The organism is Enterococcus plantarum (assembly GCF_001730295.1).
Taxonomy (GTDB): Bacteria; Bacillota; Bacilli; order Lactobacillales; family Enterococcaceae; genus Enterococcus_L; species Enterococcus_L plantarum.
In genome coordinates this window covers 1-83,632 of the sequence record NZ_MIKA01000007.1, presented here as the reverse complement: position 1 = coordinate 83,632, position 83,632 = coordinate 1, and the positions used below count along the sequence as shown (strand labels likewise).

General features: G+C 35.1%; 85 protein-coding genes, 1 tRNA gene, 3 pseudogenes and 1 other annotated feature. Of the genes and pseudogenes, 25 read left to right on the top strand and 64 right to left on the bottom strand.

The window, feature by feature from the left end:
* Nucleotides 1-567 precede the first annotated feature (567 nt).
* The 3 genes from BCR22_RS04175 to BCR22_RS04165 all read right to left on the bottom strand — a co-directional run bounded on the left by BCR22_RS04175 (nt 568) and on the right by BCR22_RS04165 (nt 2,015).
* Nucleotides 568-1,074, bottom strand: a complete 507-nt coding sequence (locus tag BCR22_RS04175) for a GNAT family N-acetyltransferase (RefSeq protein WP_069653726.1) — start codon at nt 1,072-1,074, stop codon at nt 568-570.
* A 136-nt stretch (nt 1,075-1,210) separates the two neighbouring features.
* The gene (locus BCR22_RS04170; RefSeq protein WP_181429481.1) at nt 1,211-1,582 is read right to left on the bottom strand and encodes a hypothetical protein; all 372 of its coding nucleotides are present in this window, start codon (nt 1,580-1,582) and stop codon (nt 1,211-1,213) included.
* Between the two features lie 64 nt (nt 1,583-1,646).
* Nucleotides 1,647-2,015 carry a CvfD/Ygs/GSP13 family RNA-binding post-transcriptional regulator gene (locus tag BCR22_RS04165; RefSeq protein WP_069653724.1) on the bottom strand — a complete coding sequence of 123 codons (369 nt, stop codon included), beginning with the start codon at nt 2,013-2,015 and terminating at the stop codon, nt 1,647-1,649.
* 192 nt (nt 2,016-2,207) lie between these two features.
* Here BCR22_RS04165 and BCR22_RS04160 point away from each other — a divergent pair, with 192 nt between their 5' ends.
* Nucleotides 2,208-3,374 (top strand): MalY/PatB family protein, encoded by a 1,167-nt coding sequence (locus tag BCR22_RS04160; RefSeq protein ID WP_069653723.1) that lies wholly within the window; start codon nt 2,208-2,210, stop codon nt 3,372-3,374.
* A gap of 61 nt (nt 3,375-3,435) precedes the next feature.
* Here the strand turns inward: BCR22_RS04160 and BCR22_RS04155 are convergent, their stop codons facing one another.
* A complete protein-coding gene (locus BCR22_RS04155) occupies nt 3,436-4,023 on the bottom strand; it encodes a peptidylprolyl isomerase (protein ID WP_069653722.1) in 588 nt (195 codons plus the stop codon).
* A 224-nt stretch (nt 4,024-4,247) separates the two neighbouring features.
* Here BCR22_RS04155 and BCR22_RS04150 point away from each other — a divergent pair, with 224 nt between their 5' ends.
* Entirely contained in the window at nt 4,248-5,261 is a 1,014-nt protein-coding gene (locus BCR22_RS04150) for an NAD(P)/FAD-dependent oxidoreductase (protein ID WP_069653721.1), read from the top strand.
* A gap of 40 nt (nt 5,262-5,301) precedes the next feature.
* Here BCR22_RS04150 and BCR22_RS04145 read toward each other — a convergent pair whose 3' ends face one another.
* The gene (locus BCR22_RS04145) at nt 5,302-5,544 is read right to left on the bottom strand and encodes a DUF1450 domain-containing protein (protein ID WP_069653720.1); all 243 of its coding nucleotides are present in this window, start codon (nt 5,542-5,544) and stop codon (nt 5,302-5,304) included.
* Between the two features lie 85 nt (nt 5,545-5,629).
* Between BCR22_RS04145 and BCR22_RS04140 the strand changes: the two genes are divergently transcribed.
* Entirely contained in the window at nt 5,630-6,136 is a 507-nt protein-coding gene (locus BCR22_RS04140; RefSeq protein WP_069653719.1) for a phosphatidylglycerophosphatase A family protein, read from the top strand.
* Between the two features lie 812 nt (nt 6,137-6,948).
* Here the strand turns inward: BCR22_RS04140 and BCR22_RS04135 are convergent.
* The 10 genes from BCR22_RS04135 to BCR22_RS04095 form a co-directional block, all read right to left on the bottom strand.
* Nucleotides 6,949-7,818 (bottom strand): hypothetical protein, encoded by an 870-nt coding sequence (locus tag BCR22_RS04135; RefSeq protein WP_069653718.1) that lies wholly within the window; start codon nt 7,816-7,818, stop codon nt 6,949-6,951.
* A 282-nt stretch (nt 7,819-8,100) separates the two neighbouring features.
* Entirely contained in the window at nt 8,101-8,733 is a 633-nt protein-coding gene (locus BCR22_RS04130; RefSeq protein ID WP_069653717.1) for a hypothetical protein, read from the bottom strand.
* A complete protein-coding gene (locus BCR22_RS04125) occupies nt 8,730-9,356 on the bottom strand; it encodes an ABC transporter ATP-binding protein (RefSeq protein ID WP_069653716.1) in 627 nt (208 codons plus the stop codon). The genes BCR22_RS04130 and BCR22_RS04125 overlap by 4 nt, the downstream gene beginning before the upstream one ends.
* A gap of 9 nt (nt 9,357-9,365) precedes the next feature.
* On the bottom strand, nt 9,366-10,022 hold the full coding sequence (locus tag BCR22_RS04120) for a hypothetical protein (protein ID WP_069653715.1): 657 nt from the start codon (nt 10,020-10,022) through the stop codon (nt 9,366-9,368).
* Between the two features lie 648 nt (nt 10,023-10,670).
* Nucleotides 10,671-11,447 carry a hypothetical protein gene (locus BCR22_RS04110; RefSeq protein WP_069653713.1) on the bottom strand — a complete coding sequence of 259 codons (777 nt, stop codon included), beginning with the start codon at nt 11,445-11,447 and terminating at the stop codon, nt 10,671-10,673.
* A gap of 109 nt (nt 11,448-11,556) precedes the next feature.
* A complete protein-coding gene (locus tag BCR22_RS15985; protein ID WP_083241742.1) occupies nt 11,557-11,694 on the bottom strand; it encodes a DUF2712 domain-containing protein in 138 nt (45 codons plus the stop codon).
* Between the two features lie 691 nt (nt 11,695-12,385).
* Nucleotides 12,386-12,458 (bottom strand) — tRNA-Lys (locus BCR22_RS04105).
* Nucleotides 12,459-12,568: 110 nt separating this feature from the next.
* Nucleotides 12,569-12,700, bottom strand: a complete 132-nt coding sequence (locus BCR22_RS14845; RefSeq protein WP_083241740.1) for a FeoB-associated Cys-rich membrane protein — start codon at nt 12,698-12,700, stop codon at nt 12,569-12,571.
* A 4-nt stretch (nt 12,701-12,704) separates the two neighbouring features.
* Complete coding sequence (feoB, locus tag BCR22_RS04100; RefSeq protein ID WP_069653712.1) at nt 12,705-14,837, bottom strand: ferrous iron transport protein B; 2,133 nt, start codon at nt 14,835-14,837, stop codon at nt 12,705-12,707.
* 3 nt (nt 14,838-14,840) lie between these two features.
* Nucleotides 14,841-15,308, bottom strand: a complete 468-nt coding sequence (locus BCR22_RS04095) for a FeoA family protein (protein WP_069653711.1) — start codon at nt 15,306-15,308, stop codon at nt 14,841-14,843.
* Nucleotides 15,309-15,790: 482 nt separating this feature from the next.
* Here BCR22_RS04095 and nrdH point away from each other — a divergent pair, with 482 nt between their 5' ends.
* From nrdH to BCR22_RS04070, 5 genes are all read left to right on the top strand, one after another.
* The gene (gene nrdH / locus BCR22_RS04090; RefSeq protein ID WP_069653710.1) at nt 15,791-16,015 is read left to right on the top strand and encodes a glutaredoxin-like protein NrdH; all 225 of its coding nucleotides are present in this window, start codon (nt 15,791-15,793) and stop codon (nt 16,013-16,015) included.
* Between the two features lies 1 nt (nt 16,016).
* On the top strand, nt 16,017-16,394 hold the full coding sequence (nrdI, locus tag BCR22_RS04085; RefSeq protein ID WP_069653709.1) for a class Ib ribonucleoside-diphosphate reductase assembly flavoprotein NrdI: 378 nt from the start codon (nt 16,017-16,019) through the stop codon (nt 16,392-16,394).
* Nucleotides 16,375-18,534, top strand: coding sequence for a class 1b ribonucleoside-diphosphate reductase subunit alpha (nrdE, locus tag BCR22_RS04080; protein WP_069653729.1), 2,160 nt, complete (start codon nt 16,375-16,377; stop codon nt 18,532-18,534). Before nrdI ends, nrdE begins: the two co-directional genes overlap by 20 nt.
* A gap of 102 nt (nt 18,535-18,636) precedes the next feature.
* Entirely contained in the window at nt 18,637-19,599 is a 963-nt protein-coding gene (gene nrdF / locus BCR22_RS04075) for a class 1b ribonucleoside-diphosphate reductase subunit beta (protein WP_069653708.1), read from the top strand.
* 158 nt (nt 19,600-19,757) lie between these two features.
* On the top strand, nt 19,758-20,582 hold the full coding sequence (locus tag BCR22_RS04070; RefSeq protein WP_083241739.1) for a DUF92 domain-containing protein: 825 nt from the start codon (nt 19,758-19,760) through the stop codon (nt 20,580-20,582).
* Nucleotides 20,583-20,630: 48 nt separating this feature from the next.
* On the opposite strand, the pseudogene BCR22_RS15630 reads toward BCR22_RS04070, so the two are convergent.
* The 16 genes and pseudogenes from BCR22_RS15630 to BCR22_RS03995 all read right to left on the bottom strand — a co-directional run bounded on the left by BCR22_RS15630 (nt 20,631) and on the right by BCR22_RS03995 (nt 34,552).
* A pseudogene (locus BCR22_RS15630) lies at nt 20,631-20,822 on the bottom strand (hypothetical protein).
* 24 nt (nt 20,823-20,846) lie between these two features.
* Entirely contained in the window at nt 20,847-21,557 is a 711-nt protein-coding gene (locus BCR22_RS04065) for an MgtC/SapB family protein (RefSeq protein ID WP_069653707.1), read from the bottom strand.
* A gap of 129 nt (nt 21,558-21,686) precedes the next feature.
* Nucleotides 21,687-22,388: a glucosamine-6-phosphate deaminase gene (nagB, locus tag BCR22_RS04060; RefSeq protein ID WP_010760417.1), complete on the bottom strand. Its 702-nt coding sequence runs from the start codon at nt 22,386-22,388 to the stop codon at nt 21,687-21,689.
* Between the two features lie 142 nt (nt 22,389-22,530).
* On the bottom strand, nt 22,531-23,643 hold the full coding sequence (locus tag BCR22_RS04055; protein WP_069653706.1) for an LCP family glycopolymer transferase: 1,113 nt from the start codon (nt 23,641-23,643) through the stop codon (nt 22,531-22,533).
* A 179-nt stretch (nt 23,644-23,822) separates the two neighbouring features.
* Entirely contained in the window at nt 23,823-25,148 is a 1,326-nt protein-coding gene (locus BCR22_RS04050) for an O-antigen polymerase (RefSeq protein WP_069653705.1), read from the bottom strand.
* 26 nt (nt 25,149-25,174) lie between these two features.
* Nucleotides 25,175-26,215, bottom strand: coding sequence for a glycosyltransferase family 2 protein (locus BCR22_RS04045; protein WP_069653704.1), 1,041 nt, complete (start codon nt 26,213-26,215; stop codon nt 25,175-25,177).
* Nucleotides 26,209-26,643, bottom strand: a complete 435-nt coding sequence (locus BCR22_RS04040; RefSeq protein WP_069653703.1) for an FAD synthase family protein — start codon at nt 26,641-26,643, stop codon at nt 26,209-26,211. The genes BCR22_RS04045 and BCR22_RS04040 overlap by 7 nt, the downstream gene beginning before the upstream one ends.
* 11 nt (nt 26,644-26,654) lie before the next feature.
* A complete protein-coding gene (locus tag BCR22_RS04035; protein ID WP_069653702.1) occupies nt 26,655-27,473 on the bottom strand; it encodes a LicD family protein in 819 nt (272 codons plus the stop codon).
* Between the two features lie 16 nt (nt 27,474-27,489).
* On the bottom strand, nt 27,490-28,677 hold the full coding sequence (gene cps2T / locus BCR22_RS04030; RefSeq protein WP_069653701.1) for a beta 1-4 rhamnosyltransferase Cps2T: 1,188 nt from the start codon (nt 28,675-28,677) through the stop codon (nt 27,490-27,492).
* Complete coding sequence (locus BCR22_RS04025) at nt 28,677-29,333, bottom strand: sugar transferase (RefSeq protein WP_240485849.1); 657 nt, start codon at nt 29,331-29,333, stop codon at nt 28,677-28,679. The genes cps2T and BCR22_RS04025 overlap by 1 nt, the downstream gene beginning before the upstream one ends.
* A 117-nt stretch (nt 29,334-29,450) precedes the next feature.
* Nucleotides 29,451-30,215 (bottom strand): tyrosine-protein phosphatase, encoded by a 765-nt coding sequence (locus tag BCR22_RS04020; RefSeq protein ID WP_069653699.1) that lies wholly within the window; start codon nt 30,213-30,215, stop codon nt 29,451-29,453.
* Nucleotides 30,216-30,241: 26 nt separating this feature from the next.
* Nucleotides 30,242-30,943 (bottom strand): CpsD/CapB family tyrosine-protein kinase, encoded by a 702-nt coding sequence (locus BCR22_RS04015; RefSeq protein ID WP_069653698.1) that lies wholly within the window; start codon nt 30,941-30,943, stop codon nt 30,242-30,244.
* An 11-nt stretch (nt 30,944-30,954) separates the two neighbouring features.
* Complete coding sequence (locus BCR22_RS04010) at nt 30,955-31,776, bottom strand: YveK family protein (protein WP_069653697.1); 822 nt, start codon at nt 31,774-31,776, stop codon at nt 30,955-30,957.
* 162 nt (nt 31,777-31,938) lie between these two features.
* Nucleotides 31,939-32,754: a hypothetical protein gene (locus tag BCR22_RS04005; protein ID WP_069653696.1), complete on the bottom strand. Its 816-nt coding sequence runs from the start codon at nt 32,752-32,754 to the stop codon at nt 31,939-31,941.
* A gap of 84 nt (nt 32,755-32,838) precedes the next feature.
* Nucleotides 32,839-33,813, bottom strand: coding sequence for a diaminopimelate epimerase (gene dapF / locus BCR22_RS04000; protein ID WP_069653695.1), 975 nt, complete (start codon nt 33,811-33,813; stop codon nt 32,839-32,841).
* A gap of 130 nt (nt 33,814-33,943) precedes the next feature.
* On the bottom strand, nt 33,944-34,552 hold the full coding sequence (locus BCR22_RS03995; RefSeq protein WP_069653694.1) for a superoxide dismutase: 609 nt from the start codon (nt 34,550-34,552) through the stop codon (nt 33,944-33,946).
* A gap of 168 nt (nt 34,553-34,720) precedes the next feature.
* Here BCR22_RS03995 and BCR22_RS03990 point away from each other — a divergent pair, with 168 nt between their 5' ends.
* From BCR22_RS03990 to BCR22_RS03980, 5 genes are all read left to right on the top strand, one after another.
* Nucleotides 34,721-35,533, top strand: coding sequence for a DUF1189 domain-containing protein (locus tag BCR22_RS03990; RefSeq protein WP_069653693.1), 813 nt, complete (start codon nt 34,721-34,723; stop codon nt 35,531-35,533).
* A 117-nt stretch (nt 35,534-35,650) separates the two neighbouring features.
* Nucleotides 35,651-35,779: a hypothetical protein gene (locus BCR22_RS16075; RefSeq protein ID WP_455319225.1), complete on the top strand. Its 129-nt coding sequence runs from the start codon at nt 35,651-35,653 to the stop codon at nt 35,777-35,779.
* Between the two features lie 44 nt (nt 35,780-35,823).
* Entirely contained in the window at nt 35,824-36,378 is a 555-nt protein-coding gene (locus BCR22_RS16070; protein WP_455319226.1) for a flavodoxin-dependent (E)-4-hydroxy-3-methylbut-2-enyl-diphosphate synthase, read from the top strand.
* Nucleotides 36,379-36,397: 19 nt separating this feature from the next.
* Nucleotides 36,398-36,748, top strand: coding sequence for a hypothetical protein (locus BCR22_RS16065; RefSeq protein WP_476729618.1), 351 nt, complete (start codon nt 36,398-36,400; stop codon nt 36,746-36,748).
* 98 nt (nt 36,749-36,846) lie between these two features.
* Nucleotides 36,847-37,809: a phosphoglycerate dehydrogenase gene (locus tag BCR22_RS03980; protein ID WP_069653692.1), complete on the top strand. Its 963-nt coding sequence runs from the start codon at nt 36,847-36,849 to the stop codon at nt 37,807-37,809.
* A 59-nt stretch (nt 37,810-37,868) separates the two neighbouring features.
* On the opposite strand, the gene BCR22_RS03975 is transcribed toward BCR22_RS03980, so the two are convergent.
* Nucleotides 37,869-38,801: a glycosyltransferase family 2 protein gene (locus BCR22_RS03975; RefSeq protein ID WP_069653691.1), complete on the bottom strand. Its 933-nt coding sequence runs from the start codon at nt 38,799-38,801 to the stop codon at nt 37,869-37,871.
* A gap of 296 nt (nt 38,802-39,097) precedes the next feature.
* Between BCR22_RS03975 and BCR22_RS03970 the strand changes: the two genes are divergently transcribed.
* Nucleotides 39,098-40,696: a helix-turn-helix domain-containing protein gene (locus BCR22_RS03970; RefSeq protein WP_240485848.1), complete on the top strand. Its 1,599-nt coding sequence runs from the start codon at nt 39,098-39,100 to the stop codon at nt 40,694-40,696.
* A 152-nt stretch (nt 40,697-40,848) separates the two neighbouring features.
* On the opposite strand, the gene BCR22_RS03965 is transcribed toward BCR22_RS03970, so the two are convergent.
* The 10 genes and pseudogenes from BCR22_RS03965 to BCR22_RS03925 all read right to left on the bottom strand — a co-directional run bounded on the left by BCR22_RS03965 (nt 40,849) and on the right by BCR22_RS03925 (nt 49,081).
* On the bottom strand, nt 40,849-41,160 hold the full coding sequence (locus BCR22_RS03965; RefSeq protein WP_069653689.1) for a HesB/YadR/YfhF family protein: 312 nt from the start codon (nt 41,158-41,160) through the stop codon (nt 40,849-40,851).
* A gap of 183 nt (nt 41,161-41,343) precedes the next feature.
* Entirely contained in the window at nt 41,344-42,009 is a 666-nt protein-coding gene (locus BCR22_RS03960; RefSeq protein ID WP_069653688.1) for a potassium channel family protein, read from the bottom strand.
* 156 nt (nt 42,010-42,165) lie between these two features.
* A complete protein-coding gene (locus BCR22_RS03955) occupies nt 42,166-42,798 on the bottom strand; it encodes a response regulator (RefSeq protein WP_069653687.1) in 633 nt (210 codons plus the stop codon).
* A complete protein-coding gene (locus BCR22_RS03950) occupies nt 42,773-43,876 on the bottom strand; it encodes a sensor histidine kinase (RefSeq protein WP_069653686.1) in 1,104 nt (367 codons plus the stop codon). Before BCR22_RS03950 ends, BCR22_RS03955 begins: the two co-directional genes overlap by 26 nt.
* Complete coding sequence (liaF, locus tag BCR22_RS03945; protein WP_069653685.1) at nt 43,873-44,604, bottom strand: cell wall-active antibiotics response protein LiaF; 732 nt, start codon at nt 44,602-44,604, stop codon at nt 43,873-43,875. The genes BCR22_RS03950 and liaF overlap by 4 nt, the downstream gene beginning before the upstream one ends.
* Nucleotides 44,605-44,802: 198 nt before the next feature.
* Nucleotides 44,803-45,276: a transcription elongation factor GreA gene (gene greA, locus BCR22_RS03940; RefSeq protein ID WP_069653684.1), complete on the bottom strand. Its 474-nt coding sequence runs from the start codon at nt 45,274-45,276 to the stop codon at nt 44,803-44,805.
* 261 nt (nt 45,277-45,537) lie between these two features.
* Nucleotides 45,538-46,974, bottom strand: coding sequence for an endolytic transglycosylase MltG (gene mltG / locus BCR22_RS03935; protein ID WP_069653683.1), 1,437 nt, complete (start codon nt 46,972-46,974; stop codon nt 45,538-45,540).
* 175 nt (nt 46,975-47,149) lie between these two features.
* Nucleotides 47,150-47,352, bottom strand: a pseudogene (locus tag BCR22_RS15625) (H2O-forming NADH oxidase); the annotation flags it as partial.
* A 140-nt stretch (nt 47,353-47,492) separates the two neighbouring features.
* On the bottom strand, nt 47,493-48,146 hold the full coding sequence (locus BCR22_RS03930; RefSeq protein WP_069653682.1) for an HAD family hydrolase: 654 nt from the start codon (nt 48,144-48,146) through the stop codon (nt 47,493-47,495).
* 65 nt (nt 48,147-48,211) lie between these two features.
* On the bottom strand, nt 48,212-49,081 hold the full coding sequence (locus BCR22_RS03925; protein WP_069653681.1) for an SPFH domain-containing protein: 870 nt from the start codon (nt 49,079-49,081) through the stop codon (nt 48,212-48,214).
* A 164-nt stretch (nt 49,082-49,245) separates the two neighbouring features.
* On the opposite strand from BCR22_RS03925, the gene BCR22_RS03920 reads away from it, so the two are divergent.
* Nucleotides 49,246-50,220: a ring-cleaving dioxygenase gene (locus BCR22_RS03920; protein WP_069653680.1), complete on the top strand. Its 975-nt coding sequence runs from the start codon at nt 49,246-49,248 to the stop codon at nt 50,218-50,220.
* 20 nt (nt 50,221-50,240) lie between these two features.
* Nucleotides 50,241-50,861, top strand: a complete 621-nt coding sequence (locus tag BCR22_RS03915) for a flavin reductase family protein (RefSeq protein ID WP_069653679.1) — start codon at nt 50,241-50,243, stop codon at nt 50,859-50,861.
* A 32-nt stretch (nt 50,862-50,893) separates the two neighbouring features.
* On the opposite strand, the pseudogene BCR22_RS15915 reads toward BCR22_RS03915, so the two are convergent.
* From BCR22_RS15915 to BCR22_RS03895, 5 genes and pseudogenes are all read right to left on the bottom strand, one after another.
* Nucleotides 50,894-51,079: pseudogene (locus tag BCR22_RS15915) on the bottom strand (hypothetical protein).
* A gap of 6 nt (nt 51,080-51,085) precedes the next feature.
* On the bottom strand, nt 51,086-51,451 hold the full coding sequence (locus BCR22_RS03910) for an iron-sulfur cluster biosynthesis family protein (protein ID WP_069653678.1): 366 nt from the start codon (nt 51,449-51,451) through the stop codon (nt 51,086-51,088).
* A 77-nt stretch (nt 51,452-51,528) separates the two neighbouring features.
* A complete protein-coding gene (locus BCR22_RS03905) occupies nt 51,529-52,020 on the bottom strand; it encodes a gamma carbonic anhydrase family protein (protein WP_069653677.1) in 492 nt (163 codons plus the stop codon).
* Between the two features lie 130 nt (nt 52,021-52,150).
* Nucleotides 52,151-53,917: a multidrug efflux ABC transporter subunit EfrB gene (gene efrB / locus BCR22_RS03900; protein ID WP_069653676.1), complete on the bottom strand. Its 1,767-nt coding sequence runs from the start codon at nt 53,915-53,917 to the stop codon at nt 52,151-52,153.
* Nucleotides 53,914-55,644, bottom strand: coding sequence for an ABC transporter ATP-binding protein (locus BCR22_RS03895; protein WP_069653675.1), 1,731 nt, complete (start codon nt 55,642-55,644; stop codon nt 53,914-53,916). Before BCR22_RS03895 ends, efrB begins: the two co-directional genes overlap by 4 nt.
* 194 nt (nt 55,645-55,838) lie before the next feature.
* On the opposite strand from BCR22_RS03895, the gene BCR22_RS03890 reads away from it, so the two are divergent.
* The 3 genes from BCR22_RS03890 (at nt 55,839) to rnjA (ending at nt 58,406) form a co-directional block, all read left to right on the top strand.
* On the top strand, nt 55,839-56,228 hold the full coding sequence (locus BCR22_RS03890; protein WP_069653674.1) for a YbaN family protein: 390 nt from the start codon (nt 55,839-55,841) through the stop codon (nt 56,226-56,228).
* A 293-nt stretch (nt 56,229-56,521) separates the two neighbouring features.
* Nucleotides 56,522-56,734, top strand: coding sequence for a DNA-directed RNA polymerase subunit epsilon (locus tag BCR22_RS03885; protein ID WP_010760376.1), 213 nt, complete (start codon nt 56,522-56,524; stop codon nt 56,732-56,734).
* A gap of 1 nt (nt 56,735) precedes the next feature.
* Nucleotides 56,736-58,406, top strand: coding sequence for a ribonuclease J1 (gene rnjA, locus BCR22_RS03880; protein WP_069653673.1), 1,671 nt, complete (start codon nt 56,736-56,738; stop codon nt 58,404-58,406).
* A 57-nt stretch (nt 58,407-58,463) separates the two neighbouring features.
* Here the strand turns inward: rnjA and BCR22_RS03875 are convergent, their stop codons facing one another.
* Nucleotides 58,464-58,913: a universal stress protein gene (locus BCR22_RS03875; RefSeq protein ID WP_069653672.1), complete on the bottom strand. Its 450-nt coding sequence runs from the start codon at nt 58,911-58,913 to the stop codon at nt 58,464-58,466.
* A gap of 176 nt (nt 58,914-59,089) precedes the next feature.
* On the opposite strand from BCR22_RS03875, the gene BCR22_RS15355 reads away from it, so the two are divergent.
* Entirely contained in the window at nt 59,090-59,239 is a 150-nt protein-coding gene (locus tag BCR22_RS15355) for a hypothetical protein (RefSeq protein ID WP_167351501.1), read from the top strand.
* A gap of 133 nt (nt 59,240-59,372) precedes the next feature.
* Here the strand turns inward: BCR22_RS15355 and BCR22_RS03870 are convergent, their stop codons facing one another.
* The 5 genes from BCR22_RS03870 to BCR22_RS03850 form a co-directional block, all read right to left on the bottom strand.
* Nucleotides 59,373-59,561: a hypothetical protein gene (locus BCR22_RS03870; RefSeq protein WP_069653671.1), complete on the bottom strand. Its 189-nt coding sequence runs from the start codon at nt 59,559-59,561 to the stop codon at nt 59,373-59,375.
* Nucleotides 59,562-59,787: 226 nt separating this feature from the next.
* Nucleotides 59,788-59,988: a cold-shock protein gene (locus BCR22_RS03865; protein WP_010760372.1), complete on the bottom strand. Its 201-nt coding sequence runs from the start codon at nt 59,986-59,988 to the stop codon at nt 59,788-59,790.
* Between the two features lie 148 nt (nt 59,989-60,136).
* Nucleotides 60,137-60,805 (bottom strand): RadC family protein, encoded by a 669-nt coding sequence (gene radC / locus BCR22_RS03860; protein ID WP_069653727.1) that lies wholly within the window; start codon nt 60,803-60,805, stop codon nt 60,137-60,139.
* 87 nt (nt 60,806-60,892) lie between these two features.
* Entirely contained in the window at nt 60,893-61,552 is a 660-nt protein-coding gene (locus BCR22_RS03855; protein ID WP_069653670.1) for an HAD family hydrolase, read from the bottom strand.
* A gap of 74 nt (nt 61,553-61,626) precedes the next feature.
* Entirely contained in the window at nt 61,627-62,946 is a 1,320-nt protein-coding gene (locus tag BCR22_RS03850) for a bifunctional folylpolyglutamate synthase/dihydrofolate synthase (RefSeq protein WP_069653669.1), read from the bottom strand.
* 373 nt (nt 62,947-63,319) lie between these two features.
* Here BCR22_RS03850 and BCR22_RS03845 point away from each other — a divergent pair, with 373 nt between their 5' ends.
* The 3 genes from BCR22_RS03845 to BCR22_RS03835 all read left to right on the top strand — a co-directional run bounded on the left by BCR22_RS03845 (nt 63,320) and on the right by BCR22_RS03835 (nt 67,221).
* Complete coding sequence (locus BCR22_RS03845; protein WP_069653668.1) at nt 63,320-65,887, top strand: YfhO family protein; 2,568 nt, start codon at nt 63,320-63,322, stop codon at nt 65,885-65,887.
* 21 nt (nt 65,888-65,908) lie between these two features.
* Nucleotides 65,909-66,502: a TVP38/TMEM64 family protein gene (locus BCR22_RS03840; RefSeq protein WP_069653667.1), complete on the top strand. Its 594-nt coding sequence runs from the start codon at nt 65,909-65,911 to the stop codon at nt 66,500-66,502.
* Between the two features lie 197 nt (nt 66,503-66,699).
* Nucleotides 66,700-67,221, top strand: coding sequence for an immunoglobulin-like domain-containing protein (locus tag BCR22_RS03835; protein WP_069653666.1), 522 nt, complete (start codon nt 66,700-66,702; stop codon nt 67,219-67,221).
* Between the two features lie 70 nt (nt 67,222-67,291).
* On the opposite strand, the gene BCR22_RS03830 is transcribed toward BCR22_RS03835, so the two are convergent.
* Nucleotides 67,292-69,937: a valine--tRNA ligase gene (locus BCR22_RS03830; protein ID WP_069653665.1), complete on the bottom strand. Its 2,646-nt coding sequence runs from the start codon at nt 69,935-69,937 to the stop codon at nt 67,292-67,294.
* Between the two features lie 151 nt (nt 69,938-70,088).
* Nucleotides 70,089-70,308: a binding site (T-box leader), on the bottom strand.
* A gap of 132 nt (nt 70,309-70,440) precedes the next feature.
* On the opposite strand from BCR22_RS03830, the gene BCR22_RS03825 reads away from it, so the two are divergent.
* Entirely contained in the window at nt 70,441-71,370 is a 930-nt protein-coding gene (locus BCR22_RS03825) for a tyrosine-type recombinase/integrase (RefSeq protein WP_069653664.1), read from the top strand.
* A gap of 77 nt (nt 71,371-71,447) precedes the next feature.
* Complete coding sequence (locus BCR22_RS03820; protein WP_069653663.1) at nt 71,448-72,452, top strand: D-alanine--D-alanine ligase family protein; 1,005 nt, start codon at nt 71,448-71,450, stop codon at nt 72,450-72,452.
* On the opposite strand, the gene BCR22_RS03815 is transcribed toward BCR22_RS03820, so the two are convergent.
* From BCR22_RS03815 to BCR22_RS03770, 10 genes are all read right to left on the bottom strand, one after another.
* Entirely contained in the window at nt 72,432-74,732 is a 2,301-nt protein-coding gene (locus tag BCR22_RS03815) for a tetratricopeptide repeat protein (RefSeq protein WP_069653662.1), read from the bottom strand. The two genes, BCR22_RS03820 and BCR22_RS03815, sit on opposite strands and share 21 nt — an antisense overlap.
* A gap of 61 nt (nt 74,733-74,793) precedes the next feature.
* Nucleotides 74,794-75,276: a hypothetical protein gene (locus tag BCR22_RS03810; RefSeq protein ID WP_069653661.1), complete on the bottom strand. Its 483-nt coding sequence runs from the start codon at nt 75,274-75,276 to the stop codon at nt 74,794-74,796.
* Between the two features lie 15 nt (nt 75,277-75,291).
* A complete protein-coding gene (locus BCR22_RS03805) occupies nt 75,292-76,866 on the bottom strand; it encodes an AAA family ATPase (RefSeq protein WP_069653660.1) in 1,575 nt (524 codons plus the stop codon).
* Nucleotides 76,867-76,879: 13 nt separating this feature from the next.
* Nucleotides 76,880-77,320, bottom strand: coding sequence for a hypothetical protein (locus tag BCR22_RS03800; protein WP_069653659.1), 441 nt, complete (start codon nt 77,318-77,320; stop codon nt 76,880-76,882).
* Nucleotides 77,317-77,520 (bottom strand): hypothetical protein, encoded by a 204-nt coding sequence (locus tag BCR22_RS03795; protein ID WP_069653658.1) that lies wholly within the window; start codon nt 77,518-77,520, stop codon nt 77,317-77,319. Before BCR22_RS03795 ends, BCR22_RS03800 begins: the two co-directional genes overlap by 4 nt.
* Before the next feature lie 11 nt (nt 77,521-77,531).
* On the bottom strand, nt 77,532-79,262 hold the full coding sequence (locus BCR22_RS03790; protein WP_069653657.1) for a hypothetical protein: 1,731 nt from the start codon (nt 79,260-79,262) through the stop codon (nt 77,532-77,534).
* 270 nt (nt 79,263-79,532) lie between these two features.
* Nucleotides 79,533-80,024 carry a thiol peroxidase gene (gene tpx, locus BCR22_RS03785; protein ID WP_069653656.1) on the bottom strand — a complete coding sequence of 164 codons (492 nt, stop codon included), beginning with the start codon at nt 80,022-80,024 and terminating at the stop codon, nt 79,533-79,535.
* 126 nt (nt 80,025-80,150) lie between these two features.
* Nucleotides 80,151-80,804: a redox-sensing transcriptional repressor Rex gene (locus BCR22_RS03780; RefSeq protein ID WP_069653655.1), complete on the bottom strand. Its 654-nt coding sequence runs from the start codon at nt 80,802-80,804 to the stop codon at nt 80,151-80,153.
* 160 nt (nt 80,805-80,964) lie between these two features.
* Complete coding sequence (gene thiI / locus BCR22_RS03775) at nt 80,965-82,170, bottom strand: tRNA uracil 4-sulfurtransferase ThiI (protein WP_069653654.1); 1,206 nt, start codon at nt 82,168-82,170, stop codon at nt 80,965-80,967.
* 43 nt (nt 82,171-82,213) lie between these two features.
* Nucleotides 82,214-83,362: a cysteine desulfurase family protein gene (locus BCR22_RS03770; protein WP_069653653.1), complete on the bottom strand. Its 1,149-nt coding sequence runs from the start codon at nt 83,360-83,362 to the stop codon at nt 82,214-82,216.
* Nucleotides 83,363-83,632: the final 270 nt, after the last annotated feature.

The window sequence follows — 83,632 nt, the reverse complement described above, 5'->3', positions numbered from 1 at the left end:
TCTCATAATAAAAGTTGAACACAATCCGAAGATTGTTAAGCTCATTTGTTTGCTAGCATATTGCTTCGCTTTGTTAAAAATTGTTGTTTGTTTTTACTGTTGTAAAAACAACCTACACATTTGGTTCGTCTTACTTTGTTCAGTTTTCAAAGGTCTACTGTGTTACCTAGCAGCAACTTTTATATCATACCAAATCTTCGATTTGATGTCAACACTTTTTTTAAAAAAGTTTCAAAGTTTTTTCTGCTCGATGTTATCGAATGTTTCGTGACAACTTCATTAGTTTACCAGGTTGTTTGTTATTTGTCAACAACTTTCTTCCCGATTTTTCAAGTTTTTTTAAAACTTGAAATGTTATTCTATTATTGCCGTTCAGCATAATTCGTCAGTGCCTTGCGACAAGATATAATATAACAAGTTTTTCTTTATTGGTCAACCATTTTTTGAAAAAATTTTAAAAGTTTTTTATCTTAACTTCTCACCATCTCTTGTATTTTCGCTTTTCTGACTCAAAATAGTTTCAATATTAGTTTTTTTAAAAAAATAGCAACGAATCCCGATCGTTCTTTATAATTTATATGAAAATAGTTCGAATTCATTTTCATTAGAATCTTTTGAGCTACCAATGTTAACAAATCCGTTTTCTTGATAGAACTGAATTAACTTCTGATTGCTACCTAAACAATCTAAACGTAACTCAGATACTTCATCAAGAAACTTTCGTTTTAAAGCACTTAACAATTCTTCTCCATATGCTTTTCCTCTGTATGTAGGACGAATGATGACGCGATGTATGTAGCATGCGGATTGGTGAAAGCCGAAATCTTTCCAAAGTAATTTATCCCATTCAGTCGGAGTTTTCCATGCAGCTGCCATTCCTATTAGTTGATTCTTACTATTATAGAAGAAATAAACTTCACCTTTAGTAACAGCTTCTTCTAATCCGTGTTTATCTTCGCCTTGTAAAACCTCTGACCATTGATTACTCCCTTGTTCTTTCAACCATTCGGCACTCTCTTTTAATACAGACATAGCAATTTGCGTTTCTTCTATTGTTACTTGTTTTAATTTCATGGCGATTTCCTCCGAAAAAAAATGTATTAAAAGAAAACGGAACAAAACTAGATTATAGCTTTGTCCCGTCTTATGTTTCTGTGATAAGAGTTGTACAGTAGTATCCTTCTCTTATTCTTTATGTACCTATTTAGTTTTAAAACATCGGGACTCCTTCAATTTCATAAGAAGCTAATAAAGTTTTTAATTTAGATGGTTTTTCCCATGCATATCTATTATCAATAGTTGGGACTACATGATCTTCATTCATTTCAAATACAAACAAAGGCATATTTTCAGCATCTGTATGAGCATTTGTTAACTCGACTAAATTAATTGAAGTAACATCTAGTTGAATTTCTTCTTTGAAAACTTGTAACATACTCGCTAAACCCGTCATATCCTCAGAAACTTTTGTTGTAACAAACGCCATTGACTCACCCACTGGATGAACAAGAAATTTTTTCGAACCATCATTTAGATTCAGCATAATAGTACCAGCGACTTTTTTGTTAGACAAAACATCCACCTCAATTAATTTTTGTTTTCAGAAACTAGGAAAATTGTACCATATTTTCTGAAAAAAAACAGATTTATTTCTCAAGTAGTGCATTCATCGCCTCGTTCCTCCAGATAGGAAGCTCATGTTCTAAGGTTTCAAAGCCGATTTTCTTATTTTTATTCGTGAAATATTTTTTACGTCGATGATTTGGTTGCTGTATTTGAGTCTCTAACGTTCTTAAAGATAAGCTGATTTTTTTTGAGTATTCGTCTATATCAATCACTTGAACTTTGACCTTTTGTCCGACAGTCAATAAACTATGAATATTTTTGGTAAAACCTGCCTGCACTTCTGATACATGTATCAACCCTTGGACCGTATCATTTAATGAAACAAACGCACCATATGGTTGTAGACCGGTTATTGTCCCGTCAAGAATCATTCCTATTTTGTATTCCATATTATTATCCTCATTTCGTTATTGCACAAAAATAATTTTCTCATTTCAAATGATATCATGTTCCATTAAATAGTGCATGGATTTATTTCTACCATTATTAATTCTTTTTGTTCATATTTCGTTGAAACTCCATTATACTATAGTTAAGTCTCGTTTAACGAAAAACATTTTGATCTAGAAAGGAAGAATTGAATGGTAGAATTTGATACAGTCTATGAACGCCGTAACACAAATTGTTCTAAGTGGGATTCCATTAAAGATACTTATGGAGAAGATGGCTTGTTACCATTATGGATAGCTGATATGGATTTCAAAGCCAATCAGCCTGTTCTAGACGCTATAAATCGAACAGCAGAACAAGGAATTTTGGGTTACTCTCCAGCTCCTGATTCATTGTACGAAGCAATTCAACGTTGGCAGAAGCGACAACACAATTATACCGTTAGCAAAGAAGCGATCCTATTTAACAGCGGTGTCGTGCCAAGTCTCTCTTTGGCTATTCAAGCTTACACTGAACCTGGCGATGCTATTATGATTCACGATCCAGTTTATCCTCCGTTTGCCAAAGTTGTTGAACAAAATGATCGAAAGCTAGTCCGTAGTCAATTATTAATAGATCAAGAACACTTTATTATGGATCTAGAAGAGATGGAAAAATACTTCGTTGCTGAAAACGTTCGACTATTCATCCTCTGCAACCCTCACAATCCAGGCGGACGTGTTTGGACAAAAGGTGAGCTTGAAGCTTTTGGTACATTATGCGCAAAATATGATGTGCTCGTTGTTAGCGATGAGATTCATCAAGATTTGATTTTTGCTCCGCATGTATTTACAACATTCACAAATGTTCACTCGACATTCAAAGATTTTTCGATTACTTTGACTGCAGCAACAAAAACCTTCAACTTAGCTGGTATTAAAAACTCCATGATCTTCATCGAAAATCCTGATTTGCGAAAACAATTCGTTGAAGCACAGGAACGTAATTTTCAGAACGAAATCAATATTTTCGGTTACGTAGGAACAGAGGCTGCTTATGAACACGGTGATGATTGGTTAGATGAATTACTTGGTTATCTAAAAGAAAACATTGATATGGTTACCAATTTCTTAAAAGCTGAACTTCCTAGCGTCAAAATGATGCATCCAGAAGGTACTTACTTGATTTGGTTAGATTTTTCCGCTTTTGGTTTGACCGATGCACAACTGCAAAATCAACTCGTCCATAAAGGAAAAGTTGTTTTGAATCCTGGAATTACCTTTGGTCCTAAAGGGACGCAACACATGCGCTTAAATGTGGCCTGTCCAAAAGAAACACTGTCAGAAGGCTTACGGAGAATCAAACACTCTTTTGAATAATAAAAAAGTGAAACCAGAACCTTAATGCGTTCTAGTTTCACTTTTTTTACATCGTTGCTGTTTATTCGCTAATTTCTACTTTATCGATGACTACATCAAATGTTGGACGATCTTGAGAGTCTCTTTGTACCCCACCGATTTCATCGACTACATCCATACCTTCTACAACATGACCAAAGACTGTGTGACGGAAATCTAACCATGGTGTTCCACCTTTTTTGTAGGCTTCAATTACTTCTGTTGGGAATCCGGCACCTTCTAGTTGCCCCATCATATTTGCTGGAACATTTTGATTGTTTACGATAAAAAATTGGCTACCGTTAGTATTTGGACCAGCATTTGCCATTGATAGTGCACCACGTAAATTGAACACATCTTTAGAAAATTCATCTTCAAATTTTTCGCCATAAATACTTTCGCCGCCCATACCTGTTCCGGTAGGATCCCCACCTTGAATCATGAAATCAGGAATAACACGGTGAAAAATCACCCCATCATAATAGCCCTTTTTCGCTAGTTGAACAAAGTTTTCAACTGTTTTTGGTGCTTGTTCTGGGAAAAGCTGAACAGTAATGTCTCCGCGGTTGGTTTTTATCACGGCTTTAGGGCCTTTTGCATTTGCTAAATCTAATTGTGGAAATTCTGACATCGTTATTTCCTCCTCGTTATTTTTTACTTACTTATAATATCATAAACAACTTCACTTGAAAATTCCATTATCTTTGCTATTCTTTTAAGAGAAGCTTTTTTTCACAAACTCTTACTTGCTTTTTTCTGTTACAAGTGATATTTTGTGAAAAACGATATACTACATTGTTGCTTTCATTTATATAGATGAAAACTTTTTTATTATAGAAACTGGAGGAAATTTTGATGTCTGATTCAAAAAATATATATGATCTAACGATTGTTGGCGCTGGTCCTGTCGGTCTTTTTGCCGCTTTTTATGCTGGTATCCGCAAAGCAAAAACTAAAATCATTGATAGTTTGCCTCAACTTGGTGGACAACTTTCTACGCTTTACCCCGAAAAATATATTTATGATGTTCCCGGTTTTCCCGCAATCAAAGCCAGCGAACTGATTGGAAATTTAGAAAAACAAATCGCTCCATTTGCCCATGAGACTTGTTTGGAAGAAGAAGTGCGAAATTTGGTTCAAGAAGATGGCTACTTACGCATTGAAACAACAAAAGGCGTTCACTATTCTAAAGCTGTTATTTTCGCTATCGGAAATGGGTCCTTCCAACCTCGACGTCTCATGATCGATGGTGCAGCAGAACTTGAAGGAAATCATGTTCATTATTATGTGACAGATATGAACAAATTCTCTGGTAAAAAGGTTGCTATAGCTGGTGGTGGTGATTCTGCTATTGATTGGGCCTTGATGTTAGAGCCAGTTGCAAAAGAAGTATCGATCATCCATCGTCGTCCTGAATTTCGTGGTCATGAACACAGTGTAGAGAATTTGAAAAATTCTAAAGTATCTATTTATACGCCTTATGTTATTGACCAACTTTTAGTAGAGAATAACGCATTCAAAGGTATTCAATTGAAAGAAACGAAAGCAGATAATTTTGAAAAGCTAGACTTAGATTCTTTGATCATCAACTACGGTTTTACGTCATCATTGGGGCATTTAAAAGACTGGGGTTTAGATGTTAGCCGAAACGCTATTGAAGTCAACTCAGATATGTCGACAAATATTCCTGGTGTTTACGCTGTTGGTGATATTTGTAACTATGATGGCAAAGTAAAACTGATAGCAACAGGTTTTGGTGAAGCTCCCACTGCTGTCAATAATGCATTGCACTTTATTAAACCCAACACAAGAACTCAGCCAATGCATAGTACTAGTTTATTTGAAGGAAAAGAAGCAAACATGCTTTAATAAAAAATAAAACGCTCCTTTAAAAGGCGCGTTTTATTTTTTATCCCATTTCTTCTTGCCATTGCACAATCGCTTTTTTTATATTTTCAACCAGTTCTTCTGGTGTTGCACCCGTAATTCGTTCTCCTTCAAATAAAACAAAGAATGTTTGAGCACAAAGAACACATTCATTCATGCAAGAATAAGAGATTACATCACCATTTTCTTCAATAAATGGATCATTCATTAACAGCTCTGCACCTTTAGCTAAATTTTGTTCACAACATTCTATTAGAGGGTTCATTGATTTTCTCCTTGCAATTTTCTCTGTAGATAGTATACCATTGATGTATTATAAGTTTAAAAATGATGCATCGGAGGTTTTTATTTTGGTCATAAAAGGTGAAACATTAGAACAAAAGGCGCGTCAATTATTGAAAGAACGCGGTGTCGAGATGGAAGATTTGGCGGAATTGGTTTTATTTTTACAAAAACCTTATATAGAAGATCTTGATGTAGCAACTTGTATTGAACATATTGATAGTGTGTTATCAAAACGCGAAGTGCATAACACGATCATCACTGGTATTCAATTAGATATTTTAGCTGAAGAAAAGAAACTACTTCATCCTTTACAAGAAATTTTAGAAGAAGATGAAGGTTTATACGGTATTGATGAAATTTTAGCACTTTCAATCGTTAATGTTTATGGTTCGATCGGTTTTACAAATTATGGCTATATCGACAAAGTAAAGCCTGGTATTTTAGCTAAGCTAAATTCTCATGAAGGACCGCAAGTCCATACTTTTTTAGATGATATTGTTGGCGCAATTGCGGCAGCCGCAGCTAGTCGATTAGCTCACTCTCAGCCAGATAAAAGTAGTATCACACAATAATTATTCGTAAATAGAGTAAGGGTAGAAAATTATTGATATCTAAGTTTTAGGTACATAAATAAAATTTTCTGCTCTTTTTTATATTTTTTACAGCTTTTCAATTGCTTCGTTAGTAAGATGTCCATTATAATAAGTTTAAAGTATGCAACATATTATATACTTATGTTTAAAGATACCACTATAGGCTAAAAGAGTTTCTTCTGATTTTAAATGAGCACATTTTTTCAGTCGTTGATTTTCTTCCCCAATAGATAAATCAAAAGCCTATAGTGGTAAACTTTATTCAACATCCCCTAGAGATTAAATCGTACTTATTTAAATTATAGTTGTACGATCAACAAGGATATTAAAAACAATAGATAGAAGTAAAAAAATAAAAAAACGGTATCAGAATTCCTTCCAATACCGTTGTATCGTTCAATAAGTAAACGCTGGCATGTTCATCATCTCGTGTATTTTTAGGGGTAGATATTTTCCTAAAAATTGAGTACAATGAATCATGTCAGTGCTTTTGCATTGACGAGGGCAACTTGATCGGTCAGTGTCTGCTGACTTTTCAGGGCTTCGTAGTTTGGCGGCCACCAAACTGTGAAGTGCCTTTTTTATTTTATTATTTCACTTCTATCATGTACTCATTGTACAAGATGAGTGAATGTTTCGTCAATGATGATTCTGCTTATTTTTACCTTGAAAAACAATCGTTCTTAAAAAAATAATAGGGCCAAGGCTTTCCTCATTATTTTTTGATTAGTAGAAATTCTTATTAACCGATTAATACTTCGCTTATATTCATTTGAACTTAGTTATCCTAATTATTGATTTGTCGATACAGCCATTTTTAGTGCTTGCACAGCATCAAAGTGTTGGATCGTATAGACGATTGTCCCTTTTTGCCAAACAACTGAATTGTTCTGGTAGCTATCGCTAACGCTAGCTGTTAAAGAAATCTGTCCAACATTTCGAGGTGCTGGAAGCATCGCTGTTTCTAAATATGCAACGGCTTCTTTCGCTAAAGGTTCACCAACTTCTCCTCCAATATTGGAAGCTCTGACAACCATACTCCAATTGCCTTCTTGCCACGATAGAAAAGTAGAGCCTGCCGCACCTTGTTGATAGCCTTTGATTCCATAGCCAAGATCAATTGGATTTCCCCCATTATCAATAATTTGATTAACAGCGGCGGCGGCTTCTGCATCTGATCCATAAGATTTTTTCTCGAATGATGCAATGGGTTGCAACTCATTGACCGCGAGATCATTCACTGCAATTGCATTAGCTTCAGCATAATACAATACTCTAAAGTTTCCTTGATCAGCGGTACTTGTCGTTGCGGCAGTTAAATACTCTGCTGTTTGACTTGTTAATATAGCTTGCGGCAATGAATTGTTTGGAAACTCTTGATTAAGTTGCCCTAAAACCGCCTCTGCTTGTTTTTCCGGTGTGTTATTTTCTGATTTTGCAGGCGCTTTACTTTCTTTCGCTTCAGAAGTGTTCGCAGAAGAAGATGACTTTTGGGTTGTACTAGATTTTTCGGTGTTTTTACTCGTCGCTGTAGTTGTTTGACTTGTTTTTTCAGTACTTTTAGCTGTCGTTGAACGTTCGGTTGTTTGCCCTTTTCCTCCACAAGCAGCTAGAGATACACCTGCTAGTAATATAAATGAATAGATGAATTTCTTTCTCATTTTTTTCCCCTCCTAAATGTTCCTTTTCTTTAGTTTATCATTAAATAGTAGAATACTCACTTCATAAAGATTATTATGAGTAAGATGGATATTCGGACGATACAATAGCAAAAAAAAGAATGCATATTCCATCTTCTAAACGCCCGAAGCCGCTGAAGGAATACCATTTTCGTGGGATTTGAACCTATAACCTACTAATTCTAAACTATATGCACAATAGTTTAAAACGAGTTTTATCCTCTTTAATAAAATCAGTCTAAAATGTATAGCCAATTATATCTATTAAGTTATTGGACTAATCGCTATAACTACATCCTCTTTACCTGATTTTTTAAAGAATGAGATGATTGTGTCTGCTTCCAACGTCTTTACAACGTCCGTTGCATCATCAAATACAAAACCATCTAAAACGTTATTAATAAATCCTGTTGTTTCATTAATATCCTGTATTTGACAAAAAACTTTACCTTCTCCTACAATTTCCAATTTGTATTCGCCATTTATTGAATCTGGAATAAAAAAATGACCATAAGTATTTTTTAGACGAATACTTCTATCTTCTTCTATAGGTAAATATTTTTCTTTTGAAGGCGTTAAATGAACTGAACTGTTTTTGGGTGTTTGAACTTTGTTCGTATTATAGAATGCTTGATTATTTATAACATCCTTTCGATTTAAATGTTCATTCCCTAAAAAGAACTCTTTGCTGCTAATCTCAGATACATCATAAAATCCTGAAGATAACTTCTCAGAATCCGACAAAACTGTATACGTTCTATTCCTCTGTAGAACCACTCTTTTTGCTGGATTTTTTTCATATGTGAAAATATCGGATGAACTGTTATTATTGTATAGCCTTCTCCCAACCAAAATAATCAAACATGCACATACAATAAATAAAAACATTTTTCTCATGAAACAATACTCCCATCTTTAATCACAACAATAGTATCGCATAATTCTTCTATATCTTTTTTATTATGACTCGCGATAACAATGATTCTGCCACTCGTTTTCAGTTCGTCTATAAGTTGATAAAATTTGTCAATTGCGTCATCATCCAGACCATTCGTTGGTTCATCTAACAATAATACTTTTGGGTTTTCAAATATAGCCTGAGCAATGATCAATTTTTGTCTCATACCTAATGAATATTTTTTTACAGGTCTTCGATCATTGGGATCCAGTCCCACCTTAGTTAAAGCCAGATCTATATCTTTTTTATTGGCAATTTTGTTAATTTCGGAAAGAAGTTTTAAATTATTGACTCCACTGATCGATGGTTCCAGACCTTCATGTTCAATAATCAAACCTAAGCTTGGCAAAAAATCGAAATCTTTCCCTAAGATCTGATCATTATAAGTAATCGTGCCTTCTTGAACGCGAATCAATCCTGAAATTGCACGTAATAACATTGTTTTTCCAGAACCATTTTGTCCAATCAAACCGTAAACATGGCCTTCCTCAAAAGTAAGACTTACGTTTTTTAATACAGAATACTTCTTTATTTTTTTTGAAATACGATCCACAACTAACATTTCTATTCCTCACAAATAATTTATTTTTTTTGCTGCGACATAATGAGCTACTATGAATATACTTATTAATAAAATAGCCCAATAAAGAAAGGAAAAGCTTTCTCTCCCAACTCTAGTTAGGTAAAAAGGAAATTTTAGTACTCCTCCCAATATAGGTATAGTTGAAAATACGTTGGAAAATACGACTGCTCCCAGAATGTATGCATTCACTAGTAATAAGGTAAAGTAAAGATTTCTACTAACAAAAAGAATCAATGTAGAAAATAACCCTATCGTAACTATTACTATGAATTGACTTAAATATTCGCCTGTAATGATCAAATTGGGCGTTACTGTTTTTCTAATAGCAATTACCAGAACTATAGTACTTATATTAAGAATTAAATGAATAAAAACTCTTTGTAAATAATCGTTCATCACTTGTCTACGATCCTTATATCTAACTAAAGAATAGCTAGTAAACGTTTGATTTATTATACGAAAACACGAAAGTATCAACCCTGTATACATATAACTATAGAGCAAAAACCATGACAAAAGTTCTTTTAATGAATAGTTCTCAGACAAACCAACAATTAATGAAAAATCATTTGCTTTCTGATAATTAAAATCGCCATCAAAAAAAAGAAATAATAGCAATAAAACAATTCTTTCAACATACTTCATAAAAAATCCTTTCTGGTAAATAGCTCATAATTCAGAATACATTGAGCTAATGGAATGGTTATTAATATCGGCAGATATATAACACTATTGGTCTCAACATTTAATACATAATAAATATAACTCAAATTAAAGAATGAAAAGTAATCTTTAAAAAGAAAATAGCTGCCCATTATTAAAGATACTGATAAAAAGCTATTCATGAACTTCCTGTTGCTTCCGTTTATGAGTTCAATCAGCATATAAAATTGAACCGAAATAATAGACATAAGAAAAAAAATCAACGTTTGCTTTGTATATTCAGATAACACAATTCGGTCAGGAAATATAAAAAATACTGGTAGACCTATTAAAAAATAGACTATTAAGAATTTGCTGATTTCAAGAAGTATTCTAAGGCACTTACAGAAATATAGACGCTTTTTTGTCATCCTTACATCTTTATAAACAATATTATCTGGTACAAAAACAGCCAAAGAAAAAAGCAACAACGGTATCAAAAAAAGAATGAAAAGTGAGAGATCGTAATAAGAAAAGTAGTTTGTCATCTGTTCCAAAACATTATTTTTATCACTTATTTTGGTCAAAAATTGAGTACTGTACAACATAAGTAGAATAATAACTTGAATCCCCGTTCCCGTTAAACTTTTTTTATACAAAATCATATTGTAACCACCATTTTTTTTGAATAACCAGGCAGACCGTCAGTAATAATACACTTGAGATAAAGTACAACATTTTTGATGCAATAGAATATTCTGTAAATGGTTGAAAAAGAATCATGATAGACGGGGTAATACTAATTAGCAGATACCAAAGACTAATAACAATAAAAACTGTATAGTAAAACGACTTAGTAAAAATATTAATTGTGGCAATCATGACACTCATACATCCAGCCGTCAAAGCAACCATAGTTATATGTAGAATGTTCGACAGTTCTGGGTGGCTAAGCTCCCAAAGAATGGAATCATAAAAAAATCGTTGAAAGTCCACTAGCTTTACGGATTGTTCAATCATAAAAGGAACGGTTGTTTCTTTTCTAAAAATGATTGTTACAAATACGTAATTAAGTATCATTGGGATAAATATCAAACTAAATCCATAAAGAAAATTGACTTGATTATATACTTTCCAATAATATTTACGATTAGTTCTTCCTATTACAGATAATACATTTCCAGAATTAACATCCGCAAGCACCCATGCACTGGTACCGAATATTAGGTATATAGGCAATAACCACAATACTAACATTTGAGCATAGTGACCTTCCGAATTCCCAGCCAAAAACGTGGAGTAATTCGGGTCATATCCACCAAATGATTGATACAATAAAAATGGATCGAGTAACACTAACGAAAAAAAGAATAGGAAAATAAAGCAACTTCGTTTATCGCTAAGTAGACGTTTGTAAAAATAACTCATTTTTTAGCTCCTTTACAAAAATATAGTAGAGCTTATGCTCTACTATAGAATAATCTTAACTATTTTATGGACGATGTAATAGTTGTCTGCCAGAGATAATATAAGCAGTCTACTCATCCCATTTACCGTAACAAGGGTAACTTGCATTGTTGTAATTATTATTTTCTGCTGTTAACCTTACTCTCTGTTTACTCGCTGATGAATAAGCCGAATTGAAAGATTTAGCCCCCCAGCTTGCACATTGCATGCCTTAGAGACATTTTCACCATTTGATTTCTCCAACCAAAAACGGGTATAAGTCATCCATCCTTCACCAGAAGAAGTTAATTGAGTAAACCAAGCTCTATCCCGATCAGTCGTTTGTCGATAACGTGTTTCTGTGTATGAACTTTTTTTGCTTTGGTTTAATTGTAAAAGAAAAATCAATATAGTTTGTCTGGTAAGCAGCATAAGCTTTTGCTGTAAATCCCATTGAAATTATCACTAACAGACAAGACATTAACCCTAGTACTGTTTTTTTCATTTTTCATCCCACTAAAATTATTGAATTCCAATAAAATCCAAAGAATTATCATAACATCAAATATAAAAATAGTCAACTTAGTCATTCATTTTGTTTTAAAGGTTGGTTTATTGAAAATACAAACCCTCCATAAAGTAACTATTTTAAAAACTCTTAAATATTTGCCAACTCCATCAGAATATTTTTTATATTATTCTTTGTAAAAACTACTTTATTTTTTAATGGAAAGATTAACTCTGAAAGATATAGAATTTGATTAAAGTGAATCAAACGAACTATTAAAGAGAACAAATTAAGCTAAGTAGACATTCTTAGGCATCAACATTTTTAGAATACAAAAAAGAGAACGCATATTCCATCTTCTAAACGTCCGAAGACGCCGACAGAATACCGTTCTCGTGGGTTTGGCACCCAATGGGTCGTAAGGGGCTCGAACCCATGACCCGCTGATTAAGAGTCAGCTGCTCTACCAACTGAGCTAACGACCCAAATAATTAGTACTTAAATAGTGTAGCACTTGAAAGTTGTTTATTCAAGAAAAAACGTCAGATACAACGAAATAAGTTACGACTGGTTTATCTCATTATACCTAACTTTTTTACTCTCCTTGTTCTTTTTTTACAGGACATGTGGTGTGACAATCATCACAGCTCTCCCCTTTTTTGATTCGAGAATAGATAACATATCCAGCTGCGCCAAAAATCATTACTGCTAAAATAAACGTGGCCATGTTTTTACCCTCTTTCTAACGTTGCCATTGTAATAACTGGTTCTTCTTTTATCTTTGGTTTTCTCACTAAATAATACCCCATGATAATCAATAGTAGTGTTGCAATCAGTATCCCCACTCCAATATGACCATTCTCAAAGATCACATGCCCAAATTGATAAATAATAAAACTAACCACATACGCTAAACCACATTGATATCCAATCGCTCCCCAAGTCCATTTCAAATTGCCCATCTCTCTTCTGATTGCACCAATTGCTGCAAAACACGGGGCACACAATAGATTAAAGACTAAAAATGAATAGGCCGCAACTGGAGTGAAGGCTCCTTGTAACGCAGACCAAACTTCCCCTACATGTCCGAATAAAATACCAAATGTACCGATCACGTTTTCTTTTGCAACTAAACCTGTTATCGTAGCAACTGCACCCTGCCAAGTGCCCCAGCCAAGTGGTGCGAATATTGGTGCAATGACTTTCCCTAAATTGGCTAAGATACTTTGATCCGCTTCTGCTTCTTGCAAAGTAAACGTATAGGTAGACGTAAACCAAATAATGATACTCATCACGAAAATAATTGTTCCTGCTTTCTTCACAAATGATTTACTGCGATCGTATGCGTGACGAAGAACACCACGTAATTGCGGCATATGATACGCTGGTAATTCCATGATAAATGGAGCTGGATCACCTGAAAACGAATGTGTTTTCTTCAATGCAATCCCCGATAATACGATTGCTGCGATCCCAATAAAATAAGCGGATGGAGAAACCCAACTACTTTTTGGAAAAAAGGCACCTGCAATCAAGGCAATGATTGGTAGTTTTGCTGAACAGGGCATAAACGTAGTAACCATGATCGTCATCTTACGGTCTTTTTCATTTTCGATCGTACGACTAGCCATGACACCTGGTACGCCACAACCTGTTGCAATCAGCATCGGGATAAACGATTTCCCTGATAACCCAAATTTTCTAAATAAGCGATCCATCACAAAGGCAATTCTTGACATATAGCCACAATCTTCTAAGAAGCCTAAACATAGAAACAACACTGCTAACTGTGGTAAAAATCCCAGTACAGCACCCACCCCAGCTATGATTCCATCTAAAATCAAACGTTGCATCCAAGGTGCTACTTGCCAATTAGCTAATAAACCTTCAACGGTATTGGGAACAAGATTTCCAAACAATTCATCATTGATCCAGTCAGTCCCCATCGTGCCTACAGTTTGAATTGCTAAATAATAAACAAACCACATAATCACAGCGAAAATGGGTAAAGCCAACCAACGATTTGTCACGATTCGATCGATTTTATCACTAGTATTGAATGTGATTTCATTTCTCTCGATAGAACACAGAGCCGTTAAGCGAGTAATGAATTCGTAACGTTCATTAATGACAATCGATTCACTATCATCCCCAAAAACTTGTTCTGTGATTTTAATAATTTCTTCTATTTCATCTTGCTGCGCTGAACTCAATACTAGCTCTTTTATGACTCTAGTATCTCTTTCAAACAATTTGATACTGTACCACCGAGCTTGTCTTTCCAGTACACGGTTCCCTAAAACAACTATAATTTCATTTAGGGCTGCTTCTAAACGATTATCATAAGTTGGATAGTTAAATTCTTTTGGGAAGGTTTCTGTTTCTTTTACTGCTTTTGTTATCAACGCATCCAGTCCTCGATTTTTTAGGGCGCTAACGCCTAGTACATCCACACCTAAACCATAAGCGAGTTTTTCACTATTGATTTTTTTCCCAGATTTATCTAAAATATCCATCATATTTAACCCAACAACAACGGGAATCCCAGTTTCCATCAATTGAGTTGTCAGATACAAGTTTCGTTCTAAATTTGTAGCATCAACGATATTAATAATCACGTCAGGGTCACCACTTAGTAAATAGTCTCTGGCAACCACCTCTTCTGGTGTGTAAGGAGATAGAGAATAAATACCTGGTAGATCCTGAATCGTTATCTGTTTATTTTTTTTAAGCTTTCCTTCTTTTCGTTCAACAGTAACACCCGGCCAATTTCCTACATATTGATTTGCGCCTGTTAACGCATTGAATGTCGTTGTTTTCCCACTATTGGGATTTCCTGTCAACGCAATATGCCGTTCTTCCATTCCTTATCCTTCTTTCTGCACCAAGACTAGTTCTGCTTCATTTTTTCTTAACGTTAATTCGTATCCACGAAGATTGATTTCAATCGGGTCCCCTAAAGGCGCCATTTTTCTGACTAGTAAATCCACCCCTTTTGTTAGTCCCATATCCATTAATCGTCTTTTAACAGCACCTTGTCCATGAATCCCAATGACGCGAGCTTTCTCCCCCACTGTTAATTGATCGAGCGATAGCCAATTTTCCTCATTGATACTTTTTTCTACTATTGTAATCTGCTGCAATACAGATACATTAATCGCAATTCGACTATTATGTAGCAAAACGATCCCATTCTCCCTAGAATAATTCACCAATACCACTTTTCCTCCTGAGACAAAACCAAGGTTATTTAGATGTTTCTTGGCAAAACCTTCCGCTTGAATTCCTTCAATTGTATAAACCTTATTCAACTTTGCTTGTGCCAATGTTAACATTTAGTGATCCTCCTATTTTAAAAGCCAGTATCTTGTAACATAATTCATCCCAATCATTTCCCTTTTAAAGCGCAATCTTGTGAAAAAGTTTCATTCATTCTCCCATTGATACTGATAATCGTTCTCATCAAGTATACCTGTTTGTGAGACTTAAATCAATGTTCTATCTACCTATTGTAAGAAAATACTCTCCACGCTGATTTGCCTCAATTTTTGTAGTGTGTCTTACTTTCATTCACCACTATATCTTGTGCTTTAGCCCCCATATTTTCTAATTCAAAATTTAATAAATTTCTTTTTTTAGCACAAAAACAGCTTGAAAAGTCGCCTAAATCTAGAGATTACGAGCTTTCATATTTCTTTCAAAAACACAAAACATGGTATTCAGACAAAAAACAACCACAATATGTAGTGCCTAACTGTTGACTTTTTTCGTGAGAGATTTATACTAGTGAAGTAAACTAATTGAGGGGGAATTAAAAATGAACGTAAAAATCTTTTCTAAAAATAATTGTATCCAATGTAAAATGGCAAAACGCTTTTTGAGCGAGAATAATATAGCATTTGAAGAAGTAAATATCGATATCCAACCAGACGCAATCGAATGGTTAAAAGAACAAGGATTTCAAAGTGTTCCGGTTATCACTTCTGACGCTACAACAGTTGTAGGATTTCGTCCTGATCAATTAAAACAATTGGCTAGCTAAAATGAAAATTGTTTATTTTTCAGTCACTGGACAAACCAGACGCTTCATTAAAAAATTGGATTTAGCAGCTTACGAAATTGAGCCTGCGAATCCTTTTTTTGAGATAAATGAGCCTTTTGTTCTAGTCGTTCCTACTTATGACCAAGAGATCACTGAAGTAGTGAACGATTTTCTTGATTACAAAAGTAATCGAGAAAACTTACAAGGCGTTGCAGGCGGCGGCAACCTTAATTTCGCAGAATTATTTGTATATACAGCCAAAGACATAGCACGTGATTACAACGTTCCGATGCTTTTTGCATTTGAATTTAGCGGTACGAACGAAGACGTGGAATCCTTTAAGAAAGTAGTGAATGAACTTGAGTCTAAAAGAAATTAAAGATGTTAGCTATTTTAAGCTGAATAACGAGATCAACCGTCCCGTTGATGGACAAATTCCTTTACATAAGGATAAAGAAGCTTTGGAAGCTTTCTTCAAAGAAAATGTTCTTCCTAACACAAGAACCTTCAATACTATAGAAGAAAAAATCAATTACTTGATCGACAATGATTATTTAGAAACCGCCTTTATCGAAAAATATTCTATGGCTTTTATTGAACAATTATACACATTTCTTGATGAACAGCAGTTTGAATTCAAATCATTCATGGCCGCTTACAAGTTTTATTCACAATATGCGCTTAAAAACAACGAAGGAACTGAATACTTAGAAAGTTATGAAGATCGTGTCGCTTTTAATGCATTATATTTCGCTGATGGCAATGAAGAATTAGCTTTAATTTTAGCTGATGAAATGATTCATCAACGTTACCAACCTGCAACGCCTTCTTTCTTGAATGCTGGGCGTAAACGTCGCGGTGAGCTTGTTTCTTGTTTCTTGATCCAAGTAACAGATGACATGAACAGTATCGGCCGTTCAATCAACTCCGCTTTACAATTATCACGTATTGGTGGCGGTGTGGGTATCACATTAGCAAACTTACGTGAAGCAGGTGCTCCGATCAAAGGATACGAAGGAGCTGCCAGCGGCGTGGTTCCTGTTATGAAATTGTTCGAAGATAGTTTTAGCTATTCTAATCAATTAGGTCAACGTCAAGGTGCTGGAGTTGTGTATCTAAACGTTTTTCATCCAGATATCGAAATGTTTCTATCTACAAAAAAAGAAAATGCGGATGAAAAAGTTCGTGTGAAGACATTATCTTTAGGTGTTGTGGTTCCTGATAAATTTTATGAATTAGCTCGCAATAATGAAGATATGTATTTATTCAGCCCATATAGTGTAGAACGTGAATATGGCGTACCGTTCTCTTATGTTGATATTACAAAAGAATATGACAACCTAGTTGCCAATCCAAAAATTCGTAAACGTAAAATCAAAGCACGTGACTTAGAAAATGAAATTTCTAAATTACAACAAGAATCTGGCTACCCATATATCATCAATATTGATACAGCCAATAGAAGCAATCCAGCTTATGGCAAAATCATCATGAGTAACTTATGTTCAGAAATTTTACAAGTTCAAACACCATCTGTTTTGAATGGCAAACAAGAGTATGAAACACTTGGGACAGATATCAGCTGTAACCTAGGTTCAACGAACATCGTTAACTTAATGGATAGTCCTGACTTTGGTAAATCAGTTCGTGCTATGACACGTGCCTTAACATTTGTTACAGATGCTTCAGATATCGATGTAGTTCCTTCTATTCAAAACGGAAATAGATTAAGCCATACAATTGGACTTGGTGCGATGGGTCTCCATACATTCTTTGCTAAAAACCATATGGAATATGGTTCAAAAGACTCATTAGATTTCACCAATGTTTACTTTACTTTATTAAATTATTGGACTCTAGTAGAAAGCAATAACATTGCTAAACAATACAACGAAACATTCCATAACTTTGAAAAATCTGATTATGCTAATGGTTCTTATTTCGATAAATATATTGAAGGAGATTTCACTCCTCAATCGGATAAAGTCAAAGAAATTTTCAAAGATATTTTTGTTCCAACATCTGAAGACTGGGCAAAATTACGTGATGCAGTGAAGCAAGATGGTTTATACCACCAAAATCGTTTAGCTGTAGCACCTAATGGTTCTATCTCCTATATCAATGATACAAGTGCTAGTATCCATCCTATCACTCGTATGATCGAAGAGCGCCAAGAAAAGAAAATCGGTAAAATTTATTACCCTGCTCCTTATCTAGCAAATGATACAATTCCTTATTACACATCTGCATATGACATGGATATGCGTAAAGTGATCGATGTTTATGCAACAGCACAACAACACGTAGATCAAGGAATGAGTTTAACCTTGTTTATGCGTTCTGAGATTCCAGAAGGTTTATATGAGTGGAAAGATTCACCGAAACAAACCACTCGTGATTTGAATATTTTACGTCACTATGCTTTCCATAAAGGGGTTAAATCAATTTATTACGTAAGAACATTTACAGATGATGCGGAAGAAATCGGCAGTAACCAATGTGAAAGTTGTGTCATTTAGAAAAGCAAAAAGAGCTCGTAAAAATACAAACAAGGCGCCCTCTGGTCGCCTTGTTCCATGATATGATGTATTTTATTGTAAGGGTAATAAGGAGGAAAAGACATGGCAACCTATTATGAAGCAATTAACTGGAACGCTATCGAAGATGTGATCGACAAGTCTACTTGGGAAAAACTAACGGAGCAATTTTGGTTAGATACTCGTATTCCTTTGTCTAACGACCTCGATGACTGGAGAACTCTTTCAGATCTCGAAAAAACGACTGTAGGGTATGTTTTTGGCGGTTTGACACTATTAGATACTGTTCAGTCTGAAAGTGGGATGGAACAGCTAAGAAATGATGTTCGCACACCACATGAAGAGGCTGTTTTAAATAATATCCAATTTATGGAATCAGTTCATGCTAAAAGTTATTCATCTATCTTCAGTACATTAAATACTAAAAAAGAAATCGATGATATCTTTGAATGGACAAATACAAATGTTTATCTACAAAAAAAAGCAGAAAAAATCAATGAAATTTACAAAACTGGTACACCATTAGAAAAGAAAGTTGCTAGCGTATTTTTAGAAACATTCCTATTCTACTCTGGTTTTTATACGCCTCTTTACTATTTAGGCAATAATAAACTAGCAAACGTTGCGGAAATCATCAAATTGATTATTCGTGATGAATCTGTTCATGGAACTTATATTGGATACAAATTCCAATTAGGATTCAATGAGTTGTCTGAAGCAGAACAAACTGAAATGAAAGATTGGATGTACAATCTTCTTTATGAGTTATACGAAAATGAAGAACGATATACTGAAGAATTATATGATGGATTAGGCTGGACTGAGGAGGTAAAAACCTTCCTACGTTACAATGCTAACAAAGCGTTGATGAACCTTGGAATGGATCCATTGTTTGCCGATACAGCCAACGATGTTAATCCAATCGTTATGAACGGTATATCTACCGGTACAAGCAATCACGATTTCTTCTCTCAAGTTGGGAATGGTTACTTATTAGGAACTGTTGAAGCAATGAAAGATGACGATTATTTGATTGGTATGGAATAATTCTTCCTAAAAAAGGTCTAGGATAAAACGACTTAAGTTGTTATCCTAGCCTTTTTTATTGATCCATTAGAAGCTCTCTCTAATATTCACCTCCTTTCCGTGATATACTTGTCCTATTAAAAACTTTTGCTAAACGAATTATTTTTAAGAGGTGTATCATGACTATTTTAGTATATAAATTACTGCTCGGTTTCATCACAGGAAATATAATTGGTCTGTTCTCTTATATTACCCATTTGCTTACAAAGTCTGGAGCATTGGCTGTAATTCTTATGGCTACCGTTGTTTGCGGCTTTGGCTCATGGCCAACTTGGGGCTTACTTATTTTATTTTTTGCAAGTTCTGGATGTATTTATTTTCTAAAAAAAAGAATGAATGCCACTAAAGCGACATCAATTGTTGAAAAAGGGCACACAAGAGATGGCTGGCAAGTACTTGCTAATAGTCTTCCAGCCATCAGTTCTTTAGTGCTTTTCTATTATACAGAAAACCAATTATTCTTATTTGGCTATGTTAGCGGGATCGCTGGTGCTACTGCGGATACATGGGGGTCTGAAATCGGGATTTTAAGTAAACGTCATCCTCTCTCAATTATCTCCTTTAAACAGATTGAAACAGGACTATCTGGTGGTATTTCTATGCTTGGAAGTTTGGCTTCTTTTTTTGGCAGTCTATTGATTTCATTTACTACCTGGTTGTGTTATCGCTGGCTTCCTGTTTCCGAGCATCTAACTACGCTATTCTTTATCGTTCCACTTCTTTGTGGTATTTTCGGATCGCTTGTGGATAGTTTGTTAGGGGCAACATTGCAAGTAAAATATCGCTGTACTATTTGTGGACAACTTACAGAACAAAAGCAACATCATCAACAAGAAACAAACCAAATAAACGGACTATCCTGGATGACAAATGATTGGGTTAATTTTTTTAGCGGCTGTTTGACCGTCCTATTAAGTTGGCTTCTTATTTCCTATCTCCAATGATGACTATATAAATAAAAGAGCCTGGTACATAACTAAAAAGGTTATGTTTCAGGCTCTTAGTAACCGAATAAAAGGTGGGCGCAGAAGCAACTCCTTAGGAAATAAGCCGAAATTGCTGTAAAACACAACAAGGAACAAGTTGATGTTGCACAGTACCTACTTGGTCACAAAAATTTGAAGAGCAATTTTCGTAAATTCCTTCTTATTTCTCGGAGTTAAACAATTCTGTCCCAACCTCATACTTATTGTGGTAATGAAAATAGATTAAATACTCACTAACCGTAGTTTTGTTATATTTTTATAAATCGATAAATCTTCTATTACTTCAGCATACGTCATTCCTTTTGGCAAATCAATTGTATAGATATTCGTGTAAATCTGCGTGTCTTCTATCAATACTACATTGAAGTTTACATCTTCGATTTCGATTTTATGATCTTCAAAATACTGATTGATAAACTCTTTTGTTTCCTGCTTGTGTATATAACGAATCTCTAATTTTTTTGTCGTTGGTACGTGGATTACTTTTTTCACTAATGTTAATGCTATAAATACGCCAATAAAACTAGTGATGGCAATTGCATAGTAACCCATACCAATCGCAATTCCTAAGCCAGCGATAGCCCATAATGAAGCAGCCGTGGTCAATCCTGTTACTGATTGTTTCGTTACAATGATCGTTCCTGCACCTAAAAAACCAATCCCACTAACTACTTGAGCAATCAAACGAGCCTGATCTGAACGAATGACTCCTGATAATTCTGGATGATTTATCGCATCTTTCAATGCGTTTTCTGCAATTTCAACTTGAATGAGTGCAATAATCGTCGCCCCCATACAAACCAAAATATGCGTCCGCATGCCAGCTGGTCGATTTTTATATTGCCGCTCAAATCCAATGACGCCACCAATTAGCATTGCCAAGCATAATCGTATTATAATTTCTGGAACTGTTAAAATCATATTATTCGTCATACTCATCCCTCCTAGTCCTCTTCTATTTCATTATAGCACTAATTTGGATTAAGAAAACGGCGTTCGTTTATGAACAAAAAAAGTGTTTGTACTATACCGTAAAAGTCATAGTACAAACACAACTACTTTTTATAGCTTACTTGCTGCAGCTTCATCAATGATAACAACAACATCTGAATGATTTTGTAAAGCACTTGCAGGTAAATCAACAGAAACAGGTCCATCGATCATTCCTTTGATCGCATCGGCTTTCGCTTCACCATAAGCCATTAAAATCATTTTTTTACCTTTCATGATTGAACCGATTCCCATTGAAACAGCTCTTGTTGGTACATCTTCTACTTTTTCAAAATTACGTTTATTCGCATTGATTGTAGATTCTGTCAATTCAACGACATGCGTTAAACTATCTAACGGAGTTCCTGGTTCATTAAAACCAATATGTCCATTTTGACCAATACCTAGGATTTGAATATCGATTGGGTTACTGTCGATAATGCTCTCATAATGTTTGCATTCAGTCGCTAAATCGTCCGCTTTTCCGTTTGGTACGTATGTGTTTTTAAATGGTTTTTTATTGAATAATTGATCATTCATGAAATAACGATAACTTTGATCATCGTCTCCACCTAAGCCAACATATTCATCTAAATTTACAGAAGTCATGTCTGTAAAATCTAAATCACTTGCAGTCATTTCTTTATACAATGTTTCAGGTGTACTTCCTGTCGCAAGTCCCAAAACTTTTGCACCCTTATCCATACCTTCTTTGATTAGTTCAAATGCTTTTTTTCCGCCTTCTTCTGCGTTTGCTACTTTGATAATTTTCATCGAAAATTGCTCCCTTATATCCAGATTTGGTATAGTCCAATTATAACACCCTATAAAACAGATATCTAGTCTAAAGTAGAGATAAAATAAAAAAAACTTCAATCCTCTTTCGAGAATTGAAGTTTATCAATTAATATCCATCCTAATGTTGGCCTTCATCCACTACATTTTGATCTGTATAGGAATTGGGATCAACATTCGTACCATCTTGACTATAATCATAATTAGTAGCTGCATCAGACGCTCCATCATAAGAACCCGTCTCATTCCCACTAATCTGATTACTGTAATTACTGCTATCTTTTGCCTGCATGTCTTTATTTTCTGGTAACCCTAATTGAGACCGTAATTTTGTTTGCACTTCGTAGAGTTTAGTTGGATCTAAGATTTGGTAATAGATACCACCAATCATTGTACCTTCACCCTCTAGCTGTAGAGAGTCAATATTTTTAAAGGCTGGCATATACTTCTTCTGAATATCTACCATATTATCCCAAGTTAAATCCGTTCTTACATTATCTTTTACTGCGTCCAAAATTTTTCTGTATTTTGAAATACCATCTAAACTGATGATCTTATTCACAATTTTTTCGACAACTTCTCGCTGTCTTCTTTGACGTCCTATATCGCCTTCTGGATCTTCTTCACGCATCCTTGCATATGCCAATCCAGTCTCACTATCAAGCTTGATATGACCCTTTGGAACTGTAATACCATCTAGTGTAAATTCAAAAGGATTATCAACTTCAATGCCGCCTACAGCGTCAATTAAATCTTTTAAACCTTTCATATTAATCGATACATAGTTATCTATTGGAATATCCAATAAATTCTCTACTGTATCAATCGCCATCTTAGCTCCACCTTTAGCTCCACCAAAAGCATAAGCATGATTCAATTTATCTTCTGTACCATATCCAACAATCTCAGTTAGGATATCTCTATCTAAACTAATCATTGTAGATTTTTTTTCTTTAGGATTAATTGTAACTACCATTGTTGTATCAGAACGACCTTGCTCTGTCCGTCCCAAGTCACCAGTATCAATTCCCATCAGTAAAACTGAAAAAGGTTCTTGCGCATCAATATTTACAGCCGTATCTCTTCTTTTAGAAGTCCGGTCGATCGATTCATACACACCTTTTACTGTACCAGTTGCATCTGAATACATTTTAATTCCATATGCGCAGAAACCTGCAACTGAAACAAGAACTAATCCCAAAGCAGTTAATATTACTTTTTTCCATAGGTTCATAAGACACTTCCTCATTTTTGCAAAAATAATTCATGAAATCTATTTTCTCACAATTTGAACGCTGTCGCAACTTTTTTAAGAAATTGGCATGATATCTTAATGTAAATGTAAAATAATAATAGATTAATGCTTCCTTGATGTCGAAATCTTTCAACAATACTTATCAACTTTAAGATTAACTACTTTTCTAATTTCAGTCTTGTCAGAAATGCACTTGCTAAATAAATAAATAGTACCATTTTGAGGCTATTTACTGAAAAAAAGATTGAGAATAACCGTTCACTTATTGACATTAAAAACACTCCTGATACCATATACCCATATATAATAAGTGGTACATCAACTTTCTGTGAAGAGGGTCTCAATTTTACAAAACTATAGAATACAGAATAAAACCAAGAAGTCAAAACCGAAAATAAAATCAAACCAGACATACCAAAATCATAAATATATGACCTAAATGCAGTATATACATTTCCTAAACTATATCCGGTTTGGGCATATCTAAACTCTTTATGAGATATATATACTAATTCCGGAATATGAAACGTCCCGCCTATAAATCTATTAATCCTAAAAAATAATTCTTTCCCAAATACATCAGATGTTGGTGGGGGGGCTTTCAAAAAAGCGTCCAATAAAGGGATCGGTCCTCCTGCATATACAGTAAAATAGTAAAGTGGATCATTTGCAGATTTTTCACTCAATCCTCTACCAATAACACTTCTTAACGAAACAAAGCAAACAAATATTGCTATTAAAAAGAAAGCAATCTTCATTAATTGTTTCATATTAATCATATTTCTGCCATATTTTTTATAGGTCAAAACAAAATAATATACAATAGCAGCCATCGCAAAGTATAGTACTTGTATTCTGGCAGCCGACATAAACGTAGTAAGGCAACAAATGATCACTGGAATAAATAGCGTTTTTTTCACCTTAATTCCTTCTATTAAAATATTATTAACTATAATGAATAGGTAAACATAGGACAACGCTACCGTAAAATCATATAGGTGACCGGCTATTCCAGACATCCCTTCTCCATCACCTAAAACTCCATAAGAAGTTGCTTGACGATAATAGTACATGATTGAAGACCAATCTTTACCACCACCTACGCTCCTTGAAATTCTAAGTACTTCTTTTACATAATAAAGACCACTGACTAACGAAAAAAGAATTGAGAGTATCTGCTGTAACTTGGGAACCTTTATTACTTGTTTGATTTCACTCCTTGAGTAATCCCATTGAAATAATTGTAAATTCGAAGTGGTTACATAAGCAGTAACAATAAAAATCACTATACCAAAAACAATCACTAAGTATGTTTCCCATCCAAGTTCAATCTTCCATAAATTCAAGTTATACAAAGCACATAAGATACTAAAGAGAAAAACTTCAGAAATTATCATTCCTGGATGAATAATGTCTCCTTTAAATAAAAATATGGAGATAAAAAAGATAAATAATATAGTGATAAAAAGTAGTATTAATGTCATAGTTCACCTCACTTCTTCCAAATTACTCAATTCCATTTCTCTCCACTAAAGATTTTATATATATAATACATATAAAATATCGTATTGATCTTCTCATGTAATACTAAGAATTCAAACAACGAATTCAAAGTAAACTTTTTTGCAAATGATTTTTCTTTAATTTTTAATGATTCATCCTTGATAACTTCCCTTATTACCTGTTTTTTTTCTTTATTAGTTAAATCACAATCATTATGTAGCAGTTGACTTGAAATAATAATTTTTATATATTGAATTTTATACTCTTTAATATATCGATGCTCGTTCTGATTACTAATACATTCCCAAATTTTTGATTCAGTCAATGCAGTTTTAAGTATGGAGTCTATTTTATTTTTGCTATACTTTCTAGATGTAGAAGATAAATCCCTTCTGTAATGAATATAATACGATTTAGGGTTAATAATTATACTCTTACAAGCATGAAAAAAGTCATAAGAAAATTTAGCATCCTCACTTCCAAACTTCATTGATTCATCAAAAGACAAATTATTTTCAACTATTATTTCCCTTCTATATAACCCATTCCATACATTCAAAAGAAGATTATTCTTTTTAAAATAATGATAGTAATCATACTTACTCTTTGCTGTAAAAACTTTTACTTCCTTATTAAAAAAAAACGATTCAGACGTCCTTAATATATCACCCTCTTTGTTTACATCTATTAGAACTCTGCCAAACCTTACTGCGTCAGCTGTTTCATCGATTAATAATCTTATGTTATCATTCAAAAAATTTCTATCTAACTCATCATCATTATCTAAAAATGTAATATATTTTCCTGTTGAAACATCAATTCCTTTGTTTCGAGTAGCACAAATCCCAATGTTGTAATCATTCTGAAAAAATTTGATTCTAGAGTCTTTTTTTGCAAATTTTCTAGCAATACTTGGTGAAAAATCAGCGGAACCATCATCTATCAATAGTAGCTCAAAATTCTCATAGGTTTGATTCAGAACAGATTCTATAGCTGTTTCTAAATAAAGCTCCGAATTATAAATTGGCATCACTATACTAATTAACATATATGTTCGTCCTTATTATTGTTAGATATCTTTTCGACTAGCTCACTTGAAGAAATTCCCTTAGTATAAGGTAAAAAACATACATCAACTCCATGTTTTTTCAACTGGATTTCAGTCTCAGTCCATCGACTAGTTCCTTTCCAATCATCTCCAATAAAAACACAATCAAATTTGAAACGTCGCCAAGCATCAACTTTGTCTAAATTTTCCATTAATTCAACTTGATCAACAACTTCAAGAGCATCGACAACTTTCATTCTGTCATGAACATCAATTATAGGAAGTTTGCTTTTATATAATGTCACTAGTTCATCACTATTCACCCCTACTATCAAGTAGTCACATTTTGCCTTAGCTGCATTGAGTAAATTTAAATGCCCCACATGAAACATATCAAATGTTCCAGCAGTAAATCCAACCTTGTACATAAATAAAACTCCTACTCTTTAATAATTTCCGTATTATGTTTATTTCTCATATGCTCAGGTGGTAATTGCATATAATCTCCATATATTTGTTTCAAATAATCATCATAATTCTTAGGAGCATTAAAATAATTCCCTTCAAATTCAAGAATTGTTCCCTCTGCATAGATATTTTTTTTATTAAATATACTATTAAACCTATACGCACCATGAAAATTGAAATACACTTCAGAAGATTCGTCTGAATATTTTCTCAATGCGTCCTCAAGAATATCGTATTGGTGATTTAAATTTAAATATTTTCCAATAGAAAAAATGCTATTAACCTTTAATAACATTTTTTCATGTAATGGCCTATCTTTTTTGTTATCTTGTACATTTTCATAGTTAGCAAAACCAACCATAACTTTTAAAAACAACAATTTCATTTTATGAAAATTTGCTTTGACTGAAGACTTTGGTAAACCATCTAACGGAAATATATCGATCCAAACTGGTTCTTGCCTAGGAACTTTCCAACTATTGTTTACTATTTTAACTGAAAGATCGACTAATCTAGAATTTGGTCGTTTAGATTCCGAAATACTACTATAATGCCAAAATTGCTTACTCCCTATAAACTCTTTTGAGGCTATTTCGACAAATTTGTCATAATCCGTTCTTGGCATAGCAACATCTATATCGTCATCCCATGGAATAAACCCTTTATGTCTAATGGCTCCCAAATAAGTTCCACCACTAATGTAATAAGTTAATTGATTTTTATCACATATATCTCTAAATAAAATCAATAACTCTAATTCTTTTTGTTGTAAATCTTTAAGTTCCAACATGTATTCTCCTCTTTTATCAGTTACGCTCCCAAAGACTTTCGTATGAATCCGCAATAGTATTCCATGAGTAATCTTGTTCTAAAAAGTCATTAGTTTCTATATTAGAGTGACAAGCTTTCAAAAAAGTACTATCGTCTAATTGACTTATCAGTTGACTTAAGCGAGTGTCTTTCTTCCAATATAAAGCACTATTCCTACCAACTTCCCTATTAAAGCAGACATCCAACAAAAGATTTAATTTCGTTGAAGCTAATGCTTCTAAGAGTGATGGATTTGTGCCTCCAACTTCATGACCATGAAGATAGGCAAAAGCATTCTCTCTAATATATTTTAGAAGTTCTTGATTATAAACAGTTCCAACAAACTTAATTCTCTCATCATTTTGAAAATGAGTCTCTTTGTTCAATTTTTTATAAAAATCGTTATCCTCTATATTAGTAATCAACACAAAGTTTTTTTTCGTAGAGGACTTCATAAATTCCCGAATCATAATTTCATAATTATTTTCTGGAACAAACCTACCAACTACCAGATAATAATTATTTTCTAGTACCCTTTTTTCCGAAAACCATTCACGCACAATCACATCATCAGAAGTTAAAGATGATTTTTTTAAGTCTGTCCCGTACGCAATGTAAGTCGTTTTCGGTTGATATTTATGATAGTCATTTTTTATATATTTTTCTATATTCAAACTATCGCATATTAATAAGTCTGCATATTTGACCATCAGCCTTTCAGAAAACTTCCAATATTTCCGAACAGGATAAGGCCATTTAGCTCTAAGCCATTCATGGCCATCTGGATTAACGTATAGTTTTCCGCCTATTTTTTGAATTTTTTTCTTATAATAGTTTATAACTGGACCGATCCGACAAGCTAAGATATAAAAAATAGGCGCAACATTATTGTCCTTTTCCGCTAATTTAATAGCGTAATCTAATGCTTTCATATCATAATAAATTGCTTTGGCCGGACCGATATTGGGAACGGTAATATTAAAACAATCCGCTTGGTTATAATTAAAATGCTTTTGCCCGTTACCATATAAATTATCCCCATTGTTCATACACGCAACATGGTATTGAATGTCGTCACTTTTTTTATACTGGGTTAATTTTTCAACAAATGTTTCAAATCCACCATATTTGGCTGGAATTCCTTTAGAACCGATAATATAAATATGTTGCTTAGAATTACTCATCAATAGGCTCCTCTAGATAAAAACATTACTTTAAACGTTAGTAAAATAATTTTAAAATCATTATAAATCGATTGTTGTTCAATGTACTCTAAATCGAAGTCAACCATATCATCAAAATGAACATCATTCCTACCTCTAATTTGCCATAATCCTGTACAACCAGGTTTGACACTCAAGCGTTGCATATCTCGTTGACTATATTCATCAACTTCTCTTTGCAATGGTGGTCTGGGCCCAACTAAAGACATTTCGCCTTTTAAAACATTCAAAAGTTGAGGTAGTTCATCAATGCTTGTCTTGCGAATTTTTTTTCCTATTTTGGTCACTCTGGGATCTTCTTTTATTTTGAACATTGCGCCTTCGATTTCATTTAATTCAATTAAATCATGCAACTGTTCTTCTGCATCAACACACATAGAACGAAATTTGTACATGGTGAATAAACGCCCCTGTTTGCCGACTCTTTTTTGTGAAAAGACAACTGGACCGCTTGGATCTTCTAGTCTTATTAGAAACGCTACAACTAGAAACACTGGGCTTAATAAAATTAAGCCACACGCGCTACCTAAAATATCCACGATTCTTTTAAACAGTCTGAAAAATAAAGATTGATGTTTAAAATCATTTTTTTTCTGTACACGTCTACCAACATCCACAAACTTTCCCTCCAAATTGACCACTCCTTTTAACGCAAATACTACCTACCAATAACTTTTTCATGTTGTAGAACTATTATGTAATCCTATGTACCAACAATTGTTTACTTACCTTACCTAAAATAACCCAAACCTTTTAGAGTTGATTTCCCTAAATTCTGGTCTTTGCACACTATCCCCATTCAAGATATCTCTAGCCATTTGCTGCATTGCTGCCACATGTTCGACCCCCACATCCTTAGCGATTGCCTCATACGCTTTTTGCATAAAAAAGCCACGTTTTTTAATATTATGTGCATCAGAGGCCATCATATAGACTAGGTTATGTGCAACCATTTGTTTCGCCGTTCGTTCGATTTTTTTTCCAAAAACACCAACATAACTTGGTGCCGTCAGTTGGGTCAATACGCCCATCTCCAAAAACGGCAACAGTCTGTTGGGATCTTGAATAAATTTACTGTTTCTTTCTGGGTGAACGATGACCGGCGTATGACCAGCTTTTAACAATTCAAAAAATAAATGTTCCGCATAGGCTGGAATATCATTAGTAGGAAATTCAATCAAAATATAACGATTAGCAAGGTCTGTAAACAAGATTTCGTTAGCCTTAATTTGATCTAACAAGTCCCCGCCAATCCTCACTTCTTGACCTTCAAATAAGGTGAGCGGGATATCTCTAAGATCTAATTCTCTTTGCAAATTAGCCACATGAGTAATGACCTGAGCGGCAGGATTATCATATTTCCCATTGTTATGATGAGGCGTACAAAGTATATGGGTAATGCCTTGCTTAACAGCCATTCTAGCCATATCCATTGCATCTTCAGTCGTTTTCGCCCCATCATCGATCCCTGGCAATATGTGACAATGTAAATCAATCATCGGTTTATGTCCTTCCTGCTTACTATTTACGAACCATAATAATATCCTTGATCTGCTACGTTCTTAGATCCGTTGTACACAACTCCCAGAATATTTGCGTCTACCATCTCTAATAAACTTTTAGCCTTTAATAAAGAATCTCTTTTTGAGACATTCTCACGGACAACTAAAATGGTGCCGTCTGATTTTGACGCTACAATTTGGGCATCGGTCACAGCCACGACTGGTGGCATATCAAAGATTACTAAATCGTATTGTTGTTTTAGTTCCATCATCAATTCTTTCATTCGTCTAGAATCCAACAATTCTGAAGGATTCGGCGGTTTAGGTCCACTTGTCATCAAAAATAAATTATCTACACCTGAAGATTGAACAACCTGATGTAATACGGTCTCACGACTTCCCAACAACGTACTCAATCCGCGGATATTATCTAATGAAAAAGTTTTCGCAACTGTAGGCTTACGCATATCAGCATCCACTAACAATACGCGCTTGCCTGAATTGGCAAATACGATAGCTAAATTTGCTGAAGTAGTTGATTTCCCTTCGCTTGGTCCTGATGAAGTAATCACTAATGTTTTTAGATCTCTATCTACCATAGCGTATTGAATATTCGTCCGAACCGTTCGATATTGCTCTGAAATCGGTGAAGATTTATCGGCTAAAGTAATCAAACTTACTGCTTTGGTTTTCTGTTTTTTTTGAGGTCTTATTTTATTTGTCATTCTATACTCCTTTAAACTCGCGGACGACTTCTGCGTGCCGGGGCAGAAGTATCTGGTTTAGCGTTCTCTTTTGGTATCTCTCTATTAAGATTTCGCGGCTCTACTGAAGGTATCCCTAAATTTGATGGTGTACGAATTGCTTTCGCATTTAATTCTTTCGCCGTCATATTTGGAACTACACCTAGTATTGTAAAACCAAGTTCATCTTCCACAAAACTGTCATCTTTGATTGTTTTATCAAATAATTCTAAAATGAAGGCTAACGCTATTCCGAACATAATACCCAGAGCTAACCCGATGATCAAGTTGATTTTATCGTTTGGCGAGACAGGCTTTACATTCGCTATTGCTGCTGATATAATCGTAATTTTATCAACATTTAGCATATCTTTAGCCTGCTCTTGGAAAACTAAAGCAGTCTGATTCGCTATATTTTGGGCCACGATTGGATCCGTTACTTTAGAAACAATCGAAAACATCTGTGAATTTTGTGATTGATTTACTGAAATACTTGCTTTTAATTCTTCGACAGATAAATCATTTTGATGCTCTGTTTTCATCCTTTGTTGTACTTCGGTCATTACGGTATCACTTTTGATCAAATCTTTATACGTGTTGATCATTTGTAGGTTTCCATTTATATCATTGACATTCGTTGTTTCATTTTGCGGTAATCGAACGATTAATTGCGCTTGAGAACTATACTTTGGCGTGATGACAAAGTAAGTCAATATTCCAGCAACACCTAATCCCAAAAACATACTGATAATGATTAAGCCAATACGTTTTTTTAATACTCCAATTAATTCCTGTAAACTGATTGTCTCTTCCATTTTTTCCTCCAATTAACTACATACAAATAATTATAAATTCTAGCTGAATCAAGTACAAGGTTATTCACGAAGAATCATTATCAATTATTTCAGCATTTGTTGAAATAATTGATAGATTATATTTTTAAATTATAAAATTATAAAATTACTTTAATATCACGGTTATTCACTTCCTAGAACTTCTTCTTGTTCCTCTAGGGATTCTGTAGTTTCTTCTTTTTCTAGCAGAGTATCGATTACATCTAATTTGTCTGACAAGTCTTTTTTTAATGTTTCATTTTTTATCTGAGGCAATTGATTAAAAATAAGAATAACATTTTCGATCGTTGCGTTACTCGTCAACACACCATCTTGCTCCATCATATCAATGGATTGTTCTATATCCTTATATTGTTTGACTTGTGCATCCATTTCATCTAACAAAGATATGATCGCTTGGTTCCATTGCGTTTCAGCTTTAGAAACACTATGCCGTATCTTTAAAATCTTTTCTGCCGTTGTACTTTCCTTTATGATCGCTTCTTCATTATTTGCTGCCCAGTTAGTCGGCTTTTGCATTAATAAAGCAGTCACTTGGTTTTGAATGTTTTTTTTATTTTTGATATCTTCTATTTTAGCTACTAATTCTTCTTTTGCTTGCCTTACTTCGGAAGTATCTGCAGTAAAATCTTTCTTTTCTACACCAAAATCGTCCGCTTCAGTCTTCAAGGTATTAATATTTAGTTGAATATCCTTTAGTTCATCTTCCTTGATTCGATCTGCTAAAAATTCTTCCTGATCGTTTTGATAAAATTGACTAATTTGTTTAGTTAGCTGGTTGATTTTTACCGTTTCATCTTTTAACGTTGATTTTATATGCTCGATTTTTCGTTGCTGTTCCTTTTTACCATTCGATCTAATTCCTAAAAGACAAATACTAATTGAAATAAGAATGACAATTATGTAAATACCTTTCCCAACCCTATTACTTTTTATCACCTTTACACCCCTTTTAACGATACCTGTTCCACTTCTTTTGTTAGGATATTTTAGGCATACCAATCCCAAATATCTGCAGTTCATTTACTTTATTGATGCTAAAAATTCTATATAGTCTGCTTGTTCAGTAGTTTCTTTAATCATTGCTTTTTCAAAGTGACCTTTGGTAAAGTCTGTTAAAGTGCCAGATATCAAATGAGTAATTGTTGCATTGCCAATTAATTCCATCCAATATCCATCTGAATCATCTTCATGCACCACTGTTTTTACCATGCCACCCGTATTTTTGACGGTGATTGTTTCATTAAATTCACCATTATTTAACAATACATACATCAAACTACTGGCACACATGGCAGTTCCACACGCACTGGTAAAGCCAACGCCACGTTCGAAGGTCCGAACAAATAGCTCGTTTTTTCCTACTATTTCTACAAAACTTACATTAACACCATCTGGAAAAATTGGATTTTCGCCATTTACATAGGTTGCAATTCGTTCAAATTCTGTTCCCATAAGCGTTTTGTGATCTACAAACGCTATCAAATGAGGATTGGGAACTGCTACGACTGAAAATCTCAGCTCACTAGATAATTCTGGGATCACTTCATCAATGATCGTATTATTTTTAGTATGCATCGGAATTGCTTCTGCTTCAAAGCGAACAGGAGAAATCTCCACTTGATATGTTGCCACTTGAGCAGCTAAATTAGGCGCTTGTCTTACTTTAAGATCTGCAAACATCGTTTCTACAGTGAACGATGTTTTGTTGTATTTTTCGGCTAAATATCTTGCAACTGTGCGCAGTCCGTTACCACACATACTGGCTTCGCTACCGTCACTATTGATTACACGCATCTTCGCTAATGATTCACCTTTAACTACTCTTTCTACAAGTAATAAGCCGTCTGCTCCATTGAGTAAACCAGTCTCTCTATCACACAAATAAGTGCGTAAATTCTCGATTTCTTCATCTGTAAAGGAACGTTCCAATTGCGTTTCATCTAATAAAAAGAAATCATTTTCTGACCCATGAACTTTTTGCATCGTTATATTCATTATAAACTCCTTTACACAGTGCTTTCTGTATTTTTATTCCTAAGTATTAGTATGCCATAAACAAAAAGAGGAAAACAGTGTAATTTACTGTTTTCCTCAAAAATTTTCTAAAAATTCTATTTTTTTCAGATTATTTAGCTGCAGCGAAGCGTTTATTTACTTCATCCCAGTTTACTAAGTTCCAGAATGCTTCGATATAATCTGGACGTACATTTTTATAATTTAGGTAGTAAGCATGTTCCCAAACGTCTAAACCTAAGACAGGTGTTTTGCCATCCATCAATGGTGAATCTTGATTAGGTGTTGACGTAATTTCTAATTTGCCGTTATTTAGAACTAACCATGCCCAACCAGAACCAAAACGTCCAGTAGCAGCTGTTTTAAATTCTTCTTTTAATTTATCAAAGCTGCCGAATGCTGCATCAATAGCCTCTTTGATATCGCCAGTTGGTGCGCCGCCTGCGTTAGGGTCCATGATTTCCCAGAAGAATGAGTGGTTCGCATGTCCACCGCCATTATTACGTACAGCTGTACGAATATCTTCAGGAATACTATCCATATCAGAAATCAACTCTTCTACAGATTTAGTCCCAAGTTCAGAGTGCTTTTCGATTGCCGCATTTAAATTCGTCACATAAGTGTTATGGTGTTTGTCATGGTGTAGATGCATTGTTTCTACATCAATATAAGGTTCTAATGCATCATAAGCATAAGGTAAATCTGGTAACGTGTAAGTCATAAAAAATTCCCTCCATTAATTAGGTATAATGTTTCATACAATTATAGCATAACAGATTTTATGGTAACCTTCAAAGTAATTGCTTACAAATTTTGGGCAAAACTTGTATTTAACAGTTATCTCCTTTAAAATGACGAGTATACTCAATTTCAAGTCAGGAGAGAATCTATGAACTCATTTATCCTTTTTAAACAGTCATTATTTCAGTTAACGCATCTCCATCAGGCTAAAAAAATGCCCTTTTGGAAAGTCATTTTATATGTTGTTTTTTTAAGCACTATCCTTGCTCTTCCAATAACCAAACAACTTTTTTCTATAATGCAAGATATCAAAAGTGATGGTCAAAAAATTGCTTCAAAGTTACCAGATTTCACTATCACTGATGGAAAACTAAAAACAGCTAGCAAAACTGAAGGATTCATTTATCAAACAAACTCCATCATTTTTACCTTTGATCCTGAAGGGAAACGATCACTTAACGATGTCACTGCTGATTCCGTCGGCACTGCTGTTGGTTTAGGATTGTTGCAGGATGAATTTGTTGTGGCTTTCCCTAAATTAGGCGCTGCAGATTCGTTACTGGGTGCTAATCAATTTGAAATTCCTTATTCCAAAGGGACCTTAGATGGTTTAAACAGTAAAGATTTGAAAGAATCTTTAGATGGAGCTAGTTTTCCTTTTTGGATTAAACTAATTGTGTTTGTCTTTACTTTATATCCTACATTTCTTAACTTGATTTTTAATTTGCTTATGATCACAATCGGTGCAAATCTTTATAGTAAGATTCGCTTGTACAAACTACGTTTTTTAGATTGTCTAAAGATTTCAACCTATTGCGCTACACTTCCTGTGATTGCCAGTAGTATTCTACATTTTATTAACCGTTCTTTCGACGATAGCTTTTTGATTGTCTTCGTTTCTTTGGTAGTCTTTTTCTTTGCTACGCGTAATGAAACACGTCAAGAACCACCCTTAGCTTAATGTTAAATCAGATACATCTTCTTACTCTCACTGGTGTGTGGATACATGATAAAATAAATGATGAATAATACTGGTTAATCCGCAATATAATAGAGCAGTAGTAAGGAGAGAATCATTATGGCAGACTTGACTCATCGTAAAAACACACGTCACGTTAAGGTTGGAGACATAACCATTGGTGGAACTGACGAATTATTTATTCAAAGTATGTGTACAACTAAAACACATGACATGATGGTACTGTAGCCCAGATCAAGCGTTTAGAAGAAGCTGACTGTCAAGTTGTTCGGGTGGCAGTACCAGATGAAGCCGCGGCAGAAGCAATCGGTGCTATCAAAAGTCAGATATCGATTCCTTTAGTTGCTGACATTCATTTTGACTATCGTTTAGCCTTAAAAGCGATTGAACAAGGTGTTGATAAAATTAGAATCAATCCTGGAAATATCGGACGCAAAGATCGTGTAGAAAAAGTTGTCACTGCATGTAAATCTAAAGGTGTCCCAATCAGGATCGGTGTTAACGCGGGTTCTCTTGAAAAAAATTTCTTGCAACAATATGGTTATCCTACCGCTGAAGCGATGGTCGCTAGTGCTGTTGAGCATATAAAAATACTTGAAGATTTGGATTTTTACGATATTATTGTTTCATTAAAAGCAAGTGATGTTCAGTTAGCCATTGAAGCTTATACTCTGGCTGGGCAAACATTTGATTATCCACTACACTTAGGAATCACTGAAGCAGGGACCAAATTTTCTGGTGGAATAAAATCTGCAGCTGGACTTGGTGCTCTACTGTCTACTGTCTTTAGGTATTGGAAATACTTGTCGTGTATCATTATCTGCTGATCCTGTAGAAGAAATCAAAGTGGCTAAAGAAGTCTTGAAAGCATTTGGCTTAGCAATTAACGCGGCTACGTTGATTTCTTGTCCTACTTGCGGACGCATCGCAATTGATTTGATTCCAATTGCGAATGAGATCGAAGAATATATCGAAAAAATCAAGGCACCAATCAACGTTGCGGTTTTAGGTTGTGCCGTTAACGGACCTGGTGAAGCACGAGAAGCTGATATTGGAATAGCTGGTGGAAACGGGAAAGAGATGCTTTTCAAAAAAGGAAAGATCATTCGAACAGTTCCGGAAGAAATCATGGTTGATAAGTTGAAAAAAGAAGTTGATAGTCTTGCAGCAGCATATGCTCGTGGCGAAAAAAGATAATTTATGTAGGTGGAAAAAAGATTGTTACTTGCAATAGTTCAATCTTTTTTTGTTTGAAGGGCTTTTTTGTTACAATGAATGAGCGAGGGGGAATCAACATGGGACAACCAGTCATCTATCTAAATGAACAGATGAAAACAGGACAAGTTGAAACAATCAGACAAAGTGCTCCTGATTATATTGTTATTGATGCTACAAGAGAATCACCACAAGTGATTGAAGATGATATCGAGATCATGTTAGGTTGGGACAAAAATTTAGGTCAGCGTTTATTGAATTCTGAAACAAGCCACTTAAAGTGGGTTCAATCTATTTCTGCTGGTGTGGATACATATGATTTAGATCGCTTTTCTGAAAAAGGTATCTTACTGTCTAACGCTAGCGGAATTCATAGCATTTCAATTACAGAACATGTTTTAGGTGTTCTACTAGCTGAGTTTAGAGGTATTCGTACTAGTATCAACAATCAAGCAAATAAAGAATGGACAAGAGAGACTATTTCCTATAAACAATTGTCCATGCAAAAAATGCTAATTGTCGGCACTGGCCATATCGGTCAACAGCTTGCTAGCTTTGCAAAAGGCTTAGGTATTCAAACTTACGGTGTGAACACTTCTGGTCATGTAACGAATGGTTTTATCGAATGCTATTCTCATACAAATATGAGCCGCATCGTGAATGAAATGGATATCGTCGTGAACATTCTTCCTCTGACCGAAGATACTTATCAAATGTACAATGAGCGAATGTTTTTGGCAATGAAACGCGGAACCGTCTTTGTAAATGTTGGACGGGGACCTTCTGTTAATACCAATGATTTGATTCATGCACTAAACACAGAACAGTTACGATTTGCTGCTCTAGATGTTTTTGAAGAGGAACCGTTGCCTTCAGATAGTCCGTTATGGGACATGGACAATGTTTTGATTACGCCACATATCTCTGGTTTAACACCTGAATTCAAAACAAAACTATTAAAGATTTTTAGTCAAAATCTTACTCAATTTCTAAAAGATGGGACACTAGCTAAAAATGAAATAACCTTACATCAAGGGTATTAAACGATTAAAAATACTGTTTCGAATCATTTTATAGTGATTCGAAACAGTATTTTTTATTATTATTGATCTTTTTCCGTTTCCTTCACGAGATAAATTGGGCGTTTTTTTGTCTCCAAGAAAATTTTCCCAATATATTTTCCGATGATTCCTAGACAAAGCAACTGAAGTCCGCCAACAAATAAAATAATGCAGACCATTGATGGCCAACCACTAGTAGGATCTCCTTCGATAATCGTTCTAAAGAAGATAATCAGCATCGCAATGACTGATCCCACACATGAAAAAGCGCCAATATAAGATGCTAAATTCAGTGGTGCTTCTGAAAAGTTGACGATCCCATCAATCGAATAACTTAGTAGACTCCAAAAGGACCATGAAGTGGAACCAGCTATACGTTCGCGATTTTCATAAGAAAGATACTCTGTGTTAAACCCAACCCAACTAAAAATACCTTTTGAAAAACGATTGTACTCAGTCAATTCTAAAATAGCATCCACCATTTGACGTGTCATCAGACGAAAATCTCTCGCTCCATCTACCATTTCTGTTTCGCCGATTTTATTCACTAATCGATAAAACATTCTAGCAAAGAAACTACGAATAGCGGGTTCACCTTCTCGATCTCCTCGTCTTGTCCCGATGCAATCCAACTCTTTATTTGTCTCTAACATTTGAATCATTTTTGGTAACAGCTCAGGTGGATCTTGCAAATCCACATCCATCACTGTAATCAAGTCCCCTTTGGCTTCTTTAAGTCCTGCATAGAGTCCCGCTTCTTTTCCAAAATTTCTAGAAAAAGAAAGATAGCGAACTTTTTCAGGGTGCTCTTTATATAACTTTCTCAGTGCGCTTAGTGTTTGATCTTTTGATCCATCATTAATAAATATGTATTCTATGTTATGTTGAATGTGTGAGCTTACTTTCTCCACTTCTTCAAAAAACAACGGAATTGATTCCTCTTCGTTGTAACAAGGAACAATAATAGATAGCATGAAATTTCCTCCAAAAAAAGTATTCTTTGTTGATTATAGCATACATCTACGACAGAATAATATAAAAACTATAAATAGTATTGCGTATTCTAATTTGTATTTACATCCAAAAACAAATCTCGAAAAAAATCAGCGTAATATAAATAACAAACATTGTTTTATCCCAATCAGAGAAAAATCATCACCGATATTAAGTACATAGCTTTTTCAAGCAAAAAAAGAATTATTTAACTATTTTTAAATAATTATTACGTTTTTTATTTTTGTTTAATTTCTAATTGAATTCCCGCAGGTAAATGGTTATCATAGATACAGTAAATGATTTTCATATACAATCCATTATTTTTGTAAAGTTAATAACTTTTATTATTAAAAAATCATCATTCATTATTAAAGGGAGACTAAATATGCTAGCAGACATTTTATTAGATGATGTTGCTCAACGTAAAATCAACGTCTTCAATCACTTATTGAGTACGGCTGACGGTACATATAGCATACATTATTTTGAGCAATTTACAGATTTTTCATACGCCCGCTTGAATTCATTATTTTCTGAAATACATGCAGACCTTATGGAAAAGCAAGGTCTTGAGTTATTAACGGTCCAAGGAAAAGTACATATCGACTCTTCAACGTTGCGTGATATTCCATATTCTCAATTTTTATTTCGCAAAAGTCTACCTTATAAGTTTTTACTTGCAACAATTTTAGAAAGAAATTACACGATAGAAAACTTTTGTAAGGACCACTTTATTAGTCGGGCATCCATTATTCGCAGACTCCAACCACTGATCAATTATTTAAAAGATTTTGACATTCAACTAAACTGTACCAAACTTCAGCTGACCGGAAAAGAAAACTTGATCCGCATTGTTTATTTAAATTTCTTTTGGATTGCCTCTTACGGAGAAGACCTATTTTTAGCTTTAGATGAAACAAAAAGAGGCTTTGATTTATTTGATCCGGAAGATCATCAGTGGATGACTTATATAGAGCCTAGAGAATGGTATTTATTAACGACAATCTCTCAATTGAGAATCAAAAAAAAGCACTTCATTATCGAACCTCCATTTAAACAACTAACTTTCCCAAAAACAAATATGTCCTTTGTAAAAGAACTAGAAAAAGCAAAAGTTCCTCAGCATTTCATCGAATGGGAAGCGACTTTTCTTTCATTTATGATGTTTTACTGGAATATTTATTTTTATGCAGACGATCCTAGAATTCGCTATGTAAAAGAATATATGGAAAGTGATCAGCAGCCATTAGGTTCTTTAATTGAGCATTTTGAAGCATTTTATCAGCCTCTATTTACAGAAAAAGCATTATCCGAAGATGAAAAAGATGTGTTGAATATAAATATTTTCACTACTTGTCTAAATCATTTTGCAATAAAAGATTCCTTACCCCTCACTATCAATTTTATGGAATCTTGTGTGAAAGAACAAAATCCTTTGTATGAACCTCTTTCTAGCAAAGTTAGAAAGTTTTTAGAAGAGATTATTTCAAATCCAGAATTTGCTTGGATTAAAAATTGTTTAGAAGATTTAGTTTATATTTGTTCATTTTTATTACTTCCTTTTTATGAACGAAGCAATACAAAATATCAATTAAATGTCGGCATTATCTTGTCACCCAACGCGATTTTCCTACAATCTCTACACGATTTTTTAGAACAAATTTCATTTATTTCCGTCTCGTTCGTTACTTCAACGTCTGAGGATGACTATGATTTTTACATAGCAGCATCAAAACTTTTATTACCAAATAAAATTAAACAAAAGGGCAATTTCCAGATAATACCCTTATCTCCCACATTAGATTATCAAGTGGCGCTTATCGATACATTACATAAAAGATATAGAGCAAAATCTTCTTCTTTAGTCGTTTGATAGGTCTGTTTCTTTCTTTAGTATCGCTATCTATCCGTACTAAAAAAGTGGGGGTGGCAGCAGAAGTAACTCCCCATTATTGCTCGGAGTTAAACACTTCTGTCCCAACCTCACTTCTTTTTGTCTTTTTAATGCGTCAAAAGATGATCTGGCTATTGTTTCAAGTCTTCTTTATTTTCAGCAAATTTATAATTCGGCTCGTCTTTTTCTTCGTCGTAATCAACTAATAAATCATATCCTTTAAAAAACCAATCGTCTGTTTCTTCGATAAAGTACGTAATCTCATCAATCTCTTCTTTGACTAATGGTTGATCTGGCGCTTCTACAGACATCGCAATAGAAAAACCTTCGTGAACATCTGTCTTCCCATAAATCTTACCGTAAAATCGAATACCACTATCTGAAGTAACCCCTACTTCATCTTTGAACCATTGTTGCGCACGCGGCGTAATTGTTAATTTCATCTTAAAGTTCCTCCTAATTTAAAAACGTAGCGGGCTCGTTCAGCTCTGACTGAAAAATAGGAAAATATGATCAAGGCGTTTTTTATCTCATTCATACTCTATCCGTTTCTTAGAGACTAGCCCACTTATCACACCTATCATTTTAGCATAGAGTCTGATTTACGAAGAATAACTTGCTTGAATTTAACCATTCATCTTTTCATCTAATAAATCAACATCGTCTGTTTCACCAACTACTAGTAAATTATCATTTTCTCTGACAATTTCTTCTGCCGCTGGAGATGCAATCACGTCTGATTTTGAGCGACGTATCGCAACTACCGTCAACCCAAAACGCTGGCGAAAGTTTAAATCACCTAACGTTTTGCCGTAAAATTTTGGATTAGAAACGCGGACTTCTGCTAACGATACTTCATTTGATAATTCAATATAATCTAAAATATTTCTAGATACTAATTTATGTGCTACTCTGATGCCCATGTCACGTTCTGGATGGACAACTAAATCAGCACCGATTTTGTCTAATACTCTTGCATGGTATTCATTCACAGCTTTAGCTAAAACATTTGGCACGCCCATTTCTTTGACCATTAATGTAACCAGAATACTTGCCTGTATATCCTCACCAATCGCAACAACAACATGATCAAAATTACGAATCCCTAGAGAGCGAAGGGTTGCTTCATCTTGAGCATTCGCTACAACAGCATGTGTTGCGATATTCATATATTCATTCACTCGATCTTCATTACTATCAATAGCTAAAACTTCTTGCCCCGATTCAATCAAAGTCTGACAGATACTACCGCCAAATCTTCCTAAACCAATAATTGCAAAATTTTGCTTCATGTTTATGTCTCCTAGCGTTAAATTTAATTTAAGTATAACAAACAGAGTGGTAATTGAACAGAATCAGGAGGCTCCATCCCCTTACCTCAGTATTATAAAAAAAGTGAATAAGACAAACTAATACAGTTTATCTTATTCACCATAAATCGACATTTGTTATTTTGCTAATCCGTGTTGAAACGCATAGATAGCCGCTTGTGTACGATCTTCAACGTCTAACTTTGCTAAAATATTCGAAACATGGGTTTTGACTGTTTTCAGTGTAATAAATAGTTCATCAGCAATTTCTTGATTACTACGTCCTTTGGCAATCAACATCAAAATTTCATGCTCACGATTTGTCAAATCTTCATGTAAAACAGGTTCTTGCTTTTTAGTCAAACGTTCCATCATTTTAGTCGTTACTTCTGGTTCTAGAACACGTTCTCCTCTAGAAATCGCTCGGATAGCATCTGCAATCTCATGGGCCGTTGAAGTTTTCAAGAGGTAGCCTGCAGCTCCAGCTTCGATTGCTGGATAAACTTTTTCGTCATCAATAAAACTAGTGACAATAATGATTCGTGCTTGCGGCCAATCTTTTAAAATCGCCTTTGTTGAGTCGATTCCATCCATCACATCCATGACTAGATCCATCAAAATCACATCCGGCCGTAATTCTAACGCTTTTTCATAACCGATCTGGCCATTTTCAGCTTCTCCAACTACTTCAATATCCTCTTGGATCGATAAATAGGAAGATACACCTAATCGTACCATCTCATGGTCATCCACTAACATTACTTTGATCACTTGCTATTTCCTCCTTTATTACAGGCACCTTGATTTCTACACTCGTTCCTTGTCCTTTAAAGCTAATGATTTTAACAATACCGCCCATTCCAGCTACCCGTTCTCGAATATTTTTTAAACCGTAACTACCAGCTTTATTATCGTTTTCACTCATATCAAAGCCCACACCGTCATCTACTAAACGTAATAACACGTTTTTGTCTACTTGATGGAGATAGACTTCAAGTTCTTTTGCTTTAGCATGACGAAGTGTATTTGACAATAATTCTTGAACGATTCGAAATAAATGATCCTCAATACTATTATTTAAATGAACATCTTCAACATCCCACGTCAATTCGATTTTGATCTTCGTCTGTAATTCTTTTAATAATTGCTCGATCCCTTTACGTAAACTCTTTCCTTCTAAACTCACTGGCCGTAAGTGAAGCAATAAAGCACGCATCTCAGATTGAGAAGCATTGATGATATCGGTTACCGTCACTAATTGTTTACGAAACAATTCTGGCGTCTCACTTCGTTGCGCTTGTTCATTAAGCGCTGATAACATCATCATTGCAGCAAACAACTGTTGACTGACCGAATCGTGAAGCTCTCTGGCAAGCCTATGACGCTCTTCTTCTAATATTTCTTCTTTGGTTTCCCCGTCCATTAGCTGCGGACGGCTATTTAATAATTGCAATTCTTTTGACATTTCTAATAATTTTGTTTGGATTTTTAAAATATCTTGGTCAACTTCGCCAATGTACTGATCGTTACTCGCATGAGGGACACTTTTCGCAAGAGCTGGACTTTCATAACTGCCTCTTGCTAGTAACCGAAGTTTTTCTTCAATTCTACCATATTGTGACTTTTGTACAATAGATACAAGTAAAAATGTCGACAATCCCACCAACAGCGAGATCAAGAGCATATGGAAAATCAAAGGAATGTAAAACACTTTCCTTTGAAGTAATTCCAACATCCAATTTTTTTGTTTAATTGAATAAAAATATGAAAACAGTGTAAGTAACACAACAATAAACGTACTACAAGCAGCGTACAAAGAAAGCATCTGTCGAGAAATTTTACCCATCATACGCGAATCACCTCAAGATCACCAACCAATGTGTTTGTGATGATTTTCAAGCGGCGATTATTTGTATCAAAGTCATTACTGTATACTTTCAATGATTCATTTTTCAGATGATATTTTTCTTCTTCAAAGTTAACATTTCCGTAAAAAGTGGAATGTTCGAGTGTTACGGCAACACCTAGTGGCACTAATATTCTCGTACGGCCAAAGCCTTTACGAATAATAATGATGCTGTCATCTTTAGGCAATAATGTGTTCCCTAAATCAACGATTGTATCACCTGAAAGAACGTCTATATTAATATCATCCCATTCATAAACATTACTGCCGATCCGTTCATTGGCAAACCATGGACGTTTGAACCGACGCCCGCTTTTAGATTCAACATTCGTTGTTTCCACCATGATCATTTGTTTCTTTCTCCAAGGTGCTCGCTGCGTGATATCGACACCCGCGATTTCAACCCCTTTTAAACCAATAAATAAAACACCAAAAACTAACATCAACCAAAATGCAGGACTATTCATTACCCCAATCAAAATCAAGATAACACCCAATACTAATTGAAAATTATTAAAATTGCTACGATGAACTTTTTTCAGCGCATAGAGTGTACTTAAAATACCCAGTACTAATACGATTGCCAAGCCTGGGTTATGTATAATTTGCCATAAAGCTAATAAAAAAAGTAATGCTTCTACTACGATGAAAAAACGCCATGGGTTATTCATTTATAATCCCCCTTCCGATGAAATTAGTATACCTCGATTCTCCTATTAATGTTAGTTGCTAAAGCCCCATTTTACTATAGGACTTTAGCCCTAATTTTTTTAAACGAACCGAAACTCGTGAGCTATTTAGTCAGGTTTAAAGGGCAAGTCAAAACTAATGATAGCTTCGACTCGCCCTTCGTTCTTACTGACTGTTTGTTAACCAACCTTTATGATTCTTACTTGCATGTCTCCACCAGGAGTAGCAATTGCAACTTGATCGTTTAATTTTTTGCCGATCAATGCTTGTGCAATAGGTGAATCATTTGAAATTTTACCAGAAAAAGGATCAGCTTCTGCACTACCTACAATCGTATATTCTTCTTCATCACCATCAGGTAGTTCAATAAATGTTACTGTTTTTCCAATTGAAACTTCGTCTGAATCAACACCATCATTATCAATGATTTGAGCAAAGCGAATCATATTTTCTAATGTTGTGATGCGTCCTTCCACAAAAGCTTGTTCATCTTTCGCTGACTCATACTCAGAATTCTCAGATAAGTCGCCAAAGCTTCTTGCAATTTTTATACGTTCAACGATTTCTTTTCGTTTAACTGTTTTTAGTTCTTCTAGTTCTTGTTCTAACTTTTCTTTGCCTTCAAGTGTCATAGGAAATACTTTTTCTACCATGTTAATTTCTCCTTCTTAACTTACTACAATGTTTTATTTTTATTTTCATTGAAAAATTCCGCTTTCAATCCAGAAAAGAGTACCACGCTTTAAGCAAATTGTAAATAATATTCACTTAATTTTTATAAATCTGCTAGATTTTCTTCTAATCATCAACGCTTACGGTATCTCTCTTACGCTCAAATGTGCGAATCCCAAGGAAAGCGAAACGAGCCGCCTAAATTCTAGGTTGGCTCGTAATATATTACGCAAACTTAAAAGTTATTCACTTTTTTCAGTTTCTGTTTTATTTACATATTGTTCTACGTACTCTTGATGTTGTTCATAGGTCTCTGCAAAGTAAACATTCCCAGTTGAGATATCCGCAACAAAGTACAGGTAGTTATTTGGTAATGGATTTAACACAGCGTTGATTGCTTGCTCACTAGGACTATCGAATGGTCCTGGACCGTATCCGGTATTTTTGTACAGATTGTACGGTGAGTCTACTTCTAAATCTTTATATGTGACCAATTCTTTATGTTCACCTAATGCGTATAAAATAGAAATATCTGATTGCAATGGCATATTAGCCGCAATTCGATTAAAGAACACTTGAGCAATTTTTTTGCGGTCTTCTTCTTTCACGCCTTCTTTTTCTACCAATGACGCAAGTGTTAATACTTGTTGAATCGTCATTCCTTTTGCATGAACCATTGGGATAAACGGTTCAATCACGCTGTTAGACTTCGCAATCATCTGATCCACAAAATCTTCTAGTTTTGCTTCTTTGTAATAGTCATATGTTGCTGGGAATAAATACCCTTCAAAGCGATAACGAACATCTTTTGCTTCAGCAGCACTTGTTAGTAACTCCGGATATTTTTCCTTCATCGTGTCGAAGAATGCTTGATCTTTCATCAGCTCAATAAATTGATCCTTCTTAAAATTAGTGTTTTTTTCGATGGCATCACCGATTTTGTCAATATCAAAGCCTTCTGGAATCGTTACTTTTCCATCTGCAAGCTGAGTTGGTTCCGCGGTTCCACCTTCTCTTAAAAGTGCACCGATCTCATCTAACGTCATGTCTGGTGACATTTGGTAATAACCTGCTTGAAAATCCGTTAGATTTTTAAATTTCGCATAGTAATTGAATACCATCCCGCTTTTGATGACTTTACTGTCTTCTAAAATGTTGGCGATTTTCTTATTCGATGAATCCTCTGGAATGTGTACTTGAACTAATTTACTATCCTTTTGGTCAAGTGGTTGTAAGCCAGCATTGACATACTTATAGAAAGTAAACCCAAAAATGGCTATCACTAATAACAACACAGAGGCAACAATCAAGACAATGCGGCTGACAATGCGGTCTTCTTTTTTTCTAATTCGTTTGTCGGAATTATCTTCTTTAGGGCTCCGTGTACTCCCAAGCTCTGACTGTTCTTCCGACGAATCTGATCGTCTTGTCTGATGTTCTGCACTGCGTGAGCCAACTGATTCCATCTCATCCCGTTTTATCGGGTCTTCTTGAGTATCTGGCTGAGAACGGTACGTTCTATTATATTCTGCTTCGTTATGCTGTGATACGTTCTGAGCATTGTGTTCAGAAGAAGCTGAATCATCATTCTCTATTTCTTCTCCCCGCAAAGAACGCAAGACCTGATCTTTGAATGAAGCGTTGGAATGATCTTGATTATTTTGGTTATCTTCTGCCAAAACAAATCCTCCTTACTTTCTATGTATCTTGTTTAACTTTTACCATTATACATGAAAGCTTTTTAAATTTAAACTTTTTTAGAGAAACGTCACTAACTTGTAAGATTTGATTTCTTTTTAAAATCAACTAAATAGACTGAGAACTTGTGTCCTCAGCCTTGAAAAAAACCGATTATTAAGCACTAAACTTAACCATTCTACTATGATTATAAGGTTGATTAAAGTGGCGTAAGAAGAAAATATCGAGTAATTTAGTCTATTGATTGTCACTTTTTCTAAAATTGCCAGTGAGAACCTATGGAGTCCCATTGAGATATCTTCAAATGACACCATCTGCGTACTAATGATACGGCGCGAGTCCTCTTCGTATACGATTCGATTTGACGCCCTCTCTATACTGCTTTTCCCGCAGCGTTTCCTGCATGATTAGCACCCACAATAACTGTTTTATTTTGCTCATAAAGCGTTCCTATTCGTGCTATATTGAACTTAATTACGCCAATAAGAAGTCTTTCTTTTTAGTTTCTTATGATAATCTTCTCTACATCTTTTGGCGTTATAGCTAAATAATCAGCACCCGTTGATTCCAATTCTACTTGATCTCCAAATCCATACAGCACACCCATGCACGCTAATTCGTTTTCTTTTGCGCCTATCATATCATGGCTGCGATCACCGATCATCAATGTTTCATTTAAATTCGTGATACCTGCTGATTGGAGGGCATATCGTATGACATCCCCTTTTTTTGAACGCCCACTATCTAAACTTGCTCCATAAATCCCAACAAAATAATGATCTAAATCAAAGTGCGTCAAGATTTGCTTGGCGTAGATTTCTGGTTTAGATGTTGCAATATAAAGAGCGCAGCCAGCTTGTTTTAAATCAGCTAGTACTTCGACAATCCCCTCATATAGGTTATTTTCATACATTCCTTTGGATTGATAATAATCACGGTAATAACTTACTGCCTGCTCTGAAGTATGACGATCTAAATGACAAACCGTTTTAAATGAGTCGATTAAAGGCGGTCCGATAAAAGAATATAACTCTCGCTGTTCCGGTACATTTACATTCATTTTTTTTAAAGCATAAAGAACCGAGTTGATGATCCCTTCTCCGGAATCTGTGATGGTTCCATCTAAGTCAAACAAAATTGTTTTATACTGCATAGATGTCTCACTTTCTATTGTTTTATCTTGTTTTTTTAAATTAGAAACAGAAATATGGATCCATTTTACTTTTCATGAACATCTCCAGTATTAATCACTGGTTGGGTGCCTTTATCTGTAATGATCGAAACGAGTAGATTGTTGATTAATTGAACTTTCCGATCGTCAGTAAAGTTGATTTCTTGTCCATCTTCTATTTGTTCCAAAGCCATTTGAGTCATCGAAACTGCTCCTTCAACAATGATTTGTCTTGCTGAAAGAATCGCTTTTGCTTGTTGCCTTTGCAGCATAGCACTAGCAATTTCAGTCGCATAGGCTAAATGGTTTAAACGGGTTTCAATGACTTCTACTCCAGCAACAGCTAAACGTTCTTGCAATTCTTTCGCCATTTCTTCTGAAACTTCGGTTGTATTTCCTCGTAGAGTCAAATCATCCTCATTAAACGTATCGTAGGGATATTGTGTTGCAATGTGACGAATCGCCGTTTCACTTTGGATTTCTATAAAATCTTGATAGCGGTCCACATCAAATAGGGCTTTCGCGGTATCAACTACTTTAAATACAACAACTGCAGAAATTTCGACAGGATTTCCGTCTGAATCATTTACTTTTAATAGTGAGCTATTAAAATTTCGGACTTTCAAGGAAACATTAATTTTTTGCGTTAAAGGTGTTGTCACAAATAAGCCATTCTCTTTAATGGTGCCTAAGTATTGACCAAAAAACAAGATTGCTTTTGCTTGATTCGGACTAACTATTGTTAAAGAACTCAGAAATAAAGCTGAAATCACCCACAACACCAAACCAATTGCAATCATACCAAAACTTTCGATTGTCACTCCAGTATAAGTACAGTACCCGCCAATTATAATTAAGCTAACCAACACGACTAATGCAGCATAGCCATTCACATGAAATGTTTTTTTCTCTTTCATGATTTCCCCTCACTTTCTTTTTCCAGTTATTATTCTTATACTACTCTTCTTTGTTCCTTCCATCAATAGTTAAAAAGGATAAAACAGTTGCTTAATTATTAGTTTAGATGTAAACTTACTTTTAGTAAGTAAATTTCATAACAAACAATTGGAGGTTTTATATTATGCATACACAAATTCGTGGAATTCATCATGTTACAGCAATGACATCTAGCGCAGAAAAAATCTATCGCTTTTTTACAGACACTTTAGGGTTGCGCTTGATCAAAAAAACAGTTAATCAAGACGATATCCAAACCTACCATCTCTTTTTTGCTGATGATCTTGGATCAGCCGGTACTGACATGACCTTTTTTGATTTCCCAGGTATTCCACAAGGAACCAAAGGAACCAATTCTATTTCTCGCACATCTTTCCGTGTTAAAAGCGATGCTTCTTTAGATTTTTGGGTCGATCGTTTTAATGAGCATCGAATCGACCACGGCGAAATCCAACAACGTTTTGGAAAAAAATACCTAGAATTTGAAGATTTCGATAAACAACAATATCAATTGATTTCTGATGAGAATAATTATGGCGTAGCTAGCGGGACGCCTTGGGAAAAAACAGATGTTGTAGCTGAACATGCGCTGATTGGATTGGGGCCTGTTTTTGTCACTGTAGCAGATTTTGAACATATGCAACGGGTTTTAGTCGAGGTATTGGGATTTAAGCTAGTTGATGCGGAAGGAAGTTTCCATTTATTTGAGGTAGGTGAAGGGGGCAATGGTGGCAGTATCATTGTTGAACATCGAGACGATCTTCCAGAAGCACAAGAAGGCTTTGGGAATGTTCATCATTTAGCTCTTCGCGTCGCGGATCAAGATGCTTTACGTTTTTGGATCAATAAAATCAATCAACTTCAATTTCCTAACTCTGGCTTTGTTGAACGTTTTTATTTTAAATCTGATTATTTTAGAGCAGCTCCACATATTTTATTTGAATTAGCAACCGATGGACCTGGTTTCTTAGAAGATGAAACCTATGAAGCCGCCGGAGAAAAATTATCTTTACCACCGTTTTTAGAAGGAAAAAGAAAAGAAATCGAAGAATTTGTCAGACCCTTTGATACTTCTGATGCGAATAAAATTCGTCAATAATTAGGAAATGGAGAAGCCATATGTTGCATTATTCAACTAAGCATTTATCAGCAAAGCAATCGTATAAATTTCTATCAGGTAGCATCATTCCACGCCCAATCGCATGGGTAACCACATTGAATAGGGCTCATGATACGGTAAATGCCGCACCATTTAGTTTTTTTAACGCTGCAGCTTCTGACATTCCATTAGTCACCTTATCGATTCTTAGGCGAAATGGCGAAATAAAAGATACTGCCAGAAATATTATAGAAACAAATGAATTGGTGATTCACTTGGTTAATGACCAAGTAGTTGAATCCATGAATCAAACAGCCGCTTCTTTAAAGTCAGACCAAAGTGAAATCATCGTCAATAAATTAGACACAACAACAAGTAAAACGGTTAAGGTTCCTGGAATTACGGCTGCACCTATTCGTATGGAAGCGAGATTACATCAATATGTTCCAGTGAAAAATCATGATGACCAGATTATCACTGATTTGTTTATCATTGAAATAACCGATTTTTATTTTGATGAAGCTGTATTTGATCAAGAAAGCGAGTATATCCTACCAGAAACCTTTAATCCGATTGCTCGTTTGGCTGGTAATACGTATGCTCATATTAGCAACTTATTTGATTTAAAAAGACCAAATTAAGGAGCCTGGGACATAACTAAAAACGTTATGTTTCAGGCTCTTAGTAACCGAATAAACGGTGGGCGCAGAAGCAACTCCTTCGGAAATAAGCCGAAATTGCTGTAAAACACAACAAGGAACAAGTTGATGTTGCACAGTACCTACTTGGTCACAAAAATTTGAAGAGCAATTTTCGTCAATTCCTTCTTATTTCTCGGAGTTAAACACTTCTGCCCCAACCTCTATTATGATATGCCTTTTTCTGGTCGTAAATCTACGATTGGGACATTTCCGTCCAAAACACCACTAGGACTTTTTAACTTAAATACTTGTAATCGAGGGTCTACTTCTAAGATCATCTCTTCATCTAAATATCGTTTGGAATAATCCTTGATATAAATAGCTCCTATATCTGAATCTACAGTTAAACCAAAATCAGATTTATCCTGTACTTGATCCAATACCAATAAACGAAAACTTGTATCAAGAGAACAAACACCCATTTTAGAATAGTTACCCACACCATCATCTAAATCCAAAATAATCACTGCTTTACTTTCGATGTAAGGTGTCAATTTTACCTGCGCTTCGTTACTGATTTTTAAATACATCTTTGCTTCGCCTCTTTCTTAAAGAATACGTCTGTGATTGATAAGTGCCAGTAAATGGTTTGGACTAGAATTGCTTTCTATTCTAATCGCGCATAATTTCCAGCAGCAAATTCTTTCGACAATGCCACGTAATGCTGGGCATTTTCTTTATTTTTCCGAATTTCTTCTCTGGTTAACGGACGAATAACTTTCGCTGGTCGTCCAAATGCTAAAACGTTTGGTGGAATCTCTGTTCCTTCTGTGACTAAGGAACCTGCACCTATTAAACTTTTCTTTCCAATCACCGCATGGTTCAGCACCGTTGAACTCATACCAATCAAGGCACCCTCTTCTATTGTACAGCCATGTAGCATACAGTGATGACCAATCGTTACGTTTTCACCAATAACAACTGCAGCATCTTGATCGACATGGATCACTGTCCCGTCCTGCACATTACTTCCTGCATTGATCGTAATCGAATTGTTATCGCCTCTAAGGACAGATTGAAACCAAATACTAGTATCTTTAGCCAGCACCACATTCCCGTAAACATCGGCACTTGCCGCAATAAAATATTCTTTTGTCATCCTATTCACCTCTTCTACTAACTTCAGTATAACAAATTTAACTCAATTACGTAGTTGAAAAGTCTTCTTTGTATCAATAAAAAAAGAGGGTAAGATATGACTCTACGAGTCACATCTCACCCTCTTTTGATTAATCGTAATCGCCATCTTCTGCAAATTGGCTATTATATAGTTTCTCATAGAAACCGCCTTGCTCTAATAGCTCATTGTGAGTTCCTTTTTCAATGATTTCACCTTGGTTCATCACCAAGATCAAATCAGCTTCACGAATCGTTGATAGACGGTGAGCAATTACAAAGCTTGTGCGCCCTTCCATCACTCGCTCCATCGCTTTTTGAATCAAGGCTTCTAAACGAGTATCTACAGAACTTGTCGCTTCATCTAAAATAAGGATTCTTGGATCGGAAATCACTGCTCTGGCAATCGTCAGTAATTGTTTTTGTCCTAGAGAAACATTATCTCCTTCAGAATTGATTTCCATCTCATACCCATCTGGCATTGTCCGAATAAAATGATCAACATTGGCCGTCTTCGCTGCATCAACTATTTCATAATCCGTCGCATCTAATTTACCAAAACGAATATTATCAGCAATCGTACCTTCGTATAACCAAGCATCTTGTAAGACCATACCAAAAACTGAACGAACATCACTGCGATCCATTTTTTTCGTATCGATGCCGTCAATTTTGATAGCTCCTTCATTGACATCATAAAAACGCATCAGTAAATTAATCAAGGTTGTTTTACCCGCTCCAGTTGGTCCTACGATTGCAACAGTCTGTCCTGCTTGGACTTCAAAGTTCAAGTTCCTAATCAATGGTTTCGCTGGATCATAGCTAAAGCTGACATTATCAAATTGAACCGATCCTTGCACATTTTCCGGTAATGGGATATCTTGTTCATTTAATTCTTCTTCCGGCTCATCTAAAATTTCAAAGACACGGGTAGTCGCTGCTGAAGCACTTTGTAACGCCGCTGACAATTGTGTGATATTCCCCATTGGCTGACTGATTTGCCAAATGTATTGAATGAACGCTTGTAATTGTCCAACTACGATAGCACCTGTAATCACATAGTAACTACCTAACACAGCCATACCGATATACGTACCATATGCTGTCATCTGAACAAGCGGCAACATCAATCCTGAAATAAACGTTGCTTTAAACCCAAAGCTATTCAGATTGTGATTGACGTTTTTAAACCCTTGTAACGTTTCTTTTTCACGTCCATACAGTTTTAAAACGCTAAAACCAGTCATATTTTCCTGAACATATCCATTTAGATTTCCAAGTGCATTTTGCATACCTTGGAAGTATTTTTGTGAAATACCGACAATCGTTTTTGAAATAAATAATGATAACGGAATCATGATGATCGAAATCAATGCCATCAGCCAATTGATATAAAACATCATCACAACAGCCATCACAATACCTAAAATAGCTGAAACGATATTGATGAAACTTTGCTGCATCGCATTACTCACAGCATCCACATCATTAGTCACGCGAGACAAAATGTTTCCTTGTTGATTTTTGTCAAAATAAGAAACAGGTAATCGGTTGATTTTTTCATCGATATCTCGACGCAAATCTCGCATTGAATGTTGAACAACTGTTGCCATCAAAAATCCTGACAAAAATTGTGCCCCACAATACCCAAGCCCTACAATCAATATCCAAATTAGACATTTGATGATATAGGCGTAATTCAACCCATTTCCAGCAGCAACATTTTTACTGATTTCTGTTATGGGCAACCCTGAAACATATGGCATTGCAGCATTAAAGGCCACAGTTAAAACAGTAAAGATAATCACTAAAATAAAAGTTCCTTTGTAAGGATTGATGTATCTGCCTAAACGTCTAATAGAAGAGAGTGCGTTTTTCATGCTAATTCCTCCTCTGACAATTGAGAAGCAGCAATATCATAATAGATAGGGCAATTCTCAAGTAATTCACGATGGGTACCCATGCCAACGACATCCCCTTCGTTTAAAACGATAATTTTATCTGCATGCATAATCGTTCCAACTCGTTGTGCGACAATCAAAACAGTTGATTCGGTCGTTTCTTTTTTCAAACGAGCTCTTAACTTCGCATCAGTTTGATAATCTAGCGCTGAAAAACTATCATCAAATATATAAACTTCTGGGCGACGAATCACAGCTCTAGCGATTGCCAAACGTTGTTTTTGACCACCAGAGAAATTAGTTCCACCTTCTGAAAGAAGTTCATCATATCCGTCAGGCTTTTGTGAAATAAATTCTGTCGCTTGTGCGATATCTGCTGCTAATTCCATTTCTTCGATCGTCGCATCTTCTTTCCCATATCGCATATTTTCCGCGATCGTTCCTGTAAATAGCAACGCTTTTTGTGGAATATAACCGATTTTATTACGTAATGCACTCAATTTATAATCACGTACATCTACTCCATCGAGAAGTACTTCTCCTTCTGAAACATCATAAAAGCGTGGAATCAGTTGGATCAAAGTAGATTTCCCACTCCCAGTACTCCCAATAAATGCAACAGTTTCACCAGGGGAAGCTGTAAAGCTAACGTTACGGATCACTGGACTTTCTGAGTGTCCAGGGTATGCAAATGTAACGTTTTTAAATTCTAAATAGCCTTTTGTTTTTGTTTCTGTAACGCCTGCTTCATTTTCACGAATCACAGGTTCCATATCGAATGCTTCTTGAATTCGGCGAGCTGAAACAGCCGCACGAGGATACATCATAAACACACTAGCAAATAACATAAACGAGAAAAGTGCATGAAAAATATATTCGATAAACGCAATCAAATCCCCAACTAACAAACTGCCTTGGTCGATTTGAAGTGCACCATTCCAAATAATCAACACCATCACAATATTGAACAGGAAGAAAAATCCTGGTTGTGCTGCTGCCATCAAACGGAATAGGCTTTTTGAGCTTTTAGTATAGTCTTCATTGACTTTACTAAAACGACTTTCTTCGAACTTCTCATTGACAAACGCACGAATCACTCGTAACCCAGAAAGATTTTCTCTTAAAATACTATTGATTCCGTCTAAGTTTTTTTGTTGTTTGTTTGATAACGGTTCAGATATTTTAGCAATCAATACCACTGCTGCCAAAAGAAATGGCAAGGCTCCTAAAACGAACCATCCTAAAGATGGGCTTGTCCGCATAACCATATATAAGCTGACAATAAACATCATCGGAGTCATGAACCCAATCCGTAAAATATTTCCCATAAACAACATGATTTGGTACGCATCATTCGTTGTTCTGGTAATCAATGATGATACACCAATCGTTTCATATTCACGATGGGAAAAAGTCTGTACTTTTTCAAATAAATCATCCCGAATATCACGAACAATATTCGTTGTCATTCGTGCGCCAAAATACCCCAACATGATATTCATAACTACACCGACAACTGTGATTCCAATCATCAATAACCCTTGCTGTTTTACATAGTCAAAGTCATTATTTTTGATCCCAACGTCGATCATTCGTGCCAAAATCGTTGGTAAGCCTAGTTCTATCAATATAAATCCAAAAACACAAATGAAATCTAAAAACAATAATTTCTTATATCTCATCGTGTAACGCCACATCAATTTCAATCAATCATCTCCCATTTCAATTTTTGATCCAGTGCTTTCACTATAGCATAAAACTAACAGCTAGGTAAATTATATTTAAGTGAAATTTGAACACTTTTTAATAGAATAATAAACAGGACTATTTTTGCTATGGTATAATAGTAATTACTTTAATTTCAGTACTAAAATCAGGTGAAAGTGATGGAAATAAATCAATGAAAAAAATGTTTTATATTTCTTTAGGCTGTCTCACATTTGGATTGGGTACAATAGGGATTTTTCTGCCGATTTTGCCTACAGCGATTTTTTATATTTTGACCGCTTTTTTCTGGATGCGTAGCTCTGACTATTTATATACAAAATTTATTAAATCGAGCTATTATCAAAAATATATCCAAGAATCTATTGTAGAAAAAAAGATTACGCCTTTAGGCCGAGTAAAGTTATTCACAACGTTGTTTGTGGTTTTTGCAATTCCTTGTGTCATCGTCCGTAATCCATTCATGACGATTACCTTAGCCATTGTCTTTTTGTTGCATCTAATTGGTCTAAATTTGTATTTCAATAAAAAGAACGCTATACCAACAAAAGAACCGATTGAATAATCATCTTTTCTTTAAACTAATAGGTCTGTTTCTATACTTATTTACTCTTTTGTGATAAAATACGATTAATTGTTGTACAACACAACACAATGGACGGTTGAAAGAAAGTGCAGTTTCCATAAAACAAGTAAAGTGAAGCAAAGTCGAGGCTTCATTTCATCATTAACGACTGTTTTTGATGCCAATTGTTTTTAAGGTGGACAACCACCTCATTTTGTTGTGTTCAAAAATTACAGTAAGAAATAATAAAAATAAATCATTAACTGCATTAGCAGATAAAGGAGAAAAAACATATGATATATAAAGTTTATTACCAAGAAACAAAAGTAAGAAACCCAAAAAGAGAAGATACAAAATCTATTTATGTTGAGGCAGAGAGCGATGTTATCGTGCGTCAACAAGTTGAAGAAAATACCCCATACAATATTGAATACATTCAAGCGCTTGATGAAAATCACTTAGCTTATGAACAAGAGCACGCGGAATTCTCTTTAACGGAGTTTTAATATGAAAGTAAATATTAAAAATAATGAAACCGGCGTTTTTGCAATAGGCGGTTTGGGCGAGATCGGAAAGAACACTTATGGGGTTCAATTTCAAGATGAAATCATCATTATTGATGCGGGAATCAAATTTCCAGAAGATGATTTGCTTGGGATAGACTATGTTATTCCAGATTACAGCTACATCGTTCAAAATCTGCATAAAGTCAAGGCGTTAGTTATCACTCATGGACACGAAGATCATATCGGTGGTGTACCTTATTTACTACGTCAAGCAAATATACCGATTTACGCTGGACCATTGGCATTAGCTTTGATTACCAACAAATTAGATGAACATGGTTTATTACGAGATGCTGAACTTCATGAAATCAATGAAGATACTGTAATTCGTTTCCGTAAAACAGCGATTAGCTTTTTTAGAACAACCCATAGTATCCCAGACGCTTTAGGTGTCGTTGTGAAGACACCTTCAGGTAATATCGTGGCAACAGGTGACTTTAAGTTTGACTTTACCCCAGTTGGTGAACCTGCGAACTTACACCGCATGGCAAAATTAGGAGAAGAAGGTGTTCTATGTCTGCTTTCTGATAGTACAAATGCAGAGATCCCAACGTTTACGAAATCAGAAAAAACGATTGGTTCTTCTATTCTAAAGATTTTTGAAAAAATCGAAGGAAGAATTATCTTTGCCAGTTTTGCTTCCAACATTTTCCGTCTTCAACAAGCTGCTGATGCTGCTGTGGCAACTGGACGTAAGATAGCTGTGTTTGGTCGCAGTATGGAAAATGCGATTGTTAACGGTGAACACTTAGGCTATATCAATGTACCTAAAGGAACGTTTGTGGATGCAAGTGAGTTAAACCAACTACCTGCTGGCGAAACGATGATTTTATGTACAGGATCCCAAGGTGAACCGATGGCTGCCCTAAGCCGAATTGCTAACGGAACGCACCGTCAGATTTCAGTACAACCTGGAGATACAGTGATCTTTTCAAGCTCACCGATCCCTGGAAATACAACAAGCGTTAACCGTCTGATCAACTTGCTTTCTGAAGCAGGTGCTGAAGTTATTCACGGAAAGATCAATAATATCCATACTTCTGGCCATGGTGGTCAAGAAGAACAAAAACTAATGTTAAGTTTAATGAAACCTAAATATTTTGTCCCCGTTCATGGTGAATTTAGAATGTTAAAAATTCATGCTTCCTTAGCTCAAGATGTTGGCGTTCCTGCTGAAAATTGTTTCATCATGGAAAATGGCGATGTGCTAGCTTTAACAGCGGATGATGCGCGTATTGCTGGGCACTTCAATGCCAACGATGTTTACGTGGATGGTAATGGCGTCGGTGATATCGGTAATGTGGTCTTACGCGATCGTCGAATTCTATCTGAAGAAGGATTAGTCTTAGCAGTAGCGACCGTAGATATTAAAAATAAAGAAATTCTAGCGGGGCCAGATATTTTATCTCGCGGATTTGTCTATATGCGAGAATCAGGCGAAATGATCCATGAAGGACAACGTTTATTGTTCAATGCGATCCGCGAAGCATTAAGAGATGAACAGTGTACAGAAGCGAAATTGTGTGATGCGATTTCGGCTGCGTTACAGCCATTCTTGTTTGAAAAGACAGAACGTCATCCCATGATTTTACCAATGATCATGACTTCATGAGTTTGACTACCAAAAAAGCAACAGATGGATTTTTATCCGTCCGTTGCTTTTTTATCATTATACTGTAATATTTACCACTAAAACATTGGCTTTTGTGTGATTCACAACATAAGATGTCGTTGATCCAACCATCAGTCGTTCAAACCCATTTAAACCTGTTCTGCCTATTACAATTAGGTCGATCGGTTCTTTTGATTCTGTAAACTCAGCAATCAAAGTTTTCGGATAACCGTACATTACATAGGTAAAAACGTCAGATACTCCTAGTTCAAGAGCTTTTGACTCTCTTATTTTCATTTTGGCTTCTTCTTTTGTACGAATATCTTCCATCAAGTTTCCCATCGATAAGGTCAGTTCGCCAAAGTAATTTCCCGTCTCTTCTATAACAGACAAAATATTTAAGGTAGCACCATTTCGTTTGGCTATTTTTATCGCTTCTTGGAACGCATTTTCAGACTGCTCAGAACCATCTACCGCAACTAAAATATTCTTGTAGGTCTCTTCCATGATAAAAACCTCCTTCTTGGTACCTTCATTATACTACGTAAAAAGGCTTTCAACAAAAATACTGCCAAATCAAAAACTTTCTTCTTTACACTGATAAAAAGCCGTGTTATAGTAATCATGGAATTTCGTTATCAGATATCGTTGCCTTTCATAAGAATCAAGAAAGGAGAATTATTATGACATTTGGTAATAAAGTATTAAAATACCGTGTAGCGCTTGATACAGAGAAAAATTTGTTTATGGCTATCGATGCAAATAACCAAGCAAATATTGCTTATGGTATCACGATTACACAAGCAGTAAAAGAATTGAAAAAATCTATTTAAGGAGTTATCAACCTAAATGAACGATTCAAGTTCTAATACGATTTAAAGGCATCCAGTGAATGGTAAATCACGGATGCCTTTTTTGTTTTCTTAATTCTTTACTGACTATTCCAATCTTCTTTTAGTAGAATAGTCATTTTGGGTAATTGAGATAAATCATTATCAAGCTAACTACTAGCAATACAAAGCCAAATGCGCCTAGTGGAATCACCATACCGTTCCATGCTTTTTTATTAGTAAAGGCTCGCCAACGATAAAGAATACTTGCTAATCCAAGAAATGCCCAGGATACAAAAAAGATTATTAAAGAAATATTTAACATGTTTACCACCTCTTACTAAATAGTCTACAACTTCTAGTAGAAAAAGATAGTAACAAAAATGTAAGAACTCACTAAGTTCAAACGGAATAGGCTCCCCCATCAAGCGAATGACACTTCTCTTCTTCCGTTCACTAAGTATTGTGCATCTTCCGCTCTGCAATCAGTCACTATGTTTGACAATAAAAAAACACTTAGCAAATTTGCTAAGTGTTTTGGAATGGATTGATTAGTTTTTTACAACGTTAACTGCTTGAGGTCCACGATCTGAATCTTCAACGTCGAAGCTTACTGATTGTCCTTCTTCGATTGTTTTGAAGCCTTCACCTTGAATTGCTGAGAAATGTACGAATACATCGCTACCGTCTTCGCGAGAGATAAATCCAAATCCTTTTTCTGCGTTAAACCATTTTACTGTTCCTTGTTCCATTCTGTTGTTCCTCCTCGTGCTTAAGCACTAAATATTGTAACATTGCTCGTGTACGATAGAGGGTTTTAAAATTAAAACTTCTATATTGTCCCAAACAAGATTACACATATATTGTACATGCGAACCTTTATTTTTGCAAGAAATCTAGCTAGTCTACCGCAAAAAAATTTTCTTCTCTCATGCTGATGTAAACTTGTTCTCCGATGATAATGTGATCTAAAACTTCGATTCCCATCATCTTTCCACACTCTTGCATTCTTTGCGTAAAATGAATGTCACTTTCTGACGGCGTTGGATTGCCAGATGGATGATTATGGGCAAGGATCAAGCGTGCCGCAGAACATTTAACAGCGCTACGGAAGACTTCTCTTGGGTGTGCAACACTTTGGTTCAAGGATCCTTTAAAAACTGTTTCTTGTTTGATTACTTCATTTTTAGTATTTAAATACAAACAGACTAAATGTTCCTGCTGAAAATCTTGTAGTTCATAAATTAAATTTTGCGCGATTTGATAACTGGAAGAAACCTTGCCAAATTTCATCTGGGTACTTTGCTGGATACGATAACCAAACTCGATGGCTGCTCTTAGCTCAATCGCTTTGACTCGGCCAATACCTTTGATTTCCATCATTTCGGTGAGTGTCGCATTTTTAAGTTCAAATAAATGATTAAAATAATTTAAAAAATTTGACGCTACTTTCATCACATTCATATTCTTGGAACCTGTTCGTAATAAGATTGCCAGTAATTCCTGATTCGATAATGCTTTTTCTCCCACAACTTCGAGCCTTTCTCGAGGCAAACAATCTTCTGGCATCTCTCTGATAAATAGCTTTTCGTCTTTGATCAAAAAAATCACTCCTTAATACGCTTCTACTATAAGATACGCAAAGGAGTGAAGAGTTTATTTTTTTAAATAAGCTGGAACTTGAGTCAAACTCTCAAAAATTTCCAATGTTTTTTCTCTAATTTCGTCGGTGGGTGCTAATAAATCTGGTACCATGATTACTGGAATACCCGCAGCATCAGCCGCTGTTACACCGTGAAACGAGTCTTCAAAAATCAAGGTATTGTCAGCCTTTGTACCCAGACTAGCTAAGGCTTTTCGGAATATTTGTGGGTCTGGTTTTGCTCGAGTCACATCTTCTGCTGAAACAATGCCAGAAAAACGATCTTTAATTCCAGCTCCATCTAATAATAATTCAATTGCCGGGCGAACATTACTTGACGCAACGATTCTTGGAATGTCTTGTTGATCAAGAAAATCAAGTAATTCTAGAACCCCTTCTTTTAAGGGAACTTTCCCCGCTTCAAATACTTGATACGTATCGTCATATGATCGTTGGATAAACTCATCCACTTTTTCCTTACCAAACTCCTTATAGATTCGATGATAGTTCTCTTGTACTTCTTCATCTGATACACCTAAAAACTGTAAGTAAACTTCTTTACTATAGGGAAAATTCATCGCATCTGCTATTTTTTGAGTTGACTGATAATAAATCAATTCCGTATCAAATAATAAACCATCCATATCAAAAATCACGCCATCAATTTTTTTCATCTTGTCCTCCATTTATAATTATTGATTACCATTTTTCAAAGTGCTGAACCACACAAGCCCTTTTTATCGATAATCTACTCCGTATTGCCAGATCCTATATTCAATAATAGTTCACGTACTTGGGAAACAAAATAAAGAGAACCTGTCACTAGCATCAAGTCATCTGCAGACATTTTTTCTAAAATTTCCCCTAAGCCAAATTGCCATAATGAAACAATTTCTGTTTTATCGTCTTCAAAATGTTCCATTTTTGTTAATTCGATTGCGCGTGGATAATCAAATGTCGTTAAATACAAATGAACATTCGGTACTTTTCTTAATAATGCAATCATTTGATCGATATTTTTTGACGATAACGCTGAAAATAAAATATGGATCTCTCGATTTGGAAATTCTTTTTTTAGATTTTCTGCTAGTCGTCGCATCGCATGATCATTGTGCGCACCATCTAAAACAATTAAAGGTTCATCACTGATTTTTTCCATTCTAGCAGGCCACTGGGCTTGAGCCAGACCTTGATACACAGTTCTGTCGGTAAAGTTGATTTGCTGAGTCCTACAATAAAGATAAAACAGTTGAATCGCTACTGCCGCATTTTCTACTTGATGACGGCCTAATAACGGAACTTTGACTTTCGGTAATTTGCCCGCTTCCCCATAAAAATCAAAGATTTCACCCCAATTTTTATCTGGACGTTGGTATTCCGCTTTATAGTCTTTGTCATAGCGATAGACTTTGCTTTGTTTTTCAGATGCGACTTCATCGATCACGACAAAAGCCTCTTCTTCAATATTACCTGTTACTACAGGAATCGTATCTTTAATGATCCCAGCTTTTTGAAAGGCTATTTTCTGAAGTGTATCACCTAAAATTTCTGTATGGTCTTTTCCAATTGTAGTGATTGCGGTTAACATTGGTTTCACAACATTCGTACTATCTAACAATCCGCCAAGTCCTACTTCTACAATGGCGATATCAACTTTTTCATCTAGAAAATAGTCAAGTGCCATCACAGTCAACGTTTCAAATTCAGTAATTCCCGCGCTCTCTGGTTGGCGATCCATCTCACTGATTAAGGATTGATATTTCTCTACATACTGGATGATATGATTGTCTGAAATCCCTTTTCCGTTAATGGCAATTCGTTCATTGAACTGTTCGATATAAGGTGAAGTAAAGGTTCCTACGGTGAGTCCTAATTCTTCTAGCATACACCGTAAATAAGTTACAGTAGAGCCTTTTCCATTCGTGCCTGCAATATGTATCGTTGGTACTTTTTCTTCTGGATTACCGACTCGTTTCAATAAGGCTTCCACCCGATCAAGACCGGGTCTCGTTCCAAACGGCAGTCTACTATGAATCCAATCGATTGCTTCTTCTATCGTTAATGACATCTTATCAACTCCTCAGTCTCTATTATATCGAAAGCTGTAGTGCTTTTCACTAATTAACGCTTTTAATTCCGTAAATGAGCGATTGAAGGATAAAAAAATGCGATTGTATAAAAAATCGTAAATAAAATAACTGATTGCTTTTAAATAAATACAGATGTGATAAAATAATTAAACCTATATGTATGAACTGGAAACGGATTCTTTTGCAACAACTCCTAGACCCATGATAAACTAGGTTGTTAGTGTGATATTTCCACAACGTTCGTTAAAAAAAGTAGTATTGTTGCAGGTAGTTCGCTTGATTTATCAAGATTAATTGAACCTTTATCCTAAAACAGTGACACATTATTAGAATAGAGGAGCAGTATTAACTATGTTAAAAAACAGAAATAATTTATTGATTTGTGGGAGTTTCCTCCTGCCCTTCTTATTGTTGATCATTCTTTGGTCGATTTTAGGTTTAGCACCAATTGGGAATAATAATCTATTGGTCAGTGATTTAGGGACACAGTACATGCCATTTTTAAGCTTATTTAAGCAATTTTTCCAAGGAGATACCTATTCGCTCTATTCTTTCTCTGATGCCCTAGGTGGAACGATTTTACCGCTGAGTGCCTATTATTTACTAAGCCCATTCAATATTTTAGTCTTACTATTCTCTTATGAACAATTACCAATTGCGATTTTGCTGATTATTACGCTCAAAATTTCGTTTATGGGTAGTTCGATGTTCTACTATCTTCAAAAAACATATGCGCAATCCACGATTTCTACGTTACTCTTTTCAACATCCTATAGTTTATGTGGCTTTGTAACGGTTTATTGTTTGAACTTTATGTGGTTGGATGCGTTGATTTTATTTCCTTTACTTATTTTGGGGATTCAGAAATTATGGGACCATCAAAAGTACGCCTTATACTCCGTCACATTATTTCTGAGTATCGTAACAAACTATTATATGGGCTACATGCTATGTATTTTTGCAGTCTGCTATAGTGTGTATTGGTATTATCAAAAAACAGACTCGGCAAAAGAGAAAAGTATTTGGCAGTTTATTAAAGAAGGCCGCTTGTTTTTTGTCACGTCTTTTCTCACTGGCATCAGCACTAGTTTTATTTTAATTCCTGCCGTAGAAGGCATGTTAGCAACGAAAAAGACAAATTTTGATTGGCAGACATTTTTACCAAAACCTAACTTTGGTTTTAATTTTCTTTCCCAATTCGGTCTTGGTAGTGTTAATTTCGAGTGGCGCTTGGAGCATTTGCCGACGATTTTTTCTGGCATCTTGATGGTTTTACTCTTTATCGCTTATTTTCAGCTCTCAACTATTTCTAAAAGGGAAAAACGAGGAGCGGCTTTTTTGATTGGGTTTATTTTCTTAAGTTTCTGGCTAGAATTAATTAATACGATTTGGCATATGTTCCAAAGTCCAGCTGGATTTCCTTATCGAAATACGTTTATCTTTAGTTTCTTGGTCATAAAATTTGCTTATGAGGCCTTCCTTAAATTAAAACAAGGTGTAAACCTAAGTCTACGGGTTCCTACTATTTTTTCTATGTTACTCACAATTGGGTATGTCTCTTTAAAGCTTTCAAAAGAAAAAGTATTTCTTTTGTCTGATCATTATTTTATCATCAGTCTGCTTAGTGTTTGGCTAACATTTGCTTTAGTTGTTTGGATTCAAAAAATGACTGGTACAAAAAAAGGTTGCTTATATGGACTCTTATTTTTAGTCGTCTGCTCTGAGTTAGTCTTTAATTTTTGGATCAGCTTTAAGGATATTCCATTTGGTAACCAAGAAAAATTTGCGCAAACTTATCAGATTCAGAATAAGATCATTTCAGATTTGGAAGAGACAAACCCGAATCTCTTTCGGATAAAACAAACAGTTGATTCAGATGCAGCCGGCTATCATGAAAAAAACAATGGCTACAACAATCCAATTTTATACGGCTATGCAGGTGTTTCAAGTTACACTTCTACATTAGATGCAAAAACGCAAGACACGCTTCAAGCGCTAGGATTGTATCAAAAAAATGACCGTAGAATTGCTTATGTAGATGACTCCAAAGTGATCAATTTACTATTAAACGTGAACTATCAATTAACACCTGAAGTTAAATCTCATCAAAAGAATAGTTCAGGTGATCCTTCAACAAATGTTTACAAAAACGATGAAGCCATCGGTATGGGCTTTTTAGTCCCGCAAGACTTTCATTTGTTTAAGTTAGTGAAGAATCAACCGTTAAAAAATCAAGAAATGATTTTACAGCAGCTTCAACAAAACGATGATGCCTATTTTAAGGATACACAAAAAATCGCATGGAGTGAACAAGATGATACACACTACACGCTTACAACAAAAACAACCGCTAATGGTGAACTGTACCTTTATGCACCTGAAATCGATTGGGAAAAAATCACTTCGTTTACAGTAAATGGTGAAAAAATCAAACCTGCTGTTTATATAGCAACCAATCAATTGTTTAACCTTGGTTATTTTGAAAAAGATGATATCGTTAAATTACAACTTGAGTCTAATAAAGAACTTGAGGACAAAACGATCGAACTGAAGACCTTACAACAGGAGTCTTTTGATTCGCTTATTACTAAGCAAAAATCTCAAGCAATCCAAATGAAAGAAGAAGTTTCTGGTACATTGACCGGTGAAATTACTGTAAATAATTCTGTGGGCTCCTTGCTTTACTTAGCCATTCCATATGATAAAAATTGGCAAATCACAGTAGATGGAAAAAAAGTGAAAGCAACATCTGTTTTAGGGAATTTTACTGGAATTGACTTAACATCTGGCAAACATCAAATCACCATGCATTATCAACAACGAAACTTTATCGTGGGCGTTTTTATTAGCATTTCTGTGTTTTTAGGCGTATTATTCTATCAACTATTAAAGCATTTTACAGGTCAAAAATCCAAGTAATATTGAGAGGAAACTGAAGCCATGGGTAGAAAAATTCTGAATCGGGTCATCTATGTACTGCCTATTATAGGTGTTATCTGTTTTGTTGTTCTAGTGATTTACGGTTATTCTAAAGGAATTTTCCACTCCGTTCAGTCTTTGCAAGCTTTTATAAAACAATTCGGTGAATATGCGGTGTTTATCTTTATCTTTTTGCAAATGGTTCAAGTAATCGTTCCGATTCTTCCTGGAGGAATTTCAACAGTTGTCGGTATGTTGATGTTCGGCAATGTTCAAGGATTAGTTTATAGTTATATTGGCCTGATCATCGGCGAAATCATTGTTTACTGGCTAGCTCGTTATTATGGCAAGTCCTTTGCGCGATTGATTTTAACTAAAAAACGTTACTTGACGTTCGAGAAAATGTTGGATCGTCCTGAAAAAGGCATTAAGAAATTAATGATCGTCACATTGCTCGTTCCTTTTGCACCAGACGACTTAGTCTGTTTAGTCGCAGGACTTGCAGACCTTCCTTTTAAAGAGTATATGAAAATTTTACTTGTCTTTAAACTTTGGTCAGTGGCGACTTATGGCTATGCTATTTTGTTCTTGTTTAATCGTTTTTTAATCCAATAGAGGTACAAACAATTGTATAAAATACGTAAAACAGCAAGTTAGAGATGATGCTTGCTGTTTTTATGTGCTTTTCCTATCTTTTTTAACTATTATCTAAACACTCCGAAATAAATCAATTCCAAAAGATATATTTTTTAAACTACAAATATGTTATAGTTTACACAAACATATAAAATAAGGAATTAGAGCGAGCAACTGTGACTATTGAAGAAAAAGCTTATTCTTTGACTGTGAATCCTTACACCTTATATGAAGATACAACAATCACAGGTGGAACTGATTATTTTCATACGCATGTCGCTTTAATGATCAATGGCGAAGAAATCGAACGTAAGTTACTATCTTCAATCAGACAATTTACTTTTGATGTTGAAGGTTTGATTGACTACACAGATGACGAAGTAGAAATCGTTGGTTATCGTTATGAAGATGAAATTACTCGGAATGACGTAGTGATTCAAGAGCCTACGGTAGAGATGACACTAAGCCCATACAAAATAGATGATACTTTTGTAACGGGTAAAGTAACAGGCAAGTCCGCTAAAACTGTCCGTCTATATGTGAATCTAAGACGACAACAAACAGTGAAAATAGCCGAAGATGACACATTTAGCCTATTGGGCGTTGCTATTAACTCACCTACAGATAAAGTTGAGCTAGCTGTATTAAATGATGCTGGTATTGAAATTCAACGATTTGCTGTTAAAGTAACGAGCTAATAAATTGAGTGTAAAGAAAAGTGGATCGTTAATCAGATTTTTTTCTGGCTAACGTTCCACTTCTATATAATTAATTCACTGTCCGTAGTTGTGCAATTCGTTCCTTCACAACGACTTGTTTTTCTAAATAGTCTTTTTCTTTTGCTTTTTCTGCTTCCACAACATCATCTGGCGCATTAGAAACAAAACGTTCATTCGCTAATTTTCCTTGCACACGTTTGACTTCTTGCGTCCATTTGTCTAATTCTTTCTCTAGACGAGCTATTTCTTCTTCCACGTTGATCAAACCTGCCAGCGGTAAATATAACTCTGCTCCAGTTAGAACCGCTGACATCGCTAATTCTGGTGCAATGATATCACTTGCAATCGTCAACTCTTCTGGATTACAGAAACGCTCGATATAATTTGTGTTGTCGATCAAGAATTTATCTACTGCCTCATCACTTGTTTTGATCAATAATGTAATTGGTTTAGACAGTGGTGTATTCACTTCAGCACGGATGTTACGCACTGCGCGAATCACTTCTTTTAAGACTTCCATCCCACGAGCGGCGGTTTCATCCGAAAACTCTGCCTGAACAACTGGGTAATCGGCAATCACAAGGGATTCACCTTCATGCGGAATATTTTCCCAGATTTCTTCTGTCACAAATGGCATGATTGGGTGTAGTAAACGCAAAATTTGGTCTAAGGTATAGACTAAAATGCTACGTGTTGTTTGTTTTGCCCCTTCATTTTCGCCGTACAGAATTTCTTTACTCATTTCAATATACCAGTCACAGAAATCATCCCAGATAAAGTTATATAACTGACGACCTGCTTCACCAAATTCAAAGCGATCGAACAAATCAGTTACACGCGCAATCGTTTCGTTTAGACGTGTTAGAATCCAGCGATCTGCTACTGTTTTCTCACCGCTAAAGTCAATATCTTTATAAGACATTCCTTCAACATTCATGATTACAAAACGGCTGGCATTCCAGATTTTATTGATAAAGTTCCAAGAGGCATCCATTTTTTCATAACTAAAACGCATATCTTGACCAGGTGTAGAGCCATTGGACATAAACCAACGCAACGCATCTGCCCCGTATTTATCGATGACTTCCATTGGATCGATTCCGTTTCCTAGAGATTTACTCATTTTACGTCCATCTTCTGCTCGGATCAAGCCATGCATCAAGACATTTTTAAATGGTGCTTGTCCTGTAAATTCTAAACTTTGGAACATCATGCGGCTAACCCAGAAGAAAATAATATCGTAGCCTGTTACCAAAGTACTTGTTGGGAAATAACGCTGATAATCAGCTGCTTCTTCATCAGGCCAACCCATTGTTGAAAATGGCCATAATGCTGAACTAAACCATGTATCTAACACATCAGAATCTTGGGTCCAATTCTCTGGATCGGCTGGTGCTTCCATGCCAACATACATTTCGCCTGTTTCTTTATGATACCAAGCAGGAATTTGATGACCCCACCATAATTGGCGTGAAATAACCCAATCATGTACGTTTTCCATCCAACGTAAGAATGTTTGATTGAAACGTGGTGGATAAAATTCTACTGCATCCTCTGTATCTTGATTTTTGATGGCTTTTTCAGCCAGTGGCGCCATTTTAACAAACCATTGTGTGGATAAACGAGGCTCAACAACAACACCTGTACGCTCTGAATGTCCAACACTGTGATTCATTGTTTCAATTTTAATCAGACGACCCATTTCTTTTAGATCAGAAACGATCAATTTACGTGCTGCGAAACGGTCCATCCCTGCATATTTACCTGCTAAATCATTCATAGAACCATCTTCATTCATGACATTCACACGAGGTAAATCATGACGATTACCCACTTCAAAGTCATTTGGATCATGGGCTGGTGTGATTTTTACGACACCTGTTCCAAATTCCATATCTACATACTCATCTGCAATAATCGGGATTTCTTTGTCTACTAATGGCAATGTGACTGTTTTGCCGATCAAGGCTTGATAACGCTCATCATCTGGATGAACAGCAATCGCCGTATCGCCTAACATTGTTTCAGGACGTGTTGTTGCGATTTCCACAACACCTGTTCCGTCCGTCAGTGGATAACTCATATGATAAAAGGCCCCTTCGATATCTTTGTGGATTACTTCGATATCAGATAAGGCTGTTTTGGCTTTTGGGTCCCAGTTGATGATGTATTCCCCACGGTAAATCAGGTCTTTTTCGTATAAAGAAACGAAGACTTTACGGACAGCTTGAGATAATCCGTCATCTAAAGTAAAACGTTCACGGCTATAATCTAGTGATAACCCCATTTTTGCCCATTGTTCACGGATATGAGAAGCATATTCTTCTTTCCAATCCCAAACTTGCTCAACAAATTTTTCACGACCTAAATCGTAACGAGAAATATCTTGTTCAGCTAATTTTTCTTCAACTTTTGCTTGGGTTGCGATACCTGCGTGATCCATTCCCGGCAGCCATAATGTATCAAAACCTTGCATTCTTTTTTGACGGATGATCATATCTTGTAAAGTGGTGTCCCATGCATGACCTAAATGTAGTTTCCCTGTAACATTTGGCGGTGGAATCACGATTGAATAGGGTTTTGCATCTTTATTGCCGTTTGGTTTGAATAAATCTTGGTCTAGCCATTTTTGATAACGGCCTTGTTCTACTTCTGTAGGTTGGTATTTTGTCGGTAGATTTTTTTCTTCTGACATACGCGTTCCTTCTTTCTGATTCTAATTTAAATGAATGGTGAAACGATAAACTAAGGTGACAACGCTCCTTATAAGTCGCCTTGTACTGTTCAACATCAGATTGCTTCACAATCTGTGATGAACATGTAAAAAGCCCTAAAATACTTTCGTATTTTAGGGCGTAAACTTCTGTACGCGGTACCACCTAAATTGTGTCTGACGATCCAGACACCGCTTCATTCGTGAGGTAACGATCACTACTCGAATCATTCTACTCCATTCAAATCATTGACTCCCAAGCTACCTTCTTACTGGTTATGTGAAAATCTTCCACCGATTGATTCTCTCTCTAGAACGATGCCAGTAATACTCCTCTTGTTCATAGTCTTTGAATCATTTTAACATTGAAGTGAGAGATAAGTCAATTTGAACTAATCTTGTCTTATACAAAATTTCTTACTCAAGTCTTTCATTTATATAAGTGGTATGGTTTAGTATTAGATAGACTTGAAAGGGGAATTTACATGTTGGAAAAAACAAAATTAGAACAATATTATGAGTATTGTCACTACCAAAAAAAATTGGATAAAAAAACATTAAAGGCTTATAGAATAGATCTTCGGCAATTTTTTGAATACATTGAAGAAAACAATTTTAGCCAGATTAATCGGTTAACGATTGAGAATTATATACAATATCTCTCTTTAACTTATAAAACTACTTCCATTAAAAGAAAATACGCTTCTTTAAAAACTTATTTTAGCTATCTAGTCTACATGGAATTTATTTTGTTAAACCCATTTAGCAATATGCGCCTTCAATTAAAGGAAGATACACTTTTACCAAGAATTTTTTCTTTAAACATACTTGAACAACTTTTAAAGACAGCTTATACCCAAAATTCTGAGCAAGTAACCAAACAAACTTCTTTTCAACGTTTTACTAAAATTCGTACTATTGCAGTTTTAGAACTTTTATTTTCAACTGGAATAAGAGTTTCTGAATTATGTAATTTGACGCTAGAAAATACAGATTTAACCAATCAAAAAATTTTAATCAAAGGAAAAGGTTCTAAAGAACGAGTTCTATATTTATCTAATAATGAAGTTATTGTTGCAATGCAAAAATATATGCACCTTCGAAATCAGTCAAAATCAGATTGTCCAAATTTTTTTATTAACCGCTTAGGAGAACGGCTATCTGAACAATCCGTTCGAACAATTATCAATGATATTGGAAGAAAGGCAGATATCTCTACTCATTTAACCCCCCATATGTTCCGGCATACCTTGGCTACTACTCTTTTAGATGAGGGCGTAGATTGCCGCTATATTCAAAGGATTTTAGGTCATAGTTCGATAAAAACAACGGAAAGATATATCCATGTGAGTTTAACAATGCAGAAGAATGTCCTTTTGAAGAAACATCCGAGGCATCATTTCTCATTTGAGTGATTTTTGAAATAATCTAGCCCTGACAATATTCTTGCTGAACAAAGGATAATAAGCAATTATCGGAGGTTGAGTGAAAGATGAAAAAGAAAAAAGAGACAACTATTTTATTTTTAGCTAAATATGCACCAAATAATTTAGACGAAGTAATACCGGATAACATTTATGACGAAGTTTATGCGCAATATCATCATAAAGTTTATGAGGTATTAACCAAAAATTATGGAAACATTATATCAGCAACAGATCCTGGAAAGGTTCTACGTTTGAATGAAGAAGTTGACTATATCTTTTCTTTATATAATAAGTTTCCAATCAAAAATTCAGAAGTTTTCATTTCTTCTGTCTCAGAATATTTAAAAATTCCTTATTTAGGTGCTTCTCCTAATATAAGAGCCTTAGCTGAAGATAAACACTTAGCAAAACTTCTCTCAAAACATGAAGAAGTTCCAACAGCAAACTGGAAAACTTACAATGTGGATCAAGAAATTATACCCCCTAATTTTCCCCCCCCTTATTTTGTAAAACCGAGATTTGGTGCAGCATCTGCTGAAATTGATGAATCCTCTATTTGTGCATCTTGGAAACTCGCAGAGAAAAAAATAAAAGAACTGTACAAAAAGGACATTGATGTTATTTTAGAAGAACAAATAAAAGGTATTTACTATACTTGTCCTGTTTTAAATAATTTTGGTGTACCTCTTTTTTTGACACCTATAAAAGAAACTTCCACATTGAAAGATAATGTGGTAACACATCAACAAAAACGAAAGATTCAGGGGGGATTATCTAGAGAGTTGAGTATAGATAAAACCATTAATCATATACTATTGAGCTTTTCAAAAAAACTATTTAAACAAATACAACCACTAGATTACACTAGATTTGATTTCATAGTTGATGAAAGAAACGGTATTCCTTCTTTTTTAGAATTTAATGTATGTTGTAATCTCGGAGAAAGTTCAACAATTGCTCAAAGTTCTCTTGCATCTTCAATTTCTTACGAAAGTTTATTGACTAATATTATCGATTCTAGTATGTGCAGACAAAAACTGATTTCCTATTCAGAGTGTCACCAGTTTTAAGGGATCAACATACCAGTATACTAAATAACACGGTTGATAAAATTTTTTCCATTGCTCAAATGAAATAGATTCTTTAAATTTTTCATGACACAACAATTTTATTAGTTGTTGTGTCTGCTCTGGATGCTTACGGTCTAAAAATTTTTGACAGTTGTCGATACATTTTTTTATTTCATTTGTTTGACAACATTTTTCTATGAATAACCTGTTAATATAGTATCTTTGCCTTACTCGATCAATTTCGTGTTCTTCAACTTTTTTTTCTAGTGCTCTTATTTTTGTTAATGCAAGTTCTCTATCCGTAAGTAATGTAATACACGCTTGATTTATATCTGAAAATATTTCAGGCATACTATCTTTACTTTGCTTCTTTGCTAGTTTGAAATAGTCAATAGCAAAATCATCTTTTTTATTGTAAGCATAGCAAATTCCTAAATCATTAAACACTGCATACGAATGATGATTCCCATATATTTGTAATAGTTTTTCAGCTTTTTCTAAATATTCTTGAGCTTTCTTCGTCTTGCCAATTTGACAATACTCTTTACCTTTATTACACAAAGTAGTAGCATACCCAAAGTTGTCCTTATGTTTTTCAAATGATTCTAGAGCTTGATTGTATATTTGGATAGGATCATCAAAAAGCATAACAGAATTACGTAAAAGATATCCAAAATTGACTGATTTTTTCACCAAAGAGCTACAATCTTCAAATATCCTCTTAGCTGTTTCCAACTGATTAAGATGAATATGCGAACTAATCAAATATGATAATAAGAGACATTTTCTATCATTCGATTTTGTTTGATTGATTGCTTCCTCAAGTGCAACAACTGCTTCGTCCAACCGCCTACAACGATTGAGTAGTACCCCACGTAAGTTTCGGTAGTTTTCATCTTTGTAATTCTCTATTTTTTCTAGAAATTCTAAAGCTATTGAATATTTTCTCTCCTTACAATAAATTATACAACTGATTAAACAATCTTCTTCTTTATCAGGAGATAAATTAGCATCTTGAATTAACTCTTTATCTAAGGTTTCTCCTGTTATTAGCATAATATCTAATAGTTTTCTAGCTATATTTTCCACTTGATCACTATCTAATTTTTTCCCAATTCTATAATATATCAAAAGCTCCTCTTTTGGTATAAATGAAATATTCATCCCATCAAAATATTCGAGAATAGTATCTTCATATAAATAAGAAGCTCTTAGATCTAAATCAGTAAAAATATGATTTAAAGATACACTTAATTGGACTTCTTGAGAATAAAAATCCTCTCCTTTTATTGAAACAACCTCTGCTGCTTGAAGCTTCTTTAATTCTTTGTTTAAATCTTGAGAGCCATATATCTTCATTATGTCCTTTAAAAGAGGTAATCGAATAATGATCTCTTGAAGAAATCTATTCGACAAACTCCCCCCGCTATAATACAACACTTTTAATAGTTCCATTTGGATACTATTATATTCTTCAATAGTTTCTGTTTCTTTTCGAATTTCTTGTACAATTTTATGAATATTTTTTTTGTTACTCTCTAAAACTTTTCGAGCCTTTAGCTCAGATAATTGTTTTTTTGTATACAACTCTGCTAATTCTTGAATTAGTTTAATTTGTGGCTCAGTAAATTCAATGATTTTATGTTTAATTCGACAATCATGAATGCAATTTTTAAATTTTAGGCAATTATCATTTTCTTCGTTTTGAATAAAAACTAAATGAAAAAATTTTATACGAGTTAATGAAATTAAAAATGGAAAATATCTTTCATTGATATTTTGCATATGATCTAAAAATAATACAATCTTTTCAAACTTCTTTACAGATAGTCTATCTGTGAAATAGTGTATCAAACAAGATTCAAGCAACGACTCATCACATTCTGTATAAATGTGTTTAGCACTTTTTTTACTTCCCACATGTTTGAGAACGGAACCTCCTACAGGTGATAAATCCAATAAAGCTGAAACTAATGACGTTTCTTTTTCCCCAAAAGCTTTATCTACATATCTTTTGAAATCAGTATAGTTTTCTTGATCATAGGAGAGTTCTTTTAAAATGACTAATGGGAGTTCACAATCTCTATCTAGCAGTCGATACATCAATAAAGAATTCATTTTTTTCTTTTGTTCTCTATAAATAAAATTTTTTATAAAAGAGCTAACTCCACAGGCTCTTACTGCCTCTACAATACTAACTTTTGTTGTGTCACTATCTATGCTCTTTTTTAATTTCTCTCTTTCAGTATCTCTATTAGCGTATTCAGATACTTCTTTCATCTTTCACTCAACCTCCGATAATTGCTTATTATCCTTTGTTCATTTTTATTTATAAAATTTTTTATCCTTTAACAACTGAAACTAATCCATTTTTACTTACAGCTCTACAACAATCGCTATAAACTTCAATGAATGCATAGGCTGGATTTACTGCTATAGATCTTGCTTTTTCCATTCCATTTGTTAGAGGCTCGCCTCTCTTATAATGCTCTATAATTTGTTCACTGATATCAACCGTATGTACCTCATACGAATCCCCTAAATAACACTTCGAGACATATCCTAACAATAAACCAGATAACTCCACTTCTGGAATTTCTTTAGCAACACCTGCCAAAATCTCTTCTATCTTCTTGTGAGCAATAGTAGCATTTCCACTGTCTAGATTGCTAAGATTATCCACATACTCTTTACTCCGTTTACGTCTTAGTACTTTTTCAATTTGAGTATTTCCAAAACTCACCGAGGATTTATTTTTTTCACTAACATTAAAAACTGTATCAACTTGTTTTTTATTTGTTCTATTAATCAATGGTCTAGGCATTAAAACTCACTCCAATCAAACTAATACTTTTCGCGTTTTTTGTGATTGCTGCTCCTTCAATGCCACTTCACTACCAATCGGTTTTCCAGATGCTGGTACAGCTCTTGATTTACCCCATTCTCTGATTGAATCGATTTTCTCTGGACTAGTTTGAGACAGTGGCACGACATTTTTAAATACTTCTAAAATTGTTGTTTCATTTAGACTAAAATTATTCTGAGCCAGTTTATTATAAGCCAGTTCTCTTACTGTAGATTCCAAATCAGCTCCTGTAAATCCATTGGTTAGTTCAACAATTGAATCTGCTAGTTGACCTTCAAAATCCAGCTCTAAATACTTACGCATGTATATAGAGAGAATATCTTTTCTTTCTTCTGCTGTTGGTAAATCAACAAAAAATAGCTCATCAAAACGTCCTCGTCTTAATAATTCTGATGGCAACAAACTTACATCATTTGCGGTGGCTACAACAAATACTTGCTTTTTACTTTCTTGAAGCCAGAATAGAAACTGTCCTACCATACGTGTAGATACACCGCCGTCATTACCAGAAGTCGCACCTGAAAGTCCCTTTTCAATTTCGTCTATCCATAATATGCAAGGTGAGACGTTTTCAGCTGTGGTTAGCGCATCTTTTAATTGTTGTTCAGACTGTCCTACGAAACTCCCTTGAACAGTTGCAAAGTCTAATCTATATAGTGGTAATTTCCAGTTTGCTGAAATAGATTTTGCTGAAAGTGATTTACCACAACCAGGAACTCCCACAAGTAAAATACCTCTTGGTGATTGTAATCCTCTTACTTTCATTTCAGCTCTTTTTTCTGGTGAAAGCAATGTTTTTTTTATATCTAACCATTTTTTTAGGCCTTGTAATCCACCAACATTTTTGACGCTATCTTCAATTTCTATTTTCTCTAAACCAGAAATATCTGAAAATAATCGATCTTTAGCAAATCTTACTTCATCCATATCTGATTTTTTTATCGACTTATTCGCAATCAATGAAGAAATGATGTTCTCAGCTTCAATCCTCGTAACACCAGATAATAGCGATGACGCCTCACGAACATCCAGATCATCCCACTCAATCAAAATTTCTGAACGATATTCGTCAATAAATTCTTTAATAATTTTGTACATGTCCTCTTCATCTGGCAAATCAACTTTGATTATCATTCCTAATCTTTTCAACTGATTCCAAACAGGATTCGTTGAAAAGATCACGATTGATCCACCAGATTCATTTGCTAAAGTTACTAAATCCAATAGTTGTTTTGCTTCGGAATTGTCATTTGATAAATCTGGTACTTCCGTTAATACAAGTGTTAAATTCTGTTTCTTTTTCATTTGTTCACTCATAAAATCTATCGCTGCATAATATGATTTATCTTCTGTTAATAGCTTCTCACTAGTTAAATCATAGATTCCTTTAGATAATGTATGGACATAAAAAGGTAATGCTAACTCTTGTGAAACTCCTTCTAATATTTCCAATGTTCTTGCGCGTTCAATCGTATTAATTACGATTAATGGAATACGCGCAATTGAGTATCTTCTCATCAAATCTTTGCATTCATTTATACTCCCCATAATACTTACTCCTTCAATTTACTTTATGATTTTTGACAATACTCGACATTTTTCCAGAATAATCGCTCTTTGCACTATCTTCTAATGATTTTTGTATACGATCAGTATGTTCTCTTACTAACTCTTTAAAACGTTGTTGTTCCTTTTCTGGAATAACAGGTATCGTCACTACTTTTTCAATATTCTGCAACTCTTTTCTAAGGGCTAACAATGCTTGAATGTATCTACCTTCGTTTCCACTCCCATTTGCTTGACTCTTTTGAAATTTATCCGTTGCGAAAACCAATCGATGATTCACAACATCAAAAAGTTGTTTTGTAAATCTTTCGGCAATACCTGATTGCCATTCAATTTCTCCCTGTTTCATCGCTTCCAACACTTCATTGTCATTACAAGAATCTTTTAATAGTTGAAAACACTCTACCCATTCTTTATAAATTGTGGGGCTCTTCATATTTTTCTTTTCCTTCTTACTACGACTGCCTCTGGTGGAACAATATCCCAAGTTGGTAATCCATTAGCAAATGAATTTTCTTCCATGTTCACTTTATGTTTATACTCTCCATTTGCCATATTAGGTAAATCTTTTTCACAATTCTGGCAATAAATAGACTCTTGACTGATTAGATTTTCACAATTCGCACACTTTTTCATTTCCTTCTCCTTTATTCCTTTACTTTTACTCGACGAATCGATCCAGATAATTTTTGTACATACTGATCCGGTGAAATTTGCTCAAGATATTCTATTACTTCGTTTCCTTTAGCATCTGTTAATTCAAATTCCTGTCTAAAATCGACAATTTCAGCTAAAATAGCACGGATAATTTCTTTTCCTGTTGTTATTTGTTGTTCATATTCCGTTATCACTTGCGCTCTGAGCTTAACCATCCTTTTTTTCTCGTTGAAAGAACTACTTGCCACCCAAATACCAGCTATAACAGCTAAAATTCCGACTAAAGGATTTCCAGTTATCATCATCAATAACCCAATTCCCCCAACCAGTGCGCCAATCTGTAAACCATATTCACGAATATTAGGTAAAACTAAATCAGCTAATTTCTTCTCTCTTTCGGATACCACAAACTCATCATATTCTGAGAGTATTTTTTCTTCTCCACTACCATCAGTCGACGTAAATACAAACTTATTTACTACACACTGAACTTTGGTTGGAACCTTTGCTCTGTTTTCTGCTATTACGTCATTGTATGCATTCATAATCCATTCTTTCGACAATGCAATAGCAAATTTTTGCGTTGAAGCACTCGCCCCTGAATTTTCTGGTTTCATCGCAACATCTGTTAACAGTTGTGAAAAATCTTTCTTCGTAGCAAATATAGTTTTTTCTACGTTCATCCCTCTCTTCGCCGCTGCTTCATCGCCACCACGGTCAATAATCAATTCATTCAGTCTTTCATCTTCCCTAAATGGAATTTCTTCCTCATCAAAATCACTTACTAATGTAAAAAGAATGTCATCTAATTGTTCAACTAATTTTCTCTTAGACGTTTCTTTGTTGAAAATCCCTTGAAAATAATCAAAAATCACTTCATGTAAATTGGCACCTTTTAACACATTCTCAAGCTTAAGCCAAGTAGAACTATATTTTTTTAAATATGGATAGTCTGACCTTATTTCATCAGGTGTGTGAAGTTTAATTGCATCGGACCATTGCATAATCAACTGCTCTTCAAATCCATCTTTATCAGAAATACTTTCTAACCAGTCCATTAATTGTCTAGAGATCAGCCCTTCAGAATCCATTCCTAACAAGCCACTTGCGAATGCATCAATAATAATAATCGTTTCTCTATCTAGCTCTTCTTCATTTTGGTTAGCAAAATACCGTTGTGTCCATTTTAAGCTAGCAGCTTTTCTATCCGCCCGGCGACAAATCAAAGCAAACAATAACGATGTTTTCTCATCATCTCGGCGTATAGCTTCCCTAACAGCTCTTTTAGCCAAATCTTGTTTATCACTTATCCATGCAGAGATGGCGACCAAACAAGGCGCTAACCAATAACCTGGTGCAGAGAGCATTAATTCTTCTGTAGCTGATTCTATTGTTTCTTTTCTTATAAGTTCTAAATCATCCGCTTGCAAAACACCCGTTACAGTTCTTCGAATTTCTCCATAATGACCAAATTTCTTTTCGATTTCTTGTCTAATTTTTACCAATCTAGTTTCTGCTATTTCTACCTGATGCTGCTTGTTGGCCAATTGTACATACTCATGAAATTCTTTTGCTAATTCAGCCAGTTCTTGATAAACAACTTGGACATTTCCATCTACTGTAGAAATCATTCCATTCATTGCATCAATATTATTGTGAATTGTAGATAGATTATTTTCGATTGCACTCAAATTAGCTGTACTAATAACTCTTTCCGCCATTTCCATCCTCCTAAATCTATATTCATCCATCTAATAATATCACACATACACAACATATTATAATCAATTTTTACTTTATTATACACTTATATTAACAAATGTTATTAAATAAAATGAAAATCATGAATTAAAGTACCTTTTCTCACATAAAAATTCAGCATTCCATAAACCTACTACCACTAAAATTCAAAAAAAATGAGTGAACACCGAAAAACGGTCTTCACTCACTCTTAAGATTTATTTCTATTTTTAAAATTCTATTATATATTTTTAAAGAATCGTTTTTACCTGTTCCAACGCAGTAGCATAATCAGGCTCTTCTGAAATTTCTGCTGAAATTGCTTCGTAAACTATGTTACCATCTTTATCGATCACAAAAATGCTACGAGCTAAGTGCCCCATTGCAGGAATAAACAATCCATAGGCTTCACCAAATTCACCTTCAGTATCATGTAAAATTTCCATATCCACGCCCTCAGCTGCGCACCAATTCGCTTGCTCTTCTTTTGTGTTATTAGAAATCGTGATAAATTTTACACCTTCAACATTCGCAGCTTCTTGATTGAAGCGTTTTGTTTGTAGTGAACAGATTCTAGTATCAATATCAGGTACAACACTGATCAGCACAGGCATACCAGTGAAATCTGATAGGTTTACTACTTCATCATTTAAATTTCCTAATGAAAAATCTGGCGCTTTAGCACCTACTTCGGGTTGGGCTCCAATTATTTCCACTTTTTCGCCTTTTCTTGTAACGTTCATTGTATTTTTCCTCCTCTAATTTAAAAGCTGAGCAAGCGTTTCAAGCTACGAATACTCAACAATTTGACATTCTCTCTCTTTATTTAGTATAGAGGAAGTAGGAACAGATGACAAAGTTCTTGCTTTCTAGTTTTTTTGACTCGCAAACGTTTCATCAAAATAAATCAACGTCTGCAATTCTGTTGTCAAATCGATGTATTGGACATTCACATTGTGAGGCACAGTTACTCTATCTGGAGCAAAATTCAAAATAGCTGTAATACCAGCATCGACGATTTTATCGATCGCATCTTGTGCAAACTGGCTCGGTACCGTAGAGATAGCCACCGTGACACCTGTTTTTTTGACTTCTTCAGTTAGATTTTCCATTGGTTGTATGATGATATCATCTACAGAAAACCCCACAAGTTCTTTTTCAGTATCAAATGCACAAACAATATTCAAGTTTTCATTTCTTCGGAAGTTATTTTTGACTAGCGCTTTTCCTAAATTGCCACACCCGATTAGCGCAATCCGTTTTTCTTGTTGTGTATTCAAAATATGACTAAAAACCTCGATTAAGTAAGGAACATCATAGCCATAACCACTGCGCCCAAGTTCTCCTAAGTGAGAAAAATCACGACGAATGGTTGCGGGTGGGACTTGAATCACGTCACTAAATTCTTTTGATTTGATTCGCGTTACACCAGAATCTCCTAGCATTTTCAAATATCGCAAGTACAACGGCAACCGCTTGGCTGTCGCTTTAGGCATTGTTTTTTCTTTAAGTAATTCCTTCATTTCCTAGCCTCCTTGTTACTCATTTCACATATATATATTTATAGTTTATCATGCTTACAAGTCGTGGGCAACTTGTTTGTGAAAAAAATAGGAGCTATTAGAAAAAAACTAATAAAAAAGAACAGAATCGATAACGTTATCAAGTCTGTTCTTCTAGCTTTTATAGCAAATCAGAAAATTCTTTGTTTTGTTCACTTTGTTCAGTTATTTCACTAACTTTTAAACCAGCCATTGATCGGGCCATCAACCCTTCTATATCCAGTCTAGCTTCATAGGCTTGAGCTTTGTCTAATTTAGGTCTTGTTTTAGGTTGTGGCGGTGCAAAAATCGTACAGCAATCTTCAAATGGTTGGATTGCTAACTCAAAGGTATCGATTTTTTCAGCGATTTCGATGATTTCCCCCTTGTCCATCGATACGACTGGGCGAATAATCGGCGTTGTCGTCACTTCGTTGATTGCAACCATACTTTGTAAGGTTTGTGATGCTACTTGCCCCAATGATTCTCCATTGATGATTACTAAGCCCTTTCTTGCAGCACGTATCGCATCAGTCAAACGTAGCATCATTCGGCGTGTCACCGTCATTAGATAACCTTCTGGAACTACTCGTTTGATTTCTTCCTGGATTTCAGTGAATGGAACTTCAATAAATTGGATACTACCAGCATAAGGGGCGATTTTAGCAGCTAAGTCCTTCGCTTTTTGTAACGCCTGCTCACTTGTGTATGGTGGGCTAGCGAAATGAACAGCTTCCACTTCTACACCGCGTTTCATTGATAAATACCCCGCAACTGGCGAATCAATTCCACCAGAGAGCATTAACATACCACGTCCACTCGTTCCAACAGGTAATCCACCAGCGCCACGAATCGTTTCATAAGATAAGTATGCTCCTTCTTTGCGGATTTCTACACGAATTTCAATGTTTGGCTTTTTCATTTGGACAGTTATCTCTGGGAAAATTTCAAAAACGGCACCGCCAAGTTCTCGATTCAATTCATTTGTATCTAATTCAAAACTATGGTCAGACCTTTTAGAAGTAATTTTGAATGTTTGACCTGGTTGGTAAGCAGATTGGATCATGGTTTGAACCATTTCACGAATTGCTGGCATTGTTTTTTCGACACGTACGCTTGGCGAAAAGGTTTGGATACCAAAGACTTTTTCTAATTTGGGTAAGATTTTAGCGCTGTCTTCACCATTTAATAATAGGTGCATCCGATCACGATCAGCATGGATTTTGACAGCTGGAAAATCACCAAGTACTCTTTTGACGTTTTGTGCTAGTTGGGAAATAAATATTTTCCTATTTTTTCCTTTAGTTGAAAGTTCACCGTAGCGAATCATAATTTCAGTATAGTTCACAATTGTTCAATCCTTTTCTATAACGCTTGATTTTTTTTCTTTCTTAGCTATTTAACACTAGGAACTTTTTATATAGTTGATTAAAAATAATCATAAACTGTTCCGCTTCTGCAATTGTATTCGATTCGTCCAAGCTAACCCGTATGGCCGACGTTGCGAACGAATCAGGTACTTTCATAGCATGTAATGTGCTACTGGTCATTTTCTTTCGACTGGAGCATGCACTAGTTGTTGAAGTGTAGATTAGTTTTTCCTCTAATGCATGTACAAGTACTTCTCCTCGAATTCCTTTTAACGCAAAACATAAAATATGAGGGGCGAAGTCCGCAGTTTCTTTTGAAAATACTCTGACATTCGGATATTCTTGTAATGCCTCAAGCAAATATCGCCGAATAGTTCCAGTATGCTCTGGTTTTTCTGCGTTTTTATCTTTATATAAACGTAAAGCTTTCGCCATAGAAACAATTCCAGCCACATTTTCAGTTCCACTTCTTTGATCATTTTCTTGCCCGCCACCAGTTAAAAGCGGTGCAAGTTTACGACCGTGTTTCCAATAAATAAACCCTATTCCTCTGGGACCGTGAAATTTATGAGCAGAAAATGTAGCGAAATCAACTCGAGGCGTCAACCATTGTTCTTGAGCAACTTTGCCAATAGCTTGAACAGCATCAACATGAAAATGAATTGATGGATAGTCTGCTAGGCAATTACTAATTGCTTGAATTGGCTGGATCGAGCCTATCTCGTTATTGACCGCCATAATGGAAACAAGGATCGTATCTTTGCGAATCAACTTGGCTAATTCATCCACTATCACAAATCCACGTTCATCAACAGGTGCGATGGAAACTTCAAACCCATTCTCTGCAAGCTGCCTTGCTGTTTCAGCAACAGCAGGATGTTCAATAGCTGAAATAATAATATGGCGACCAAACGTTTTTTTCTCTACAGCTGTTCCTTTCAGCACCCAATTATCCCCTTCAGTTCCACCGCTTGTAAAAAAAATCTCATCTGGCTTCACTTCGATCAAATCTGCTATTTGCTTACGGGCTTGTTCCATTAAACGATTTGCTTGATTACCTATGTCATGCAAACTAGACGGATTTCCAATAATTCGTTGACTGACTTTTATATATGTATCTAAAGCTTGAGGGTAAATCGGTGTTGTTGCGCTGTTGTCAAAATATATCATTTAAAAAAACCTTCTTCTTTTGAAATTCTTTCCTATTATATACTTTCTATTTTACTAGTTCAACCTAACAATCAGAATTCATTGCATAATCATTCGAAACAAACAAAAAGACGAGACCACGGTCTCGCCTTTTAACGGCTCTATACTTTCTGATGTTGGTGAACAATCACCGACATCTTTTTTAATGCAAAATACTAGAAAAGACACCCTGATATCCTTTAGAATTAAGTCGACGAAAACCAATCAAAAGGGGAAATCAAGATGTCCTAT

Excerpts from the sequence above, each read along its gene's own strand:
- BCR22_RS04020 (WP_069653699.1), bottom strand. The coding sequence starts at position 30,215 with ATGATTGATTTACATTGTCACATATTGCCAGGGATCGATGATGGGGCG.
- BCR22_RS04010 (WP_069653697.1), bottom strand. The coding sequence starts at position 31,776 with ATGGAAGAGACAATCAGTTTACAGGAATTAATTGGAGTATTAAAAAAA.
- BCR22_RS03870 (WP_069653671.1), bottom strand. The coding sequence starts at position 59,561 with ATGTTAAATATTTCTTTAATAATCTTTTTTGTATCCTGGGCATTTCTT.
- cps2T (WP_069653701.1), bottom strand. The coding sequence starts at position 28,677 with ATGAGTAATTCTAAGCAACATATTTATATTATCGGTTCTAAAGGAATT.
- BCR22_RS03855 (WP_069653670.1), bottom strand. The coding sequence starts at position 61,552 with ATGAAAAAAATTGATGGCGTGATTTTTGATATGGATGGTTTATTATTT.
- greA (WP_069653684.1), bottom strand. The coding sequence starts at position 45,276 with ATGGTAGAAAAAGTATTTCCTATGACACTTGAAGGCAAAGAAAAGTTA.
- BCR22_RS03890 (WP_069653674.1), top strand. The coding sequence starts at position 55,839 with ATGAAAAAAATGTTTTATATTTCTTTAGGCTGTCTCACATTTGGATTG.
- BCR22_RS03990 (WP_069653693.1), top strand. The coding sequence starts at position 34,721 with ATGAACTCATTTATCCTTTTTAAACAGTCATTATTTCAGTTAACGCAT.
- BCR22_RS14845 (WP_083241740.1), bottom strand. The coding sequence starts at position 12,700 with ATGGCCACGTTTATTTTAGCAGTAATGATTTTTGGCGCAGCTGGATAT.
- BCR22_RS04050 (WP_069653705.1), bottom strand. The coding sequence starts at position 25,148 with ATGACATTAATACTACTTTTTATCACTATATTATTTATCTTTTTTATC.
- BCR22_RS04110 (WP_069653713.1), bottom strand. The coding sequence starts at position 11,447 with ATGAGTTATTTTTACAAACGTCTACTTAGCGATAAACGAAGTTGCTTT.
- BCR22_RS04145 (WP_069653720.1), bottom strand. The coding sequence starts at position 5,544 with ATGAACCCTCTAATAGAATGTTGTGAACAAAATTTAGCTAAAGGTGCA.
- BCR22_RS03995 (WP_069653694.1), bottom strand. The coding sequence starts at position 34,552 with ATGACTTACACGTTACCAGATTTACCTTATGCTTATGATGCATTAGAA.
- BCR22_RS03770 (WP_069653653.1), bottom strand. The coding sequence starts at position 83,362 with ATGATATATTTTGACAACAGCGCAACAACACCGATTTACCCTCAAGCT.
- BCR22_RS03850 (WP_069653669.1), bottom strand. The coding sequence starts at position 62,946 with ATGTCATTAACGATAGAAGAAGCAATCGATTGGATTCATAGTAGACTG.
- BCR22_RS03790 (WP_069653657.1), bottom strand. The coding sequence starts at position 79,262 with ATGGCGGAAAGAGTTATTAGTACAGCTAATTTGAGTGCAATCGAAAAT.
- BCR22_RS03800 (WP_069653659.1), bottom strand. The coding sequence starts at position 77,320 with ATGAAGAGCCCCACAATTTATAAAGAATGGGTAGAGTGTTTTCAACTA.
- dapF (WP_069653695.1), bottom strand. The coding sequence starts at position 33,813 with ATGAATATAACGATGCAAAAAGTTCATGGGTCAGAAAATGATTTCTTT.
- BCR22_RS04045 (WP_069653704.1), bottom strand. The coding sequence starts at position 26,215 with ATGTTAATTAGTATAGTGATGCCAATTTATAATTCGGAGCTTTATTTA.
- BCR22_RS03920 (WP_069653680.1), top strand. The coding sequence starts at position 49,246 with ATGCATACACAAATTCGTGGAATTCATCATGTTACAGCAATGACATCT.
- BCR22_RS04095 (WP_069653711.1), bottom strand. The coding sequence starts at position 15,308 with ATGTTAACATTGGCACAAGCAAAGTTGAATAAGGTTTATACAATTGAA.
- rnjA (WP_069653673.1), top strand. The coding sequence starts at position 56,736 with ATGAAAGTAAATATTAAAAATAATGAAACCGGCGTTTTTGCAATAGGC.
- efrB (WP_069653676.1), bottom strand. The coding sequence starts at position 53,917 with ATGAAAAACGCACTCTCTTCTATTAGACGTTTAGGCAGATACATCAAT.
- nrdI (WP_069653709.1), top strand. The coding sequence starts at position 16,017 with ATGAAAATTGTTTATTTTTCAGTCACTGGACAAACCAGACGCTTCATT.
- BCR22_RS03925 (WP_069653681.1), bottom strand. The coding sequence starts at position 49,081 with ATGAAAGAGAAAAAAACATTTCATGTGAATGGCTATGCTGCATTAGTC.
- BCR22_RS04130 (WP_069653717.1), bottom strand. The coding sequence starts at position 8,733 with ATGAGAAAAATGTTTTTATTTATTGTATGTGCATGTTTGATTATTTTG.
- BCR22_RS03820 (WP_069653663.1), top strand. The coding sequence starts at position 71,448 with ATGAAAAAGAAAAAAGAGACAACTATTTTATTTTTAGCTAAATATGCA.
- BCR22_RS03830 (WP_069653665.1), bottom strand. The coding sequence starts at position 69,937 with ATGTCAGAAGAAAAAAATCTACCGACAAAATACCAACCTACAGAAGTA.
- BCR22_RS15355 (WP_167351501.1), top strand. The coding sequence starts at position 59,090 with ATGACATTTGGTAATAAAGTATTAAAATACCGTGTAGCGCTTGATACA.
- BCR22_RS03960 (WP_069653688.1), bottom strand. The coding sequence starts at position 42,009 with ATGAAGCAAAATTTTGCAATTATTGGTTTAGGAAGATTTGGCGGTAGT.
- nrdH (WP_069653710.1), top strand. The coding sequence starts at position 15,791 with ATGAACGTAAAAATCTTTTCTAAAAATAATTGTATCCAATGTAAAATG.
- BCR22_RS03815 (WP_069653662.1), bottom strand. The coding sequence starts at position 74,732 with ATGAAAGAAGTATCTGAATACGCTAATAGAGATACTGAAAGAGAGAAA.
- BCR22_RS03825 (WP_069653664.1), top strand. The coding sequence starts at position 70,441 with ATGTTGGAAAAAACAAAATTAGAACAATATTATGAGTATTGTCACTAC.
- BCR22_RS04155 (WP_069653722.1), bottom strand. The coding sequence starts at position 4,023 with ATGTCAGAATTTCCACAATTAGATTTAGCAAATGCAAAAGGCCCTAAA.
- BCR22_RS03875 (WP_069653672.1), bottom strand. The coding sequence starts at position 58,913 with ATGGAAGAGACCTACAAGAATATTTTAGTTGCGGTAGATGGTTCTGAG.
- BCR22_RS03795 (WP_069653658.1), bottom strand. The coding sequence starts at position 77,520 with ATGAAAAAGTGTGCGAATTGTGAAAATCTAATCAGTCAAGAGTCTATT.
- BCR22_RS04070 (WP_083241739.1), top strand. The coding sequence starts at position 19,758 with ATGACTATTTTAGTATATAAATTACTGCTCGGTTTCATCACAGGAAAT.
- BCR22_RS03885 (WP_010760376.1), top strand. The coding sequence starts at position 56,522 with ATGATATATAAAGTTTATTACCAAGAAACAAAAGTAAGAAACCCAAAA.
- BCR22_RS03975 (WP_069653691.1), bottom strand. The coding sequence starts at position 38,801 with ATGCTATCTATTATTGTTCCTTGTTACAACGAAGAGGAATCAATTCCG.
- BCR22_RS04150 (WP_069653721.1), top strand. The coding sequence starts at position 4,248 with ATGTCTGATTCAAAAAATATATATGATCTAACGATTGTTGGCGCTGGT.
- BCR22_RS16075 (WP_455319225.1), top strand. The coding sequence starts at position 35,651 with ATGGCAGACTTGACTCATCGTAAAAACACACGTCACGTTAAGGTTGGA.
- BCR22_RS03980 (WP_069653692.1), top strand. The coding sequence starts at position 36,847 with ATGGGACAACCAGTCATCTATCTAAATGAACAGATGAAAACAGGACAA.
- feoB (WP_069653712.1), bottom strand. The coding sequence starts at position 14,837 with ATGGAAGAACGGCATATTGCGTTGACAGGAAATCCCAATAGTGGGAAA.
- BCR22_RS04165 (WP_069653724.1), bottom strand. The coding sequence starts at position 2,015 with ATGGAATACAAAATAGGAATGATTCTTGACGGGACAATAACCGGTCTA.
- BCR22_RS04175 (WP_069653726.1), bottom strand. The coding sequence starts at position 1,074 with ATGAAATTAAAACAAGTAACAATAGAAGAAACGCAAATTGCTATGTCT.
- BCR22_RS03810 (WP_069653661.1), bottom strand. The coding sequence starts at position 75,276 with ATGCCTAGACCATTGATTAATAGAACAAATAAAAAACAAGTTGATACA.
- BCR22_RS03950 (WP_069653686.1), bottom strand. The coding sequence starts at position 43,876 with ATGATGGGTAAAATTTCTCGACAGATGCTTTCTTTGTACGCTGCTTGT.
- BCR22_RS04040 (WP_069653703.1), bottom strand. The coding sequence starts at position 26,643 with ATGTACAAGGTTGGATTTACTGCTGGAACATTTGATATGTTTCATGTG.
- BCR22_RS04035 (WP_069653702.1), bottom strand. The coding sequence starts at position 27,473 with ATGTTGGAACTTAAAGATTTACAACAAAAAGAATTAGAGTTATTGATT.
- BCR22_RS04135 (WP_069653718.1), bottom strand. The coding sequence starts at position 7,818 with ATGAGAAAGAAATTCATCTATTCATTTATATTACTAGCAGGTGTATCT.
- BCR22_RS03845 (WP_069653668.1), top strand. The coding sequence starts at position 63,320 with ATGTTAAAAAACAGAAATAATTTATTGATTTGTGGGAGTTTCCTCCTG.
- BCR22_RS04015 (WP_069653698.1), bottom strand. The coding sequence starts at position 30,943 with ATGACAAATAAAATAAGACCTCAAAAAAAACAGAAAACCAAAGCAGTA.
- nagB (WP_010760417.1), bottom strand. The coding sequence starts at position 22,388 with ATGAAAATTATCAAAGTAGCAAACGCAGAAGAAGGCGGAAAAAAAGCA.
- liaF (WP_069653685.1), bottom strand. The coding sequence starts at position 44,604 with ATGAATAACCCATGGCGTTTTTTCATCGTAGTAGAAGCATTACTTTTT.
- BCR22_RS03805 (WP_069653660.1), bottom strand. The coding sequence starts at position 76,866 with ATGGGGAGTATAAATGAATGCAAAGATTTGATGAGAAGATACTCAATT.
- BCR22_RS04125 (WP_069653716.1), bottom strand. The coding sequence starts at position 9,356 with ATGTTAGTTGTGGATCGTATTTCAAAAAAAATAAAGAAGTATTCTGTA.
- nrdF (WP_069653708.1), top strand. The coding sequence starts at position 18,637 with ATGGCAACCTATTATGAAGCAATTAACTGGAACGCTATCGAAGATGTG.
- tpx (WP_069653656.1), bottom strand. The coding sequence starts at position 80,024 with ATGAACGTTACAAGAAAAGGCGAAAAAGTGGAAATAATTGGAGCCCAA.
- BCR22_RS15985 (WP_083241742.1), bottom strand. The coding sequence starts at position 11,694 with ATGCAATGTGCAAGCTGGGGGGCTAAATCTTTCAATTCGGCTTATTCA.
- BCR22_RS03865 (WP_010760372.1), bottom strand. The coding sequence starts at position 59,988 with ATGGAACAAGGAACAGTAAAATGGTTTAACGCAGAAAAAGGATTTGGA.
- BCR22_RS04160 (WP_069653723.1), top strand. The coding sequence starts at position 2,208 with ATGGTAGAATTTGATACAGTCTATGAACGCCGTAACACAAATTGTTCT.
- BCR22_RS03840 (WP_069653667.1), top strand. The coding sequence starts at position 65,909 with ATGGGTAGAAAAATTCTGAATCGGGTCATCTATGTACTGCCTATTATA.
- BCR22_RS03910 (WP_069653678.1), bottom strand. The coding sequence starts at position 51,451 with ATGTATTTAAAAATCAGTAACGAAGCGCAGGTAAAATTGACACCTTAC.
- BCR22_RS03965 (WP_069653689.1), bottom strand. The coding sequence starts at position 41,160 with ATGAAATTAACAATTACGCCGCGTGCGCAACAATGGTTCAAAGATGAA.
- BCR22_RS04055 (WP_069653706.1), bottom strand. The coding sequence starts at position 23,643 with ATGAACCTATGGAAAAAAGTAATATTAACTGCTTTGGGATTAGTTCTT.
- BCR22_RS03930 (WP_069653682.1), bottom strand. The coding sequence starts at position 48,146 with ATGCAGTATAAAACAATTTTGTTTGACTTAGATGGAACCATCACAGAT.
- BCR22_RS04065 (WP_069653707.1), bottom strand. The coding sequence starts at position 21,557 with ATGACGAATAATATGATTTTAACAGTTCCAGAAATTATAATACGATTA.
- radC (WP_069653727.1), bottom strand. The coding sequence starts at position 60,805 with ATGCCAGAAGATTGTTTGCCTCGAGAAAGGCTCGAAGTTGTGGGAGAA.
- BCR22_RS03970 (WP_240485848.1), top strand. The coding sequence starts at position 39,098 with ATGGTTATCATAGATACAGTAAATGATTTTCATATACAATCCATTATT.
- BCR22_RS03915 (WP_069653679.1), top strand. The coding sequence starts at position 50,241 with ATGTTGCATTATTCAACTAAGCATTTATCAGCAAAGCAATCGTATAAA.
- BCR22_RS03780 (WP_069653655.1), bottom strand. The coding sequence starts at position 80,804 with ATGAAGGAATTACTTAAAGAAAAAACAATGCCTAAAGCGACAGCCAAG.
- BCR22_RS04120 (WP_069653715.1), bottom strand. The coding sequence starts at position 10,022 with ATGAAGTATGTTGAAAGAATTGTTTTATTGCTATTATTTCTTTTTTTT.
- BCR22_RS03905 (WP_069653677.1), bottom strand. The coding sequence starts at position 52,020 with ATGACAAAAGAATATTTTATTGCGGCAAGTGCCGATGTTTACGGGAAT.